The following is a 100,544-nucleotide window of genomic DNA, read 5'->3' as shown; positions in this document are numbered from 1 at the left end:
TATCACCGACCAAATTCGAAAAGCCTGCTCAACGAGCAGGCTTTTTTGCATCTGTGGCCAGGGAGGATGAGAACCTCCGGGGGCAGGAGGTTCGACTTGTGTTCCGTAGGCCCGCGCAAGCGCAGCGCCGCCGGGCATCATCAGCGCGCTACTGGCCAAAAACCCCATCAAAATCACAAAAAACGTCTTTATCCCCATTTCCAGCCAGCTGTTCGCTATTTTGTGACATCTTCCATTGCATTTTTTTATCGATGAACAGATCTTTTTTCGCGAAGCTTATGGCTAAATGCAGCATTTTCCGCTGTGCGTTTTAACGTTCACGCTATTAATCGCTCACATATTGGTCACATAGTAAGAAATTTTTCTCATTTGCTGGCATTGTTTCCCACTGGGTGTCGCACCTTAATAAGGTCTTTATTCTGCATATTCGCCTGTAGCATAAATTTCTCTGCTGAAAATAGCGTCTTGAAGTTTTTTTAATCTTTGCCTGCCGTTTCTCACGCTGGATGTAAAACCCGGCTGGCTGTATTGACGTTTCCCCATTCTGTTGACAGATTGTAGGGCATGAGGGGCATTTCATGGAGAATCCGTACTGCAACTCAGTCGTTTTTGCGAAAGGAATCCCCATCTCTCTCTACGCCTTCGGGCACCACCGACCGGACCGGGTATATTCTAAATAGTTCGCGCTGCGGGAAGGCGGCAAGTTTGCGAATCCCCAGGAACATAGATAACGATGTGACTGGGATAATCGAGCGCAGCCAACGCATCCGTGGTTCGAAATATGACGAATAAAAATAAATAAAGGTCTGGCGGATATATGCAAACAACATCACAGTTTTGGAGCAGAATAATGAGTATTTCCTTGAAGAAATCAGGGATGCTGAAGCTTGGTCTGAGCCTGGTCGCCATGACCGTCGCCGCCAGCGTGCAAGCGAAAACCCTGGTTTATTGTTCAGAAGGCTCGCCGGAAGGCTTTAACCCACAGCTCTTCACCTCTGGCACCACCTATGACGCCAGTTCCGTACCCATCTACAACCGCCTGGTCGAATTCAAAACCGGTACGACGGAAGTTATTCCGGGACTGGCTGAGAAATGGGAAGTTAGTGCGGACGGTAAAACCTATACTTTCCACCTGCGTCAGGGCGTGAAGTGGCAGGATAATAAAGACTTTAAGCCAACCCGTGACCTGAACGCCGATGACGTGGTGTTCTCCTTCGATCGTCAGAAGAATACCAATAACCCGTACCATAAAGTTTCTGGCGGCAGCTATGAATACTTTGAAGGGATGGGGTTACCAGACCTGATTAGCGAAGTGAAGAAAGTGGACGATAAAACCGTCCAGTTCGTCCTGACCCGCCCGGAAGCGCCGTTCCTCGCTGACCTGGCCATGGACTTCGCTTCCATTCTCTCTAAAGAGTATGCCGACAACATGCTGAAAGCCGGCACGCCGGAAAAAGTAGACCTCAATCCTATCGGTACCGGTCCATTCCAGCTGCTGCAGTACCAGAAAGATTCCCGCATTCTGTATAAAGCCTTCCCGGGCTACTGGGGCACCAAGCCGAAGATCGATCGTCTGGTCTTCTCCATCACCCCGGATGCCTCCGTGCGCTACGCCAAGCTGCAGAAAAATGAGTGCCAGGTGATGCCGTATCCTAACCCGGCGGACATCGCGCGCATGAAGGAAGATAAAAACATTACCCTGCTGGAACAGCCGGGTCTGAACGTCGGTTATCTCTCCTTCAACACCGAGAAGAAACCGCTGGACGATGTGAAAGTTCGTCAGGCGCTCACCTACGCGGTTAACAAAGAAGCGATCATCAAAGCGGTTTACCAGGGCGCAGGCCAGGCGGCGAAGAACCTGATCCCGCCGACCATGTGGGGCTATAACGACGACGTCAAAGACTACACCTACGATCCGGAGAAGGCGAAGCAGCTGCTGAAAGAAGCGGGCCTGGAAAAAGGCTTCACTATCGACCTGTGGGCGATGCCGGTACAGCGTCCGTATAACCCGAACGCCCGCCGTATGGCGGAGATGATCCAGGCCGACTGGGCCAAGATTGGCGTCCAGGCCAAGATCGTCACCTACGAGTGGGGCGAGTATCTGAAACGCGCGAAAGCGGGCGAGCACCAGACCGTCATGATGGGCTGGACCGGCGACAACGGGGATCCGGATAACTTCTTCGCGACCCTGTTCAGCTGCGCCGCGGCGAAAGACGGCTCCAACTACTCGCGCTGGTGCTATAAGCCGTTTGAAGATCTGATTCAGCCGGCTCGCGCCACCGACGACCACAACAAGCGTATTGAACTGTACAAACAGGCTCAGGTAGTGATGCATGACCAGGCTCCGGCGCTGATCATCGCTCACTCCACCGTTTACGAGCCAGTGCGTAAAGAAGTCAAAGGCTATGTGGTGGATCCGCTGGGTAAACACCACTTCGATAACGTCTCTGTCGAATAATAAGCACGATGCCTGACCCCCTCTCCCCGCGTGGGAGAGGTGGGGGGCGTATTCCCGCTATTCCGGGGAATGCTTTTGTGAGCAATACAGACGCCCTGTCGCCAGGCGGGGCGTCACTAGAGAGAATCCGGGTTATGTTGCAGTTTATTCTCCGACGTCTGGGACTTGTCATCCCGACATTTATCGGTATCACCCTTCTCACCTTTGCCTTCGTCCATATGATCCCCGGCGATCCGGTGATGATTATGGCGGGCGAACGTGGTATTTCCCCCGAACGTCACGCGCAGCTGCTGGCCGAAATGGGCCTTGATAAGCCGCTGTGGCAGCAATATGCCCACTATATCTGGGGCGTGCTGCACGGCGATTTAGGCATCTCGCTGAAAAGCCGCATTCCCGTGTGGCAGGAGTTTGTCCCGCGCTTTAAAGCCACCCTTGAGCTGGGCGTCTGCGCGATGATCTTCGCCGTCGCCGTCGGCATTCCGGTGGGCGTGCTGGCTGCGGTAAAACGCGGCTCCATCTTTGACCACACCGCGGTGGGCCTGGCGCTGACCGGCTACTCGATGCCTATCTTCTGGTGGGGCATGATGTTGATTATGCTGGTTTCGGTACAGCTGAACCTGACGCCGGTCTCCGGGCGCATCAGCGATACGGTGTTCCTTGACGATACCCTGCCGCTGACCGGCTTTATGCTGATCGACACCGCCATCTGGGGCGAGCAGGGCGACTTTATTGACGCCTTAATGCATATGATCCTGCCCGCCATCGTGCTGGGCACCATTCCGCTGGCGGTGATCGTGCGTATGACCCGGTCGTCGATGCTGGAAGTGCTCGGCGAAGACTACATCCGTACCGCGCGCGCCAAAGGCCTGACCCGGATGCGGGTGATTGTGATCCACGCGCTGCGTAACGCGATGCTGCCGGTGGTCACGGTGATTGGCCTGCAGGTGGGCACGCTGCTGGCGGGCGCCATCCTGACGGAAACCATTTTCTCATGGCCTGGTTTAGGCCGCTGGCTGATCGACGCGCTGCAGCGTCGCGATTATCCGGTGGTGCAGGGCGGGGTGCTGCTGGTGGCGACGATGATTATCCTCGTCAACCTGCTGGTCGACCTGCTGTACGGCGTGGTGAACCCGCGTATCCGGCATAAGAAGTAAGGGGCCATCATGTCACAAGTTACTGAAAATAAAGTTATCGCTGCGCCGGTGCCCATGACCCCGCTGCAGGAGTTCTGGCACTATTTCAAGCGCAATAAAGGGGCGGTGGTTGGTCTGGTGTACGTGGCGGTGATGATCATTATCGCCGTGTTCGCCAACTTCCTCGCCCCGTATAACCCGGCGGATCAGTTCCGTGATTCGCTGCTGGCGCCCCCGTTCTGGCAGGAGGGCGGCAGCCTGGCGCATCTGCTCGGCACTGACGACGTGGGCCGCGATATTCTGTCTCGCCTGATGTATGGCGCGCGCCTGTCGCTGCTGGTGGGCTGCCTGGTGGTGGTCCTGTCGCTGATCCTCGGCGTGGTGCTCGGCCTGGTGGCGGGCTATTTCGGCGGGGTGGTGGACTCGATCATCATGCGCGTCGTCGATATTATGCTGGCGCTGCCGAGTCTGCTGCTGGCGCTGGTGCTGGTGGCTATCTTCGGGCCCTCCATCGTCAACGCCTCGCTGGCGCTCACCTTCGTGGCGCTCCCGCACTATGTGCGTCTGACGCGCGCGGCGGTGCTGGTAGAGGTGAACCGCGATTACGTCACCGCCTCCCGCGTGGCGGGGGCCGGCGCGATGCGTCAGATGTTCATCAACATTCTTCCTAACTGCCTTGCGCCGCTGATTGTTCAGGCGTCTCTGGGCTTCTCTAACGCCATTCTCGATATGGCCGCTCTTGGCTTCCTTGGCATGGGTGCGCAGCCGCCGACACCGGAGTGGGGCACGATGCTCTCCGACGTATTGCAGTTCGCGCAGAGCGCCTGGTGGGTCGTCACCTTTCCCGGTGTCGCTATCCTGCTGACGGTGCTGGCATTTAACCTGATGGGTGACGGTCTGCGTGACGCGCTCGATCCCAAACTGAAGCAGTAAGAGGTTCGAGATGGCGTTATTGAATGTAGATAAATTATCGGTGCATTTCGGCGATGAAAACGCGCCGTTCCGCGCCGTGGACCGCATCAGCTATAGCGTGAAGCAGGGCGAAGTGGTCGGCATCGTCGGGGAGTCTGGATCCGGTAAATCCGTCAGCTCGCTGGCGATTATGGGCCTGATTGATTACCCCGGCCGGGTGATGGCGGACAAACTGGAGTTTAACGGCCGCGATCTGCAGCGCATCTCTGAAAAAGAGCGGCGCCAGCTGGTGGGGGCGGAGGTGGCGATGATCTTCCAGGATCCGATGACCAGCCTCAATCCGTGCTATACCGTCGGCTACCAGATTATGGAAGCGATTAAAGTCCATCAGGGCGGCAATAAGCAAACCCGCCGCCAGCGGGCCATCGACCTGCTGAACCTGGTGGGCATTCCCGATCCGGCGTCGCGGCTGGACGTCTATCCGCATCAGCTTTCCGGCGGGATGAGCCAGCGCGTGATGATCGCGATGGCCATCGCCTGTCGGCCAAAACTGCTGATTGCCGATGAACCGACCACCGCGCTGGACGTGACCATTCAGGCGCAGATCATCGAGCTGCTGCTGGATCTGCAGCAGCAGGAGAATATGGCGCTGGTGCTGATCACCCACGACCTGGCGCTGGTGGCCGAGGCCGCGCATAAAATTATCGTTATGTATGCCGGTCAGGTGGTGGAGACTGGCGATGCGAAGGATATTTTCCGCGCGCCGCGCCATCCATACACCCAGGCGCTGCTGCGCGCGCTGCCGGAGTTCGCCCAGGATAAAGCGCGTCTGGCGTCGCTGCCGGGCGTGGTGCCGGGGAAATATGACCGTCCCAACGGCTGCCTGCTGAACCCGCGCTGCCCCTATGCTACGGATAAATGTCGTAGTGAAGAGCCGGCGCTCGCGGATCTCACTGGCGGCCGCCAGTCTAAATGTCACTACCCACTCGATGATGCCGGGAGGCCTGGATTATGAGTACGCAAAAGGCCGCCACGCCACAACCGCTGTTGCAGGCCATTGATCTGAAAAAACACTACCCGGTGAAGAAGGGGTTATTCGCCCCGGAACGGCTGGTGAAGGCGCTGGACGGCGTCTCCTTTACCCTTGAGCGCGGTAAAACGCTGGCGGTGGTGGGGGAGTCGGGCTGCGGTAAATCGACCCTCGGTCGTCTGCTGACGATGATTGAAATTCCCACCGGCGGCGAGCTCTATTATCAGGGGCAGGATCTGCTTAAGCACGACCCGCAGGCGCAGAAGCTGCGGCGGCAAAAAATCCAGATTGTGTTCCAGAACCCCTACGGTTCTCTGAACCCGCGTAAAAAAGTGGGGCAGATTCTGGAAGAGCCGCTGCTGATTAACAGCAGCCTGAGCAAAGAGCAGCGCCGCGAAAAAGCGCTGGCGATGATGGCGAAAGTGGGCCTGAAAACAGAGCATTACGATCGCTATCCGCATATGTTCTCCGGCGGTCAGCGCCAGCGTATCGCCATTGCCCGCGGGCTGATGCTCGATCCGGACGTGGTGATTGCCGATGAGCCGGTCTCCGCGCTGGACGTTTCGGTACGCGCTCAGGTGCTGAACCTGATGATGGATCTGCAGCAGGATTTAGGACTGTCCTACGTGTTTATCTCCCACGACCTGTCGGTCGTCGAGCATATCGCTGATGAAGTGATGGTGATGTATCTCGGCCGCTGCGTGGAGAAGGGCACCAAGGAGCAGATCTTTAACAATCCGCGTCATCCATACACCCAGGCGCTGTTGTCGGCGACGCCGCGTCTGAACCCGGACGACCGTCGCGAGCGGATTAAGCTGACCGGCGAGCTGCCGAGCCCGCTGAATCCGCCGCCGGGCTGCGCCTTCAACGCGCGCTGCCGCCGGCGCTTCGGCCCTTGCACCCAGCTTCAGCCGCAGCTGAAGGATTACGGCGGCCAGCTGGTGGCCTGCTTTGCCGTCGACCAGGATGAGAATCCGCAAAAGCCCCACGCCTGATGGCACGCTCCCGGTCCGATGACCGGGAGCTTCTCTCCCGCCGGAGATGAAATCCGACGATATCGCCTTTTATCGCAGTGAATGCCACGCTCTCGGAGCATTCTTCGTCGATTATCCGAAAAAATAAGACTTTCAGTCCATTTTTATAGAATTAAAGAGAAATTAAAATGGTTCAGGTTTATTCTTTCGCTTATCTGACGCTATGATTCTATCATCGCGAAATACCTTTATATAAAAACGAATGGGAAGCGCGGTGGTTGCGGGGCTTGAGGATGTACGCATACCTAAAAAATGGGGCTATTCTTCTCAAAGGGAAATGTTAGTGTAGCGATACTTCTGCCGTGGAATCACACCGAAAATCAAAATCTAAACTATTATAACCCTGTCAATCGTGTGTATTGGTACGTCTCCACCGGCGCTTTTTCTGCCATACCAGAGACGTCACGATATTTTAAATATACCCAGAAAATAACAACAAACTTAATATGAAATTTTTAAAATCATGAGGTTATCAATGAACCATTATGATGATCTGCAGCGCTTTCAGGAAAAAACGCGGACGCAAAACCTCAAATTTCAGGATCTTTCATCGCAAGCCGCCACGCGGGAGCATGGAGACTGGGCGATCCTCAATCAGCTGAATCCCGGCGCAGAGAAACCCTCTTCCCTGGCGCTGGGAGGCTCGGTCTCCGCGCCGTTGCCGCAGTCGGTGCCTGCGGATCTGTTCCGCCAGGTAGAGGCGGCCGTCGCAGCGGCGCCAGCCTCTGATCCTGTTGCGTCTGCCGCGCCAGCGGCCCCGCAGCCGGTCGTGGAGACCGCCGCAGCCGCGCCGGAGCCGGTCAGGCAGGAGCCTGCGGTGGCCCCTGCGCCTCCCATCCCGGCGCCTGAACCGGCAATGGCTCCGCCGCCGAGAATGGCCCCCCGACCCGCGCCTGCCGCCGAAAACTATGCCCATCTGTTCGCGGCGAAAAGCGCAGAGCCGGTGACGAAAAATAAAGACCAGCCTTTGAAATCACTTCTGGAAAGGATCGCAACATGCCGTTGATTTGCGTCTGTTCACCGAAAGGTGGCGTAGGGAAAACGACCCTGGCGGCCAATTTAGCCTATGCGCTGGCGCGGACCGGCAGCAAAGTTCTGGCGCTGGATTTTGACGTCCAGAACGCCCTGCGTTTGCATTTTGGCGTGCCGCTGAACGATGAGCGCGGCTACGTGGCGAAGGCGCTGGAAATGCACGACTGGAGCCAGTGCGTGCTGAGCGCCGGCAGCAATATTTTCGTCCTGCCGTATGGCGAAGTGAGCGAAGCGCAGCGTCAGGCGTTTGATGAGCAACTGACTCACAACGACCATTTTCTCCAGCGCGGTCTCTCCGCGCTGCTGAATTATCCCGGGCTGATCACCATCGCCGATATGCCGCCAGGGCCTTCGCCGGCGCTAAAGGCGCTGACGGGTCTGGCGGACCTGCATCTGATCCCGCTGCTGGCGGATACCGCCTCGATGTCGACCCTGGCGCACGTGGAAAAACAGCGCCTGACCGGCGCGGCGCTGAATCACAAGCATGGGCACTATTTCGTTATTAACCAAAGCGATAGCCGTCGCCAGGTCAGCCGGGACGTCACCAGCCTGATGGAAGAAAAACTGGGCGAACGACTGCTTGGCATTGTCCATCGTGATGAAAGCGTGGTGGAGGCCAATGCGTCGCAGAAGTCGATTCTGGACTTTAACGCCTCCTCGGCAGCGGCCTTCGATATTGAAATTATTGCTAAAAAAATATCTTCGCTGTTGGGTATCCATATTGGCGATGGCACGGTGCACAGCCAGCCACGCATGTCAGGGCTTTAACTTATTGCAGGGCTGCTGAATGAAAAAATCTCTTTTTTGGTTGCTGGCGCTGGTGCTCTCTCCGGTCGCCGTGCTGGTAGTGATCACGCCGATGGACAGCCAGAAGCAGTACATCTTTGGTCTGCTGAGCATTGGTATTCTGTTTCTGATGGGTTTCAGCAAACGGCGCAGCATCTCGGTGATCATGGTCGTCACTTCGCTGCTGATGTCCACCCGTTACATGTATTTTCGCCTCACGCAGACCCTGCACTTCAACTCAGCCATTGAAACCATTCTCGGGATGGGGCTCTTTCTGGCGGAAGTCTATATCTGGGTGATGCTGCTGCTTAACTATCTGCAGACGGTCTGGCCGCTGAAGCGCGGCATTGTTCCGCTGCCGGATGATATGAGCAAGTGGCCGACGGTCGATATCTATATTCCGAGCTATAACGAACCGCTGGAGGTGGTGCGTGACACCGTCCTCGCGGCACAATGTATTGATTATCCAAAAGATAAAATGAAAATCTATCTTCTGGATGACGGTAAGCGCAGCGAGTTTGCCGTGTTCGCCGCCGACGTCGGAGTGGGCTATATTACCCGCAACGACAACAAGCACGCCAAAGCGGGGAACCTCAACCACGCGCTGACCCTGACCCAGGGAGAGCTTATCTGCGTCTTCGACTGCGACCACGTCGCCACGCGCGTGTTTCTGCAGGCCACCGTCGGCGGCTTTCTGAAAGATCCGATGCTGGCGCTGGTGCAGACGCCGCACTACTTCTATTCCCCGGATCCGTTCGAGCGCAACCTCTCCGTCGGGCGCAATATCCCGAACGAAGGGATGCTGTTCTATGGCCCGATTCAGCAGGGCAACGATAACTGGAACGCCACCTTTTTCTGCGGCTCCTGCGCGGTGATCCGCCGCGAGGCGCTGGCGCAGATCGGCGGTTTCGCCGTCGAAACGGTCACCGAGGACGCCCATACGGCGCTCAAGTTCCAGCGCCTTGGGTGGAAATCGGCCTTTCTCGATATTCCGCTGGCGGCTGGCCTCGCCACCGAGCGCCTGGTGGTGCACGTTATCCAGCGTACCCGCTGGGCGCGCGGGATGACGCAGATTTTTCGCGTTGATAACCCGCTGTTTGGCCGCGGGCTGACCTTCCAGCAGCGCTTGTGCTATCTCAGCGCCATGCTCTACTACCAGTTCGCGCTTCCGAGGGTGGTGTTTGTCACCGCCCCGCTGGCTTACCTGCTGTTTAACCTCAATATTATTTACTCATCAGCGAGCCTAATCGTCTCTTATGCGCTGCCGCACCTCTTTCTCGCCATCTACGTCGGTTCGCGAATGAACGGCCGCTATCGCTACAGCTTCTGGGGGGAAATCTACGACATTGTGCTGGCTTTCCACCTGGTGCTGCCGACCCTGGTGACGATGATTTTCCCCAAGCGCGGCAAATTCAACGTCACCGATAAGGGCGGCCTGCTGGACGTCGGCTACTTCGATTTCACCGTGGTGCGCCCGCATCTGGTGGTGGCCTGCCTGCTGGCGCTGGGGGTGATCGTCGGCATCGTCCGGGCGATTGGCCATGACTACTTTGGCTCGGACCCCAACGTTATCGCCCTCAACGTCGGATGGGGGATCTACAGTCTGATCTTCCTGCTGGCGGCGATTGCCGTAGCGCGCGAAACGCGGCAGGTGCGGAAAACCATTCGTATCGATGTCGATATTCCGGTGGTGATCCATTACGCCAGCGGCATCGTTTCCCGCAGCCATACCGAGGATCTGTCGATGGGCGGTTGCCGCGTGGTGGCGCCGGATACGCGCCATCTGGAGGATGATATCGAAGAGATTGAGCTGATCCTGCAGTCCGGGGCTATTTCGATCCCGGCGCAGCTGGTCACCTCTGACGAGCGCTTCCTGCGCCTCAAGTTTGATGAAGATATTCCGCTTTCGCGCCGCCGTGAACTGGTGCGCGTGGTGCTGGCCCGCGCGGATGCCTGGATTAATCCGCCGCGCCCGCAGGATAACCCGTTCCGCTCCTTCTTCACCATTTTACGCTGCGTGTTCGAACTGTTCTGGCTGACGTGGAAAACCCGTCGCAGCCAGCGCAATCGGGCAACAGTGGCGAAAACGGCGCAGGAGGATGGCACGTTATGAAGCGATTAACGACGCTGGCGCTGCTGGCAGGGATGCTCTCTGCGCCTGCGCTGCACAGTGAAGAACCGGGCGCCGCCGCCCCGCTGAGCTTCCCGCAGCTCAACGGCGCGGCGGACAGCGAGCCAGGCGACGAACCTCCGGCTGCCTCGCCGGAGGAGGGCGCCTCTCCGGCAGCCCCCGCCACCGACGGCGATGCGGCGGCGACGGCCCCTGCGCCGGAGATGCCGGACTTACCCCCGCCGGTGAGCGCTACGGCCGCGCCGGAGGTCATTCCTGTCGCCCCGGTCTGGGGAGGCGACCTGAATCTGGCGCAGATGGGGATGCCGGACGGCATTATCCTCAGCGGCGGTCAGCGGCAGGGGGGCGTCAGCTTTACCCTGCCTTCCGATCAGGTGGTGATCCATTCGCAGCTCAGCCTTGCCGTTCGCGTATCGCCGGAAATGGCGAGCCGCAACGCCACCCTGCAGCTGATGCTCAATGGTCAACCGCTCGGCACCCTGCCGCTGGGCGCCGATGGCGAGGATGTCTCCCATTATCAGCTGGATATCCCGCCCGCGCTGATGGTCTCCAGCAATAATCTGAGCGTGAAGATCAACGATGGCGATACCCTGCAGTGCCAGCGTGACATTCATGATTCGTCGCGGGTCACGGTGCTGCCCACGTCGCATTTCAGCTGGGAAAGCCAGCAATTGAACATCAGCGACGACCTGAGCCACTTCCCGCGTCCCTTCTTCGACAGCATGCAGATGACGCCGGCGGACATCGCCGTTTCCTATGGAGCGAAGCCGTCGGCCGACGTCTTCAGCGCCGCGGCGCTGGTCTCCTCCTGGCTGGGTATCCAGGCGGACTATCGCGGCATCGCCTTCAGCGCGCTGCGCGACCGCCTGCCGGAACGCCATGGCATCGTGATTGGCCATCCGGGCGAGCAGGTGGGCGGTATGACGCTGCCGGAAACCGATAAGCCGCTGCTGCGCATCATCGCCAATCCCGCCAATCCGGCCTATAAGCTGCTGTTGATCGTCGGCAAAAACGATACCGCGCTGCGCATGGCTGCCTGGCGGTTAACCCGCGGTAACTTTGCGCCGCAAACCGCGACGCTGGATGTCGAGCCGCAGACCATCCCGGTTGGCAAAGCGTATGATGCCCCGCGCTGGATCCCCACCGATCGTCCGGTCAGGCTCAGCGAACTGCTGCGTAAGGATCAAAGCCCGACCGTCAGCGGCGTCTGGCATGAACCTTTACGTATCGCCTTCCGCGCCGCCCCGGACCTCTATCTGTGGGATGGCGAGACGATCCCGCTGCAGGTTGGCTACCGCTTCCCGTCGGAAAACTGGATCAATGAGGATAAGTCCCTGCTGAGCGTCACGCTCAATGGCACCTTCCTCAACAACCTGCCGATGAACAAGCAGGGGCCGCTGGAGAAAGTCTGGCGCCACCTCGGCGGGGATGCGCGCCAGGAGCGCTTTACCATCCCGCTGGCCCCCTACCTGATCTACGGCGATAACCAGCTGTCGATGTACTTCAATGTGGTGCCGAAGGACGATGTTCCGTGCCAGGTGCTGCTGAATAACAATATCAAGAGCCGCATCACTGACGACTCCTGGATTGATTTGAGCAAGACGCGACACTTCTCGCTGCTGCCAAACCTCTCCTATTTCGTCGGCGCCTCGTTCCCCTTCTCGCGGCTGGCGGACTATTCGCAAACGACGCTCCTGCTGCCGGCGGAACCGTCTGAGACCCAGGTGGCGACCCTGCTGAATCTGGCCGCGCGCTCCGGGAACGCGACCGGCACCGCGCTGGCGAATAACCGCGTCGTTCTCGGGATGCCCACCGGCGGCGGGGATTTGCAGTCGCTGCGCGAACGTGACGTGCTGGCGGTCACCGCTCTCGATCAGCAGGCCTTCAACCAGAGCCTGCTGGCCGATTCACCCTACCGCCCGGTGGATAATGTGCTGAGCGTCCGCGAGCCCGATCTGTGGCAAAAAGCGCAGCGCCGGCTCACCGGCGACTGGACCTCCGCCAGCCTCGACGCCGATCGCTACTTCTCGTCCAGCAGCGCCTGGCGCGGGTTTATCAGCTATCGTTCGCCGTGGAACCCCGCCCGGCTGGTGGTGGTGGCGATGGCCAGCAATGATGATCAGCTGGCGCGACTGAAAAACGATCTGGACTCGCCGCGCATCAACGCCGGGATCCGTGGCGATACCGCGGTGATCACCAGCGATAACGGGGTGCGCAGTTTCCAGGTGAGTACGCCGTTCCCCAGCGGTCAGATGCCGTGGTACATGATGGCGGTCTGGTATGCCAGCCAGCACTCCGGTTTCCTCGCCCTGCTGGGGCTGATTGCCACCTCGATAATGGGACTGGCGCTGACCGCGATGTTTAAACGTCACGCCCGTAAGCGTCTGGGTTCGGGGGATAACCAATGAAAAGAAAGATAACGATAACGATGAAAAGCTCCCGGCGGCTCACCACATTCTGCCTCACCGGCGCCCTGGCTCTCGGCGCCTCTGGCGGCGCGCTGGCGGCGGGTAACGACGCGGCGCTGCAGGCGCTGTTCGCCCAGGCCAACTATTGGCATGAGAAATCCCACGACGAGCTGGCGATGGAGTCCCTGCAGAAGGTGCTCTCGGTGGATGCCAACAACACCCAGGCGCTGTATCTGATGGCGCTCTGGTCGCAGCAGGGCGGCGATATGCAGGCGGCGGCGCAGTGGCGCGCGCGGCTGGCGAAAGCGGCGCCGGATAGCCCGGGCCTGCAGGATCTGGACAACGCCAAAAAGATGTCGCAGGTGCCGCAGGGCCAGCTCAGCCTGGCCCGCCAGCAGGCGCGCGGCGGCAATATCCCCGGGGCGCTGGCGACCTGGCGCAGCATGTTCAATGGCAATACGCCGCCTGCCGGGCTGGCGGCGGAATATTACCTGACCATGGCCAGCGACAAATCGCTTTATCCGCAGGCCATCAGCGAACTGCGGCAGTACGTGGCGCAGCATCCGCAGGAGAACGCCCCGCGGGTGGCGCTGGGCAAAGCGTTAACCTGGCGGGAAGAGACCCGTCGGGAAGGGATCGCCCTGCTCGAGCCGATGGCCAGCGGCAATAAAGAGGCGGACAGCGGCTTGCGTCAGGCCTTGCTCTGGCTGGGCCCGCAGGCCGGGGATGAGCAGTATTACGATACCTGGATGCAGCGGCATCCGCAGGATAGCGAAGTTCAGAACTACTTTCGTGAACGGCGCAGCGGTCAGGCGCGCGGTCAGGGCTACGCCAATCTCAACAGCGGCAATACCGCTGCCGCGAAACAGCAGTTTGAAGAGGTATTGCAGACCAACCCGCAGGATGCCGATGCGCTGGCGGGCATGGGCTATATCGCCCAGCGCAGCGGCGACTACCAGGCCGCGTCACAATATCTGAGCCGGGCGGCCGATCTCGGCGGCGACGCCTCGGCGACCCGCCGTCAGCAGGCGGCCGATGCCCTGTTCTACGGCCAGCTGGCGCAGGCCCAGCAGGCCTATAAGCAGGGCAATATCAGCCAGGCGCTGGCGCTCTCCGCGCCGCTGGCGCAGCAGAGCGGGGCGCGGGGCGCCTCGGCGAAGCTGTTTCGCGCCGATGTGCTGCGGCATAACAAAGATTTACCCCAGGCCGAGCAAACGCTGCGCTCACTGTTAAACGACGATCCGCAGAATGCGGCGGCGCGGGAAAACCTCTACTACGTGCTGCGCGAGCAGAATAAATCCGCCGAGGCGCAGGCGATGCTGCAGACGCTGCCGCAGAGTCTGCAGCAAAAACTGCAGCCGCGAGTGGTGGCCGGCGTCCCGGGCGACGCCCTGCGCCGCCAGGCCCAGGCGCAGGTCAGCAGCGGTAACCCAGCCGGCGCCATTGCCACCCTGCGCCAGGGCGTCGCCCGCTATCCGGACGATCCCTGGCTGCGTCTCGATCTGGCCCGACTGCTGCAAAAATCGGGTAACGCCAGCGAGGCCTCTTCGCTGATGTCGGCGGCCTATCGCCCCGGCGCCAGCAACAGCGCGCTGTATGCCGCCGCGCTGTTCGCCAGCGAAAACGGCGCCTGGCAGCAGGCGCAGACGCTGCTGTCGCGCATTCCCGGCGGCAGCCAGACCAGCGACATGCGCGATTTACGTCAGCGGGTGAACTACAACCTGCAGCTGGTGACGGCCGAAAACTACCTGGCGCAGGGCAATACCATCGCCGCCAGCAATACCCTGCGGGCGATGGCCTCTACGCCGCCGAAAGCCCCGGCGGATGCCGGCAAGCTGGCGCGGCTGCTGGCCGAGAGCGGCGACCTGACCACCGCGGTATCGCTGGTGCGCAACAATATCAGCGGCGGGGTGTCCGGCAACGCCGGCGATTACGCCGATCAGATCGCCGTCCTGAACCAGGCCGGGCTGACCGGCGAGGCGCAGAACCTGATCAGCAATCCGCAGCTGCAGGCCAGCAGTACGCCGACGCAGCTGGCGAGTATTCGCAATGGCTATGTGATCAACGAGGCCGATCGCCTGCGCGAGCAGGGCAATTACGCCGCGGCGTATGACAAGCTGATCCGCGCCATGCAAAGCGATCCGCAAAACACCGATCTGATGTTCGCCATGGCGCGGCTGTACCAGAGCGGCAAAATGAACAAAGAGGCCGGGGTGGTCTATGACTACCTGATGACGCGCGATACGCCGAACCAGGATGCGCGCGCCGGGGCCATCGACGTGGCGCTGTCGGCGGGGAACAACGATCGCGCTGAACAGCTGGCCGGCGGCTTGCGTCAGGATAACTCCCCGGATCGCCTGCTGCTGCTGGCGAGAGTGGCGGAGGCCCAGGGTCATCATCAGCAGGCGATGACCTACCTGCGCAGCGCCCGCGGCAAACTGCTGGGCATGCAAAGCACCAACAGCAGCGAAACGCCGACCGTCGGCGGGGTGCTGGCGGCGGATAACCCCTTTATCGGCGTGTCGCAAACGTCGGCGCCGACGCGGACGGCCTCCGCCTACGGCCAGTATATGCCGTGGCAGGTAGCCCAGTCGGCTGCCGCACCCGGCTCCTCGCTGCCGGGGATCCAGCGCACCGACCTGCCGGTGGACACCGCCCAGACGCGGATGCTGCGTCAGGTGGACACCATGATGGAGTCGCTGCAGGAGAAAACCGGCAGCTGGCTGCAGGGGGGAATGGACGTGCGCGGACGCGACGGCGAATCGGGCACCAGCAAGCTGACGGAGCTCAGAACGCCGCTGACCTGGTCCTCCTCGCCGTTTGGCGACTCGCGCTTTGACTTTACCGTCACCCCGGTGTCGTTAAACGCCGGGACCGCCAGCGGCGACGCCTGGCGTCGCTACGGCGCCAACCCGCTGGCCAATGCGGTCTCCAATATGGTGAGTACCGCCACCAGCGAACAGGCGGCGATCGCCGCGATGACCGAGGCGGAGCGGACGGCCTATTTTGCCAGCAATCCGGGCGCGGAGGCGTTAAGCGGCCTCGGCACCCTGAACGCGGCGGATTTCAATCCGACCACCAGCAGCGGGATGGAAAACCTGGCCAAGCTCGGGAGCTATGATTCGGGGCAGGTGGCCAGCTATCTCTCCTCGTCCAGCCGCAAGCCGAACGTTGACCAGACCAGCGGCTCGACCGATTCGCAGAAGGCCAACGGCGTCGAACTGGCGCTGGCGTTAAGCGGCGACGATTACCGGGTCGATATCGGCAGCACGCCGCTGGGCCAGGATCTTAATACCGTTGTCGGCGGGGTGAAATGGTCGCCCAAGCTGACCAACTATCTGTCGCTGATCCTCACCGGCGAACGCCGCTCGCTGACCGACAGCCTGCTTTCTTATGTCGGTCTGAAGGATGCCTATTCCGGGAAAAACTGGGGGCAGGTGACGAAAAACGGCGGCACCCTGCAGCTGAGCTATGACGACGGCGATGCGGGCTTCTACGTTGGCGGCGGCGGATACAGCTATCTCGGACAGAACGTCGCCAGCAACACCAGCATCAATGCCAATGCCGGGGTCTATCTGCGGCCCTATCATGACGAATACCGCCAGCTGCAGGCCGGGTTGAGCATGAGCTATATGGATTACTCCAAAAACCTCAGCTACTTCACCTATGGCCAGGGGGGCTACTTTAGTCCGCAAAACTACGTCAGCGTGTCGCTACCGGTCAGTCTGACGGAGAAATATGATAACTGGACCATGAAGCTCGGCGGCTCGGTGGGCTACCAGTCTTACAGCCAGGATAAGAGCGCCTATTTCCCGACCAATTCGGAGTGGCAGCAAACCCTGGAGACGGCGGTAAGCAACGGGTTTGCCAAGGAAGCCTACTATTCCGCGACCTCGAAGAGCGGCATCGGCTATACCCTGCGCGCCGGGGCGGATTACAAGGTCAACAAACAGATGACGCTGGGGGGCCAGATTGGCTATGACACCTTCGGGGATTATAACGAAAGCACCGCCGGGCTCTATATTCGCTATATGTTAGGAGATCATTGATGATGACGGAGAACAATAACCCGGTGGTGATGACCTGGTTTCAGCAGCAGCAGACGCCTGCCGGATGGTTCGATCTGTTGATTATTATGGTCGAAGGTATGCTCAATAATGCCGGCGAGCTGGAGAGCCAGCCGTTCCTGCGTCAGATGGGCGCTTCGCTGGCGGAGACCCATCCGCTGCCGGCGTCGGAGACCGTGGGGGAGCTGGAGGCGAATATCAACCGGCTGCTGACCCATTTCCACTGGGGGGTGGTGACCATCGACGTCGGCGAGGACGGCCTGCGCCTGCGCCATCAGGCGTTGCCGGTCAGCCGCGACGACGCGGGGCGCGTGCGCTGGTGCAACGCGTTCTGTGCCATACTCGAGGGGTTATATTCTCGCTGGCTGCAGAGTCAGGGAGGCAGTGCTCACGTGATATTGCAGCGTGAGCGGGTGTTCTCCGTCTCTGACGTTCAGTTTCTTTACTACCATCCATAAAGAGTGAATTTATGCCCCTGCGTGCTTTAGTGGCGGTGATAGTGACAACGGCAGTGATGCTGGTGCCCCGGGCGTGGGCGGATACGGCATGGGAGCGCTATAAGGCCCGTTTTATGATGCCGGACGGTCGTATCATTGATACCGCCAATGGCAATGTGTCGCATACGGAAGGCCAGGGCTTCGCCATGCTCCTGGCGGTGGCGAATAACGATCGCCCGGCGTTCGACAAACTGTGGCAGTGGACGGACAGCACCCTGCGCGACAAGTCTAACGGGCTGTTTTACTGGCGCTATAACCCGGTGGCGCCGGACCCGATCGCCGATAAAAACAACGCCACCGATGGCGATACCCTGATCGCCTGGGCGCTGCTGCGCGCGCAAAAGCAGTGGCAGGACAAGCGCTACGCGACGGCCTCCGATGCCATCACCGCCTCCCTGCTGAAATATACGGTGGTGACTTTCGCCGGTCGCCAGGTGATGCTCCCGGGGGTGAAGGGGTTCAACCGCAACGACCACCTGAACCTTAACCCCTCCTATTTCATCTTCCCGGCCTGGCGCGCCTTTGCGGAGCGGACGCACCTGATCGCCTGGCGGACATTGCAGAGTGACGGGCAGGCGCTGCTGGGGCAGATGGGCTGGGGGAAATCGCACCTGCCCAGCGACTGGGTGGCGCTGCGGGCGGATGGCAAGATGCTGCCGGCCAAAGAGTGGCCGCCGCGGATGAGTTTCGATGCGATCCGTATCCCGCTGTATATCTCGTGGGTCGATCCGCATAGCGCCTTGCTCGCGCCGTGGAAAGCCTGGATGCAGAGTTACCCGCGTCTGCAAACCCCGGCGTGGATCAACGTTAGCACTAACGAGGTCGCCCCGTGGAATATGGCCGGCGGCCTGTTGGCGGTGCGTGATTTAACGCTTGGCGAACCGCAGGAAGCGCCGCAGATTGACGACAAGGATGATTATTACTCCGCCAGCCTCAAGCTGCTGGTCTGGCTGGCGAAACAGGATCAGCGCTAGCGTGGTGATGGCTTTGCAGGCCTCTCAGCCCGTATGCCTGCGGGCTGAGAGGGAAAAGAAGGAACGTCTCACGATGTCAGGCCGCCAGCATGGGCGGCCTTGTCGCTTATTGCGGATAAGGCACCCAGCTTCCGCCATTCAGCTGGACATACGGCTTGCCCTGATACTGGATAACGATGGCGTTGGCGTTTTCGGACACCGCCGCGCTCTGCGGCAGGTTGGCGACATACTGCTGCCAGTTGACGCTCTCTTCGCTGAACATTTTGCCGTCGAGGGCGCGCACCACCAGCTCTGACACCGCCAGGTAGCTGCTGGGCTGATCGATGATAATCGGCGCGCCTTCATGCGGCGCCTTCATGCCGAAGAATTTCACCGCCGTCGGGACGTTAGTGATCGACGGGCTCGGGATATCCCGCAGGCCAGACACCTGCATCTTATCGCCCTTCAGCGCGCCGCCGTGTTCCGGCACCACCACCACCATCACCTTCCGCCCCGATTTTTCCAGCTCGGTGAAGAAGTTATCCAGGTCGTCAAACAGCTTTTGCGCGCGCACTTTGTAGTCCGCGGTTTTGCTTTGTCCCGGGAAGTGGTTGCCGTCATGCAGCGGCAGGGTGTTATAGAAGGTGGCGCTCCGCGGATTGCTGCTGGCCTCTTCGGTCTTCAGCCAGCGGTTGAGGACCGCCAGATCCTCGTACACCGGCGAGCCGTCAAACGCCTGCAGGCTGACCGGCAGACCGCTCTGGTCCATCAGCGGGCTCTGCATGCCGCCCAGCGAACGCAGCTCTTTCAGGAAGTCGCCGAACAGGCCGTTGTGGCCGAGCATCAGCTGCTGGTTGAAGCCGAGTTTCGCCAGGTTTTCAAACAGGTAGCAATCGGCGCCGGACGGCTGATACAGGTTGGTATGCGACAGCTGGCCGCAGCTGGCGCGCAGCAGGCGCACCGCCGCCGGTCCGCTGTAGGAGGTTGCGGAGTTAAAGTTTTTGAAGACGATATCGAAATGCTTCCACAGCGGGTGGTCCATCAGCCCGGCGGCTTCAATATCCGACCAGGAGAGCGAGCAGATATTGATCACCAGCAGGTCAAACGGCTGCGCATCCGCCGGCAGCTGGTCCGGGAACGGCGTCTTGCGCTTCTGCTCGGCGGCATAGAAACCGTTCAGCCAGTTGGTGAGATTGGCCGAGGTCGGCGGCTCGGTCTGCGGCGGAATATCGCTGCTGGCCGGGCTGGCCGGGCTGGACGCGGCGCCAGCGGCGGCGTTGGTCCCGACGTTGGCCGGCGCGGTGGCGGCGGCGGTGGTGGGCTGACCGGCAGGCCAAATGGTAAAGGCCGGCAGCAACGGGCTGACCGCCTGCCAGACGACCATCGCGGAGACAAACACGGTAACGCGCAGCCACTGGCTGATAAACAGCCATAGCACCAGTAAAACAAAGAAGGCGCCGACCATGCTCCAGTTGATAAAGCGGACAATCAGATCCCAGATATAGCTGGCGCTGAAGCCGGCGATTTGCGAGCCCTGGCTAAGAAGCGTCTCCGGCCCGGGCAGCCAGGTATCATGCCAGAACAGCGCGAAGCCGAGCGGAATGGCGATCCAGTGGCGGATGCGGTGCAGCTTTTCACGCGGGATCGGCACCAGCAGAAAGGCGAGAAACACCAGGTTCAGCATCGGGTGGAAATTGAGATACCCGGCCCACAGCAGGGCAAACTTGACCAGAAAGTATAAGTTCCAGCCGCCAAGGCCGCGCCAGTACTGCCAGAGCGGAAGCGGTGCCGCGGTCGTTTTTTTATTTGTCATTTATTCGCTTTGCCTTGCTTAACCGTTGTTCCCCGGCGTAATACCCCTGCCGGTTTCACGTAACGGGGTTTAAAGAACATCAATCTTAACGTCGTGCGGATCCGGCGCTGATAGTGGCGCGTCAGGTAGCCCAGCGGAAAAAACAGCAGGGCGCAGAGCACCACCAGTTGCAGAATATCGGCGATAGACATCATCAGGCTTGCTCCTCACGGGTGGTTAACCGGTGTGGTTCGGGATAGCGTCGCCAGTGGCGTCCATCATGGGTGGCGTTGATGGTTTCGTTTTTACCGACCGAGAGGGGCAGCGGCGTGTTCCAGCGCGCCGGCTCGACGCCGCGCATGATCACGATTTCCGAGAGGATCTGTTTGTCTTCAAACCACACCATACGGTTAGAAAAAATATCGCCGGTCGGCAGCGGGAAAATATGATTTAGCGCGGTGTCGAGGTCATTGATTCGGCAAAATGACAAGAACAGCACCAGCCGGTTATTGCCGATGGTCATAATGTCGCCCATCCGGTTGGGTTTGCATAACGTCAGCGCCTGCTCGACGCGCAGCCCCGGCGCCGGGCGCAGGGCCACCATCACGCCTTTGCTGTCGGCCGGCAGCAGGGTATTGGTCATCACGTTGTGCACCGCTTCGCAAAAGGCGTCCCATTTCTGATAGCCCCGCAGCTTTAACGGCTGGCTCCAGGTGAGCAGGGTGGCAAAATCTTCCGGGATACGCCGGGAGAACTTTTGGTTCTGTACGCTTTCAATCAGCGTCAGGCAGCGGGAAAGCGACGCGCTGTTGGGGATCACCAGGCTGGCGCCGCTGCTGAGCAGCAGCCGCTCATCGGTCGCGCGCAGGCTGGGGGTTTGTTCGCGGACAATAATTTTCAGCGCGGTGCCGCGCTGACGACGCAGGGTATGAATATAGCGCCCCAGCTGTTCAATTTGCGTATTCTGGGTAATGGAGAAGAGGATCGTCGCCGCCTGCGCAGTGCGCCCGGCGTTGAAGACCTCGTCATTGGTATCGAACAGGGTCCAGTATTCCGAGAGCGGCGGGGCGCCTTCGAGGACGCGCACATGGCTGAGGATCGCTTTTTCGTCGCTACGCGGCTGCACGCTGGTTTCAGCATCCTGCGCTAATCGCCAGCCGGCGTCGTCGTGTTGCACCATCAGCTGCTGCTGGGCGCTGATGCCTTTATCGCTTCCCCACCAGGCAATATCAAAAAGATGGCGGTCGCCCTGGTAGCGAATACTTGCCAGACCGGAAAGGGATCGGTACGCGCGTAATAACGGGGTGAGCTGCCGATCGATATCCTGGGCGGGATTGATCGCTAAGAACGTGCAGCGATGATATTGCGCCCAGCGACTGGTTTTTTCCACCCAGGCGCATAACTTTTCATTATTTATATTTTGCCAGGCATTTTCAGCGCATAGCAGAATAAACAAATAATTGCCAGGCTCGAGGGAGCAGACTAAATCACGATGTATTTCTTCCAGCGCCTCCGGGCGATTCGGCAGGGTAAACAGCGCGATATTATTCGGGCCATGAATGCAATCTAATGAAATGATATCATCAGGTTTATCACCCATGACCAGCGCGGCAACTTTGCTGTTTTTCGCCTGCGCGGCCAGCGTCTGATTAACCAGACTGACGGCATCGGCATAACGGTCAACGTTGAGCCACCATACCCCGCCGACCGGCATATGGCACACTTCATCCCATAATGATGAAATACCCAAAGTAAATACACTATCCACGGCATCCCTCGTGCGCCCTGATTCACACTGGATAAGTTTACTAGCGAAACTGACAGAGTAAACCTAACATTGAAATTAAAGGTCATCAGTTTTAGCATGTACACCTGCTTTTTAAGGAAGCGCTGTATACGTCCTCTGGTTTAATAATAAATTTCGAACGGACAGAGATATGCCAGCAAAAGATCCTGTCGTACCCACGGACGCCACGCTGGGGTACACCTTTCAAAATGATTTTTTGGCGCTAAGCCGGGCATTTTCCCTGCCGGATATTGATTATCATGATATTTCGAGGCGTGAACAGCTGAACGCAGCGCTGAAGCGCTGGCCGCTGCTGGCAGAGTTTGCAGAGAAAAAATAAGGAAGCCGGAGATGGCTATTCTGGGATTACAGGGCGTGCGCGGGGGAACTGGCGTCACGTCCATTACGGCTGCACTCGCCTGGGCGCTGCAATTGCTCGGTGAAAGCGTGCTGGCGATCGACGCCAGCCCGGATAATATGCTGCGCTTTTTTTTCAACACCGATATCCATCATCAGGACGGCTGGGCCCGGTCGCTGCTTGACGGCCGTGACTGGCGCGATGCGGGTCTGCGCTATACGCAACATATCGATCTGCTGCCGTTTGGCCAGCTCAGCGCGGGCGAAAGAGAAAACGTCGACCAGCTGCTGCCCACCCTGGGCGCGATGACGGAGGCGGTACAGCAGCTGCAGGGCCAGTACCGCTGGCTGCTGCTGGATCTGCCGGCGGGCTATTCGCCGTTGACCCGCGAGCTGCTGACGCTCTGCGACCGCTCGCTGGTGGTGGTCCATCCCGACGCCAACAGCCATATCCGTTTGCACCAGCAGCCCTTTCCGGCCAACAGCGATATTCTGATTAACGATCTGCGGGTCGGCAGCCAGCTGCAGGAAGATCTCTACCAGCTGTGGCTCGAGAGCCAGCCGCGGATCCTGCCGGTGACCATTCACCGCGACGAGGCGATGGCCGAGTGCCTGGCGGCGAAACAGCCCCTTGGGGAGTATCGCCAGGACTCTCTGGCGGCGGAAGAGGTGCTGACCCTGGCGAACTGGTGCCTGATCCACTATGCCGGCGGGAGGCCGGTATGATCCGCCTCAGCACGCTGCTGTTGGCCCCGCCGGTGGGGGAACGGCTGCGCGCGCGCTATGACGACTACCGGCAGCATGGCGCCTCCTGGCTGTCGGCGTCGCTTGGCTGCCTGTGGGCATCGCTGGTCTGGGCGCTCATGCCGCTGGAGACGCCGCGCTGGCAGGCGATTCTGGCGCACCATGACACCTATTTCCCCCATATTAATCCGCACCGGCCACGGCTCCTGGATCCGCTGCGCTATCTGTTGCAATCCCTGTGGCTGCTGGCGACCCGCGTGCCGGAGCCGGAGAAAAAGGTCAACTGGCGTTCGCTGGCGGCGCTGGAAGGGGTGCACGGTCGCTACGCGCAATGGATGGAGAAACTGCCTGAGCAGGTTAACGCCCGCACCCGCCATCTGGATAAACAGAAAGAGCTGGCGCACCTCAATCCTAAACTGCGCCGGGCAATCCTCGGAGTGGTGACCTGCTGCTCGCTGGTGCTGGCGCTGATGTGTATTACGCAGCCCTTTAACCCGCTGTCGCAATTTATCTTCCTGATGCTGCTGTGGGGCGTGGCGCTGCTGGTGCGGCGCATCCCCGGCCGCTTCTCGGCGCTGATGCTGATCGTGCTGTCGCTGACGGTCTCGTGCCGCTATATCTGGTGGCGCTACACCTCGACGCTGAACTGGAACGACCCGGTAAGCCTGGTGTGCGGGATTATTTTGCTGTTCGCCGAAACCTACGCCTGGGTGGTGCTGGTGCTGGGCTACTTCCAGGTGGTCTGGCCGTTGAACCGCCAACCGGTGCCGCTGCCGGAGGACATGGATCTGTGGCCGACGGTGGATATCTTCGTCCCCACCTACAACGAAGATCTCAACGTGGTGAAAAACACCATCTATGCCTCGCAGGGCATCGACTGGCCGAAGGACAAGCTCAACATCTGGATCCTCGACGACGGCGGACGGGAAGCGTTTCGCCAGTTTGCCAAAGATGTCGGGGTGCACTACATCGCCCGTACCAGCCATGAGCACGCCAAGGCCGGTAACATCAACAATGCGCTGAAATACGCCAAAGGGGAATTTGTCTCGATCTTTGACTGCGACCACGTGCCGACGCGCTCGTTTCTGCAGATGACCATGGGCTGGTTCCTGAAAGAGAAAGAGCTGGCGATGATGCAGACCCCGCACCATTTCTTCTCGCCAGACCCCTTTGAGCGCAACCTTGGCCGTTTTCGCAAAACGCCGAACGAAGGCACCCTGTTCTACGGCCTGGTGCAGGACGGGAACGATATGTGGGACGCCACCTTCTTCTGCGGCTCCTGCGCCGTGATCCGCCGCGGCCCGCTGGACGAGATTGGCGGCATTGCCGTCGAAACGGTGACCGAAGATGCCCACACCTCGCTGCGCCTGCACCGACGCGGCTACACCTCCGCCTATATGCGTATTCCGCAGGCGGCGGGGCTGGCGACGGAGAGTTTGTCGGCGCACATTGGCCAGCGCATCCGCTGGGCGCGCGGCATGGTGCAGATTTTCCGTCTCGATAACCCGCTGTTTGGCAAGGGGCTGAAGCTGGCGCAGCGCGTCTGCTACGCCAACGCCATGCTCCACTTCCTCTCCGGTATTCCGCGCCTCATCTTCCTCACGGCGCCGCTGGCCTTTTTGCTGCTCCATGCCTATATCATTTATGCGCCGGCGCTGATGATCGCGCTGTTCGTGCTGCCGCATATGATCCACGCCAGCCTGACCAACTCGAAGATTCAGGGCAAATACCGCCATTCGTTCTGGAGTGAAATCTACGAGACGGTGCTCGCCTGGTATATCGCGCCGCCCACCTTTGTGGCGTTGATTAACCCGCATAAAGGCAAATTCAACGTCACCGCGAAGGGTGGGCTGGTGGAAGAGGAGTATGTCGACTGGGTGATCTCCCGGCCCTATATCTACCTCGTGCTGCTCAACCTGGTCGGCGTCGCGGTGGGGATCTGGCGCTTTATGTACGGCCCGGAAAACGAAATTCTCACCGTCTGGGTGAGTATTGTCTGGGTGTTCTACAACCTGATTATTCTTGGCGGCGCGGTGGCGGTCTCGGTCGAAAGCAAGCAGGTCCGCCGGTCGCATCGTGTCGAAATGAGCATGCCGGCGGCCATCGCCCGCGATGACGGCCATCTGTTCTCCTGCACCGTTCACGACTATTCCGACGGCGGGCTGGGGATCAAAATTCACAGCGACGCGCAGGTGCTGGAGGGGCAGAACGCCAGGCTGCTGCTCAAACGGGGACAGCAGGAGTATGTCTTCCCGGTGCGGGTCGCGCGGGTAAACGGCAACGAAGTGGGATTGCAGCTGCTGCCGTTGACCAACCAGCAGCATATCGATTTTGTGCAGTGTACGTTTGCCCGCGCCGATACGTGGGCGCTTTGGCAGGATAGCTTCCCGGAAGATAAGCCGATGGAAAGCCTGCTGGATATCCTCAAGCTGGGATTCCGTGGTTACCGTCACCTGGCGGAGTTTTCGCCGCCGTCGGTGAAGGTCATTTTCCGCGCGCTCACCTCGCTGGTGGCATGGATAGTGTCGTTTGTACCCCGACGCCCTGAACGCGCCGCGCCGACGCTCTCCGCAGACCCGGCAATGGCTCAACAATGATGATAATGCGATGAAAAGAAAACTTTCCTGGATGTGTGCAGTAGCGGTGGGCATGTGCAGCTGGTATCCGCTGGCCTCTTACGCGGCGCCGGCCGCCGTGGTGAACCCGGCTCCTGGCGTTCAGCCGCAGGCGGCCACCCCGCCCGCGCCGGTGACGATTGGCGAGCCGACGGCGACCCTCGCCGAACCGACCGCTCCGGCGGTGGTCGCCGAGAATATCCCGCAGCGGGAGGTGAAGCTGACCTTTGCCACCATCGCGCCGCCTCCGGGCAGCATTGTGCTGCGCGGCTCACGGCCTGACGCCTCGGTCGAATTCGGCATGCGCAGCGATGAGCTGGTCGCCAACGCGCTGCTCAATCTGGAATATACCCCGTCGCCCTCGCTGCTGCCCGTGCAGTCGCAGCTGAAAGTCTATCTCAACGATGAGCTGATGGGCGTTCTGCCCGTCACCAAAGAGCAGCTGGGGAAAAAGATCCGCGCGCAGCTGCCGATTGACCCGCTGTATATCACCGACTTCAACCGCATACGGCTGGAGTTTGTCGGCCACTATCGCGATGTCTGCGAAAACCCGGCCAGCAGCACGCTGTGGCTGGACGTCGGGCGCGAAAGCTATCTGGATCTCACCTACCAGTCGCTGAAGGTGCATAACGATCTGTCGCACTTCCCGGTGCCGTTCTACGATCCGCGCGACAACCGCCCGCTGACGCTGCCGATGATTTTCCCGGGTTCGCCGGCGGTGGCCCAGCAGCAGGCGGCGGCGATTATCGCCTCATGGTTCGGCAGCAAGGCCGGCTGGCGCGGCCAGCAGTTCCCGGTCTATTTCAACGAACTGCCGGATCGTAACGCCATTGTCTTCGCGACCAACGACAAGCGTCCGGATTTCCTGCGCGATCATCCGCCGGTCAACGCGCCGACCATCGAAATGATCGACAACCCGAACGATCCTTACGTCAAGCTGCTGGTGATTTTCGGCCGCGATGATAAAGACCTGCTGCTGGCGGCGAAGGGGATTGCCCAGGGCAATATTCTGTTCCGCGGCAGCAGCGTCACCGTGGACGGCATCAAAACCCTGCAGCCGCGGCAGCCATACGATGCGCCAAACTGGGTGCGCACCGACCGCTCGGTCACCTTTGCTGAGCTGAAAACCTATGAGCAACAGCTGCAATCCAGCGGGCTGGTGCCGGATGCCATCACCGTGGCGCTTAACCTGCCGCCGGATCTCTATCTGCTGCGGGCCAACGGCATCGATATGGATCTGAAATATCGCTACACCATGCCGCCGGTGAAGGACAGTTCGCGGATGGATATCAGCCTCAACGACCAGTTCCTGCAGTCGTTCAGCCTTAACAGCTCCCAGGACGTGAACAAACTGATCCTGCGCCTGCCGGTGCTGCAGGGGCTGCTGGACGGCAAATCGGAGGTCACCATCCCCGCGCTGCGTCTTGGGGCGGTGAACCAGCTGCGCTTTGACTTCCAGTACATGAACCCGATGCCCGGCGGCTCCATCGACAACTGTATTACCTTCCAGCCGGTGCAGAACCATGTGGTGATCGGCGACGATTCGACCATCGACTTCTCGAAGTATTATCACTTTATTGCGCTGCCGGACCTGCGCGTCTTCGCCAATGCGGGCTTCCCTTACAGCCGAATGGCTGACCTCGCCGACACCCTGGTGGTGGTGCCGAAGGCGCCGACCCAGGGCCAGGTGGAGACGCTGCTGCAGGCGCTGGGCGGCATCGGTTCGCAGACCGGCCTGGCAGCGATTAATCTGCAAATGACCGACGATGGCAACCAGATCAAGAATAAAGACGCGGATCTGCTGCTGATCGGCGCGATCCCCTCGTCTCTCAAGGACGATACCAAAATCAACCTGCTGGTCGAGGCGACCAAAAGCTGGGTGAAAATGCCGATGCGCCACTATGACCTGGCGAGCATTTATCCCGATGACGAGGCCCGCACGCCCAACACCCGCACCCACATCACCTCTTCCGGACCGATGGCGGCGGTGATTGGCTTCCAGTCGCCCTACAACGATCAGCGTAGCGTGGTGGCCCTGCTGGCCGACAGCCCGCGCGGTAATGAATTGCTGACCAACGCCCTCAACGACAGCGGTAAGCGGGCGGCGATGTTTGGCTCGGTGGCGGTGATCCGTGAATCCGGCGTCAACAGCCTGCGGGTGGGCGATGTTTACTATGTCGGCCATCTGCCCTGGTTCGAGCGCATCTGGTTCGCGCTCTCTAACCACCCGATACTGCTGGCGATCTTCGCCGCGGTCAGTATCGTGCTGCTGGCGTGGGTGCTGTGGCGCATGCTGCGCATTATCAGCCGCCGCCGCCTTAGCCTGGATGATGAATAAACGATGATGAAAGTACTTTGCGGCGCGGTGCTCTCCGCGCTGGTACTGGCGGCGGGCCAGGCGAGCGCCGCTTGCCAGTGGCCCGCCTGGGAGCAGTTTAAGAAAGCGTACGTCAGCCCCGAGGGGCGGGTGATCGACCCCAGCGATGCGCGCAAAATTTCCACTTCCGAAGGACAGAGCTATGGCCTGTTCTTTGCCCTGGCGGCCAACGATCGCGCGGGGTTCGACAAGCTGCTGACCTGGACGCAGAACAACCTGGCGGAGGGCGACCTGCGGCAGCATCTGCCGGGCTGGCTGTGGGGGAAAAAGGACGACGAACAGTGGACGCTGCTGGACAGCAATTCGGCATCCGACTCGGATCTGTGGATAGCCTGGGCGCTGCTGGAGGCGGGGCGCCTGTGGCAGCAGCCGCAGTACACCGAGACCGGGAAAGCGCTGCTGGCGCGGATTGTTGACGAAGAGACGGTGGCGGTGCCGGGCCTTGGCACGATGCTGCTGCCGGGAAAAGTCGGTTTTGCCGACGACAGCGGCTGGCGGTTTAACCCCAGCTATCTTCCGCCGCAGCTGGCCACCTATTTTGTGCGTTTTGGCGCGCCGTGGCCCACCCTGCGCGACACGAACCTGCGTCTGCTGCTGGAGACCGCGCCGAAAGGCTTTACCCCGGACTGGGTGCGCTATGAGAAAGGGAAAGGCTGGCAGCTGAAAACGGAGAAGCCGCTGATCGGCAGCTATGACGCGATTCGCGTCTACCTGTGGGTGGGCATGCTTCATGATGGCGATAAGCAAAAAGCGCGTCTGCTGGCCCGCTTTGCGCCGATGGCGGCGCAGACCACGGAGCAGGGGGTACCGCCGGAGAAAGTGAATATCGCCACCGGTAAAACCAGCGGCCAGGGGCCGGTGGGCTTCTCCGCGGTGATGCTGCCGTTTTTACAGAACGACGAGGCCCGGTCGGTGCAACGACAGCGCGTCGCCGATAACTATCCCGGCGCGGATGCCTACTACAGCGCGGTCCTGACGCTGTTCGGTCAGGGTTGGGATCAACACCGTTTTCGTTTCACTGCGGGTGGCGAATTACAACCTGACTGGAACCAGGAATGCGCAAGCTCTCACTAAGTTTACTCACGCTGTCCCTCGGCGTCGCGCTGCTGCCGTTAGCGCAGGCGGCGACGACGCCCGCCCAGGAACATCTGCTGGAGCAGGTGCGCCTCGGCGAGGCCAGCAATCGTGAAGACCTGGTGCGCCAGTCGCTATACCGTCTGGAGCTGATCGACCCCAACAACCCGGACCTGATTGCCGCGCGGATGCGCTATCTGCTACGCCAGGGGGATACCGCCGGGGCGCAAAAAGAGCTGGAGCGACTGACGAAGCTGGCGCCGGATTCCCCTGAGCTGAAGGCGTCGCGCAATGAGATGAAAAGCAACACCGGCGAGGGCCGTCAGGCGCTGCAGCAGGCGCGCCTGCTGGGCGTGGCCGGGAAGGTCGATGAAGCCATCGCCGCCTATGAAAAACTGTTCAGCGGCGTGCCGGATGATGTTGATGCCGCTATTGAATACTGGACGCTGGTGGCGCGCCTGCCGGCCCGTCATAGCGAAGGCGTCAGCCAGCTGAAAAAACTGAACGCCAGCGCGCCGGGCAACGTCAGCCTGCTGACGGCGCTGGCGAAGCAGATGTTTGCCGATAACAAACCGCAGGAAGGGTTCGCCTATCTGGCGGAAATGGCCCGCTCAGCCTCAGGACGCGGTATCGCCGCCGATATGTGGTTCAGCGAAGTGAAAAGCATGCCGGTGAGCAAGGCCAGCGTGCAGGCGTTGCAGCAATTCCTGCTGCAGTTTCCTACCGGCTCGGTGGCGGCGAACGCCCGCGTCCTGCTTGACCAGCAGCAGGCGCAGCTGCAGGATCCGACGTTCCGCGCCCGCTCGGAAGGGCTGGCGGCGGTCAAATCCGGAAATACCTCGCAGGCGGTGGCGGATCTGCAGAAAGCCGTTCAGGCCGACAGCCGCGACAGCGATGCGGTGGGCGCCCTCGGCCAGGCCTATTCCCAGCGCGGCGACCGCGCGCGCGCGGTGGCCCAGCTCAATAAAGCGATTGCCATGGATCCCGACAGCCCGAATCGCGGCAAATGGGACAGCCTGCTGCAAACCAACCGCTACTGGCTGCTGATCAAGCAGGGGGATAACGCCCTGAAGGCCGGTCAGCTTTCACAGGCGCAGAATTATTATGCCCAGGCGCAGCGGGTCGATCGGACCGACAGCTATGCCGTGCTGGGGCTGGGCGACGTCGCGGCGGCGCGCAAAGAGGCGGCGGCGGCGGAGCGCTATTACCAGCAGGCGTTGCGCCTGGATCGCGGGAATAATCTGGCGGTGCGCGGCCTGGCCAACCTCTATCGCGCCGAATCGCCGGAGAAAGCCAGCGCCTGGATCGCTGGTCTTCCTCCCGCTCAGCGGCGCAGCATCGATGATATTGAGCGCAGCCTGACCAACGACCGGCTGGAGAAACAAGCGCAGGCCCTGGAGAGCCAGGGCAACTGGGCGCAGGCGGCGGAAGTTCAGCGTCGGCGCCTGGCGCTCGAGCCGGACAGCGTGTGGATCACCTATCGTCTGGCGCGGGATCTGGTCAGCGCCGGCGAGCGCCAGGAAGCCGATGCGCTGATGCGGGCGATGGTCAACCGCCAGCCGCAGGATGCTGAACGGGTCTACGCCTCGGGGCTTTACCTGTCGGGGAACGACCAGGACGATCTGGCGCTGGCGCAAATCGCCGCCCTGCCGCGCAGCGCATGGACGGATAACATTCGTGAACTGGAGGCGCGTCTGCAAAGCGACCGGGTGCTGCGCCAGGCGAACCAGCTGCGCGACAGCGGCGAGGAAGCGCAGGCGATCGCCCTCATCAAACAGCAGCCGGCCTCGGTGCGCTATGACCTGACGCTGGCCGACTGGGCCCAGCAGCGCGGGGACAACCAGACGGCGATTGCCGACTATCAGCGGGTGCTGCGTCAGGAAGCCGACAACGGCGATGCGCGCCTCGGCCTTGCGGAAGTCTATCTGGCCGAGGGCGATAAACAGGCCGCTCGGGCGCAGGTCATGCAGCTGAAAGGCGCAGAGGCCGAATCCATGAATATGCAGCGGCGGGTCGCCCTGGCGCGAGCCGGCCTTGGCGATACCGCTGACGCCCAACAGATTTTTAACCAGATTGTGCCGCAGGCGAAGGCGCAGCCGCCCTCGATGGAGAGCGCGCTGGTGCTGCGCGATGCCGCGCGTTTTGCCACCCGGAACGGGGAGCCGCAGCAGGCGCTGACCCACTACCGGGAGGCGATGGTGGCCTCCGGCATCACCCCCGCGCAGCCGCAGGATAACGATACCTTTACCCGGCTGACGCGCAACGACAGCCGGGATGACTGGCTGAAGCGCGGGATCCGCAGCGATGCCGCCGACCTTTATCGCCAGCAGGATCTGAACGTCACCCTGGAACACGACTTTTGGGGATCCAGCGGCACCGGCGGCTATTCCGACCTCAAAGCGCATACCACCATGCTGCAGGTGGATGCCCCGCTGGCGGATGGCCGGATGTTCTTCCGCACCGACCTGGTCAATATGGATGCCGGCAGCTTTTCCACCCACAGCGACGGGAGCTACTCGCCCAGCTGGGGCACCTGCGGGGAGATCGCCTGTACCAGCGGCAGTAAAAATCAGACCGACAGCGGGGCCAGCGTAGCGGTCGGCTGGAAGAATGACACCTGGAGCGGCGATATCGGCACCACGCCGATGGGCTTCAATGTCGTCGATGTGGTCGGCGGCCTGAGCTACAGCAGCGACGTCGGGCCGGTGGGATACACGGTCAACGTGCACCGGCGTCCCATCTCCAGCTCGCTGCTCTCCTTTGGCGGGCAGAAAGACAGCAACAGCCATACCGGTACCACCTGGGGCGGCGTTCGCGCCGACGGCGGCGGTGTGAGCCTCAGCTATGACCGGGGCGAAGCGCACGGTATCTGGTCCTCGCTGGGGGCCGACTCGCTGACCGGTAAAAACGTGGCGGATAACTGGCGCGTGCGCTGGATGACCGGCTACTACTATAAGGTGATTAACGAGAATAATCGTCGCGTCACCGTCGGCCTCAACAATATGATCTGGCACTACGACAAAGATCTCAGCGGCTACACCCTCGGCCAGGGCGGCTATTACAGCCCGCAGGAGTATCTCTCGTTCGCTGTGCCGGTGACCTGGCGTCAGCGCACGGAGAACTGGTCCTGGGAACTCGGCGGATCGGTCTCATGGTCCCATTCGCGTACCCAGACGCAAGCCCGCTATCCGCTGCTGAACCTGATCCCGTCCGACTACCGGCAGCGCGCCAGCGAACTGACGGAGGAGGGCGGCAGCAGCCAGGGATTCGGTTACACCGCCAGAGCGCTGGTGGAGCGGCGGGTGACCAGCAACTGGTTCGTTGGCGCCGCGGTCGATATTCAGCAGGCGAAGGACTACACCCCGAGCCATGCGCTGCTTTACGTGCGTTATTCGGCGGCCGGCTGGCAGGGGGATCTGGATATGCCGCCCCAGCCGCTGGTGCCTTACGCCGACTGGTAGCAGAATAGGCTGAATTACGTCACAGAGCACCACTCCACGGCGCGCTTCGCGTATACTCGTGAGGCGTTGCCCACCGTCGGCCGCCGGGGAGGTCTCTCCGGCGTCTGCGCCACCGCGCGGAGCTATCCCGTCACTTCATCCCTCGCGGGCGTGGGCGAAGGATTTAAGTATATAATCAGCCTGAAACGACCGGGATTGAAGGATTAATGCCGGGTATGCATTCAGTATCAGTGGAGAACACCGTTGCGCGTCAGCCGTTCACTTACAATCAAACAGATGGCGATGGTCGCGAGCGTGTCCATGGCCTTTGTATTGGTTTTTTGCACTATTTTGCTGTTTCACTTTGTGCAACAGAGTCGCTTTACCACGGCCACGCAGTTAGAAAGTATCGCGCGATCCGTTCGCGAACCGCTGTCTGCGGCTATTCTGAAAGCCGATATTCCGGAAGCGGAAGCCATTTTAAGCCGTATCCAGCCTGCTGGCATCGTCAGCCGGGCGGATGTCGTCTTGCCCAACCAGTTCCAGGCGCTGCGGATGCGGTTTATCCCTGAGCGGTCGGTGCCGGTGACCATCACCCGGCTGTTTGAGCTGCCGGTGCAGATTTCGCTGCCCATTTATTCGCTGGAGCGGCCGGCCAACCCGCAGCCGCTGGCCTATCTGGTGCTGCAGGCCGACTCCTATCGCATGTATAAATTCGTCATGAGCGCCCTTGCTACGTTAGTGACTGCTTACTTACTTCTGGTGCTGATGCTAACGGTGGCGCTCACCTGGTGCATCAACCGGCTGATGGTTCGCCCCCTTCGGCGTATCGCCCGCGAGCTGAACGATCTCTCCCAGCAGGAGCGTCTTGGCCATCAGCTGACCCTCCCGCGCCTGCACCATGACGACGAGATCGGCATGCTGGTGCGCAGCTATAACCGCAACCAGCAGAGCCTGGTGCGCCAGCATGATGAGCTGTCCATCCAGTCGACCCGCTTCCCGGTCTCCGAGCTGCCGAATAAAGCCTTTTTGCTGGCGATGCTGGAGCAGACGGTGGCCCGCCCGCAGAGCGCCGCGCTGATCGTCGTCGCCTGTGAAACCCTGCAGGACGCCGCCGGCGTGCTCAAGGAGAGCCAGCGCGAAATGCTGCTCCTGACGCTGGTGGAGAAGCTGCGCGCCGCGATCCCGCCGCAGATGGTGCTGGCCCAGGTAAGCGGCTATGACTTCGCCATTCTCGCCGATGGCCTCGCCGAATCCTGGCAGGCGGTGACGATAAGTAAGCAAGTGCTCACTATTATTAATGAACGTTTACCGCTGCATGGTCTGCAGCTGCGGCCCTACGCCAGCGTTGGGATCGCCATGTTCCACCCCGGTCTCAGCGCCGAACAGTTTTACCGGCGCGCGGTCTCGGCCGCGGTCACCGCAAGACGCAAAGGTAAAAATCAGATTGAGTTCTTCGATCCCGAGCAGATGGAAAAGGCTCAGCGCCGCCTGATGGAAGAGCACGAAATTATGACCGCCCTCGACAACCAGCAGTTCGCGATCTGGCTGCAGCCGCAGGTGGCCTGCGCCAGCGGCGAGCTCTGCGGCGCCGAGGTGCTGCTGCGCCAGCGGCAGGCGGATGGCAGCTGGTCCCTACCGCCGGCGCTGATTGAGCGCATTGAGTCCTGCGGGCTGATTATCCCGGTCGGCTACTGGGTGATGGAAGAGGCCTGCCGCCAGCTGGCCGCCTGGCAAAGCCAGGGCATTATGCTGCCGCTGTCGGTCAATGTTTCCCTGCTCCAGCTGCTGGAGCACGACCGTGGCGAGGAGATGCTGAAGCTGATCGCCCGCTACCGCATTGCGCCGGGCACCCTCATCCTTGAGGTGACGGAGAGCTGCCGGATGGACGATCCGCAGGATGTGATGGCGCGGTTGCGGCCTCTGCGCGAGGCCGGCGTGCGGATTGCGCTGGATGATTTTGGCATGGGTTATGCCGGGTTGCACCAGCTGCAGCAGATGAAGGCTCTGCCGGTGGATATTCTGAAAATTGATAAGGTATTCATCGATATGCTGCCGGAGGATGTCAGCATGGTGCCGGCGATAATCCAGCTCGCGCGCGGCCTGTCGCTGCGCATTGTGGCGGAAGGGGTGGAAACGGAAGACCAGTCTCGCTGGTTGCAAGCCGCCGGCGTCGAGGTGCTCCAGGGCCACCTGTTCGGTTGCGCTTTACCGCAGGAGGCGTTCATCGCCCGCTATTTATCCCCGGTCCGCGAAGATGCAAATTTGTAAATGTTTTGTTGACTTGTGCGAGTCAGCTCAAAGATTTTAACAATCGCGTTGCACTTTCGACGTTAGTTATTTCTGAAATGTTTCCAGGGTGTTATTTTTAAGCCACAGACGCCAAATATCCCTTCTTGCTCTGTGGTTATTCCCAAAGGACACCCTATGAAAACCTCTATCTTTAAAAGCCTCTATGTCCAGGTTCTGACGGCCATAGCGATCGGTATTCTGCTGGGCCATTTTTACCCGGAACTGGGCGCGCAAATGAAACCCTTCGGCGACGCCTTCGTTAAGCTGATTAAAATGGTGATTGCTCCGGTTATCTTCTGTACCGTCGTGACGGGGATCGCCGGAATGGAGAGCATGAAAGCCGTTGGCCGTACCGGGGCGGTGGCGTTGCTCTATTTCGAAGTGGTCAGCACCATCGCGCTGATTATCGGTCTGGTTATTGTCAACGTGGTGCAGCCGGGGGCCGGGATGAACGTCGACCCGTCGACGCTCGATGCGAAAGCGGTGGCGGTGTACGCTGAGCAGGCGAAAGACCAGGGGGTGGTGGCCTTTTTACTGGATGTGATCCCGGGCAGCGTCATTGGCGCCTTCGCCAGCGGCAACATCCTTCAGGTTCTGCTGTTCGCCGTTCTGTTTGGCTTTGCCCTGCATCGTCTGGGCAGCAAGGGCCAGCTGATTTTCAACGTCATTGAAAGTTTCTCGCAGGTCATCTTTGGCATCATCAATATGATCATGCGCCTGGCGCCGATCGGCGCCTTCGGGGCCATGGCCTTCACCATCGGTAAATATGGCGTCGGCACCCTGGTGCAGCTGGGCCAGCTGATCATCTGCTTCTATATCACCTGTATCCTGTTCGTGGTGGTGGTGCTGGGGTCAATCGCCAAAGCCACCGGCTTCAGCATCTTTAAATTTATCCGCTATATCCGCGAAGAGCTGCTGATCGTGCTGGGGACATCTTCATCCGAATCGGCGCTGCCGCGCATGCTCGACAAGATGGAGAAGCTCGGCTGTCGTAAATCGGTGGTGGGCCTGGTGATCCCGACCGGCTATTCGTTCAACCTCGACGGCACCTCTATCTATCTGACGATGGCGGCGGTCTTTATCGCCCAGGCGACCAACAGCCATATGGATATTTTCCATCAAATCACCCTGCTGGTGGTGCTGCTGCTCTCCTCGAAAGGGGCGGCGGGAGTGACCGGCAGCGGCTTCATCGTGCTGGCGGCGACCATCTCGGCCGTCGGGCATTTGCCGGTGGCTGGCCTGGCGCTGATCCTCGGTATTGACCGCTTTATGTCCGAAGCCCGTGCGCTGACTAACCTGGTGGGTAACGGCGTCGCCACGGTGGTGGTCGCGAAATGGGTTAAAGAACTCGATGCCAAACAGATGGATGATGTGCTGAATAACCGTGTTCCCGCGAACAAAACGCACGAATTATCCTCTTAAATCCTCCTCTTAGGCCCGTACTCCCTTGCTGGAGTACGGGCTCCTGCGCATAATTAGAGGTCATTTCCGCCCGGCGGGAATGACACGAAATGATTATTTTACGTTGTCATGCGACATTTTCGTCTCCGTGTGGTCTAACCGACGTATTTCACTCTCACTTTTTTCGGCAGCCCGTCAGTGGGATGCTGTTGTAACCAGGAATGTTCATCAGGGGTTCACATGCAGGGCACAACAATTAAACTCTTAACGGGCGGTTTGCTGATGGTAGCGGCGGCCGGTTATGTGCAGGCAGAAGCGCTCCAGCCTGATCCGGCCTGGCAACAAGGGACCTTAGCGAATGGGTTGTCGTGGCAGGTGCTGGCCACGCCGCAGCGTCCCAGCGACCGTATCGAAGTCCGTCTGTCCGTGAATATTGGCTCGCTGAGCGAAAGCACTCAGCAGAGCGGTTTCAGCCGTTTTATTCCCCGTCTGGCGTTGACGCAAAGCGGCAGCCTGCCGACGATGCAGGCGCGCTCGCTGTGGCAGCAGAGTATTGACCCGAAGCGTCCTCTGCCGCCGGCCATCGTCTCCTACGATTACACGATGTTTAATCTCAGCCTGCCGAATAACCGCAACGATCTGCTGAAAGAGGCGCTGAGCTGGCTGGCGGACGCCAGCGGTAAACTGACCATTACGCCTGAATCGATCAATCACGCGCTGCAGGGCAACGACATGGTGGCGACCTGGCCGCTGGATACCAAAGAGGGCTGGTGGCGCTATCGCCTCAAGGGCTCCACCATGCTGGGCCACGATCCGGCCGCGCCGCTGAAGCAGCCGATCGACGTGGCGCATCTGAAAGACTTTTATCAAAAATGGTACACCCCCGACGCCATGACGCTGATCGTGGTGGGTAACGTCGACAGCCGCAGCGTCGCTGAGCAAATCAGCAAAACCTTTGGCGATCTGAAGGGCAAGCGGGAAACGCCCGCGGCGGTGCCGACCTTATCGCCGCTGCCCACCGTGCCGGTCAGCATCATGACCAGCGCCGTGCGCCAGGACAAACTGTCCATCATGTGGGACGCCCCCTGGCAGCCGATCCGCGACTCCGCGGCGCTGCAGCGCTACTGGCGCGACGACCTCGCCCGCGAAGCGCTGTTCTGGCACGTGCAGCAGAGCCTGAGCAAAAATAACGTCAAGGATATTGGTCTTGGTTTTGACTGCCGGGTGCTCTATCAGCGCGCGCAGTGTGCCATCAACATCGAATCGCCGGGCGAGCGCCTGAATAACAACCTGAGCGTGGTCTCGCGCGAGCTGGCGAAAGTGCGCGACAACGGCCTGCCGCAGGAGGAGTTTGATGCGCTTATTGCTCAGAAAAGCCTCGAGCTGCAGAAGCTGTTTGCCACCTATGCGCGCACCGATACCGACATTCTGATGAGCCAGCGCATGCGCTCCCTGCAAAATCAGGTGGTGGATATCGCGCCGGAGCAGTACCAGAAGCTGCGTCAGGAGTTCCTCAACTCCCTGACGGTGGACATGCTGAACCAGTACCTGCGTCAGCAACTGTCTCAGGATATGGCGCTGGTGTTGCAGCAGCCGAAAGGCGAACCGGAATACAACATGAAGGAGCTGCAGGCCACGTGGGAAAAACTGATGGCGCCGAGTCCGGCGACCGCAGCGACCAGCGGCAGCGCCGATACGGTTGACGCCCACAGCGAGGCCAGCGACATCCCGTCGGGGCAGTAACCTGACGCCTCTCCGGCGCGCCAGCGGCGGCCGGAGAGCGCTTACAGGTGAGGATTATTGCGGCATTGCTTCCCGGGGGATAATCGCCCCGCGATACTGGATCACCGTGCTGGCGGTCAGATGTCCGCGTCTGGCGGCGGATTCAGCATCGCCGCCGGTCAGGCGCACGGCCAGATAGCCGGCGCTGAAGGAGTCGCCGGCGGCGGTGGTATCCACCACTTTCTCTTTGGCCAGTTTGACGGCCGGCACTTCCCGCAGCGGTTGCCCGCTCACCGAGACCAGGCAGGCATCCGCTCCGCGCTTCACCACCACCTCTTCCACGCCGGCGGCGTGGGTGCGGGCGATCACCTCGGCGACCGGTTTTTCCCCCCACAGCGCGTCTTCATCATCGAGGGTCAGAAACGCGATATCGGTGCAGGCGAGCATCTCCTGATAGACCTGCTGCGTCTCCGCCTGGCTGGCCCACAGGCGCGGGCGATAGTTGTTGTCGAAGATCACCTTGCCGCCGTTGCCGCGGCACTCACGCAGCAGCGTGAACAGCCTGGCACGACTGGCCGGGCTGAGAATGGCGAGGCTGATGCCGCTCAGGTAGAGATAGTCGAACGTGGCCAGCTCTTCGCAAATCGCCGCCGCGCGATCGCTCTGCAGCCAGAATTTTGCCGCCGCCTCGTTGCGCCAGTAGTAGAAGGTGCGCTCGCCGGTGTCATCGGTTTCAATGTAATACAGCCCCGGCAGGCGGTCGGCCATCCGCTGGATCAGGCTGGTGTTGACGTTTTCCTGCTGCCAGCTGTCGAGCATCTGCTGGCTGAACCCATCGGTTCCCAGCGCGGTGACGTAGTGGACGCTCAGCGCGCTGGCATCCGTCTGCCGCGCGATATAGACCGAGGTGTTTAAGGTATCGCCGCCAAAGCCGCGGTTAACGGCCCCGTTCTTCTCTGACAGCTCAATCATGCATTCGCCAATGACGGCAATTTTTTTAGACATAGCCAGAACCTGCAATGGAATCGATATAAGCGCTAGTGTGCGCTGCGCTGTTTTGCTGGTCAATCATATTAAAACATCGTTCCATTATTTTTTTGACCTGACGCGCGTAATGTGACGAAAAGCGCATTTCCAGGAGAAACGCCGCTTTTTGACTATATTCAGGACTGACGTGATGCAAAAGGAGCGGAGTAGGGATGAGCAGAACCCGTAAAACGTTGGTTATCATCACAGGAACGATACTGTTGCTGATCGTTCTCTTCTTTATCGTGTTGGCCACCTTCGACTGGAACCGGCTGAAGCCGACGATTAATCAAAAAGTGTCTGCCGAGCTGAACCGCCCGTTCGCCATCCGCGGCGATCTCGGCGTGGTCTGGGAGCGGCAGCCGGAGGAGCGCGGCTGGCGCAGCTGGATCCCGTGGCCCCATGTGCACGCGGAAGATATCGTGCTGGGCAACCCGCCGGCCATTCCCCAGGTGACCATGATCCACCTGCCGCGGGTGGAGGCGACCCTCGCCCCGCTGGCGCTGCTGAGCAAAACGGTGTATCTGCCGTGGATCAAGCTGGAACAGCCCGACGTGCGGCTGATCCGCCTGGCGGAAGACAACAATAACTGGACCTTTCAGCTGGCTGGCGATCAGCGTGCCGCGGGGGACAGCGCCCCCTCCAGCTGGTCTTTCCGCCTCGATAACATTCTCTTCGATCGCGGGACTATCGCCATTGATGACAAGATCACCCGCAGCGATATCACCATCCTCGTCGATCCCCTCGGCAAACCGCTGCCGTTCAGCGAAGTCACTGGCACGAAGGATCGGCATAGCGCGGCGAAACCAGGCGACTACGTCTTTGGCCTGTCGCTGAAGGGCCGCTATAAGGACCAGCCGGTCACCGGCAACGGTAAAATCGGCGGCATGCTGGCTCTGCGCAGCGCAAGCACGCCTTTCCCGCTGCAGGGCGACTTCCGCTCCGGCAATACGCGGGTGGCGTTCAGCGGCACGGTCAGCGATCCGCTCAACGTCGGCGGCATTGACCTGCGGCTGAAATTCGCCGGCGATTCGCTGCGCGATCTCTACGACCTGACCGGCGTGCTGCTGCCGGAGACGCCGTCGTTCTCCACCGACGGCCGTCTGCGCGCCGACTTTAAGCAGAAAAACAGCATGCGCTTTGACTATCAGAATTTTAACGGCCGGATCGGCGATAGCGACATTCATGGCTCCCTGACCTATACCACTGGCAAACCGCGGCCGAAGCTCAGCGGCGACATGGAGTCGAAGCAGCTGCGGCTGGCGGATCTCGGGCCCTTAATCGGCGTCGACTCCGGCAAAGGGACGAAGAAAAGCGCAGTGCGCCAGGCAGGCGATCGGCCGCAGCCGGCGGGTAAAGTGCTGCCGGCGGACCGCTTTGAAACCGATAAATGGCAGGTGATGGATGCCGATGTGCGCTTTAAGGGCCGGAGAATTGAGCACGGCGGTACGCTGCCGATCAGCGATCTGGCGACCCACGTGATCCTGGAGGATGGCGACCTGCGCCTGCAGCCGGTGCGCTTTGGCCTGGCCAACGGGTCGATTGCCGGCAGCGTGCACCTGCAGGGCGATAAAAAGCCGCTGCAGGGTGAGGCCAATCTGCAGGCGCGGCGCCTGAAGCTGAAGGCGCTGATGCCGAACGTCGAGATGATGCAGAAAACCCTCGGCGAGATGAATGGCGACGTTCAGCTGCGCGGCAGCGGCAACTCGGTGGCGGCCCTGCTCGGCAACAGCAACGGCAACCTGAAGCTGCTGATGAATGACGGCCTGATCAGTCGCAACCTGATGGAAATTCTCGGCCTTAACGTCGGCAACTACCTGATCGGCCAGATTTTTGGCGATGAGGAGGTTCGGGTGAACTGCGCGGCGGCCAATATCGACGTGACCAACGGCGTCGCCCGGCCGCAGATTTTTGCCTTCGATACGGAAAACGCGCTGATCAATGTGACCGGGACCGCCAGCTTCGCCTCCGAGCAGCTGGACCTGACCATCGATCCGGAAAGCAAAGGCTTTCGGGTGATCACTCTGCGTTCCCCGCTGTATGTTCGCGGCACCTTTAAATCGCCGCAGGCGGGGGTGAAGGCCGGGCCGCTGATTGTCCGCGGCGCGGTAGCGGCGGCCCTGGCAACCCTGGTGACGCCGGCTGCCGCGCTGCTGGCGCTGATATCCCCGGCGGAGGGCGATAGCAACCAGTGCCGGACCATATTGTCGCAGATGAAAAAGTAGGGGAGAGCCCTGACGCCAGCGGCGTCAGGGCGAAGGATCACAACGACTGGTGGCGGGTCTCGTGGGTCAGCAGCAGGGCGATCAGCGTCAGCGCCGCCATCGCCGCCAGATAGGTGCCGACCGCCGCGAGGCCATAGTTGCCCTGCAGCCAGGCGGCAATGTACGGCGCGACCGAGGCGCCGAGGATCGACGACACGTTATAGGAGAACGACGCCCCGGTGTAGCGCACTTCCGTCGGGAACAGCTCCGGCAGCAGCGCGCCCATCGGGCCAAAGGTCAGTCCCATCAGGCTTAAGCCCAGCAGCAGGAAGGCAAAAACCAGCAGCGGGTTACCGGAACCCAGCAGCGGTTTAAAGGCGAACAGGGCGAACAAAATAATCATCGTGGTGATGATAATCATGCTCTTACGACGACCAAAGGCGTCCGCCAGCAGGCCGGCGATCGGCACCATCACGCCAAAGCCAATCACCGCCATCATCAGCATCCACAGCACTTCGTTACGCGGCAGGCCCAGGCCATTCGGCGCCGCGCCGGTGCTGAAGGTCATCGAGTAGACGGTCATGATGTAGAACAGGGTATAGGTTGCCAGCATGATGAAGGTGCCCAGCACCGTCACGCGGACGTGTTTGGTCAACAGGGTACCCAGCGGGATTTTGACCTGTTTTTTCGCCGCCGCCACTTTGGCGAAGACCGGGGTCTCATGCAGCGAAACGCGAACATACAGACCGATGATCACCAGCACCGCGGAGAAGATAAACGGCACGCGCCAGCCCCACTCCATAAACTGCTGATCGGTTAACAGCCAGGAGAGCAGCAGGAAGGTGCCGTTGGCGAAGAAGAAGCCGATCGGCGCGCCCAGCTGCGGGAAGGAGCCATACAGGGCGCGCTTGCGCGCCGGGGCGTTTTCCGTTGCCAGCAGCGCTGCGCCGCCCCACTCCCCTCCGAGGCCAAGTCCCTGACCGAAGCGCGCCAGCGCCAGCAGCATCGGCGCGACAATGCCAATGCTTTCATAGCCGGGCAGCAGGCCGATCACCACAGTGGAGATCCCCATGGTTAACAGCGAGGCCACCAGGGTGACCTTCCGGCCGACACGATCGCCGAAGTGGCCGAACAGCGCGGAGCCTATTGGCCGGGCGACGAAGGCGATGGCGAAGGTGGCCAGCGACTGCAGGGTGGCCGCGGCGGCATCGCCCTGCGGGAAGAAGATATGCGGGAAGACGATGACCGCGGCAGTGGCATAAATGTAGAAGTCGAAAAACTCAATGGCGGTGCCAATGAGCGAGGCGACAACGACTTTATTGCGTGAGTTGACCGGGGCGGTTTCCTGCGTGTTTTCGAGTGTGGTGGCTGTGGCTTGCATAGATCTTTCTTATTTTTGCGCGAACGAAAAGCCATATAGCCACAGCCATCGGGACATTTCAATCTGTAACAAACGCGGAAAATGAGCAAAAAAGAGGCAAAAAGCGGATAATTTTTACGCCAGAAAAAATAGTTCTATGAAATGCTTCACACAATTAAAAAGATAGAGAATAAAACCAGTTTTTCGTTAAATAAAAGTTACGTCCTGGATTTATCTGCTGAAATCAAGCGCGAGGATGAATTTTGCCTCTTTTATTCATCCTCGCAATACCTCAGCGGTGGGTTTTGCCCGGCATCCGCCGGTCGTCTTTATACTCCGCGGTGGCGATCCACGCGGCGCAGAACAGCGTCAGGCGGGCAAAGAAATAGAAAAAGGCCATCAGCCCCAGCACCGATCCGAACGCTGCCCCGGAAGGGGATTTCACCAGCGCCGGCAGCGTCCAGGTCATGACGATTTTGATGATTTCAAAGCCAATCGCCGCGATAAGCGTGCCGCGAAACAGGGCTTTGCGCCGCGGACGGTGGCGCGGCAGCCGCCAGAAGATCCAGAAAAAGAGCAGATAGTTGGCAAAAATCGAGATGGCGAGACCGATCAGCCGCCAGGCGGGTTTCAGCCATTCAATATTGTCCAGATACAGCGCGGAGATAATCAACTGCTGGGCGGAACCGGCGACAGAGGTGATCGACAGCGTAATAATCAGCGCCACCAGCAGACCGATCAGCGAGATAAGATCGCGGAAGTATTTTATCCAGATTTTCTCCTCGTCCTGCGGCCGGCGCTCCCAGACGTCGCGCGACTGAGCGCGGATCGCTTCGCGCAGGTTGCCCATCCAGTTAATACCGGAATAGAGCGCCACCAGCAGGCCGACGAGGCCGACGGCGGTGCGCTGCTGCACCGCGGTGTTGATGGTGTTTTTCAGCGTCGCCGCCAGCGTCGGGTCGCTGACGTTTTGCAGAATTTTGTCGAAAATGTCCTGCAGCAGGGTCGGATGCCAGGCCAGCACGAAGCCGGCGGCGGCAAACGAGACCATCAGGATCGGGATCATCGACAGGAACGAGAAGTAGGTGATGGCCGCGCCGAACTGATTGCCCAGCCGGTCGTTGAAGCGCTCTGCGGCGCGTATCAGGTGGGCGACTACCGGGTTGCGCTGCACTTTGGCCGCCGTTCCGGTGACGGTCTTCAGCGCCTGGCTGGCTTTTTGCCCGACGGCCGTGTCATTGAGCGCGTCGAGGGGGCTTTTGTTTTTCTCCGGCTGCGTGTCCGGTTCCTGTGGGGGGCGTCGATCGTCGTTTTCCGGCGTCATACGTGATTTCTTCCTTTTTTACCGCGAGATTCAGCAAAAAGTATACCTTAAATGCCGTATCCTGCAGGAACGCATCTGCCCGCCCCCCGTTCACCCTCCGCGCGGATCAATCGACGTAATCTTTCATCAGCCCGCCCAGCCACTCCATAAACAGATGCACGCGGCGGGAGAGATTGCGCCGGTGCGGGTAGATAAGCGAGACCGGCAGCGGCTCAGCGCGGTACTGGGGCAGGATCTCAATCAGTTCGCCGGCGCGTAACGCCTCGCGCACGCCGGTGCGTGGCACCTGAATAATTCCCAGCCCGGCGATACAGGCCGCCTGATAGGTTTCCGTGCTGTTGACCGTCAATATGCCGCCGCTTTTTACCCAGCGCACGGCGCCGTCGATCACCACCTCGAAGCCGGAAGGACGGACCCCGAGGGTGCTGGCGTAGTGGATCAGGGCATGATCCGCCAGATCCTCCAGGGATTGCGGGTAGCCAAAACGGGTCAGGTAGTCCGGGCTGGCGCAGTTAATTTGCGTCAGCTTGCCCAGCGGGCGGGCGATAAGCCCGGAGTCTTTGAGCGCGCCGACGCGCACCACGCAGTCAAACCCCTCGCGGATCACGTCCACCAGCCGGTCGCTGCTGCTCAGCTCCAGTTCGATGCCCGGATACTGCTGCAAAAAAGCCGGCAGGTGCGGGATCACCAGCTTTTTGGCAAAACCGACCGGCATATCCACCCGCAGCCGGCCGCTGATGCTCGCCGGATCGTGCTGGAACATACCGTCCAGTTCGTCGAGGTTGCTCAGCAGATCCTTCGCCCGCTCGTAGTAGACCATTCCATCCTGGGTGAGCTGAACCCGGCGGGTGGTGCGGTGCAGGAGCCGCACGCCAAGATGGCTTTCCAGAGCCTGAATCTGCCGCGAGACGCTGCCTTTCGGCAGCGCCAGGGTCTCGGCGGCGCGGGAGAAACTCTCCAGATCCGCTACGCGAATGAATAACTGCATTGCATGAATTTTATCCATGCCGATGGCCTATTGTTGTTGTGAATGAAACAGTAAAACGTAATGTAGCGTATTTATTGTTTCACTGGCAGTTAATAAGCTGGAACACAATCACAACGCAACCTGAAAGGGGTCTTCTCATGACACAACGTATCGCTTTAGTGACCGGCGGCAGCCGCGGTCTGGGTAAAAACGCCGCGTTGAAGCTGGCGGCGAAGGGAACCGACATTCTTCTGACCTATCACAGCAACCGCCAGGCGGCGCTCGAGGTGGTGGCGGAGATTGAGCAAAAAGGGGTGAAGGCGGCAGCATTGGCGCTGAACGTCGGCGATCCTTCAACATTCGACGACTTCGCCAGCGAGGTGGCGCAGGTGCTGGCGCAGAAGTGGGGACGCACCACCTTTGATTATTTACTGAACAACGCCGGGATCGGCCTCAACGTCCCCTTCGCCGAGACCAGCGAAGCGCAGTTTGACGAGCTGATGAACATTCAGTTCAAAGGCCCGTTTTTCCTGACCCAGCGGCTGCTGCCCCTCCTGCAGGACGGGGGGCGCATCCTCAACGTTTCCAGCGGCCTGGCGCGCTTTGCCCTGCCGGGCTATGCGGCCTACGCCGCGATGAAGGGGGCGATGGAGGTTCTGACCCGCTATCAGGCGAAAGAGCTGGGCGGACGGGGGATATCGGTGAACATCATCGCGCCGGGGGCCATTGAGACCGACTTTGGCGGCGGGGTGGTGCGCGATAACGCCGAGGTGAATCGGCATATCGCCGCCCAGACCGCGCTGGGGCGCGTCGGGCTGCCGGATGATATCGGCGACGCCATCGCCGCCCTGCTCAGCGATGAGCTGGCGTGGATGAACGCGCAGCGCGTGGAAGTCTCGGGAGGGATGTTCCTCTGAACCCCGCTGTCGTCAGACCGTGAGCGGCGGTGCGCTAGGGCGCATCGCCCTCCGCGCGCAGCCGACCGAACAGCCAGTCGTTGTGCCAGCGCCCGTTGAGCCAGTAGTTCTCCCGCAGCTCCCCCTCCAGTCGGAACCCGGCTTTGAGCAGTAACTGCTTGGACGCCTCGTTGCCGGCGGTGACGCTGGCGGTCAGGCGGCGGACGCCGCCGGTAGTGAAGGCGTAGTCGCACAGCGCGCGCAGCGATTCGTAGCCGTAGCCACGCCCCTGCGCCGCCGGAGCGAAGAGAAAGCCGACCTCGGCAATGTCGCGCTGATGATGTTGGTAACCGGTGAGGCCGAGCGGGGTATGGGTCAGCCTGTCGCGCACCACCAGGCACAGCCAGTGTTCATCCCCGGGCGTCCACGGCGGCAGCCGCGAATCGAACGCCTCGCGGATGGCCGCCTGCGGCCTGGGGTCGGCCACGTAAAGCATGACCTGCGGATCCTGCTGCAGGGAAAGAAAAAACGACCAGTCGTCCAGCTGCAGCGGTGAGCAGCGCAGGCGCGGCGTCAGAAGTTCAGGCATAAGCGTCATTCCGGGCAGGGCGAATCCTCTGAACATAGCAGGAGAAGGCCGCCGGGAACAGCCCGACTAGGTTGGCTCGCCGTAGAGGCCAATCAGCCGGCGCACGACGCCGTTGGTCCAGCCGAAGCCATCCTGCAGGGGATACTCCCCGCCGCCGCCCTCATGCGGAACGCCGGTGGCGATGTGGTATTTCTCAATCAGTTTGTGGTGCTGCTTGTAGAAGTGGTTGACCGTCTGCAGCCAGCTCCAGGCGATCTCATCGCCCAGCGGATCCTGGCCGTAGCGTTTAAATCCCTGCACCGCCATCCACTGCAGCGGCGCCCAGCCGTTGGGTTTATCCCACTGCTCGCCGCTCTCGTATTCGGTGGCCATGATCCCGCCGGGGGTGAGCAGGCGGGCCCGCACCGCATCGGCAAGGCGTTCCGCCTGTTCGTGGGTCGCCAGGCCGACGTAAAGGGTGACAATGCTGGCGGCGGAAAACAGCGCCAGCTGTTCGCGGCGCCAGTCATAATCGCGAAAACAGCCGTTCTCATCGTCCCACAGATAGCGGTTAACCGCCGCCCGCCGATCCTGAGCCTTCTGGCGGAAGGCCGCTTCCGTCTCGCGATCGCCCTTCAGGCCGGAGAGGTTGGCGATGGTCGTCTCCAGCTTGAACAGGAAGGCGTTCAGGTCGATGGGGATAAACTGCGTGGTGCGGATACTGGCCAGTCGCGTGATATCCCGCAGCCAGCGGCTGGAGTAGTCCCAGCCGGACGCGGCGCCCGCCCGCAGGTCGCGGTAGACTTCATTGGCCGGCCGTCCGGAGTGTCGGGCGGTCTCCACGTCCTCGCGCCACGATTCATCCCGCGGCGTGTCCCGGTCGTCCCAGTAGCGATTGAGCAGGGAGCCATCCGGCATGCGCACCACGTGCCGATACGCCTGATGCGGGATCAGCGACTCGGCGCCGTCCATCCAGAAGGCATGCTCCATCTTCAGATGATCCAGATAGCGCTTCGCGCCGCGCACGCCGTCCTCTTCAAAGAGTTCGACCATCAGGGCGAACACCGGGGGCTGCGAGCGGCTGAGGTAGTAGGTGCGGTTGCCGTTCGGAATGTGACCGTAGGTTTCAATCAGCCAGGCGAAGTTATCGGCCATGCATTTCAGCAGATCTTCCCGGCCGCTCTCCGCCAGCCCCAGCATGGTGAAATAAGAGTCCCAGTAATAGGTTTCGCTAAAGCGACCGCCGGGCACGATATAGGCCTGCGGCAGCGCCAGCAGCGATGACCAGGGGATATGATCCTGAGGCTCGCGGGTCAACACCGGCCATAGTTTATCGATATGCTCTTTCAGCGTCAGGCTGGGGTCGGAGGTGTAGACGTCGGTATGGCTCTCCGGCAGCCAGAAATTATCCTCAACGAACTGCCGCAGGTCGAAATCGGGCTGGCGTTTGACCTTCCGGTAGTTCCGCAGGATGTCCAGCGGGTCGTGTTTCGGCGCGCAGTCGGGAAAAGTTTTGCTGTCGGCAAAAATGCGTGATTTCTGCACGTTGGTAAACAGCTCAAGATAGCGATCCGCCGGGGTGAGGGCATCGGAGGCCGGAAGCCCCTCGATCACCTCAGGCTCCGGTTCAGCGTCAATCATCTCATCCAGCTTTAATTCGTACGGATCGGCTTCGTAGCAGGGATCGATGTCGATCCTTAACTCGTCGTCTTCAACGTGGCGTAATTTCTGGCTGAACATAGCGATACGGACCTCCGGATAGCGTGAGTTCGCGGCCGGGCGTACCCGGCCTTGTCTTTTAAGCGTAGACAGTCGCTTCGGTGAGTGTGAAGTAAACTGTGCGTTAGATCACGCTTTTCCGCCTGCAGGGGACGCGGTGATTTCTAATTAACACCTTGATAAATAATAAATAAGTTCGCGATTAGGTGAAGATAAAATTCGGAGCATTCATTATGCAACAAAATTTTATCCCGGCGCGCTCACTCCCACGCCGCCTCCAGCATCTCCAGCAGCTGTTCGCTGCTCAGGCTGACCGGATTGGCCTTCATCGACGAGGAGGTGCTGGCGGCCAGCGCCGCCGGCTCCAGGGCGTCGCGCGCCACGCCGAGGTCGCGCAGGGTGCCGAGACCGGCGCGATGGCTCCATTCCTGCAGACTGTCCCAGACCCGATCCGCCGGGACCTCCAGCCCGTCGGCCAGCCAGCGGCGAACGTCGTTGAAGCGCTGGCGCAGAGCGGGGTCGTTTATCTGCGACTCATTCAGCGCCAGCCCAAACGGCAGCAGGCTGCCGCATAAGGCGCCGTGCGAGGCGCGGCTCAGGCCGCCCAGCGGGCCGGCGAGGCCGTGGATCACCCCCAGCCCGGCGTTCGCCAGCGCCACTCCGCCGCACAGGCTGACCCAGGCCATCTCGTCGCGGCTGGCCGGGCACTCTTTTTCCATCAGAACCTTCAGCGCGCGGATGCCGCGCGGGATCGCCTGCTGACAGAGGGCGTCGGTGAAAGGGGTGGCCCGGCTGCAGAGCCAGGGCTCGATCACCTGGGTCAGGGCGTCGAGGCCGGAGCTCAGGGTGATACTGCGCGGCGCGTTGTCGGTTAGCGCCGGGTCGACAATGGCCAGGTCAGGCAGCATCCGGTCGTCGCGCAGGCTCACTTTCCGCTGCTGTTCCACGACGTTGATCACCGCGTTTTTAGTGACTTCCGCACCTGTGCCCGCGGTGGTGGGGATCGCCACGAACGGCAGCGGGCTGGCTTCCAGCTGACGGCCGGTTCCCACGACTTCCAGATAGTCGACCAGCGGGCCGGTGGCGGGCGCCAGCGCCGCAATCGCTTTACCGGCGTCAATCACCGCGCCGCCGCCGAGGCTGACCACCGCCCTGATCCCTTTCTCGCGCGCCAGCTGGACGCCCTGCTCAATATCGATAAGCCAGGGTTCGCGGCTTATCGCCAGCGTCGTGACCGCCAGCTGCAGCGCCTCCAGCTGATGGCGGAGAAACGCCGCCCGCTGCGGGCTGGCGCCATGCACCAGCAGAACAGGACCGCCCTGCTGCGCCAGCCAGGGGGCGGCGCTCTGGGCCTGACCGCGGCCAAAACGAATATTTGCAGGCATCAAAACGGTAAAAGGGGTCAACATGTCGGGTTCCTTTTCGGCAAACAGGCTGGAATCAACTATACACATTATCCAGCGCTCTGCCTTGTTGCTGGCTGGCAATAGAGTAGAGTGAATGAACTCTCTTTTATGGCTGAGGAATCGCTGACGATGCTAACAATTCTGGGCAAACGCTCTTCAATCAATGTACGGAAAGTGCTGTGGACCTGCGAGGAGATCGGGCTGGCGTACCAGCAGGAGGATTACGGCAGCGGGTTTAAGCCCCTGGACACCCCCGAATTTCAGCGCCTGAATCCTAACAGCCTGGTGCCGGTGCTGCTGGACGATGACTTTGTGCTCTGGGAGTCGAACAGTATCTGCCGCTATCTGGCGCGAAAAGCGGAGCGCTGGGATCTGCTGCCCGCCGGGCCGCAGCCCGCCGCCGAGGTGGAGCACTGGATGGACTGGCAGGCGACCGAGTTCAATAATGCCTGGCGCCATGCTTTTATGGGGCTGGTGCGTAAAGATCCCCGCTTTCAGGATCCGGCGGCGATTAAAGAGAGCATTGCCGCCTGGACCCACTGCGTGCGCATTGTCGAAGCGCAGCTGCAGCGGACCGGGGCGTGGGTCGCCGGCGAGCGCTTCACCCTGGCTGATATTGTGCTGGGCCTGTCGGTGCATCGCTGGAAGATGACGCCCTTTGCCCATCCGGAAATGCCGGCCGTGGAGCGCTGGTATATGGCGCTCAATCAGCGCCCGGCGTTTATGCGCTATGGAAATAACGGCGTGGCGTAGCGAACGGGCCAGGGCCTTATCGATTTTTCAGCGTATTCGCTTTGCACTGGCGGGGTAATGCCGCTACGATCCCGCGTCTATTTTTTATCCCATCCCAAATAACGTGTGGCAGGCAGGTGCAGTTTGAAAAAACGGTTAGGCCTTGTGCTACTGGCATTACTGTTGATTTCAGGCTGTTCCGGCACGCTGTCGCAAATGAGCCCGCCCAGCAATGAAACCAGTCTGACAGGGCGCAACGGTCAGCGGCTTTCCGTCGATGATTATGTCAGGCATTACATGCGCGAGAAGCAGGTCAGCGGCATGGTGGTGGCAATTATTCATCATAACGGCCCGGCGGAGTTTCACTGCTTCGGCGTGACCGATGACCAACATCGCTACCCGATAACCCCGCATACGCTGTTTGCCCTCGGCTCGCTGAGCAAAGGGGTTACCGCCGAAGTGGTCACGATGCTGGTGAACGAAGGCCGTTTCCACTGGCACGACACGCTGCAGACCCTGCTGCCGCCGGGTACCGCGCTGAGTGAGGATGCCCGTAAGATAACCTTGCTGCAGCTGGTGACGCATACCTCAGGGCTGCCGCGGCAACCGATGAATATGCTGTCGCTTGAGCACCTGCTGGCCTATCTCAACGATGGCGAGAACTTCTACCATGAGCTCGATGCCGATGGCGTACTGAGTTATCTGCAGAATTTCCAGGCCCCGGCGGAACCGGCGCCGAGTTACTCCAACCTCGGCTACGCGATCCTCGGCTATCTTCTCCAGTACCAGACTGGCGAATCGATTGAGACGCTGGCCTCGCGGATGATCTTCCGCCCGCTGGCGATGGGGAACACCAGCTTCCTGCCGCAAACGCTGCGTGATTATCCGTGGCGGGCGCTGGGCCATGCTGGCGATCAGCCGAAGTTTAAACCCCGCGGCGCGCTGACGCCGGACTGGCAGTTCCGTCATAACATGGTCGGCGCGGCGAGTTTGTACAGCGACGCCGGGGATCTGATTCACTATGCCCGCGCCCACTTCGCGCCCACCGGTCAGGCGGCGCTGGACCAGGCATTCCGCGACGTTAGCGTCGACTATTATCCGCGACGGATTGAAGCGGCGAATATCGCCTGGGTAACAGACACGTTCGGCGAGCAGCAATTAACCTATCAGGTGGGGTACATCGGCGGCTATTCGAGCTATATCGGTTTTGATAAAGCGAATCAGAATGCGGTGGTGGTGCTGCAAAACAGCTTTAACTGGAGCAACTATATCGGCCACCAGATCCTGCGTCACCTGGCGGCGCAATAAAAAAGCCCCGTCCGGAGACGGGGCTGCGCGCCTTAGCGCATGGTGACAAACTCTTCTGCCGCCGTTGGGTGAATGGCGACGGTGTTGTCGAAGTCTTTTTTGGTGGCGCCCATCTTCAACGCCACCGCAAAGCCCTGCAGCATCTCATCCATCCCGAAGCCGATGCCATGGATACCGACAATCTTCTCTTCCGGGCCGACGCACACCAGCTTCATGCGGCACGGCTGGCGGTGCGAGGTGACAGCGGTGTACATCGCGGTGAAGGAGGATTTGTAGACCTTCACGGCGTCGTCGCCATACTGCTCGCGCGCCTGCGGCTCGGTTAAGCCGACGGTGCCGATAGGCGGGTGGCTGAAGACCACGGTCGGAATGTTGTTGTAGTCCAGATGCTCTTCCGGTTTGTTGTTAAACAGGCGTTCGGAGAGACGACGGCCTGCGGCCACGGCCACCGGGGTCAGCTCAACGGCGCCGGTGTTATCGCCCACGGCGTAGATGCCCGGCACGCTGGTGTTCTGGAACTTATCGACGACGATGTAGCCTTTATCGTCAGTTTTCACGCCGGTAGCCGCCAGGTTAAAGTTATCGGTCGCCGGTTCGCGGCCAATCGCCCAGATCAGGCAGTCAACGGTCTGGCTGCGGCCATCTTCCAGCTCAAGGGTCAGGCTGCCGTCGGCATGCTTCACCACCGCTTTCGGGATGGCGTTGGTATGCAGCTGCGGGCCTTCGGCGTTCATCACTTCCACCAGCGTTTCGACGATCAGCGGATCGAAGTTGCGCAGCGGCGCGTGCTTGCGCACGAACAGGTGGGTTTCAGCGCCGAGGCCGTTAATCACCCCCGCCAGCTCAACGGCGATGTAGCCCGCGCCGACCACCGCCACGCGCTTCGGCAGCGCCGGCAGTTCGAAGAAACCGTCGGAATCAATACCGTATTCCACGCCCGGAATGTTCGGGTGGCTCGGACGGCCGCCGGTGGCGATCAGGATATGATCGGCCGTAATGGTCTCGCCGTTCACTTCCACTGTGTGGGCATCGACAAAGCGCGCAAAGCCTTTAATCACGTCGACGTTGTTCTTACCCAGCACGTTGTCGTAGGAGGTATGAATGCGATCGATATAGGCGCTGCGGCTGGCGACCAGCTTCTCCCAGTCGAAATGGTTGATGGTGGTATCGAAACCGTAGTCCGGGCCGTACAGATGAATCGCTTCGCGGATCTGCGCCGCATGCCACATCACTTTTTTCGGCACGCAGCCGACGTTGACGCAGGTGCCGCCCAGCGCTTTGGCTTCAATCAGCGCGCACTTCTGGCCGTACATGGCCGCACGGTTAATCGAGGCGATACCGCCGCTACCGCCGCCGATGGCGAGGTAATCATAATGTTTGCTCATGCCCATATGTCCTTAATCGTTGATTGCCGCGATTGTAACGCGAGGCGTAAAAGGTTCCACCGATGGTTGCGATTACTCCGGCACGATCCAGCTGACGGTCGTGTGACCGGTACCGGCCGGCACCAGCTTGCTGTGCAGCCACGGCAGCACATTGTTCATCTGCTGCTCCAGCTTCCACGGCGGGTTGATGACGATCATCCCGGAGGCGGTCATGCCGCGCTGGTCGCTGTCAGGACGTACCGCCAGCTCAATCTGCAGAATCTTGCGAATGCCAGTGGCTTCTAAGTCTTTGATCATGCGTTTGATCTGCGCGCGCAGCACCACCGGGTACCACAGCGCGTAGGTGCCGGTGGCGAAGCGTTTGTAGCCTTCGTTAATTCCGGTCACCACCGCCTGATAGTCGGTTTTAATTTCGTACGGCGGGTCGATCAGAATCAGACCGCGGCGCGAGACCGGCGGCAGTTTGGCTTTCAGCTGCTGGTAGCCATCGGCTTTATCGACGCGCGCGCGGCTGTCTTTCTGAAACTCGGCGCGCAGCAGCGGGAAGTCGCTCGGGTGCAGCTCGGTCATCTGCAGGCTGTCCTGCTCGCGCAGCAGCTGGCGGGCGATCAGCGGAGAACCCGGGTAGTAGCGCAGCTGGCCGTTACGGTTGAAGTGTTCGACCACCGAAATATAGGGCTCAAGCTCTGCCGGCAGGTCGTCCTGCTGCCAGATGCGGGCGATGCCTTCGAGATACTCGCCGGTACGCTCGGCGTGCTCGCCGCTCAGCTGATAGCGGCCCGCGCCGGCGTGGGTGTCCAGGTAGAGAAACGGTTTTTCTTTCTCTTTCAGCGCTTCAATGATCAGGCTCTGAACGGTGTGTTTGAGGACGTCGGCGTGGTTGCCTGCGTGAAAGCTGTGGCGATAACTGAGCATGGATGCAGAGATTCCGGGAAATAAACAAGTTAACCGATAGTTTACCGCAGATCGGCCGAGATTACCGCTGCGCCGCCGCGCTGTTTCATTTCTGCCAAAAGCGTTGCAAAACATAACGCTGTCATAAAAGCGTCAAACGGCCGCGCTAGCGTCGGAGACAAGCAAGGTAATTGTTTGAATAAAAGGAAAAATAATGAAAAAGCAACTCTCGCTGCTGGCCGTCGCGCTGCTGCTGGCGCAACCGGTTCTGGCTAAATACATCCCGCTGAACAAGGCGGCGGCCCTCGCCAATAGCGTGACGCCGGCTGCCTCCAGTCAGGCGTATGACGATCTTGAGCAACAGGCGCTGGCGCAGTTGCGCCACGCGCTGCAAGGGGATGCCGCGACGCTGACCCGCGATCGGTTGGCGCACACGAAACAAAACAAAACCCAGGCCGATACCGCCTGGCTGAAGGCCAGCGGCTACGACTTCCAGACCCGGGCAAACCAGCAGGCGGATATTGCGCTACTGTCGGCGTTCAGCCGTCTGCCGGAGACCGTCGTGAAGCAGAATCTGGCGACGGTGACCGCCATCAACCGCGACGCCGTGCAGACCACCCGCCGTCAGGCGCTGGCCGATGCGCAAGGGATTAGCTACCTCTATTTCCTCAGCGACGCGCTGGGGCCTCGTCTGGGCAACGCGTTTCTGACCGCCTATGACCAGGGCGCGCTGGGGAAAGCGGCGGCGCTGATCAAAGCCTCGGAAGTCAGCACCGGCGAGGCGAAAAAGCACTTCCACAATCCGCGGCCGTTCCTGGTCCAGGGCAACACCATTCACCTGGTGCCGGACGACGTGGTGGTGAAGGATAACCAGCCCTATACCGCCGACGGCGGCTCGTTCCCCAGCGGCCACACCAACACTGGCTATACCGATGCGCTGCTGCTGGCGGCGATGATCCCGGAGCGCTACGACGCGCTGGTGGCGCGCGGCGCCCGCTATGGCTACTCGCGCATTGTGCTGGGCGTCCACTATCCGCTGGACGTGATCGGCTCGCGGATGGTGGCCGAGCGCAACGTGGCCCATTATCTTAACGATCCGCGCTACCGGGTATTATTTAACGAAGCCCGCGATCAGCTGCGCGCCGCGCTGGCGAAAGCCTGCGGTACGTCGCTTGCCGAGTGCGCGAAGAGCAGCGTGAAAGACGATCCATGGCGCGATCCGGCGATGCATGATTTCACTCGTTTCGCCATGACCTACGACCTGCCGCGGCAGAAGGGTCCGCAGCCGCGCCTGCAGGCGCCGGAGGGGGCGGAAGTGCTGCTGGAGGCTGCCCTGCCGCAGCTGTCTGCGGCCCAGCGCCGGGCGCTGATGGTCAACACCGCGCTGCCGGCGGGCTACCCGCTGTCCGGCGCCACCCCCGAACAGCAGTTCTGGCAGCGGCTGAATCTGTCGGCGGCCTGGGAGATGGCGCAAAAAAGGCATTAATGCGGTTTCCGGCACGCTGCGCCGCGTGTCGCGCTTTTCCGGCAACGGGCGGACTTATCGCAGCAATACCCAGGCTGACGCACCGCCCGTCATTGAAATTCCCCCAACTATCCCCCATTCTAGATCTCATGCATAAGCGCCGGACGCGCGCTTCACTCACCCTTTTCAACAGGACAGCGCATATGACCAATCCATTACTGACGCCTTTTTCCCTGCCGCCTTTTTCTGCGATCAAACCAGAGCACGTGGTCCCTGCGGTCACCAAAGCGCTGGAGGATTGCCGGGCCGCGGTGGAAAGCGCGGTGGCGCACGGCGCGCCGTATAGCTGGGAAAATCTTTGCCAGCCGCTGGCGGAAGTGGACGATGTGCTGGGACGCATCTTCTCGCCTGTCAGCCATCTCAATTCGGTAAAAAACAGCCCGGAACTGCGTGAGGCCTACGAACAGACGCTGCCGCTGCTCTCCGAGTACAGCACCTGGGTCGGCCAGCATGAAGGCCTGTATAAAGCCTACCGCGATCTGCGCGATGGCGATAACTACGCCACGCTGAATACCGCGCAGAAAAAAGCGGTGGATAACGCGCTGCGCGATTTCGAATTATCCGGTATTGGCCTGCCGCCGGAGGCGCAGAAACGCTACGGTGAAATCGCCGCGCGCCTCTCTGAGCTGGGCAACCAGTACAGCAACAACGTCCTTGACGCCACCATGGGCTGGAACAAGCTGGTGACCGACGTCGCCGATCTGGCCGGTATGCCGGAAAGCGCGCTGGCCGCCGCTCAGGCGCAGGCCCAGGCCAAAGAGCAGGAAGGGTATCTGCTGACCCTGGATATCCCGAGCTACCTGCCGGTGATGACCTACTGCGACAATCAGGCGCTGCGCGAAGAGATGTACCGCGCCTACTCCACGCGCGCCTCCGACCAGGGGCCAAACGCCGGTAAATGGGATAACAGCCCGGTGATGGCGGAGATCCTCGCCCTGCGCCACGAGCTGGCGCAGCTGCTGGGCTTTGACAGCTACGCTTTTAAATCCCTCGCCACCAAAATGGCGGAGGATCCGCAGCAGGTGCTCGACTTCCTCACCGACCTGGCAAAACGCGCCCGTCCGCAGGGCGAAAAAGAGCTGGCCCAGCTGCGCGCTTTCGCTAAAGCCGAGTTCGGCGTCGAAGAGCTGCAGCCGTGGGACATCGCTTACTACAGCGAAAAACAGAAACAGCATCTCTACAGCATCAGCGATGAGCAGCTGCGCCCCTATTTCCCGGAAAACAAAGCCGTTAACGGTCTGTTCGAAGTGGTGAAGCGCATTTACGGCATTACCGCCAAAGAGCGTACCGATGTCGACGTGTGGCATCCGGAAGTGCGCTTCTTCGAGCTGTATGACGAACACAACGAGCTGCGCGGCAGCTTCTATCTCGACCTGTATGCCCGCGAGCACAAGCGCGGCGGGGCGTGGATGGACGACTGCGTCGGCCAGATGCGTAAGCTGGATGGTTCCCTGCAGAAGCCGGTCGCCTACCTGACCTGTAACTTCAACCGTCCGGTCAACGGCAAACCGGCGCTGTTCACCCACGACGAAGTGATCACTCTGTTCCACGAGTTCGGCCACGGTCTGCACCACATGCTGACCCGCATCGATACCGCCGGGGTTTCCGGCATCAGCGGAGTGCCGTGGGATGCGGTCGAGCTGCCGAGCCAGTTTATGGAAAACTGGTGCTGGGAGCCGGAAGCGCTGGCCTTTATCTCCGGTCATTATGAAACCGGTGAACCGCTGCCGCAGGCGCTGCTGGAGAAAATGCTGGCGGCGAAAAACTACCAGGCGGCGATGTTTATTCTGCGCCAGCTGGAGTTCGGCCTGTTCGATTTCCGCCTGCACGCGGAGTACAAGCCGGAGCAGGGGGCGAAAATCCTTGAGACCCTCGCGGAGATTAAAAAGCAGGTCGCCGTGGTGCCGGGCCCAACCTGGGGCCGCTTCCCGCACGCCTTCAGCCATATCTTCGCCGGCGGTTACGCGGCGGGTTACTACAGCTACCTGTGGGCTGACGTGCTGGCGGCAGACGCCTTCTCACGCTTCGAAGAAGAGGGGATCTTCAACCGTGAAACCGGTCAGTCGTTCCTCGATAACATCCTGAGCCGCGGCGGTTCTGAAGAGCCGATGGTGCTGTTCAAACGCTTCCGCGGGCGCGAGCCGCAGCTGGATGCGATGCTGGAGCATTACGGGATCAAGGGTTAAGTCTGCGGTGAAGATTTGCTTAATTGATGAAACGGGCGCCGGAGACGGCGCCTTATCTGTTTTAGCCGCCCGCTGGGGGCTGGAGCAGGATGACGATAACCTGATGGCGCTGGTGCTGACCGCTGAGCATCTGGAGCTGCGTAAGCGCGATGAGCCCAAACTCGGCGGTATCTTCGTCGATTTCGTCGGCGGGGCGATGGCCCACCGGCGCAAGTTTGGCGGCGGCCGCGGTGAAGCGGTGGCCAAAGCGGTCGGTATTAAAGGCGATTATCTGCCGGATGTCGTCGATGCCACCGCCGGATTGGGGCGTGACGCCTTTGTGCTGGCGTCGGTCGGCTGTCGCGTGCGGATGCTGGAGCGTAATCCGGTGGTCGCCGCGCTGCTCGACGATGGCCTGGCCCGCGGCTATGCCGATGCGGAAATCGGCGGCTGGCTGCAGGAGCGGCTGCAGCTGATCCACGCCTCCAGCCTGACGGCGCTGACCGATATTACCCCGCGTCCGCAGGTGGTCTACCTCGACCCGATGTTCCCGCATAAGCAGAAAAGCGCGCTGGTGAAGAAAGAGATGCGCGTCTTTCAGTCGCTGGTGGGGCCCGATTTAGACGCCGATGGCCTGCTGGCCCCGGCGCGCCAGCTGGCGACCAAACGGGTGGTGGTGAAGCGCCCGGATTACGCGCCGCCGCTGGCGGAAGTCGCCACGCCGAACGCGGTGGTGACCAAAGGGCATCGGTTTGATATTTACGCCGGCACGCCGGCGTAAATTTGCAATCTATCAGGTATCGTGCCGTCATGTTGCCGGGTGGCGGCTACGCCTTACCCGGCCTACATAATCATTTATATATCAGATGGATACCATTCCCCCAGGCCCGGCTGAGTAAGGCGCAAACCGACGATCATCTCTACCGCTCAGCTTCCCCCGGGGTATTAATCATCCGGTTCAGCCACGGCACCATCAGCGCCATCACCACCGTGACCCCCAGGGTCACCAGGCCAATTTTACTGAACACGCTGGTGTAAACGGGCAGCGTCTGCAGCGGGTCGGTGATATTTTCCGGCACCGCGGTGAAGGTCGCCACATAGCCGCCGAGCAGGAACGCGGCGGCCTGGGTCAGGAACCACATCCCCAGAATAAAGCCCATCAGATGCTGCGGCACCAGCGCGGCGACCATCGCCAGCCCCAGGGCGCTGATCAGCAACTCGCCCAGGCTCTGGAACAGATAAACCAGCACAATAAACCACGGCGAGGTTAATCCCTGGGCGTCGGCGAACCACATCCCGGCGGCCGCGGCGGTAAGGAAGCCCAGCGCGCAGAGGAACATCCCGAGGGTAAATTTCACCGGCATGGTCAGGTCTTTACCCTTGTGGCCGAGATGGGTGTAGATCGCCGCCAGCACCGGGCTGGCCACCACCACCCAGAAGGGGTTCAGGGCCTGGAAACTGACCGGGTTGATGGTAAAACCCAGGATCTGATGATGGACGTTATTGATGGCGAAGAAGTTCAGCGAGGTTGGCATCTGGGCGTAGAGAATGTAAAACAGCACCGCCTCGATCATCAGGATAAAGGCGACGAACATTTTGTTGCGCCCGGTTTTATCAAGGCGAAACGCCTCGCGGAAAAAGAACGCAATGACCACGACCGACAGGACAATCAGCACCAGGTTGGCGATCATCACGTTATGCATCAGCCAGGCGCAGAGAAAAATCATTACCACCGTACCGGCCAGCACCAGCGCCAGATTGCGCAGGCTGAGGGGGCGATGATCGGGCTCGGAACCAATCTCTTTCACCATCCCACGGCAGGCGAGGTAGACCAGCAGCGCGATAATCAGCCCCGCGCCGCACAGGTTATAGGTCACCGCGTAGCCAAACTTTTCCGCGATCACCGGCGCCAGCGACAGCGACAGCAGCGAACCGATGTTTATCGACATATAAAACAGGGTAAACGCCCCGTCGAGACGGGCATCCTTCGGCGGATAGCATTTTGACAGCAGGCTCGCCGGGTTGGCTTTAAACAAACCGTTGCCGACGGCGATGGTGCCGAGGGCGATAAAGATCAGCTGCGGTTTCAGCAGCGACATCCCGGTCATAAAGTAGCCGATGGCCAGCACAATCGCGCCGAGCACCAGCGTGCGTTTGGTCCCCAGCAGATGGTCGCCCACGTAGCCGCCGATGGAGATCAGCCCGTAAACCAGCGCCGCGAAGGCGCCGAAGGTGATAAAGGCCTGTTCCTGAGAGAAGCCCAACTGTTTCACAAAGAAGACCGCCAGGATCCCCTGAACGCCGTAATAGCCAAAACGTTCCCAGAGCTCCACAAAGAAGATCATAAAGAACGGACGAGGTTGCTGCAGCAAGCCCGTAGGTGCAGTTGTATTCATATTCCTTCGCCTTGTATTACTTTCCCAAAAAGTATGAACGCGTATGCCAGAACGCGCCGAAAATGTCTGATAACTCGCCATGCTGCGGTTATTGGCTTATTGGATAGATTATTATATAGATGTTTTAGTGAATAACTGGTTGATCACACTAATTGAATGGCTTTTTTATGGAGTTAAGCTCTATTGTCTGGCGAGGCGGAAGCGAAAATAAAAACGCCCGCAGCGGCGGGCGTCTGGCATGACACAACGGGACGGTTATTCGTCTTCTTCGTCGCGTAGCGGGACAATCAGCATGTCGACATGGACGGTGTTGATCAGCTGACGGGCAGAGGACATCAGCTTGCTCCAGAAGTCCTGATGGTGGCCGCAGACCACCAGGTCCATATCATATTTTTTAATCGCATCGACCAGCACCTGGCCCAGGTCGCCGCTGCCGCTCAGGGTCTCGGTGATCGGGTAGCCGGCGTTGGTCGAGAGCTCGGTCAGCGCGTGATGGGTCTCTTCGGAGATGCGTTTTTGCATGTCGCCGAGGTTCACGTCAATCAGCCCGGTGTAGAGGTCGGAGTAATTCACATCCACGTGGATCAGGGAGACTTTCGCGTTATACGGGCGGGCCATAGAAACGGCTTTTTCAACCAGTACTTTACTCTCCGGGGACAGGTCTACTGCAATCAGAATATGTTTGTAAGCCATAGTGTTACTCCTTCCATAAGTTTGTCGATGACCATTGGACCTGACAGCTGGCGCTGCCGTTTCGCCCGCGTCCTGCGTGCTACATTCGCGGGAGGGTAGCCTTTAAGGACTTCATTGTAGAAGATATTTCTTACCTTATAGCGCCCCCCGCACTCCGTCAATGCACTGGGTTCACCTAAAAGTTAAACAAATTTATCCGTCTTACGTATTGATAACGAATAACCTTGTGGTAAAAAAATTAATGGATCTCCTACACTATTTAATGAGCCGGTCGGAAAAATAAATGTGATCGGAATCGCACTCTTTACGGTATTGTCGTCGGTTATTTGGGGAGCGGTAGCCGCGGAGGGTTTCTCCGTGGGCGGGTCGCCGGGGAGGAGGTATGATCAGCACTATTGCGCTGTTTTGGGCCCTGTGTGTCGTTTGTGTGGTGAATATGGCACGCTACTTCTCATCGTTGCGTGCATTATTGGTTGTGCTACGTGGTTGCGATCCCTTGCTCTATCAGTACGTCGATGGCGGCGGCTTTTTTACCTCGCACGGGCAGCCCAGCAAACAGATGCGCCTGGTGTGGTATATCTATGCCCAGCGCTACCGTGACCATCATGACGATGAATTTATTCGTCGCTGCGAACGTGTTCGTCGCCAGTTTATTCTGACCAGCGCCCTGTGCGGCCTGGTGGTGGTGAGCCTGATTGCGTTGATGATCTGGCACTGACGGCATCTTCGGGATAAAAAAACGGGCCAGCAAGCTGGCCCGTTTTGAACGAATAACGCTTAAATCAGCTTCAGGGAGAGCCAGTAAAGGACGCCTGAAAGGATAATCGCTGCCGGCAGGGTCAGCACCCAGGCCATCAGAATGCTCGTCACCGTCTTTTTCTGCAGACCACCGCCATCCACCAGCATCGTCCCCGCTACCGAGGAGGAGAGTACGTGGGTGGTGGAGACCGGCATCCCGGTGTAGCTCGCCAGACCGATAGACACCGCCGCGGTCATCTGCGCCGACATCCCCTGGGCGTAGGTCATGCCCTTCTTACCAATCTTCTCACCGATAGTGGTCGCCACGCGGCGCCAGCCGATCATGGTGCCAATACCCAGCGCCAGCGCGACCGCCATGATAATCCAGATTGGCGCGTACTCGATGGTGCTCAGCATATCGGTTTTCAGTTTCTTCAGCAGACGCTGGTCGTCAGCGCTCACGTCCGGCAGTTTCGCCACTTTGTCGGTGGTGTCGGAGATGCAGAGCATGATGCGACGCAGCTGGCCGCGCTGTTCCGGTTTTAGCGACTCGTAGTTCTCAACGCCGGTCAGCATGGTCTTCACGCGGTCAAGGGCGTTGATGGTGTTCGCCGGATGACAATGAAACTCGCCGTTGGCCGCGGTATTGGTGTCCGGAGAGGGAACCAGCTGGTCAACGCCGGTGGCTTTCTTCAGCAGGTCAGGGCGCTGCTGGAAGAAGGTTTCCACGTTGTTGACCGCATCGCGGGTACGGGTGATTTCGTAACCGGAGGCGTTCATATTCACCACGAAGCCCGCCGGGGCGACGCCGATCAGGACCAGCATCACCAGACCAATACCTTTTTGTCCATCGTTAGCGCCGTGAGAGAACGACACGCCGATAGCGGACAGGATCAGGGCGATACGGGTCCAGAACGGCGGCTTTTTCTTGCCGTCTTTCTTTTCACGCTCCGCTGGGGTCAGGTGGATACGCGCCCGTTTCTTGGTGCCGCTCCAGTAGCGACGCAGCAGGAAAATCAGGCCGCCCGCGATCACCAGGCCGACGATAGGCGAGATAATCAGCGATCCAAAAATGCCGATGACTTTCGGGATATTCAGCGCGTCAACGACCGACGTACCGGTCATTAAGGCATTGGTGAGACCGATCCCGATGATAGCGCCGATCAGCGTATGGGAACTGGATGCCGGCAGGCCGAAGTACCAGGTGCCGAGGTTCCAGATGATCGCCGCCAGCAGCATAGAGAACACCATGGCGAGGCCATGTGCGGAACCCATGTTAAGCAGCAGATCGGTCGGCAGCATATGCACGATGGCATAGGCTACGCTGAGACCCCCCAGCAGAACGCCGAAGAAGTTGAAGAGCGCCGCCATCGCCACAGCGAGCTGTGAGCGCATAGCGCGAGTGTAGATAACCGTAGCCACCGCGTTTGCGGTATCATGGAAACCGTTAATCGCTTCGTAAAACAGTACAAAAGCTAAAGCAAGCAATAATAATAGTCCGGTATGTAAATCCAGACCGGCAAATAAATGTAGCATAGGACGTTACGCCATTTTGAGGACATGAACGCGGCGCATTATCAGTGACTTTAGCGGCGCGGGCAAAGTGAAATATAGACTTTTTTTGATTTTCTTCCTGTTTAGGTTTTACCCTGTTGGGAGTAATCCTATATCTTTCAATGATGTATCTAATGCGGGATTTTTCCCGCTGGTGTGACCAGAGTGAAATATTTACAAAACCCGACAATTGGGGAACGAGGAATGCGCTGTGGAAAGGTTTGATGCCATTGTCGTTGGCGCCGGAGCGGCGGGAATGTTTTGCGCAGCGCAGGCGGGGCAGCTCGGCTGTCGCGTTCTGCTGCTCGACAACGGCAAAAAGCCGGGGCGAAAAATTCTGATGTCCGGCGGCGGTCGCTGCAACTTTACTAATATGTATGTTGAGCCGGCGGCCTATTTGAGCCAAAACCCGCATTTTTGCAAATCTGCCCTGGCGCGCTACACCCAGTGGGACTTTATCGAGCTGGTCGGCAAATATGGCATCGCCTGGCATGAGAAAACCCTCGGTCAGCTGTTTTGCGATGATTCGGCGGAACAGATCGTCAATTTGTTGCTGGCGGAATGCGAAAAGGGCGGCGTGCAGATCCGCCTGCGCAGCGAAATCCTCAGCGTCGAGCGCGACGAGCAAGGTTACCGGCTCCAGGTGAACGGCGAAACGCTGGCGACCAAAAAGCTGGTAATCGCCTCCGGCGGCTTGTCGATGCCGGGCCTTGGCGCCTCGCCGTTCGGCTATAAAATCGCCGAACAGTTCGGCCTGAAGGTGCTGCCGACCCGTGCGGGTCTGGTGCCGTTTACCCTGCACAAGCCGCTGCTTGAGCAGCTGCAGGTTCTCTCCGGCGTCTCGGTGCCGTCGACCATCACCGCCGAGAACGGCACCCTGTTCCGCGAAAATCTGTTGTTCACCCATCGCGGCCTTTCCGGACCGGCGGTGCTGCAAATTTCCAGCTACTGGCAGCCCGGCGAGTTCGTCACCGTGAATCTGCTGCCGGACTGCAATCTTGAAGACTTCCTTAACGAGCAGCGCGGCGCGCATCCCAACCAGAGCCTGAAAAACACCCTCGCGATGCAGTTGCCGAAGCGGCTGGTGGAGTGCCTGCAGCAGCTGGGGCAAATTCCTGATGTCACGCTGAAGCAGCTGAACGTTCGCGACCAGCAGGCGCTGGTGGAGACGCTGACCGCCTGGCGCGTGCAGCCGAACGGCACCGAAGGCTACCGGACGGCGGAGGTGACCCTCGGCGGCGTGGACACCAATGAGCTCTCGTCGCGTACTATGGAGGCGCGCAAGGCGCCGGGCCTCTACTTTATCGGCGAAGTGATGGACGTCACCGGCTGGCTCGGCGGGTATAACTTCCAGTGGGCGTGGTCAAGCGCCTGGGCCTGCGCGCAGGCGCTGGTGGACGCTTAAACTAAGGGCCCGGGCATTCGGCGCCCGGGCGTGCAGGTTAGTTCAACCCAAGAAAATACTGGGCGATTTTGAAATAGATGATCAGTCCGGTGCCATCGATCAGCGTGGCGATAAACGGCGCGGAAACCACCGCCGGATCGATGCCGATCCGTTTAAGCACCATCGGGATGACCGACGAGACAATCGCGCTCCACAGGGTAATGCATACCAGCGTCAGGCTGACGATCAGCGTGATTTCCATGCCGATGCCCATCATCCAGGCGCGCAGGCAGCCCGCCAGCCCCAGCGTTAAGGCAATCAGAAATGAGGTCGATACCTCTTTGCGGATCACCCGCCCCATATCGCGCAGCCGTACTTCTCCCAGCGCCATCGAGCGCACCAGCGTCGAGGTGATCTGCGTTCCGCTGTTGCCGCCGGTACCGATGAGCAGCGGAATAAAGAAGGCCAGCGCGATGGCCGATTCCAGCGCCTCTTCAAAATGCTGCAGCACGCTGCTGGTGTAGGCTTCGGCCACGAACAGCAGCAGCAGCCACACCGAGCGTTTCTTCCACAGCGTCCAGGGGCTGATGTCCAGATACGGTTTTTCCAGCGGCAGCGTCGCCCCCTGCAGCTGGGCGTCCTCGGTGACGTCATCCTCCAGCAGATGGGCGATCTCCTTTTCCATCAGGCAGCCGACCAGCTCGCCTTTATCGACGACGGGAACCAGGTCGAGGCCGCGCTCGTTGAGCTCGGCTATCACCTGCGGGCGTTCATCGTCAGGTTTGACGCGGAACAGGCAGCTGTCCATCAGGTAGCGGATAGACTGCCCGACATCCCCTTCCTGCAGTAGCTTTTTGACCGACAGGCTGCCGCGCAGCTTCTTGCCGGCGACCACAAACACCTGGCCGGGAATATCATCGCTGGTGAGCTGTGAGATAAAGTGCTCCCGCGCTTCATGGACGCTGAGATGTTCCTGCAGCGTAATAAAGTCGGTACGCATGTACTGGGCGATGGCATCGCCGTCGAAGCCAGAGGTCGCCTGATGGGCGGCGCAGAGTTGAATGGAAGACATGATTAAAATCCCTATAAAAAATCACTCATAGGGGCGAACAAGACAGGGTTAGCGCAGGCAGATCCCTACGTCCTGGTTTTAGCACTGCATAACGTATCTGAACGGTCATGACCGCCAGAAGTTACCTTGGCAACACCTTGATTCGATGGAAGCCTGTATTTCCCTGAGTGGTCTCTCTCGATACCAACAGGGCGGTAACTTGTATTTATGCAGGAGCCTCGCCATAACGAGATCGTTAAATGAGGCGCCATTATTGGCGAAGAGGGATAATTCACAAAGCGTATAGTTTAGGTGGTTTATCAACTGTTGATAAACCACCCACTCATTTTCAAATAGTTAATCATCCGCTAAACACTGCAAATGCCCATGGCGCACACCGCGCTGGGCAATCACGTCGTCGGCAAAATGCTGCACCTCGGCCATGTCTCCCTTCAGCACCGCAATCTCCAGGCAGTCGTCATGGCTGATATGCACATGCAGCGTGGCGACGGAGAGATCGTGATGATGATGCTGGGTGGCCACCAGCCGGCTCGCCAGTTCGCGTTTTTCATGCTCGTAGACATATGACAGCACGGCATAACCGCGCCGCGGCTCCGACGGCGCGGGATCCTGGTTGAGGGCGTCGCGCAGAATATCGCGTACCGCCTCCGAACGGTTGTGGTAGCCGCGGCGGGCGCTGAGCGCATCGAGAGCCGCCAGCAGGTCATCATCAAGGGTCAGGGTTACGCGCTGCATGGCATGGCCTCGTTGAGCAGAGTGGCAGGAAAAGGTGGCAGCACCGCCTGCTGGAGCGCCTGTCCGGCAGGGGAGCGCAGGCGCAGCGGTAGACTGACCGTTGCGGTTTCGACGATGCGTCCGTGCTCCATCACCAGCACCCGCTGGCAAAAGCGCTCCACCAGCCGCAGGTCGTGGGTAATGAACAGGCAGGCGGTGCCAAACCGGGCCTGCAGGCGCTTCAGCAGGGCGATAATCTCCGCCTGCAGCAGCAGATCGAGATTCGAGACCGCTTCATCCAGGATCAACAGCTGCGGCCGCACCGCCAGGGCGCGAGCCAGGCAGACGCGCTGCAGCTGTCCGCCGCTGAGCTGTGCCGGGCGTTTATCGAGCAGCGTCGTGGAAAGGTCGACCGCGTGCAGCATCTCTTCTACCCGCCGTGCGCGCTCCTCGCGCGGCAAGCGGAACAGATGGCGCAGCGGCTCGCTGACGATCTCGCGCACCGTTTTGCGCGGATTCACCGCGCTGAAGGCGTCCTGAAACACCAGCTGAATATCACGGCGGAAGGCGCCGACGGCCTCGCCCTTCAGGGCGGTCAGCGGTGTGCCGCGCCAGACAATATCGCCGCGCTGCGGCGTTTCCAGGCCCACCAGCATCCGCGCCAGGGTGCTCTTGCCGCAGCCGCTGCGCCCGAGCAGGGCCACCGTTTCGCCGGGGGCGATGGCGACTTGGATCTCGTGCAGGACCCTGCCGTGGTGGGGGTAATCGTGGCTCACCCCGTTGACGCTGAGTAAATTCATGCTGTTTTCTCCAGTCCGTACAGCGCCAGATGCGCCGCCAGCAGGCGCTGGCTCAGCGGGTGCTGTGGGGCGCTGAATAGCGTGTTTACATCGCACTGTTCAACGAGGCGACCGTTCTCCATGACCGTCACGTCATCCGCCAGCCGCGCCACAACGCCCATGTCATGCGTCACCAGCAGCAGCCCCAGACCGCGGCTGGCGACGATATCCGCCAGCAGATCGAGGATCCGCGCCTGGGCGATGGCATCGAGGTCGGTGGTCGGCTCGTCGGCGATGATAAAGGGCGCGCGGCTGAGCAGGGCGAGGGCGATCATCATCCGCTGCAGCATGCCGCCGCTCATCTCGAAGGGATAGCGGCTGAGCAGCGAGCGCGGATTATCCAGACCCACCTCTTCCATCACCGCCAGCAGGGCGGCGTCATTCGCTTCGCGTCCCGCCGCCCGGCAAGTTTCCCGGGCGTGGGCGGCCATGGTATGCAGCGGATTAAAGGCGCTGCGTGGGTTCTGCATGATGGTGGCGATAGTCGCGCCGCGCAGCTGTTCGCCGTGCACCGGCATGCCGTCAAGCAACACCCGGCCGGCGGTCTGGCTGACGCCGGGCGGCAGCAGGCCCAGCGCGGCGGCGCAGGTAAGCGATTTCCCGCTGCCGCTGCTGCCGAGCAGCGCCAGCACCTTGCCGCGGCGCAGGGTAAGAGAGACGTCGCTGACCAGCGGGCGGTCGGCGGCAAGGGCGATCTGTTGCAGTTGGATCTTTTGCGGCATCAGTGGCTATGCTCCGCGATCAGGTGAGGATCGAGGCGATCGCGCAGCGCGTCGCCCAGCAGGTTAAAGGCCATCACGCTGATGAACAGCGCCAGCCCCGGCCAGACCATCTGCAGCGGCTGGGTCCAGATATACTGCCGGGCGTCGTTGATCATCACCCCCCATTCCGCCGTCGGCGCGCTGACGCCGAGGCCAAGGAACGACATGCCGGCCACGTGAAGCATCATATGGCCGATATCCAGTGAGGCGAGCACCAGCAGCGAGGGGATCACCGCCCCTGCCAGATGGTCGCTGAACAGCCGCCACTGGCTGGCGCCGCTCAGGCGGGCGGCGAGGATAAATTCGCGCTGGCGCAGGGAGACCACCAGATTACGCACCATTCTGGCGTACCAGGCCCAGTGCGATAGCGCAATGGCGAGGATCACGTTGGTCAGCCCGGTGCCGAGCACCCCCACCATAAAGAACGACAGGATCGAGGTTGGAAAGGTCATAAACAGTTCGGCGAGGCGCATCAGGCCGCGGTCGGCGCGGCCGCCCAGCAGCCCAGCGCTGCCGCCAACCGCCAGACCGATCAGCAGCACCAGCAGCAGGCAGGCCATTACCGCCCCCAGCGAGACGCGGGTGGCGGCCAGCAGGCGCGAGAAAATATCCCGTCCTAGATGATCGGTCCCCAGCCAGTGCGCTGCCCCTGGCGGCAGCAGCCGCTGCTGCAGGTTAATCGCCGCCGGATCCGAGGGGAGCCACCAGCCGCTGCCGATGGCGATGACCGCCAGCAGCGCAATAACCAGCAGGGCCAGTTTCACCGGCCAGCGGAAGTTTTGCAGCCATCTCATACGCTTACCTCCTCATGGCGGCGCAGGCGCGGGTCGAGCGCCGCGTTGAGCACATCCACCGCCAGGTTAGCCAGCACGAACACCGTGACCATCATCAGCGTAAAGCACTGAATCACCGGGTAATCGCGATTGAAGATCGCGGAAACCGCGTAGCGGCCGACCCCCGGCCAGGCAAAGATATTTTCAATAATCATGGTGCCGCCGATCAACTCGCCAATGTGCATGCCCATGGCGGTCACCACCGGCAGGGTGGCGTTGCGCAGGATATGCCGCCGCTCCACCTGGCGCGCGCTCAAGCCGCGCAGCCGCGCCCACACCACGTGACGCTGGCTGGAGACCTCCAGCATGCTGGCGCGCAGCAGGCGGGCGTTGATCGCCAGCGACATAAAGGCGATGGAGACGGCGGGCAATATCAGGTGCTGCCAGTCGCCGTACCCCATCGCCGGAAGCCACTGCAGATGCACGGAAAAAAGCATCACCAGCAGAAAGGCCAGCCAGAAGTTCGGCATCGACACGCCGAGGAAGGCAATCAGCCGCACAGCAAAGTCCGGCAGGCGATCGCGATGGCGCGCCGCCCAGATCCCCAGCGGCAGCGAGGTGACGAGGATCAGCGCCAGCGCCGCGCCGGTGAGCAGCAGGGTGGCCGGCAGGAAGTGCAGCAGGTCATCCAGCACCGGGCGCCGGGTGGCATAGGAGAGACCAAAGTCCAGGTGCAGCGCCCGCCACAGCCAGTGCAGATACTGCATCGCCAGCGGCTGGTTGAGCCCCAGCAGTTCGCGGGTCGAAGCGACCATCTCTTCAGTGGGCGGCAGGTTCGACAGGCGTAAATAATCCAGCGCCGGGTCGCCGGTGCCGAGCCGCAGCAGCAGAAAGATGATGGCGGAGGCGGCGAGCAGCAGCGGGATCAGCAGCAGCAGGCGGCGTAAAATATAGCGTAGCATTATGGCGTTACCGGTTTAATCTGGTCGAAAGGGATCTCGGTGCTCACCGGCGCGAACGGGATCTCCCCGACCTCCTGGCGCGCAACCGACATCAGCGAGACATAGCTGATGGGCAGGTATACCGCGTCCTGATGCAGGCGGCTCAGCACATCGTGGTACAGCCGTTTCCGCTGCGCCTTGTCGCTGGTGGTCAGCACCTCGCTAATCTCTTTATCAATCAGCCCTTTGTCGGGCAGGCCGCGCTGGGCCTGATAATCGGCATGGGAGGGCACGCGCATCGAGCTTAAAAAGGCATGCGGATCGTAGGGGGCGCCCCAGGTGCGATTGAAGATCATGCCGAACCGCCCTTCGCGCTGGCGCGCATAGATGCTGCTCTCCTCCTCGCCGACCAGGGTGACGCGGACGCCGACCTCCCGCAGATTGGCCTGAATAATTTCGGCCATCGATTTAGCCAGCGCGTCGGTGCCGATAAACGCCAGCTCAATCGCCAGCGGTTGCCCGGCCTTTTGTCGCCAGGGCTGGCCTTCCGGTTGCTGCCAGCCGGCCTGCGCCAGCAGGGCGCGGGCTTTTGCCGGGTCGTAACGGCGCGGCGTCAGATCCTGCGGGGCGTAGGGGACCGAGGGCGCAAACAGGGTGTCGGCAACCTGCTGGGTGCCGTAGAGCACGCTATCGACGAGGGTCTGCTTGTCGACGGCGTAGTTGAGCGCCTCGCGCACCGCCTGCTCGCGGGTCGGGCCCTGGCTGGCGTTCAGCGCCAGCATCACCGTCTCCGCCGGGGCGGAGAGACGAGCCGCGTAGCCGGGGTGATGACGAAAGCGTTCGAAGGTATCCAGCGGCAGCAGCCCCTCGTCGCCGTAGAGCATGTCGATTTCCCCGGTTTCGAACGCCACCGCGCGGCTGGTGGCGTCGGGGATCACTTTGATGGTGATTTGCTGTAGCGCGGGTTTATTACCCCAGTAGCGTTCGTTGCGTACCAGCACGTCGCGCTGATTGAGCTGCGAACTCGCCAGTCGCCACGGCCCGGTGCCGATCGGGGCTTTGATGCCGTTGGCGGTGCCGCCATCGATAAACTGCGAGGGGGCGATAAAGCGGAACGGGCGCGGCAGGGCCAGCTCTTGGAGTAAGGGGGCGTAGGCGCTTTTCAGGGTGAGCTGCAGCTCGCTGGCGCTGAGCGCCCGCACGTCGGTTATCTGATTGGCGAGCTCAAGCCAGGCGTGGCGTTGGCGGTTGGCGAGCACCGCCTGGAAATTAGCCGCCGCGGCCTGGGCGTTAAAGGGTTCGCCGTTGGAGAAGGTCACATCCTCGCGCAGGGTAAACCACCAGGTTTTACCATCGGCGGAGTGGCGCCAGCGGGTCGCCAGCCAGGGCTGCACGCTGCCGTCAGCCTGATACTTCACCAGCGGTTCATAGACCATGCTTTGGGCAAACATCTGGTTGGGCGTATAGAGATGCGGATTCAGCGGGCCGACGTTCACCGGCCAGGCGGTAGTAAGCGAGTGCTGCGCGGCCTGAGCCAGCAGAGGGGCGCAGGCGACCAGCGCCAGCAGAGTGAGGCGGAAAATAGACAAGACGGCGTTCTCAGCGACAGGAAAGTATGACGATTTTAGTGATTCATCATACTTTCGGAGTAACCTGGATCAATATTGCGCCGGAAAGTATAAGTAATCCGTATGATTATGCGCAGGGGCAGGCGCCGCCTTACCCCTCAGGGCGTCCGGAACAACCCCAGCAGCGTGGCCACCTGTTCGTCGATCGGCGCCAGATCCCGCTTGACGATCAGATGCAGCGGCGTCGCGCGGCGCGCGCCGTGGCTGAGGGGCAGCCGCTTCAGCACGCCCTGATCGAGATGGGAACGAATGCGCTCTTCCGGCAGCCAGCCGAAGCCGACCTGATACATCACCGCATCAATGGCCGCGTCAATGGTGGAGAAGGTCCAGGCGTCACGCGTCGCCTGGCCATCGCCGGTCTGGTCGGCAATGCGCACCAGCGGCCATGGCGCCAGCGCGCTATCCTCCAGCGGACCGTCGAGGGCGGCGAGAGGATGGTCGCGGTGGGCGACGGCGATAAAATCAATATTCATCAGCCACTCTCCGCGGCCGGTAATATCCTGGCGGCGGGTCAGAACCATGACATCGGCTTCCGTTCGCGCCGCGCCCTCGTCATCAATATTTTCCAGCACTTCGGTGAGTCTGACCTGAGTCTGCGGATAACGCTGCTGAAACTGGCGCAAAATGGCGAACAGCCGCTGGCGCGGGAAAATGCTGTCGACCACCAGGTCCAGACGGGTGCGCGCCCCGTTGCGCAGAGTGACAGCATGCGTCTCAACGTAGGCGAAGGCCTGCAGCAACGGTTTGACCTGATTCAGCAGCAGTTCGCCGGCCGGGGTCAGCACCGCCCGCCGACCGGACGGCGCCAGCAGCGCCACCCCTAAGCGCTCCTGCAGCAGCGCGAGGTTATAGCTCACCGAAGACTGACTGCGGTTGGTCTCCTCCGCCGCTCTGGCAAAGCTCCCGAATTCCACTACCTTTTCCAGTAATGCCCACTGCTCCAGGGTTGTCTTGTGCATAATCAATCTAAAATTTGGATGTATTTAATCCAAACATAGCGTTATTCATTCAATTTTTAAAGACGTATGCTGTCCTCAACAACACAGAGGAGAATAAATGATGAGCACTTTCGACAAACATGACCTCAGCGGCTTTATCGGTAAACATCTGGTCTACACCTACGACAACGGCTGGAACTACGAAATTTACGTCAAAAACGGCCACACCCTCGACTACCGTATTCACAGCGGCATCGTCGGCAATCGCTGGGTGAAAGATCAGGAAGCGTACATCGTGCGGGTGGGGGAAAGTATCTACAAAATCTCCTGGACCGAACCGACCGGTACCGACGTGAGCCTGATCGTCAACCTGGGCGATAAACTGTTCCACGGCACCATCTTCTTCCCGCGCTGGATCATGAATAACCCGGAAAAAACCGTCTGCTTCCAGAACGATCACATTCCGCTGATGAATTCTTACCGCGATGCCGGCCCGGCCTACCCGACAGAAGTGATTGACGAGTTCGCCACCATCACCTTCATTCGCGACTGTGGCGCAGATAATGATGAGGTAATTAATTGCCCGGCGAGTGAATTGCCTGCGGATTTTCCTGCAAATTTGTAATTAAGCAGAAATAACTTTGTGATCTGCGCTAACTTTTTGTCATCAAGCGTGACAAAGACAGCGTCATTAATTGTTATCTGGTTTAACCCCCGTTTACTTTCCGCGATAGCGTTCCTGTTTGCTTTTCCAGACAGGAACGTTTTTTTGTCAAAATTCTGCCATAAATAAAACCTATCATTCTGTTTATTAATGATTTATTTGGCTGTGCTGAGAAAAGATTAATTTCTTAATATTATCCTAAGCAAGGTCAACTACATTAATAGTGGTCGAAATACCCTGAAATGGAATGCCGCGCTGAACTCACTTCATTTTAATTTCGTTTAAGTCCACAGGCGCAGGATATTTTATTCTAACGACCCTGATTTGTGCGTGGGTCATCTACAGAACAGGATGATGATGAGCGATTTTTTGCCTTTTTCGCGCCCGTCGATGGGCGACGCAGAGCTGGCAGCGCTGCGTGAAGTTTTAGCGTCGGGCTGGATCACCACCGGGCCGAAGAATCAGGCACTTGAAGCGGCATTCTGCCAGTTGACCGGCAACCGCCACGCGATTGCCGTCAGTTCAGCGACCGGCGGGATGCACGTGACCCTGATGGCGCTGGGTATTGGCCCCGGCGATGAAGTCATTACGCCGTCCCAGACCTGGGTCTCCACCCTCAATATGATCTGCCTGCTGGGCGCCACGCCGGTGATGATCGATGTCGATAACGACAATCTGATGATCACCCCTGAGGCGGTGGCAGCGGCGATCACCTCGCGGACCAAAGCGATTATTCCTGTGCACTACGCGGGGGCGCCAGCCGATATCGACGCGATTCGCGCGGTGGGCGAGCGCCATGGCATCCCGGTGATCGAAGACGCCGCCCATGCGGCGGGGACCCACTATAAAGGCCGCCACGTAGGCTGGCAGGGGACCGCGATTTTCTCGTTCCACGCGATCAAAAATATGACCTGCGCTGAAGGCGGGCTGGTTGTCACCGACGACGACGAGCTGGCCTCCCGCATCCGTAGCCTGAAATTCCATGGCCTCGGCGTGGACGCCTATGACCGCCAGACCCACGGCCGCGCGCCGCAGGCGGAGGTGATCGCTCCGGGCTTTAAATACAACCTTGCTGACATCAACGCCGCGCTGGCGCTGGTCCAGCTGGAAAAACTGCCTCACGCCAACCAGCGGCGGACGGAAATTGCCCAGCGCTATCTGCGCGAGCTGGCGGACACGCCGTTTACGCCCCTGACCGTCCCGGCCTGGGATCACCAGCACGCCTGGCATCTGTTTATCATCCGCGTCGATGAGGCTGCATGCGGCATCAGCCGCGACGCGTTGATGGAAAAGCTGAAGGCGATGGGTATCGGCACCGGTCTGCACTTCCGTGCGGCCCATACGCAAAAATATTACCGCGAGCGCTTCCCTGAGGTTTCCCTGCCGAATACCGAATGGAACAGCGCCCGCATCTGTTCTCTCCCGTTGTTCCCGGACATGACCGATGACGATGTCACTCGCGTCATTTCCGCACTGCGCCAGCTGTCAGGACGTTGATATGCTTACTTACCCTCCCGTGAAGAAGGTCTCGGTGGTTATCCCGGTTTATAACGAACAGGATAGCCTGCCGGAGCTGCTTCGTCGTACGGAAACCGCCTGCGCCACGCTGGGGCGGCAATATGAAATTCTGCTGATCGACGATGGCAGCAGCGATGACTCGGCGCGCATGCTCACCGAAGCCGCCGAGGCGGAAGGCAGTCACGTCGTCGCCGTGTTGTTAAACCGTAACTACGGCCAGCACTCGGCGATCATGGCCGGCTTCAGCCATGTGACGGGCGATCTGATTATTACCCTTGATGCCGACCTGCAAAACCCGCCGGAAGAGATCCCGCGGCTGGTGGCGAAGGCGGATGAAGGTTACGACGTGGTGGGCACCGTCCGTCAGAACCGTCAGGACAGCATCTTCCGCAAAACCGCCTCGAAGATGATCAACCGCCTGATCCAGCGCACCACCGGCAAAGCGATGGGCGACTACGGCTGCATGCTGCGCGCCTACCGTCGCCACATTATCGACGCGATGCTCAACTGCCACGAGCGCAGCACCTTTATCCCGATTCTGGCGAATACCTTCGCCCGTCGCGCGGTGGAGATCCCGGTGATGCACGCCGAGCGTGAATTCGGCGACTCCAAATACAGCTTTATGCGCCTGATCAACCTGATGTACGACCTGGTGACCTGTCTGACCACCACGCCGCTGCGTCTGCTCAGCATTTTCGGCAGCGTGATAGCCCTGCTGGGCTTCGCCTTCGGCCTGCTGCTGGTGGTGCTGCGTCTGGCCTTCGGCCCGCAGTGGGCGGCGGAAGGGGTGTTTATGCTCTTCGCCGTGCTGTTTATGTTCATCGGCGCCCAGTTTATCGGTATGGGCCTGCTCGGGGAGTATATCGGACGCATCTATAACGACGTGCGCGCGCGTCCCCGCTACTTTATTCAACGTGTTGTTCGCCAGCCGGAAACGGCATCTAAAGAGGAAGATCGTTCATGAAAGCCGTAGTCTTCGCTTATCACGATATGGGCTGCACCGGTATCCAGGCTCTGCTGGACGCCGGGTATGATATCGCTGCTATTTTCACCCACCCGGATAACCCTGGCGAAAACCATTTCTTTGGCTCCGTGGCGCGCCTTGCTGCCGAGCAGGGCATTCCGGTGTGGGCGCCGGAAGACGTGAACCATCCGCTGTGGATTGAGCGTATCCGCGAGATGAAGCCGGACGTGCTGTTCTCCTTCTACTACCGCAATCTGCTAGGCGATGAGATCCTCCGTCTCGCGCCGAAAGGGGCGTTTAACCTGCACGGTTCGCTGCTGCCGAAATATCGCGGCCGCGCGCCGCTGAACTGGGTGCTGGTCAATGGCGAAAGCGAAACCGGCGTCACCCTGCACCGGATGGTGAACCGCGCCGACGCGGGGGATATCGTCGCCCAGCAGGCCGTGGCGATTGGCCCGGATGACGCCGCCCTGACGCTGCACCGCAAGCTGTGCGCCGCCGCCACCGGGCTGCTGGGCCAGGCGCTGCCGGCGATCCTCGCCGGAACCACCGATGAACGTCCGCAGGATCACAGCCAGGCGACCTATGTGGGGCGTCGTACCCCGGAAGATGGCCGCCTCGACTGGGAGCAGCCGGCGCAGACCCTGCACAATCTGGTGCGCGCGGTCTCCGATCCGTGGCCGGGCGCCTTCGGCTACGCCGGCGCGAACAAGTTTATCGTCTGGAAATCCCGCGTCCGTCATGATCTGCCGGCAGCCAAACCGGGTACCGTTATCTCCGTTGCGCCGCTGATCGTGGCGTGCCAGGAGGGGGCGCTGGAGATTGTCACCGGCCAGACCGAACGCGGGGTGTACATGCAGGGCGCCCAGCTGGCGCAGGGGCTGGGCCTGGTGTCCGGGGCGGTGATCAGCAGCAAACCGGTGGTGGCGGTTAAGCGTCGCACCCGGGTGCTGATCCTCGGCGTCAATGGCTTTATCGGTAACCATCTGACCGAACGCCTGCTGCAGGACGACAACTATGAGATTTACGGCCTGGATATCGGCTCCGACGCCATCAGCCGTTTCCTCGACTGCCCGCGTTTCCACTTTGTGGAAGGCGATATCAGCATTCACTCCGAGTGGATCGAATATCACATTAAGAAATGCGACGTGGTGCTGCCGCTGGTGGCCATCGCCACCCCTATCGAGTACACCCGCAACCCGCTGCGCGTCTTCGAGCTGGATTTCGAAGAGAACCTGAAGATCATCCGCGACTGCGTGAAATATAATAAGCGCATCATCTTCCCGTCGACCTCGGAAGTGTACGGCATGTGCACTGATAAAAACTTCGACGAAGACACTTCCAATCTGGTGGTCGGGCCGATCAACAAACAGCGCTGGATCTACTCGGTCTCCAAGCAGCTGCTGGACCGCGTGATCTGGGCCTACGGCGATAAGAATGGCCTGAAGTTCACCCTGTTCCGTCCGTTCAACTGGATGGGGCCGCGTCTGGATAACCTCAACGCCGCGCGTATCGGCAGCTCCCGCGCCATCACCCAGCTGATCCTCAACCTGGTGGAAGGCTCGCCGATCAAGCTCATCGAAGGCGGTAAGCAGAAGCGCTGCTTCACCGACATCAGCGATGGTATCGAAGCGCTGTTCCGCATCATCGAGAACAAAGACGGCCGCTGCGACGGGCAGATCATCAACATCGGTAACCCGGATAACGAAGCAAGCATCAAAGAGCTGGCGGAGATGCTGCTGGCCTGCTTCGAACGCCATCCGCTGCGCGATCGCTTCCCGCCGTTTGCCGGCTTCCGCGAAGTGGAAAGCAGCGACTACTACGGCAAGGGCTATCAGGACGTTGAGCATCGCAAACCGAGCATCCGCAACGCCAAACGCTGCCTGAACTGGGAGCCGAAGGTGGAGATGGAAGAGACCGTTGAGCATACGCTGGACTTCTTCCTGCGCACGGTTGAACTGGTGGACGCTAAACATCCATGAAACAGGTCGGCTTACGCATAGATGTCGATACCTTTCGCGGCACGCGGGACGGCGTTCCGCGGCTGCTGGACCTGCTGGGTCAGCACGGGATCCAGGCAAGCTTCTTCTTCAGCGTCGGGCCGGACAATATGGGGCGCCACCTGTGGCGCCTGGTAAAACCGAAGTTTCTGTGGAAGATGCTGCGCTCCAGAGCGGCCTCGCTGTACGGCTGGGATATTCTGCTGGCCGGCACCGCGTGGCCGGGACGCCGCATCGGCGCGGGGAACGAAGCGGTGATCCGCGCCGCCGCCGAGTCTCATGAAGTGGGCCTGCACGCCTGGGACCACTACAGCTGGCAGGCGTGGAGCGGCGTCTGGCCGCAGGAACGGCTGACGCTGGAGGTTGAGCGCGGCCTGCTGGAGCTCGAACGCATCATCGGCCGGCCGGTCACCTGCTCGGCTGTCGCCGGCTGGCGCGCCGATCAGCGAGTGGTGAAAGCCAAAGAATCCTTCGATTTCCTCTACAACAGCGACTGTCGCGGCACGCGGCCGTTTCTGCCCCAGCTCGGCAGCGGCGTCTCCGGTACGGTGCAGATCCCGGTCACGCTGCCGACCTGGGACGAGGCGGTGGGCACGGCGGTGGAAATCGCCGGCTTTAACCGCTACCTGCTGGACTGCATCCATCGCGACCCGGGCGTGCCGGTCTATACCATTCACGCCGAAGTGGAAGGCATTGCCTACGCGGATCAGTTCAATGAACTGCTGACCATGGCGGCGGAAGAAGAAATTCAGTTTTGCCCACTGAGCCAGCTGTTGCCCGCTGACTTTAGCGAGCTGCCGTCTGGCAAAGTGGTTCGGGGTGAACTGGCTGGCCGGGAAGGCTGGCTCGGACGTGAACAATTACTGACTTCGGGTGTTTGATGAAAAGCATTCGCTATGGCGTCTCTCTGATTGCGCTGTTTGCGCTGTATTACCTGCTGCCGCTTAATTTCCGTTTGCTCTGGCAACCCGATGAAACCCGCTACGCGGAGATCAGCCGTGAAATGCTGGCCACCGGCGACTGGGTGGTGCCGCATTTTCTCGGATTGCGCTATTTCGAAAAGCCGATTGCCGGTTACTGGATCAACAGTATCGGTCAATGGCTGTTTGGCCATAATAACTTCGGCGTACGCTTTGGGTCGGTCTTCGCCATCACCATGACCGCCGTGCTGGTGGCCTGGCTGGCGTGGCGCGTCTTTCGCGACAAAAAGGTAGCTGTCCTGTCGCCGGTGATTTTTCTCACCGCGATGCTGGTGTATGCGATTGGCACCTATGCGGTGCTGGACCCGATGATCACCCTGTGGCTGGCGCTGGCGATGTGCAGTTTCTGGGGCGCGACGCAGGCGCAGAGCCGCAGCGGCAAAATACTGGGTTACGCGCTGCTGGGCGTCGCCTGCGGTATGGGGGTGATGACCAAAGGCTTCCTTGCGCTGGCGGTGCCGGTAGTGGGCGTTCTGCCGTGGGTGATAGCCCGTCGACGCTGGCGTGAAGTGCTGACCTACGGTTGGCTGGCGGTGGTCGTCTGTACGCTGGTGGTGCTGCCCTGGGGGCTGGCTATTGCCCAGCGCGAGCCGGACTTCTGGCGCTACTTCTTCTGGGTCGAGCATATTCAGCGTTTCGCCGAAAAAGACGCCCAGCACAAAGCGCCGTTCTGGTACTACATCCCGTTCCTGATCGCCGGCAGCCTGCCGTGGCTGGCCCTGCTGCCGGGGGCGCTGAAGCGCGGTTGGCTTGAGCGCGATGAGGCCCGCGGCGCGCTGTATCTGTTAGGCTGGGTGGCGATGCCGCTCCTGTTCTTTAGTATCGCCAAAGGCAAACTGCCGACCTATATCCTGCCGTGCTTTGCGCCGCTGTCGATCCTGATGGCGCGCTACGCGCTGGAGGCGGCGAATACCGGCGCGAAAGCGTTACGGGTCAACGGGATGATCAACCTGGGCGTCGGCCTGCTGGGGCTGATCGCCGTGCTGGTGGTCTCGCCCTGGGGCGTGATGCATAAGCCGGTGTGGACCAAGATTGAGCTGTATAAATGTCTGCTGGCGGCGATCGCCTTCGCCGTCTGGGCGCTGATGGGCTGGCTGGCGATGAAAGACGCTGGCCGCCGCTGGAGCCTGGCGGCGCTTTGCCCGCTCGGCCTGGCGCTGCTGGTGGGCTTCGCCATCCCGGACCGGGTTATCGACAGCAAACAGCCGCAGTTCCTCGTGGATATCGTCAGCGAATCCCTGCAGCCCAGCCGCTACGTCCTGACCAACAACGTCGGGATCGCCGGCGGCCTGGCCTGGGAGCTGAAGCGAAGCGATATTATTATGTTCGACAAACAGGGTGAGCTGAAGTACGGTCTCGACTGGCCGGACGCTCAGGGAAGCTTTGTCAGCCAGGCCGGGTTTGCCGACTGGCTGGCCGCGCATCGTCAGCAGGGGCCGGTCTCGCTGGTGCTGTTGATGGATAAAGGAGAGAGTATGCTCGACTTACCGTTACCGAAACCCGATAACGCTTACGAGCTGGGGCGGGTCGTTTTCCTTCAGTATCTGCCGCAATGAGCGTCTGGATCTGTCTGGTGTTCGCCAGCCTGCTGAGCTGCGCCGGACAGCTGTGCCAGAAACAGGCGACCCGCCCGTCCCGTCGCGGACGGCGAAGTCGTCATATACTCTTCTGGCTGGGGATGGCGCTGTTATGCCTCGGCTGCGGCATGCTGCTGTGGCTGAGCGTCCTGCAGTCAATTCCGGTGAGCATCGCCTATCCGATGCTGAGTCTGAACTTCGTCTGGGTCACCCTCGCGGGCTGGGGCATCTGGCATGAGCCGGTCGCTCCCCGCCACTGGTTTGGCGTCGGGTTGATCGTCGTGGGCATTGTCATTCTGGGGACCAGCGTCTGATGGGCTTTCTCTGGGCATTATTCAGCGTCGGCCTCGTCAGCGGCGCGCAGCTGCTGCTGCGCAGCGCCATGGTGGTGTTGCCGCCGCTGACCGATATTCTGGCGTTTCTCCAGCATCTGTTGCATCTCCAGCCCGGCACCTTCGGCCTGTTTTTCGGCCTGCTGGGCTACCTGCTGTCGATGGTCTGCTGGTACTTTGCCCTCCACCGTCTGCCGCTGTCGAAAGCGTATGCGCTGCTGAGCCTGAGCTATATCCTCGTTTGGGCCGCCGCCATCTGGCTGCCCGGCTGGCATGAGCCGTTCCACTGGCAATCGCTGCTGGGCGTGGCGATTATCGTCGCCGGCGTATTGACCATCTTCTGGCCGGTGAAACGCCGCTAGCCGGGGAGCCGGCTTTTGGGGCGCCCCGGGCCGAGCAGGATCGCCAGCTTGCTGCCCCCGACGGTGGTCTCCATCCAGATTTTACAGACGCTGGTTAACGGCACCGAGAGCAGCATTCCCACCGGCCCCAGCAGCCAGCCCCAGACCAGCAGCGACAGGAACACCACCAGGGTCGACATCCCCAGCCGGTGGCCCATCATGCGCGGCTCCACCATGTTGCCCAACACCATATGCACCACCAGAAACAGCGCCCCGACCAGCAGGCACTCATAGATGCCGCTGAACAGCAGCGCCTGCAGCATGGGCGGGATGGCGGAGATGGCGGATCCGATATTCGGCACATAGTTCAACAGGAACGCCAGCACCCCCCACATCAGCGCGAACTGCACCCCCATCGCCAGCAGCCCCAGCCAGACAATCAGGCCGGTCCACAGGCTGATCAGCGTTTTCAGCGCCAGATAGTGGGTGACGCCTTTCAGCGCCCGGTGCAGCCCGGCGATATGCAGGCGAGGGTTATTGAGGGCAAAACGCAGTTTGTAGGGCAGGTGGCGAACCTCAAACAGCATAAAGATCACCGTCATCACCAGCAGCACAATGCTGGCCATCGCCCCGGAAAGCTGGGTCATCAGCGTCGTGGCCCAGGTCATCAGCCGTTCTGAATCCATACGTCGCAGCATGCGCTCCGGATTGATATGCAGGTTGAGAAAGGGGAGATACTCCTGGAGCTGGACGATCTTACGCGTCAGGGCGCGGTTGAAATCGGGCAGCATGGCGACAAAGTCATTGAGCGACGCCGCCAGCACGCCAAGCAGCGCGGTCAGCATGACCAGCATTGCCGTCACCACCAGCGTAATGGCGAACGGGCGCCGCACCCCGCGACGAATGAACCAGGTGACCAGCGGGTTGAGGACGATAGCGAAAAACAGCGCCAGCAGGAGCTGCACCAGAATATCGGCGGCGGCGTGGATCCCGGCGAGGATAATCACCAGCGCCGCCAGCTTAAGTAAAATATGGAGCCCGGCTTTATCAGCCTGCGGAGGGGACATAGGTATTCCTTTTGTGAGTCGCGCCTGATAAGTGTAGCGGTTCGCTGGCTGCCAATATTCCGAAAGGCGAGCGGCTTTTCCGCCATCATCTTTTGATCGCTTAAACCGCGCCGCTGAAATGTTGAATGCGCGCGTCCGTCAGCGTGAACGGCGTCGGCGTACAGACCGCAATACTTAACCCATCGTGCAGAATCTGGCTGAGCGACAGCGGGCCGTGACAGGCGCTGTCAACGGAGGCCATCTGCCAGGCGCTGCCGCCGCGCTGTTTCACCAGCGCCTCTTTGCGCGTCCAGATACGCCAGAAGACCGTGAGCTGCTGCGCTGGCGAAGCCTGCGCCAGTTCCTGGTGCTCGCTTTCGCTGAACAGCGCGTTAGCCAGGCGGCGCCAGCCTTCGCGCGGGCGAATCACTTCGATGTCGCAACCCACCTCGCCTTTATCGCTGAGCAGCAGGGCAATATCGTCGCCGCTGTGGCTAAGGTTAAACCACAGCCCGCGCGCGACGGGGAAGGCAGGCTTGCCCTGTTCGCCAAGCTGAATATCCGTCAGCGGGGTAGCCGCCTGCGCCAGCAGCGCGCGGCCGGCAAGCCAGCTGGCTCGTCGCGGTCCGTCCGGCGCCTGCGCCATCAACGCAGGCGGTAACGGCAGGGCGCTAAGGGCGGAGATCTTACCCAGAAAAAGCTGATACATTTCAAGGCCAGCGTCGAATAATGATTGAGGTGTTAATGCCGCCGAAGGCGAAGTTGTTGCTCTGCAGGAATTCACACTCCAGTTTGCGCTTTTCCCCCATGATGTAATCCAGTTCGCCACAGTTGGCGTCCGGTTTATGGAGATTCAGCGTTGGCGCAAACCAGCCTTCGCGCATCATCTGCAGGCTCATCCACGCTTCTAACGCCCCGCAAGCGCCAAGCGTATGGCCGAAATAGCTTTTCAGCGAAGAGATCGGCACGCTGTCGCCGTAAACGGCCGCCGTTGCCTGGCTTTCCGCGATATCGCCGCGATCGGTGGCGGTGCCGTGGGCCGAAATATAGCCGATGTCACGGGGGCTTAAGCCCGCCATGTTTAGCGATTGTTCCATGCAGATCTGCATGGTTTCGCGCTGCGGCTGGGTAATATGGGCCGCATCGCAGTTAGTGGCGAACCCGACGATTTCACCGTAGATGGTTGCGCCGCGCGCTTTGGCATGCTCGAGATCTTCAAGGATCAGCGTGCCGGCGCCTTCGCCAATCACCAGACCATCTCGCTGTTCATCGAACGGAGAGGGGGTGAGGGCCGGTTCGTCATTGCGTTGGCTGGTGGCGAAGAGGGTATCGAATACCGCGGCTTCCGAAGGGCAGAGCTCCTCGGCCCCGCCGGCCACCATCACCGTTTGGTAACCATGGCGAATGGCTTCCCAGGCGTAGCCAATCGCCTGGCTGCCGGAGGTGCAGGCGCTGGAGGTGGGGATCACGCGCCCCCGCAGACCGAAGAATAATCCGGTATTCACCGCGGTAGTATGCGGCATCATCTGCACATAGGTAGTGCCGGTGATATTGTTGGTATGTTTCTCCGTCAACATGGTGGCGAACTCGCTCACCGGACCGGTACTACCGGTTGACGAGCCGTAAGCGATGCCGGTTTGGCCGTTGGTCAGCACGGTGTCGCCGATAAGCCCGGCCTGCTCCAGCGCGAGCTCAGTGGCGCGGGTGGAGAGTCGCGATACCCGCCCCATCGCGCGGATACGCTTGCGGGTATAATGCTCCGGCAGGGTGAAATCGTCGATTGGCGCCCCCAGCAGCGTATGCAGTCCGTCATACGCCAGCCATTCCGGCATCTTACGCACCGCATTTTTATATTCCCGCAGCCTGGTGGCGACATCCTGCCAGTTTTCGCCAAACGCGGTCACCCCGCCCATCCCTGTAATGACCACCCGGCGTATCATAGCATCCCCCCGTTGATGGAAATGACCTGGCGGGTGACGTAGCCCGCGATATCCGACATTAAATAGCTGGCAAGCCCGGCCACCTCGTCGGCCTGACCCATGCGTTTCATCGGGATCATGGTCATCGCCTCTTTCAGCGCGTGCTCTTCCATGTCAATCATCCCGGTGTCGATAAGACCCGGCGCAATACAGTTAACGGTGATTTTGCGTTTTGCCAGTTCTATCGCCAGCGCTTTGGTGGCGCCGATGATGCCCGCCTTGGCGGCGCTGTAGTTGACCTGGCCGCGGTTGCCCATGACGCCGGAAACCGAGGAGAGGGTGATGATACGTCCGCCCTGGCGCGCGCTAATCATCGGCATGATGCAGGGATGAATGACGTTATAAAAACTGTCGAGGTTGGTGTGGATCACGGCGTCCCAGTCGTCATTGCCAAGCGCCGGGAAGGCGCCGTCGCGGGCGATGCCAGCGTTGCTGACAATGCCATACCATGCGCCATGGTCGGCCATATCCTGCTCCAGTACCTCGCGGCATTGCTGACGATCGGCGACGTCAAAACTCAGCAGCCGGCCGTCGCCGCCGGCGGCGGTTATCGCCTCCAGCGTCTGTTGCGCCCCCGCGCGGTCGCGATGAAAGTGGACGCCCACCACAAAACCGTCCGCTGCCAGCTGGCAGGCGATAGCGCGACCGATGCCTTTGCTGGCGCCGGTAACCAAAACTGAACGACTCATTCTGACGCTCCTTGTTGAAATAAAGTGCTAAGTTCTTCTGTTGTGGGCTGGAAGGTGTTGACCCGCCCGCTGGCCAGAACGTCATCGTCCACCATAATGGTGCCTTCGAAGCTGCCGAAACGTTCATCCTGCATCAAGAGCTTCACGCTGATGGACAGCGTCTTTCCGCCCGGCAGGCTCCCGGCCGCGCAAACCAGTTCGCGCGCGCCCAGCACCATGCCTAAAGCGAGCGATGTTTGTCCTTGCTGCTGGCGGTGCCAGCCGGACCAGACGCCGACGGTCTGCGCCATTAATTCAAGGGCGAACCAGCCGGGAAGATCGCCGTTGGTATCGAGAAATGGCGCCAGAACGCTGCCGGGTGAGATCGCGACGCGGCAGGTGGCGGTGTCGGCGGTCACCGCCTCGACCTCTTCCAGCAGCAGCATCGGCGCGTCGTGCGGCAGGTAACTGCCGGGTGATAAAAAGTGGCTCATGACATTCTCCCGAGCAGGATGCTGGTGTTATTGCCGCCAAAGGCAAAAGAGTTCGACAGGATAACTGGCCGCGACAGCGGCTGCGGATGTTCAATGAGCCCGCACGGCGGTAGCGTGTCATCCTGCGGAGACTGACTGAAATCCTGTGCCGGTAACAACAGATTGCGCTGCAGGATCAGCATGCCGATGGCGGCCTCGGTGATCCCCGCCGCACCCAGCGTATGTCCGGTCAGATGTTTGGTGGAACTACAGGGCACCCTTTCGCCAAACAGCGCGTTGATCACCCGGGCTTCTATCTGGTCGTTAAGCCGCGTAGCGGTGCCGTGCAGGTTAATGTAACCCACCTGCTCCGGCATGATGCCCGCGTCGTCCAGCGCCTGCTGAATGGCGCGCATCGCCCCTTCTCCTTGGGGGTGCGGGGCGGAAATATGCCAGGCGTCGCTGGATTCGCCGATACCCAGCAGCGCGATGGGCTGCGGCTCGCGGGTCAGCAGCATCAGCGCCGCCCCTTCGCCGATGGTGATCCCGCTGCGGTCGCGGCTAAACGGCTGGCACTGCGTCGTGGAGAGCGACTCCAGGCTGTGAAAGCCGTTGATGGGCATCCGGCTAAGGGTATCCGCGCCGCCGACGATCGCCACATCCGCCAGCCCCGCCTCAATGAGCCGCCGTCCGCTGATTATCGCCCGCGCGCTGGAGGAGCAGGCGGTTGACAGGGTATATGCCGGACCATCCAGCGCCAGCCAGCGGCTGAGAAAACGCGACGGGTCGCCCAGCTCCTGCTGTGGATAGCGCCAGGCCTCGCTCGCCTTGCCGTTAAGCGTCAAATTAACGTGTACGTCGCCTTCATCCAGCCCTGACGTACTGGTGCCCAACACCACGGCGACCCGAGCCCGGCCATAGCGGGCGATGGCGCGATCCACCTGCGGCTGGATCTGCGCCAGCGCCGCCAGCAGCAGCTGATTATTGCGCGAACGATGGTCGCGAAAGGTATCGGGAATGGCGGGTAGTTCGCCGTCCACCCCCGCGAAAATCGCCTGCGGATGCCCCTGTAACCACCCTTCACGCGGGCGCATGCCAGGCGCTATACCGCGGGCCAGATTGGCGGCGATTTCATCATTATCGCGTCCCAGGGCGTTAATCATGCCGACAGCAGAAATGAAGATCATCTCAGTCACCCAGGTATTGAATGGTGATGTGGTATTTAAAGACGTGCTGCTCGATGCTAATCGGCACGCGCTTGCCTTTGCGGTTGATATAGGTGATGTCGGTGACCAGTTTTCCGCGCGCGTTACGCAGTTCGCGTTTGTCGCCGCGGTCGGTTAGCGTCCAGCCTTTCGGCAGCTGCGGCAGCCATGCGCTAAGCGGCCAGTGGCTGAGCATCACATCGGCCAGCACCTGGCTGGCGGGCGGCAGTTGCGGGATCACCATCGACTGTTCCGCGCGCAGCCCTTGTTGATCATAGGTCACCAGGAACAGGCGGATACCGACGGACGACAGGCCCGCCAGCGTGAGCTTTTTATCATCGGCATTGAGCAGCACCAGCAGCGACTGGGTTTGGCCGTTGAAGCGGCCGGTCAATAACTGCTGGGAACTGATGGCCGGCGAGATGCCCGGCGGCGGCAACGTGACGCGCGTACCCGGCTCCAGCCACGCCTGCGGACGGCCTTGCGGCTCCGGCGGCGAATGACTGCAGCCGGCCAGCAATAAGGCGGTGAAGAGCGCGAAGGCGCGCCAGAATGATGGTCTTCTCATCGTCTTTTTTTCTCTTTTTTGCTCGGCATCGCCAGCGGCGACAGCAGGAAAGCGGTGAAAATACCGCTGACCAGGACAGTGCCAAAGCTGCTGATGGCCTGGGTGGCGCTAAACACCAGCATGCCAAGCGTTAATAAGGTGGTCATCATCGCCAAGGTAACCGCCAGCAGCGATGTCAGCGGCGTGCCGCGCGGGTTGCTGAAAAACAGGGTGTAGTTGATGCCAATCCCAAGTACCAGCACCAGCGCCAGTAAGGAGAACAGGTTAACGGCGTGGCCGGTGAGCGCCAACGCCCCCAGGCCGCATCCCAGCGACAATACCGACGGCACCAGGCTTATTAAGCCCTTGCGCCAGCCAAGGCGGATAGCGGCACCGCAGGCAATCACCGCCAGCGCAACGCCGAGCAGCCCGGTTAAAATATGACGGTAGAGCGCGAAAAGCTGGTCGAAATCGCTTTTACGATCGACCCACGCCACGCCAGTCTGGGTTGTGCTGAGCGCCTTCAGCGCCGGGCTATCTTTCACCCCGCTCACTGGCACCAGTACGCCGCTTTCGCCATCCGGCAGCGTCAGCCATAGCAGCCGCCAGCCTTCGCTGGCCGGACTGGCAAGCCAGTCGCCGACTGTCACCGGCATCGGCCGCAGGTCGGGGTGAACAGCGGTGAGTCCGGCGTTATTCAGCGCCTGGCCGATGGCCGGCGCCGCCTGCTTCAGCAGGGCCAGATCCTGCTGCTGGCGGGCCAGTGAATTGAGCGGAATGGCGCGATACCCGCCAAGCATTCCGTCGGTTTGCGCTTTAGCCAGTGCGGGCATAAAGGCTTCCAGCCGCTGCAGCGTTTGTTGCGCCGTGTCGCCGTAAACCACGAACCACTTTTGATCGACGCTTTGGCCAGTGAGCGCGGTGATGGCATGCTCCTGGGAGAGGATATTCTGCGGCAGCGCCTGCAGCTGTGAGATATCGTCATCCACCCGCAGGAGAGCGAGCCCCGTCAGGGAGAAAATGGCCAGAACCACCGGCAGACCGATGGCGAGTTTTTTGTTACGCCGCCATGCCGCGAGCCAGCGCGACATCAGCACCATCGCTGGGACGGGACGCACCGGGAGGCCATGGCACAGCCATGGCTGCCAGAAAATCACCGTCAGGCATGAGGCGCTTAGCCCCACGGCCGCAAATAGCGCCATCTGGCGAATGGCCGGGAAGGGGGCCAGCATCATGATTAAATAAGCCGCCACGGTGGTAAGCAGCGCCAGCAGCAGCGCTTTCCGTACTTTAACAAGGCTTTGCCACGGTGAAGCCGCTGCGCCATGGACCATCCGTTCGGTCAGGTAATAGAGCGTGTAATCTGCGGAAATGCCAATAATGCTCATGCTCATCACCAGGGTCATCAGATGCAGCTCGCCAAACAGCAGCAGCGTGGCAACGGTGCCGGCCAGTGCGCCGATAGCGATAGAGATCGCGCATAACAGCAGCGGACGCAGCGAGCGGAACACGGCCACGATCAACAGGATGACGCCGAACAGGGTGGCCGCGCCGAGAGTGGAGATATCGCGCTTCGCCTGCTGGCTGGCGTAATCACTGTAAAATACGGTGCCGCGCGACAGCAGCTGCGCCTGCGGGTGGCGCGCTTTTAATTCCTTTTCAAGCTGCGCGAGGGTGGTCACCAGGCGGTGCGTCTGTCGCATATCGAACGACGAACCCGCCAGCTCGCCGTGCAGCAGATACCAGACGTTACCTTGCGCGTCTTTGCTGGTCAGCCACCCGTCCTGCAGCTGCATCCGCTGGCCGCTATTCGCCATCGCCAGCTGTGAGCCGCGCATCAGCATCAGCGGGTCGTTTTGTAACTCTTTACCGCTGACCCCGGAAAACGCCGAATAGAGCTGCGAAAGGATCCACTGGGCCTGCGCTTCGCCGCCCTCCTGCAGACGCGCGCGGGTGGCGGGGTCGATTAACGCATTGCGATGTTGCCAGAAAAACGTTCCCCAGGCCTGCTGACTGGCGGCATCCATTGGGCCTTTGACCTCGGCCAGCGCGTCTGAGGTTTGCAGCAACCGCAGCCAGTCGCGAGCCACCTGTGGGTCGGCCTGTTTACCGGGGCTGACCAGCCAGACCAGCTGGCGATCCAGACGCTGCATAAAGCCGTCGTTCAGCGCCGGGGGGATCGCGCCGAGCGTCTGTTTTGGCAGCATCGCCAGCACGCTGCTGTTGAGCCGGGCCTGCGGCAACAGCGCCAGCAGCGCGCCCGCCAGTATCAGGCAGACGACGCCCCAGATCAGCGCAGGACGTTTACTGGGCGGCAAAGCGTTGGCGTTCGTCATCGGTCAGTTGCGCTGGCGTCAGTTGATGTTGGGAAAGGGCGATATCGGTGCGATCGCCTTGTTTATCGTTGAGTTGAATATGCTCCAGGTAGGTTTTTCCGGCGAGATCGATGCTGGCGAAAATCTTATCCAGCGGCGTGGTGACAGGCGTCAGGCGCAGCGTCCATCGCCCGTCGCCTTTATCGGCGAATTCCACGCGGAAGTTCTCCTCCAGCACGTTACGATCGGCCTGGAACAGCGCGCGCAGCAGATGGTTGAACTGGAACATCTGCGGGTTGTTTTCGGCGGTGACGGTCTGCGGCGGCTGGCCGTTAATCGCCTGCACCATCCGTTTATCATCCAGCAGCAGTTGCATCGGGAACGGTGAGGTTTGATCCCACAGCAAGCCCTGGTCGCGGGCGATCAACATCCGCCCCTGGGATCGCAGCGGCTGCGGAAGATCCTTTATGGTGCGGGTTTGATCGAAGTGGGCGCGCACCACCGGCTGTTCGCTAAATTGTTTTTGCAGGTCATTGAGCGTCAGGGCGCTAACCAACGGACTGATGAACAGTCCCACCAACAGCAGCAATCTCATGGCGTGACCCCCATGCGTTCAAACAGAACTTGCGGGCTGACAAAACACATCTCGCCGCTTTTTTCGTCCACCGCGACCTGGATGGTGTAGCCGGTGGTGGTGCGTTTGCCGCTCTCGGCGGCAAAAATTTCATAGCCAATGCGCAGGCGGTTTTCGAACTCTTCCAGACGCGCGCGGACGCGAATACGCTGCTCGAAGGTGATAACGTCCCGGTACTTCACGCGGGTATCCACCACCGGCCACAGATAGCCGGAGGCTTTCATCTGCCGGTAGCCGTAGTTGAACTGGTTAAGCAGCGCCTCGCGGGCAATTTCGAAGTAGCGGAAATAGTTGCCATGCCAGACGACGCCCATCATATCGACGTCGTGAAAGGGAATGGTTAGCTCTACTTCAGCAGTAAAACGGGGATCGTTAAGCACCCTTTACTCCTTATCTTTGGGCTCCGGCAAACGCCAGAAATCGAAAAAGTTAAACCAGTCGAGCGGCGACTGCAGCGCGTAATATTCCAGCCGTTCGGCGTAGCGATCGATGATATGTTGCAGTGCCTGCTGGCGATTGGCGCGCGGTAGCGGCAGCGGGTCAGCGAACGGCTCACAGTAAATGCGCAGCTTGCCCTGCTGACGCAGAGCGAACATCAAATTGACCGGGCAGCGCAAAATAGCCGCGAGGATAAAGGGCCCCTGCGGGAAGGGGGCCGGTTGCCCCATAAAACGGCTCCAGCAGACGCGCCACTCGCCGCCGCGCTGCGGATTGACCGCAATACGATCGCCGACAATAGCGATCCATTCTCCGCGATCCAGTTTTTCCTGCAGCAGCATGGCGGTCTCCGGGCCGATATCGGTGACCGGCAGCAGGTTGAGCCCCGCCTGCGGGGCCATCTCCGCCATAATCTGCTTAAAGCGTTGGGCATTGTCGCTGAACACCAGCGCGTTGATGGTCTTGCTGCCCTGCAGCTGCGCCAGCGCACGGCAGGCTTCAACATCGCCGAGATGTGAGGCCAGCAGTAGTTTGCCGCGCGGATCGTCGATATTGAGCGTCTCTTCGGCACCTGCGGCAAACACCACATCGCGACCAAACTGCAGTTCGCCGCGCCAGCTGGCGATTTTATCCAGCATCGCGTTGCCAAAGCGCAGGAAGTGACGATAGCTACTGAGTTCGCCCGGCTCCGGCAGCTGACGAGCGGCTAACTGGTCGCGCACGCGGGTAAGCCAGTTTTGTGAAGCGCGGCGCGCGGTGCTGGCCGTTAGCCAGTAGACGCCGACCACCGGGTAGAGCAGCAGCGAAAACGCGTGTCGTCCCAACAGCCGCCACACCAACAGCATCAGGCGCATGCCCCATAAGCCTTTGACCTCCTTCTGACGCGCCCAGTGCGGCGAAGCGCGGCGAAACAGCAGCGAGGGGATCCGCGGCAACATGCCGAGGAACAGTCGGGTATGCATCAGCGAGATGCGGCAGTTATCTCTGAGGGCATCGAAATGCGATAAACCGTCCGGCGGATAGGTCACGCGGGTCGGGACAAAGTAGCTGGTGTTACCCTGCCAGTAGAGGCGCACCATCACTTCGGTATCAAAATCCATTCGCTTGCCGAGGGGCACGCGCTTAGCCAGCTGCAGCGTCGGCGCCAGCGGATAGACGCGAAAGCCGCACATGCTGTCTTTTAGCTGCAGCGATAGCGTTTCAATCCATACCCAGACGTGGGTGATCCAGCGTCCGTACAGGCGCGAGCGCGGGATTGAGTCGTCGTAAACCGGCTGGCCGGAGATCAGCGCCTCGGGATGCTTCTGCGCCAGCGCCAGCAGCTGCGGAATATCTTCGATGGCGTGCTGTCCATCGGCATCGACCTGCACCGCGTGGCTGAACCCGGCTTGCGCTGCGGCCTGTAATCCGCAGATGACCGCGGCGCCTTTTCCGGCGTTCTGCGGTAAGCGGATCAACGTCAGATCCGGGTTTTCCAGCGCCAGTCGCGCCAGCTCCAGCTGTGTGCGACTGTCGCTGCCGTCGTCCACCACGATACAGGGAAGATCAAACGGCTGCAGGCGCGCCAGCACCCGCGACATCATCGCGCCGTGGTTATAGCACGGGATCACCACGCAGGGGGAGAAGGTTAGCGACATAAGCGAATCTTCCCGCTGCTGGCGGTATGTCGTGTTTCGCCATCGTGGCGCTGATAGCTGAAGGTGATGAGCTGACGCGCCTCCTGCCAGCTAAGAGTGAGCGTCACGATCGCCCCCGGCAGGAGTGGCGACTGGAATTTCACATTGTGAATATCGTGAAAGCGCCAGCCGGGCGCCAGCAGGGTGGTGGCGTAATGCATCGCCCAGTCAATCTGCGCGACGCCTGGCAACAAGGGCTGAACGGCAAAGTGGCCGCGAAACCAGAATAACGCCGGATCCACCGATAAAATGATTTCAACCCGATCGGCTTGTGGCTGACGGCGCTCAATTTCATGGGGCTGCATGAAATAACTCCTGTAACTGCGCGTAGACACGCTTGTTCATACTATTGACGGGGATCTCGTCGATAACCCGCCAGTAGCGGGGAATGGCGACCGGTTCCAGCAGAGGGCGCAGTGCTTTTCGCCAATGAGTCTCCTGGCTTTTTCCCCAGCGCTGGCGGGCATGGTTATCCAGCACCAGCAATACGCCAATACTCTGACGGCTGCCGCGGGTGATGGGTAACACGGCGGCATCAATGATGCCTTCAAGTTCCAGCAGGCGCTGCTCCACTTCGCTCAGCGATATGCGCTTCTCTTCAATTTTGACCACGCGATCCCGACGGCCTGCCAAATGGAAGTGGCCACTCTCGCGAAAATGCAAAATATCCTCGAGCAGCTGGCCGCGATTATCGGTAATAAGCGGAGAAAAGAGGCGGAACGCATCGCCTTCTGGCTGAAAGCGGATGCCGGGAAACGGTTGCCATGGCGCCTCATCCTGCACGCGCTGGCGGCAGGCGATGACGCCGCTTTCCGTACTGCCGTAAATTTCATCCGGCCAGGTATTGCACCAGCGGGCGGTTTGCACGGCATCCTGCCAAAGCAGCTTGCCGCCTGCGGACACGATCATTTCGATCGGCGGAGGGGTAAGCCGGTGGTCGAGACGTTTGAGGAAGGCCGGACTACTAATAAACAGATAGCGATGCTTCCGGCTTAACGCCGTTAACTGCTCGGTGTACTCCAGCATGTCCGCGTGAAGCGGTAAACCCAACGCCATTGGCAAGAACAGTCGAAACGTCAGGCCATACAGATGCTGCGGCGCTACGGATGCCACCACCCGACAGCCTGCCAGACGCCCGGCATAGCAGGCGGATAACAGCGCCGCCTCGCGGTCGAGCGATCCGATCGGTTTGCAAATTCGCTTCGGTTGACCGGTGGAACCGGAGGTGAATAACTCAATGCAAGCCTCTTTGCCTGGCGCGGGAAAATGCATCTGGCCGCTCGTTACCGCCATCGTGGACTCGACAATCACCAGCGCGCCATCCCATGCCAGCGCTTTATCGCTGAGAATGCCGTCAAACAGCGCCTTCTGCTCATTTAACAGCGAAATACGGCCGTGGCCGGGAAGGACCGGCGTTTTGCCGGCATGCAGGGTTGCCAGCAGAGCGACGATAAACAAGTAGCTATTTTCAATGCACAACGCCCAGCGCATGGCTGGCTGCTGACGCAAGTGCGTGAGCAGGTGGGCGACATCATGGCGCAGATGTGCAAGCGTCCAGAGGTGCGTGTCATGCCAGGCGATCGGCGTTTCCGGCGAACGCGCGGCGCTGAGCCACTGGTCCAACGGGAGAGGCTGCTTCATGGTTTATCTCGTTTTATCACCCGCTGGCGCACCAGCCACTCGCCGGCCATGAGCGTGCCCATCAGCAGATAGGAAATCATGCCGTTCCACGCCGTCCACAGGGACAGATCGCCATACAGCGCGGTAAAAAGCGCAATGCCACCGTTAATGATGAAAAAGGCGCACCAGATTTGGGTGACGCGCCGGGTATAGCGTACAGCCCGCTCCGGAAGATCCGGTTCACGCAGTCGCGCCAGACGCTCGATTATCGGCATCCTGGACCATAGCGAACCGCCAAACACCGCCAGCATCACGCTGTTCACCACCACCGGGTAAAATAGCAGTAACTGATGGGTTTTCAGCAGGTAGCTGGCAATACACAGCGTCATGCCGGCCACCGCCACAATCTGAGTGACCACGCTCAGCGCTCCCGCCCGTCGCCGGGTCTGACGAAAGCGTAAAAACAACATCAGCGCCATGAGCGGTAACAACCCTTGCAGGCTGTTATGCGCGAGGCCGAACCAGATTATAAACGGCCAGGCCAGCAGCAATATGCCCGTCAGCAATGGCACAACTGGCAGTGAGCGAATGCCCGACACGGTGAATTATTCTTCTTTGAACAGGCGTTCTACCGCATCGACCACATCCTGCACGGTGCGGACAGTTTTGAACTCTTCTGGCTTGATTTTCTTACCAATTTTCTTTTGCAGATGGACGATCATGTCGATGGCGTCAATACTGTCCAGTTCGAGATCTTCGTACAGACGGGCCTCAGGCGTAATATCCTGCGGATCGATTTCAAACACGTTCACCAGCAGCGCGGAGATTTCTTCGTAAATGGCTTGTTGTTCATTCATAACCACTCTCCTCAGGCGCGCTGTGCTTGAATAAATGCCGCCAGCGTGGCGACAGAGTAGAAATGCTGACGCATCTCTTCACTTTCAGCCGACAGCACCACGCCGTACTGATTTTTCACCGCCAGACCCAGCTCCAGCGCATCAATTGAGTCCAGGCCCAGACCATCGCCAAAAAGCGCGGCGTCGGTGTCGATATCATCAGCGGACAGCTCGTTCAGGTTCAATGTACTGATGATCAGATTTTTAATTTCAAGATAGAGCGCTTGCATCATTCATTCCTGTTTCAGGGAGAGTGCCTGTTTCTAATTTAAGCAAAATATGACGGTTCAACTGTCTTGCGGCCAGCGCCGGTTCTTGTTTATTGGCATCATAAAACTGATGTATTGGCAGCCGCTCTCCAACCTCGACGGTAAACCGCGGCTTAGTTGGCGGCGCGTCGTACCATTTGCTTTGTTTACCCAGCATATGCTCGGTACAGCGGATGACGACAATGCGTAAATCGCTGCCGCAGCGTACCGCGATATTAGCCGCCCCCCGCTGTAGCTGCATTTTTTTCCCCGGCACGGTGCGCGTGCCTTCAGGGAAAATCAAAATCGTATCGCCTTGCTGTAAACGCTGCCGGCTTGCCGGCAGCAGGGCATCGGCCTGATCGTTAATCAGATAATCGGCGGCGCGGATCACGCCGCTGACGAATGGATTTTTCAGCAGCGCGCTTTTTACCATGCAGTCGGTCTCCGGCATCACCGAGGCCAGCATCACATAGTCAATAAGGCTGGGGTGATTGGCGACCACCAGGCAACCGCGCTCCGCGCGCAAAATATCGCGGCCATCGATACGGTAATCGAGAACGCCGACGCTTTTCACCACGCTGAGGAATACGCGAAAGCTAACGGAAATGCTGCGCCGCGCGATACGGCGTCGGCGGGTTTTATTACGTACCAAAACCAGCAGCAGATTAAACCAGATGAGCGAGAGCAGCAGGCCGCCAATGCCAAACAGTGCGAAGCAGAAACCGGTCATCGCTGCGCGCCAGAGCCGATTAAGCCGGTGGAAAAACGGCTTCATGCGCGGCTCCATTGCCATTGCACGCGATCGCCGGGAAGCGTGAACGTGCGGGCATTCTGCAAATAGTACTGCAAGAACAGTAAACTTTGCGGTAATGGACTTTCAGCAACGGCTGCATGAGGCTGGGCGTGGCATTGCCACTGGCGACCGGGCTCAATCACCCAGGCTGCCGCATAGGGCCAGGTGGTGATACCTGGCGGCAACTGAGCGTGGTAAAACTCAGGGAGAAAACCGTCGAAATCAACCATCAACACGCGCTGATAACCCGCCTGTAGCAGGCCCATCACTTCGTATAATCCCTGCTGAAACGTATCGCGTCCGGCAGAAAGGGATGACGACATAATCGCTTTTTTTGCAGCAATCGTCAGATTACCCACGGCGGAATTATGCACCGATAAGGCGAAATCGGTCGGCGAGATCGCTTGCTCCATAGCCAGCGCATGGAGGATCCGATAGTTGCGCTCCAGTTCGCCGTGACGGCTGGTGTAAAGAACGGCATCGATTTCATGGCGACGGAGCATAGCCAGACCGCATTCCACAGCCAGCTTACTTCCCGAGCTGAGTCGGCGTGCGGTCATCATCGGCAATTCGCTGAGTTTGGGTGGCGCCGCGGCGGGATCGATGGCGTGCAAATGCTGTGACCACCGTTGCCATTGCTCGGGGCCACTGACGCCAGGCGCGAAGGCCTGCCAATCAACAATGTTAAATGAAAATGTCATCCACTCGCATCCGCGATCAATCAATTATTCTTGTGGCATATCAACAAGGTATGCCCAACGCCTAAATTATCGTGACGCTGTTCTACTTCGAACCCCGCCATTTCAAGATAGCGGTAAAACTTCTCTACGCTGTAGAAACGGCTGTTGCCGTTGGCCATACAGGTAAAATAGAGTGAAGACGCATTCAGACTAAATGATGCTGCTTCAAATTTCTGCGCATCCCAGAACAATTCCAGAATGTACAGGCGGGCGCCAGGTTTCATGACCTGTGCCACGTTACTGAGTATGGTGATGATTTGTTCTGGCGAGAAACAGTCCAGGAACTGACTCATCCACCAGATATCCGCTTCTCCGGGTAGGGGGGCGTCACTCAGCATATCCACAGCATGAAAATCGATGCGATGGGCAAGGCCAGCATTTTCTATATTTTCCCGTGCCAGTGCAATTTGTTGCGGTAAATCTAATAACGTGACCGCGATATTTTCATCGTACTGGCAACAGCGTAGCGCCCATTTCCCGGTATTACCGCCTACATCGTACAGCCTTGCGGGCTGGCTGGCGAATACATAGGGCAGCGCTGCAGTGAAGGCGCCATCGGAATAGTAATGGTCGAAGGCAAACCAGCTTTTGCGCGCCGCGGGTGGTAGCTGTGACAAGGCAGGGTAAATCGTTGGCCACTCACCAAAAACTTTTAATCCTGACGGCTTTCCCTCCTGGAGCGCATTTTCCAGAAAGAATAATCCTTGATAACAAACGTCTTGAGTAAAATCCATATTTACTCGCGTCATCGGATCATGAAGTAAGAAATGTCCTATTTTAGAGAGGTGGTAGCGTTCCTCTTTATAGGTCAGGATACGACCGCTTAATCCCATATCGAGCAAAACGCTAACGGCATATTCTTTTCCGTCGAAAATTTCACTGATGGCTGCAAACGTTGCACCGCGTTTACCTTGTTGGTCCAGATAACCCAGAATACCTGAGTTGCGTAGACATAATGCGGTTTGAAAGAGCATGGGGGCAAAAGCAATACGCTGCGCTTCAGTAATGGCATCAAGTGCGCTGAGAGAATCCTTTTGGTACACGTTCGGTACAACCTTATTACAAATAATCGGCGAAACGGGTCAGTAGTGACCCGTATGTATATTTATTGTTGCAGAGCGGTGTTTGCTGCCAGCGTAACCTGAATATCTTTATCGAGGTTGTGTACCCAGCGGTTATAGTTTCTATGAATTTTTCCGTTGGCGGCCATGAGATTAATGCTACTCACATAGACAATAGAATAACTTGTTGCGGAGTAGTTAATTTTAATATCCGCGACATGGTCGCGATTTTGCAATTTACCTTTTATGACGCCAGGGCCCGCGTCAGACATAATCCATTGGCGCTGAGCACCTGCTTTGATAATGGCATCCTTGACCTGCGCTTCCGTATGGCCGGCGCTCACTATCGCATTGACCTGTTCAATAGGGGCTGTCCGTGCGCAACCGGCGAGCGCACCGACAACCGTAGCGGCAATCATCCAGTGAATAATTTTTTTCATGAATACTCCATGTCAATATATTGGCTACTGGCATTAACTTATGCCATGTAAAAAACTTTTATATAGGCTGATATGCTGTGGTTGTTCTGTCAGGCAATATGTTCATCTGTATTAAAACAGGCCGGAGAGGGAAATATGATGTTATTGAAATATTAACATCATGATAAACAATGAGGCGCTATCAGAGCCGTGAGGAAGTATAAGTAATTTAACCCTGCTCAGGCAATAGCGATAATTATTAATATGTATTTATCCTTCCATTAAGGAAAGTCGAATAATCGTCGCGGCAATTTATGCTGATGAGCGCGGCGATGGCGCCGCTGAGGTTATTGCCATCGGAAGGCTGCTTTTCAACAGAAGTCGTGGTAATAGTGGCTCTGTATAGTACAAATCTGGTGGAACCTGATGCCCGAACCCGTCGCCGAACCGGCGCTCAATGGACTGCGCCTCAATCTGCGGATTGTCTCCGTGGTTATTTTTAACTTTGCCAGCTACCTCACCATCGGCTTGCCGCTGGCGGTACTTCCTGGCTATGTGCATGATGTAATGGGCTTTAGCGCTTTCTGGGCTGGCCTGGTGATTAGTCTGCAATATTTCGCCACGCTGCTCAGCCGCCCGCACGCCGGGCGCTACGCTGACCTGCTGGGGCCCAAAAAGATTGTCGTCTTCGGCCTCTGCGGCTGCTTTTTAAGCGGTCTGAGCTATCTGCTGGCCGCCTGGAGCAGCGGCTGGCCGCTGGTTAGCCTGCTGCTGCTATGCCTCGGGCGGGTCATTCTCGGCATCGGCCAGAGCTTTGCCGGCACCGGCTCGACGCTGTGGGGCGTCGGCGTTGTTGGGTCGCTGCATATCGGGCGGGTGATCTCATGGAACGGCATTGTGACCTACGGGGCGATGGCGATGGGCGCCCCGCTCGGCGTGCTGTGCTATTCGCAAATTGGCCTCAGCGGCCTGGCCGGGGTCATTATGGCGGTTGCGCTGGTGGCTATCCTCTGCGCGCTGCCCCGCGCAGCGGTGAAGGCGGCGAAAGGCAAAGCAATGTCGTTTCGCGCGGTGCTCGGGCGGGTGTGGCCCTACGGCATGGCGCTGGCCCTGGCCTCCGCCGGTTTCGGGGTTATCGCCACCTTTATCACGCTGTTTTATGACGCCAAAGGCTGGGACGGGGCGGCCTTCGCCCTGACGCTGTTCAGCTGCGCGTTCGTTGGCGCGCGGCTGCTGTTTCCCAACGCCATTAACCGCCTCGGCGGGCTGAACGTGGCGATGCTCTGCTTTAGCGTGGAGATCATCGGCCTGCTGCTGGTCGGCTTTGCCGATACGCCGCTGCTGGCGAAAATCGGCACCTTTCTTACCGGGGCCGGGTTCTCACTGGTCTTTCCGGCGCTGGGCGTGGTGGCGGTGAAAGCGGTGCCGCAGCATAACCAGGGGTCGGCGCTGGCCACCTATACCGTGTTTATGGATTTGTCGTTAGGCGTCACCGGGCCGCTGGCCGGCTTGCTGATGGCGTGGACCGGGATCCCGGTGATATATCTGGCGGCGGCAGGTCTGGTGATGGCGGCGCTGCTGCTGGGCTGGCGGTTAAAAAAACGGCCCCCGGTCAGCGAACCGGAGGCCGTCGCACCAGGCCAGTAATTACTGGATGGTGAGGGTGCTGATGATGCTTTCCGCTTCGGTCTGCGCCTGCTGCTGGTTGTCCGCCGGCAGGGTGACCTGCAGGGTCAGCAGTTTGTCATCCACTTTGCCGAGGAGCACGGAAGACCAGGCGGTCTGCCCCTTGGCGGAGATGATGCTGTCCAGCTGCTGCAGGGTGTGACCTTTGATCTCCAGCGATTTATTGCTCACCACCTGCAGCTGCGGGTCGCGGCTACGCTGCTGATCTTCCAGGCGTTTCGCCAGCACCGCCAGGTCTTCATTAGTGCTGTCGCCGACGATGACGATGACTGCTTTCTGGCCGGTGGCGTCAGAATAGACGTGCATGTTGTTCGCCTGAGTACCCAGTTTGCCGCTCTGGTCGGCCATGCCCGCAGGCAGGGTGAAGCTCAGTTTGCCATCCAGCAGGCTGATCGCCTGGCCGCTGGTGTTGCTCTCCGCTGCTGCCCCAACGGTTGGCGCTTTTGAATCGCTGTTATCGCAGGCGGCAAGCCCCATCACCAGCAGGCCAATACCGACATATTTAACCAAATTGCGCATTGACATCTTCCTTTCGATAAACGGCCACTAATGGCTCATCCGGCTATCTTAACACATCAGCCCGCGAGTACCTTTAACTCGGCTGCAATGCCGACAAATCAGATTTATCCGCCAGCCTTTTCAACAGCATATTTAACAGTACGCCGTACATCGGCAGGAAGAAAATGATGCTGATAAGCACTTTAAAGCTGTAGTCGACGAGGGCGATTTCCCCCCAGTGGGCGGCCATAAATGGATCCGGGCTGCGCCAGAAGGCGATGAAGAAGAACGCCACGGTATCGCTGATGTTGCCGAACAGCGTCGAGGCGGTGGGGGCCAGCCACCAGCGGCGGCTCTGCCGCAGGCGGTTGAAGACGTGGACGTCGAGGATCTGCCCCAGCGCATAGGCCATAAAGCTGGCGATGGCGATACGCGCGACGAAGAGATTAAAGGTGCCCAGCGCCGCGAAACCCTGCCACTCGCCCATGTAAAACAGGGCGGAGATGGCGTAGGAGATGACCAGCGCCGGGACCATCACCGCAAAAATAATGCGTCGCGCCAGCGGCGCGCCAAAAATTCGCACCGTCAGATCGGTGGCGAGGAAGATAAACGGAAAACTGAACGCCCCCCAGGTGGTATGGAAACCAAAGATGGAGATCGGTAGCTGAACCAGATAGTTGCTGGAGGTGATCACCAGCAGATGAAATAGCGAAAGCCAGACGAGCGCTTTTTTGCGCTGTACGGTAGTAAACGGATTCATATTGTGACCTTTTTATGCCCGTCATGCTTCAGGTAAATGAGCAATCGGCAGCGGAACGTTGGGGTGAGGGAACCCAATGAAAAACGGCTGCATGATACTGCGTTGCCGGCGTAATGCAATGGTTGTTTTTCGCGCAAACGTTAACCTGGCTTGCGTACTGGCGAACTGGGGGTAAACTAGGGCCGTTTTGTTGATGTGAGACTAAAATGAGCGAACTTTTCTCCACTCCAGACCACACTCTGGATGCCCTGGGACTCCGCTGCCCGGAGCCGGTCATGATGGTGCGTAAAACCGTGCGGACGATGCCGGTGGGCGAGACGCTGCTGATTATTGCTGACGATCCGGCCACCACCCGCGATATCCCAGGATTCTGCCGCTTTATGGAGCATGAGCTGGTGGCCCAGCAAACCGAAGCCCTGCCGTACCGCTACCTGATCCGCAAAAGCCACTGAGCCTCTCCCGGATGGCGGCGCGTAGCGCCTTATCCGGGCTACCCGACGGTCCGGAACCGT

General features: G+C 60.1%; 85 protein-coding genes, 2 pseudogenes and 1 riboswitch. Of the genes and pseudogenes, 41 read left to right on the top strand and 46 right to left on the bottom strand.

Going from position 1 to position 100,544, the window contains the following annotated elements:
* A partial coding sequence (locus ABLV04_RS14560) for a hypothetical protein (protein ID WP_348815828.1) occupies positions 1 to 198 on the bottom strand: 198 nt, incomplete at its 3' end.
* Between the two features lie 652 nt (positions 199 to 850).
* Here ABLV04_RS14560 and dppA point away from each other — a divergent pair.
* The 13 genes and pseudogenes from dppA to ABLV04_RS14495 all read left to right on the top strand — a co-directional run bounded on the left by dppA (position 851) and on the right by ABLV04_RS14495 (position 18,462).
* Positions 851 to 2,458 carry a dipeptide ABC transporter periplasmic-binding protein DppA gene (gene dppA, locus ABLV04_RS14555; protein ID WP_032454329.1) on the top strand — a complete coding sequence of 536 codons (1,608 nt, stop codon included), beginning with the start codon at positions 851 to 853 and terminating at the stop codon, positions 2,456 to 2,458.
* 134 nt (positions 2,459 to 2,592) lie between these two features.
* A complete protein-coding gene (gene dppB, locus ABLV04_RS14550) occupies positions 2,593 to 3,612 on the top strand; it encodes a dipeptide ABC transporter permease DppB (protein WP_002921786.1) in 1,020 nt (339 codons plus the stop codon).
* A 9-nt stretch (positions 3,613 to 3,621) separates the two neighbouring features.
* A complete protein-coding gene (dppC, locus tag ABLV04_RS14545) occupies positions 3,622 to 4,524 on the top strand; it encodes a dipeptide ABC transporter permease DppC (protein ID WP_180266418.1) in 903 nt (300 codons plus the stop codon).
* A 10-nt stretch (positions 4,525 to 4,534) separates the two neighbouring features.
* The gene (gene dppD, locus ABLV04_RS14540; protein WP_023291308.1) at positions 4,535 to 5,518 is read left to right on the top strand and encodes a dipeptide ABC transporter ATP-binding protein; all 984 of its coding nucleotides are present in this window, start codon (positions 4,535 to 4,537) and stop codon (positions 5,516 to 5,518) included.
* Positions 5,515 to 6,528 carry a dipeptide ABC transporter ATP-binding subunit DppF gene (gene dppF / locus ABLV04_RS14535; RefSeq protein ID WP_023291307.1) on the top strand — a complete coding sequence of 338 codons (1,014 nt, stop codon included), beginning with the start codon at positions 5,515 to 5,517 and terminating at the stop codon, positions 6,526 to 6,528. The genes dppD and dppF overlap by 4 nt, the downstream gene beginning before the upstream one ends.
* An 18-nt stretch (positions 6,529 to 6,546) precedes the next feature.
* Positions 6,547 to 6,726: pseudogene (locus ABLV04_RS14530) on the top strand (hypothetical protein).
* A gap of 316 nt (positions 6,727 to 7,042) precedes the next feature.
* Entirely contained in the window at positions 7,043 to 7,573 is a 531-nt protein-coding gene (locus ABLV04_RS14525) for a cellulose biosynthesis protein BcsO (protein WP_048298551.1), read from the top strand.
* Between the two features lies 1 nt (position 7,574).
* Positions 7,575 to 8,367 (top strand): annotated as a pseudogene (locus ABLV04_RS14520) (cellulose synthase operon protein YhjQ/BcsQ).
* A gap of 19 nt (positions 8,368 to 8,386) precedes the next feature.
* The gene (gene bcsA / locus ABLV04_RS14515; RefSeq protein WP_023291304.1) at positions 8,387 to 10,498 is read left to right on the top strand and encodes a UDP-forming cellulose synthase catalytic subunit; all 2,112 of its coding nucleotides are present in this window, start codon (positions 8,387 to 8,389) and stop codon (positions 10,496 to 10,498) included.
* Entirely contained in the window at positions 10,495 to 12,924 is a 2,430-nt protein-coding gene (gene bcsB, locus ABLV04_RS14510; protein ID WP_180266417.1) for a cellulose biosynthesis cyclic di-GMP-binding regulatory protein BcsB, read from the top strand. Before bcsA (ABLV04_RS14515) ends, bcsB (ABLV04_RS14510) begins: the two co-directional genes overlap by 4 nt.
* Positions 12,921 to 16,973: a cellulose biosynthesis protein BcsC gene (locus ABLV04_RS14505; protein WP_072422194.1), complete on the top strand. Its 4,053-nt coding sequence runs from the start codon at positions 12,921 to 12,923 to the stop codon at positions 16,971 to 16,973. The genes bcsB (ABLV04_RS14510) and ABLV04_RS14505 overlap by 4 nt, the downstream gene beginning before the upstream one ends.
* Positions 16,973 to 17,449, top strand: coding sequence for a cellulose biosynthesis protein BcsD (gene bcsD, locus ABLV04_RS14500; protein WP_004204979.1), 477 nt, complete (start codon positions 16,973 to 16,975; stop codon positions 17,447 to 17,449). The genes ABLV04_RS14505 and bcsD overlap by 1 nt, the downstream gene beginning before the upstream one ends.
* Before the next feature lie 11 nt (positions 17,450 to 17,460).
* On the top strand, positions 17,461 to 18,462 hold the full coding sequence (locus tag ABLV04_RS14495) for a glycosyl hydrolase family 8 (RefSeq protein WP_180266416.1): 1,002 nt from the start codon (positions 17,461 to 17,463) through the stop codon (positions 18,460 to 18,462).
* Positions 18,463 to 18,568: 106 nt separating this feature from the next.
* On the opposite strand, the gene bcsG is transcribed toward ABLV04_RS14495, so the two are convergent.
* Genes bcsG through bcsE form a run of 3 tightly spaced genes read right to left on the bottom strand, consistent with a single transcriptional unit; the run spans position 18,569 to position 22,001 of the window.
* The gene (gene bcsG / locus ABLV04_RS14490; protein ID WP_048298548.1) at positions 18,569 to 20,254 is read right to left on the bottom strand and encodes a cellulose biosynthesis protein BcsG; all 1,686 of its coding nucleotides are present in this window, start codon (positions 20,252 to 20,254) and stop codon (positions 18,569 to 18,571) included.
* Positions 20,251 to 20,448: a cellulose biosynthesis protein BcsF gene (gene bcsF, locus ABLV04_RS14485; RefSeq protein ID WP_004204976.1), complete on the bottom strand. Its 198-nt coding sequence runs from the start codon at positions 20,446 to 20,448 to the stop codon at positions 20,251 to 20,253. Before bcsF ends, bcsG begins: the two co-directional genes overlap by 4 nt.
* A complete protein-coding gene (gene bcsE, locus ABLV04_RS14480) occupies positions 20,448 to 22,001 on the bottom strand; it encodes a cellulose biosynthesis protein BcsE (protein WP_072413831.1) in 1,554 nt (517 codons plus the stop codon). The genes bcsF and bcsE overlap by 1 nt, the downstream gene beginning before the upstream one ends.
* A 169-nt stretch (positions 22,002 to 22,170) precedes the next feature.
* Between bcsE and bcsR the strand changes: the two genes are divergently transcribed.
* The 9 genes from bcsR (at position 22,171) to ABLV04_RS14435 (ending at position 38,062) form a co-directional block, all read left to right on the top strand.
* Positions 22,171 to 22,359: a cellulose biosynthesis protein BcsR gene (gene bcsR / locus ABLV04_RS14475; RefSeq protein ID WP_023291297.1), complete on the top strand. Its 189-nt coding sequence runs from the start codon at positions 22,171 to 22,173 to the stop codon at positions 22,357 to 22,359.
* 11 nt (positions 22,360 to 22,370) lie between these two features.
* On the top strand, positions 22,371 to 23,102 hold the full coding sequence (bcsQ, locus tag ABLV04_RS14470; RefSeq protein ID WP_023291296.1) for a cellulose biosynthesis protein BcsQ: 732 nt from the start codon (positions 22,371 to 22,373) through the stop codon (positions 23,100 to 23,102).
* Entirely contained in the window at positions 23,099 to 25,717 is a 2,619-nt protein-coding gene (gene bcsA, locus ABLV04_RS14465) for a UDP-forming cellulose synthase catalytic subunit (protein ID WP_023291295.1), read from the top strand. Before bcsQ ends, bcsA (ABLV04_RS14465) begins: the two co-directional genes overlap by 4 nt.
* Before the next feature lie 10 nt (positions 25,718 to 25,727).
* On the top strand, positions 25,728 to 28,073 hold the full coding sequence (bcsB, locus tag ABLV04_RS14460) for a cellulose biosynthesis cyclic di-GMP-binding regulatory protein BcsB (RefSeq protein ID WP_348815824.1): 2,346 nt from the start codon (positions 25,728 to 25,730) through the stop codon (positions 28,071 to 28,073).
* A 3-nt stretch (positions 28,074 to 28,076) separates the two neighbouring features.
* Positions 28,077 to 29,186 carry a cellulose synthase complex periplasmic endoglucanase BcsZ gene (bcsZ, locus tag ABLV04_RS14455; RefSeq protein WP_023291293.1) on the top strand — a complete coding sequence of 370 codons (1,110 nt, stop codon included), beginning with the start codon at positions 28,077 to 28,079 and terminating at the stop codon, positions 29,184 to 29,186.
* Positions 29,168 to 32,647 (top strand): cellulose synthase complex outer membrane protein BcsC, encoded by a 3,480-nt coding sequence (gene bcsC, locus ABLV04_RS14450; RefSeq protein ID WP_180266414.1) that lies wholly within the window; start codon positions 29,168 to 29,170, stop codon positions 32,645 to 32,647. The genes bcsZ and bcsC overlap by 19 nt, the downstream gene beginning before the upstream one ends.
* A 243-nt stretch (positions 32,648 to 32,890) precedes the next feature.
* Positions 32,891 to 34,897 (top strand): biofilm formation regulator HmsP, encoded by a 2,007-nt coding sequence (gene hmsP, locus ABLV04_RS14445; RefSeq protein WP_218969109.1) that lies wholly within the window; start codon positions 32,891 to 32,893, stop codon positions 34,895 to 34,897.
* Between the two features lie 156 nt (positions 34,898 to 35,053).
* Complete coding sequence (locus ABLV04_RS14440) at positions 35,054 to 36,340, top strand: dicarboxylate/amino acid:cation symporter (protein WP_023291290.1); 1,287 nt, start codon at positions 35,054 to 35,056, stop codon at positions 36,338 to 36,340.
* A 219-nt stretch (positions 36,341 to 36,559) separates the two neighbouring features.
* Positions 36,560 to 38,062 (top strand): pitrilysin family protein, encoded by a 1,503-nt coding sequence (locus ABLV04_RS14435; protein ID WP_023291289.1) that lies wholly within the window; start codon positions 36,560 to 36,562, stop codon positions 38,060 to 38,062.
* A 54-nt stretch (positions 38,063 to 38,116) separates the two neighbouring features.
* Here the strand turns inward: ABLV04_RS14435 and ABLV04_RS14430 are convergent, their stop codons facing one another.
* Entirely contained in the window at positions 38,117 to 39,046 is a 930-nt protein-coding gene (locus ABLV04_RS14430) for a sugar kinase (protein WP_348815823.1), read from the bottom strand.
* A gap of 194 nt (positions 39,047 to 39,240) precedes the next feature.
* Here ABLV04_RS14430 and ABLV04_RS14425 point away from each other — a divergent pair, with 194 nt between their 5' ends.
* On the top strand, positions 39,241 to 41,292 hold the full coding sequence (locus ABLV04_RS14425; RefSeq protein WP_044525006.1) for an AsmA family protein: 2,052 nt from the start codon (positions 39,241 to 39,243) through the stop codon (positions 41,290 to 41,292).
* Positions 41,293 to 41,329: 37 nt separating this feature from the next.
* On the opposite strand, the gene ABLV04_RS14420 is transcribed toward ABLV04_RS14425, so the two are convergent.
* From ABLV04_RS14420 to ABLV04_RS14410, 3 genes are all read right to left on the bottom strand, one after another.
* A complete protein-coding gene (locus tag ABLV04_RS14420) occupies positions 41,330 to 42,652 on the bottom strand; it encodes an MFS transporter (protein WP_017900001.1) in 1,323 nt (440 codons plus the stop codon).
* 271 nt (positions 42,653 to 42,923) lie between these two features.
* On the bottom strand, positions 42,924 to 43,955 hold the full coding sequence (gene yhjD, locus ABLV04_RS14415) for an inner membrane protein YhjD (protein ID WP_023291286.1): 1,032 nt from the start codon (positions 43,953 to 43,955) through the stop codon (positions 42,924 to 42,926).
* Between the two features lie 106 nt (positions 43,956 to 44,061).
* Complete coding sequence (locus ABLV04_RS14410) at positions 44,062 to 44,961, bottom strand: LysR family transcriptional regulator (RefSeq protein WP_023291285.1); 900 nt, start codon at positions 44,959 to 44,961, stop codon at positions 44,062 to 44,064.
* A gap of 119 nt (positions 44,962 to 45,080) precedes the next feature.
* On the opposite strand from ABLV04_RS14410, the gene ABLV04_RS14405 reads away from it, so the two are divergent.
* Positions 45,081 to 45,839: an SDR family oxidoreductase gene (locus tag ABLV04_RS14405; RefSeq protein ID WP_080820589.1), complete on the top strand. Its 759-nt coding sequence runs from the start codon at positions 45,081 to 45,083 to the stop codon at positions 45,837 to 45,839.
* Positions 45,840 to 45,873: 34 nt separating this feature from the next.
* Here ABLV04_RS14405 and ABLV04_RS14400 read toward each other — a convergent pair whose 3' ends face one another.
* The 3 genes from ABLV04_RS14400 to ABLV04_RS14390 all read right to left on the bottom strand — a co-directional run bounded on the left by ABLV04_RS14400 (position 45,874) and on the right by ABLV04_RS14390 (position 49,514).
* Entirely contained in the window at positions 45,874 to 46,407 is a 534-nt protein-coding gene (locus ABLV04_RS14400) for a GNAT family protein (RefSeq protein WP_023291283.1), read from the bottom strand.
* Between the two features lie 66 nt (positions 46,408 to 46,473).
* The gene (locus tag ABLV04_RS14395) at positions 46,474 to 48,126 is read right to left on the bottom strand and encodes an alpha,alpha-trehalase (protein WP_023291282.1); all 1,653 of its coding nucleotides are present in this window, start codon (positions 48,124 to 48,126) and stop codon (positions 46,474 to 46,476) included.
* Between the two features lie 239 nt (positions 48,127 to 48,365).
* Positions 48,366 to 49,514, bottom strand: a complete 1,149-nt coding sequence (locus ABLV04_RS14390; RefSeq protein WP_110238012.1) for an iron-containing alcohol dehydrogenase — start codon at positions 49,512 to 49,514, stop codon at positions 48,366 to 48,368.
* A 126-nt stretch (positions 49,515 to 49,640) separates the two neighbouring features.
* On the opposite strand from ABLV04_RS14390, the gene ABLV04_RS14385 reads away from it, so the two are divergent.
* Positions 49,641 to 50,264, top strand: coding sequence for a glutathione S-transferase (locus tag ABLV04_RS14385; protein WP_218969107.1), 624 nt, complete (start codon positions 49,641 to 49,643; stop codon positions 50,262 to 50,264).
* Between the two features lie 195 nt (positions 50,265 to 50,459).
* A complete protein-coding gene (locus ABLV04_RS14380) occupies positions 50,460 to 51,551 on the top strand; it encodes a serine hydrolase domain-containing protein (protein WP_064158034.1) in 1,092 nt (363 codons plus the stop codon).
* Between the two features lie 32 nt (positions 51,552 to 51,583).
* Here ABLV04_RS14380 and gorA read toward each other — a convergent pair whose 3' ends face one another.
* Together gorA and ABLV04_RS14370 are read right to left on the bottom strand one after the other, a co-directional pair.
* Positions 51,584 to 52,936: a glutathione-disulfide reductase gene (gene gorA, locus ABLV04_RS14375; RefSeq protein ID WP_180266411.1), complete on the bottom strand. Its 1,353-nt coding sequence runs from the start codon at positions 52,934 to 52,936 to the stop codon at positions 51,584 to 51,586.
* 72 nt (positions 52,937 to 53,008) lie between these two features.
* The gene (locus tag ABLV04_RS14370) at positions 53,009 to 53,851 is read right to left on the bottom strand and encodes a 23S rRNA (adenine(2030)-N(6))-methyltransferase RlmJ (RefSeq protein WP_004204945.1); all 843 of its coding nucleotides are present in this window, start codon (positions 53,849 to 53,851) and stop codon (positions 53,009 to 53,011) included.
* Positions 53,852 to 54,044: 193 nt separating this feature from the next.
* On the opposite strand from ABLV04_RS14370, the gene ABLV04_RS14365 reads away from it, so the two are divergent.
* The 3 genes from ABLV04_RS14365 to rsmJ all read left to right on the top strand — a co-directional run bounded on the left by ABLV04_RS14365 (position 54,045) and on the right by rsmJ (position 58,301).
* Positions 54,045 to 55,316 (top strand): phosphatase PAP2 family protein, encoded by a 1,272-nt coding sequence (locus ABLV04_RS14365; RefSeq protein WP_180266410.1) that lies wholly within the window; start codon positions 54,045 to 54,047, stop codon positions 55,314 to 55,316.
* 182 nt (positions 55,317 to 55,498) lie between these two features.
* Positions 55,499 to 57,541 carry an oligopeptidase A gene (gene prlC / locus ABLV04_RS14360; protein ID WP_023291276.1) on the top strand — a complete coding sequence of 681 codons (2,043 nt, stop codon included), beginning with the start codon at positions 55,499 to 55,501 and terminating at the stop codon, positions 57,539 to 57,541.
* Positions 57,542 to 57,548: 7 nt separating this feature from the next.
* Complete coding sequence (rsmJ, locus tag ABLV04_RS14355; RefSeq protein WP_032429010.1) at positions 57,549 to 58,301, top strand: 16S rRNA (guanine(1516)-N(2))-methyltransferase RsmJ; 753 nt, start codon at positions 57,549 to 57,551, stop codon at positions 58,299 to 58,301.
* Positions 58,302 to 58,440: 139 nt separating this feature from the next.
* Here rsmJ and dtpB read toward each other — a convergent pair whose 3' ends face one another.
* Positions 58,441 to 59,916: a dipeptide/tripeptide permease DtpB gene (dtpB, locus tag ABLV04_RS14350; protein ID WP_032454295.1), complete on the bottom strand. Its 1,476-nt coding sequence runs from the start codon at positions 59,914 to 59,916 to the stop codon at positions 58,441 to 58,443.
* A 255-nt stretch (positions 59,917 to 60,171) separates the two neighbouring features.
* Positions 60,172 to 60,609, bottom strand: a complete 438-nt coding sequence (uspA, locus tag ABLV04_RS14345) for a universal stress protein UspA (protein WP_004145166.1) — start codon at positions 60,607 to 60,609, stop codon at positions 60,172 to 60,174.
* Positions 60,610 to 60,991: 382 nt separating this feature from the next.
* On the opposite strand from uspA, the gene uspB reads away from it, so the two are divergent.
* Positions 60,992 to 61,327: a universal stress protein UspB gene (gene uspB, locus ABLV04_RS14340; RefSeq protein ID WP_002921203.1), complete on the top strand. Its 336-nt coding sequence runs from the start codon at positions 60,992 to 60,994 to the stop codon at positions 61,325 to 61,327.
* A 59-nt stretch (positions 61,328 to 61,386) separates the two neighbouring features.
* Here uspB and pitA read toward each other — a convergent pair whose 3' ends face one another.
* Complete coding sequence (gene pitA, locus ABLV04_RS14335) at positions 61,387 to 62,883, bottom strand: inorganic phosphate transporter PitA (RefSeq protein WP_004204940.1); 1,497 nt, start codon at positions 62,881 to 62,883, stop codon at positions 61,387 to 61,389.
* 229 nt (positions 62,884 to 63,112) lie between these two features.
* On the opposite strand from pitA, the gene ABLV04_RS14330 reads away from it, so the two are divergent.
* The gene (locus ABLV04_RS14330; RefSeq protein ID WP_032454294.1) at positions 63,113 to 64,306 is read left to right on the top strand and encodes an NAD(P)/FAD-dependent oxidoreductase; all 1,194 of its coding nucleotides are present in this window, start codon (positions 63,113 to 63,115) and stop codon (positions 64,304 to 64,306) included.
* Between the two features lie 37 nt (positions 64,307 to 64,343).
* Here ABLV04_RS14330 and ABLV04_RS14325 read toward each other — a convergent pair whose 3' ends face one another.
* From ABLV04_RS14325 to ABLV04_RS14290, 8 genes are all read right to left on the bottom strand, one after another.
* Positions 64,344 to 65,357, bottom strand: a complete 1,014-nt coding sequence (locus ABLV04_RS14325; protein WP_023291272.1) for a magnesium transporter — start codon at positions 65,355 to 65,357, stop codon at positions 64,344 to 64,346.
* A 56-nt stretch (positions 65,358 to 65,413) separates the two neighbouring features.
* A riboswitch (M-box (ykoK) riboswitch) is annotated at positions 65,414 to 65,595 on the bottom strand.
* A gap of 98 nt (positions 65,596 to 65,693) precedes the next feature.
* Positions 65,694 to 66,092, bottom strand: coding sequence for a nickel-responsive transcriptional regulator NikR (nikR, locus tag ABLV04_RS14320; protein ID WP_023291271.1), 399 nt, complete (start codon positions 66,090 to 66,092; stop codon positions 65,694 to 65,696).
* Positions 66,080 to 66,871: a nickel import ATP-binding protein NikE gene (nikE, locus tag ABLV04_RS14315; protein ID WP_348815821.1), complete on the bottom strand. Its 792-nt coding sequence runs from the start codon at positions 66,869 to 66,871 to the stop codon at positions 66,080 to 66,082. The genes nikR and nikE overlap by 13 nt, the downstream gene beginning before the upstream one ends.
* Positions 66,868 to 67,632, bottom strand: coding sequence for a nickel import ATP-binding protein NikD (nikD, locus tag ABLV04_RS14310; protein ID WP_023291269.1), 765 nt, complete (start codon positions 67,630 to 67,632; stop codon positions 66,868 to 66,870). Before nikD ends, nikE begins: the two co-directional genes overlap by 4 nt.
* Positions 67,632 to 68,465 (bottom strand): nickel ABC transporter permease subunit NikC, encoded by an 834-nt coding sequence (gene nikC / locus ABLV04_RS14305; protein ID WP_135719407.1) that lies wholly within the window; start codon positions 68,463 to 68,465, stop codon positions 67,632 to 67,634. The genes nikD and nikC overlap by 1 nt, the downstream gene beginning before the upstream one ends.
* Positions 68,462 to 69,406: a nickel ABC transporter permease subunit NikB gene (nikB, locus tag ABLV04_RS14300; RefSeq protein WP_023291267.1), complete on the bottom strand. Its 945-nt coding sequence runs from the start codon at positions 69,404 to 69,406 to the stop codon at positions 68,462 to 68,464. The genes nikC and nikB overlap by 4 nt, the downstream gene beginning before the upstream one ends.
* Positions 69,406 to 70,974 carry a nickel ABC transporter substrate-binding protein gene (gene nikA, locus ABLV04_RS14295; protein ID WP_348815819.1) on the bottom strand — a complete coding sequence of 523 codons (1,569 nt, stop codon included), beginning with the start codon at positions 70,972 to 70,974 and terminating at the stop codon, positions 69,406 to 69,408. Before nikA ends, nikB begins: the two co-directional genes overlap by 1 nt.
* Positions 70,975 to 71,111: 137 nt before the next feature.
* Positions 71,112 to 71,972 carry a LysR family transcriptional regulator gene (locus ABLV04_RS14290; protein ID WP_348815818.1) on the bottom strand — a complete coding sequence of 287 codons (861 nt, stop codon included), beginning with the start codon at positions 71,970 to 71,972 and terminating at the stop codon, positions 71,112 to 71,114.
* 97 nt (positions 71,973 to 72,069) lie between these two features.
* On the opposite strand from ABLV04_RS14290, the gene ABLV04_RS14285 reads away from it, so the two are divergent.
* The 8 genes from ABLV04_RS14285 to arnF all read left to right on the top strand — a co-directional run bounded on the left by ABLV04_RS14285 (position 72,070) and on the right by arnF (position 80,348).
* Complete coding sequence (locus tag ABLV04_RS14285; protein WP_012540376.1) at positions 72,070 to 72,576, top strand: phenolic acid decarboxylase; 507 nt, start codon at positions 72,070 to 72,072, stop codon at positions 72,574 to 72,576.
* A 396-nt stretch (positions 72,577 to 72,972) separates the two neighbouring features.
* A complete protein-coding gene (gene arnB / locus ABLV04_RS14280; protein ID WP_065812651.1) occupies positions 72,973 to 74,112 on the top strand; it encodes a UDP-4-amino-4-deoxy-L-arabinose aminotransferase in 1,140 nt (379 codons plus the stop codon).
* A 1-nt stretch (position 74,113) separates the two neighbouring features.
* Positions 74,114 to 75,097, top strand: a complete 984-nt coding sequence (gene arnC, locus ABLV04_RS14275; protein WP_023291263.1) for an undecaprenyl-phosphate 4-deoxy-4-formamido-L-arabinose transferase — start codon at positions 74,114 to 74,116, stop codon at positions 75,095 to 75,097.
* The gene (gene arnA, locus ABLV04_RS14270; RefSeq protein WP_065812650.1) at positions 75,094 to 77,079 is read left to right on the top strand and encodes a bifunctional UDP-4-amino-4-deoxy-L-arabinose formyltransferase/UDP-glucuronic acid oxidase ArnA; all 1,986 of its coding nucleotides are present in this window, start codon (positions 75,094 to 75,096) and stop codon (positions 77,077 to 77,079) included. Before arnC ends, arnA begins: the two co-directional genes overlap by 4 nt.
* Entirely contained in the window at positions 77,076 to 77,978 is a 903-nt protein-coding gene (arnD, locus tag ABLV04_RS14265; protein WP_032454286.1) for a 4-deoxy-4-formamido-L-arabinose-phosphoundecaprenol deformylase, read from the top strand. The genes arnA and arnD overlap by 4 nt, the downstream gene beginning before the upstream one ends.
* Entirely contained in the window at positions 77,978 to 79,633 is a 1,656-nt protein-coding gene (gene arnT / locus ABLV04_RS14260) for a lipid IV(A) 4-amino-4-deoxy-L-arabinosyltransferase (protein ID WP_110238015.1), read from the top strand. The genes arnD and arnT overlap by 1 nt, the downstream gene beginning before the upstream one ends.
* Complete coding sequence (gene arnE, locus ABLV04_RS14255) at positions 79,630 to 79,968, top strand: 4-amino-4-deoxy-L-arabinose-phosphoundecaprenol flippase subunit ArnE (RefSeq protein ID WP_023291259.1); 339 nt, start codon at positions 79,630 to 79,632, stop codon at positions 79,966 to 79,968. Before arnT ends, arnE begins: the two co-directional genes overlap by 4 nt.
* Positions 79,968 to 80,348 carry a 4-amino-4-deoxy-L-arabinose-phosphoundecaprenol flippase subunit ArnF gene (gene arnF, locus ABLV04_RS14250; RefSeq protein ID WP_032454284.1) on the top strand — a complete coding sequence of 127 codons (381 nt, stop codon included), beginning with the start codon at positions 79,968 to 79,970 and terminating at the stop codon, positions 80,346 to 80,348. The genes arnE and arnF overlap by 1 nt, the downstream gene beginning before the upstream one ends.
* Here arnF and ABLV04_RS14245 read toward each other — a convergent pair.
* The 20 genes from ABLV04_RS14245 to ABLV04_RS14150 form a co-directional block, all read right to left on the bottom strand.
* Positions 80,345 to 81,394, bottom strand: coding sequence for an AI-2E family transporter (locus tag ABLV04_RS14245; RefSeq protein WP_004202085.1), 1,050 nt, complete (start codon positions 81,392 to 81,394; stop codon positions 80,345 to 80,347). The two genes, arnF and ABLV04_RS14245, sit on opposite strands and share 4 nt — an antisense overlap.
* 100 nt (positions 81,395 to 81,494) lie before the next feature.
* Complete coding sequence (gene acpT / locus ABLV04_RS14240; RefSeq protein WP_101976636.1) at positions 81,495 to 82,082, bottom strand: 4'-phosphopantetheinyl transferase AcpT; 588 nt, start codon at positions 82,080 to 82,082, stop codon at positions 81,495 to 81,497.
* 1 nt (position 82,083) lies between these two features.
* The gene (locus ABLV04_RS14235) at positions 82,084 to 83,313 is read right to left on the bottom strand and encodes a beta-ketoacyl-ACP synthase (RefSeq protein WP_023291256.1); all 1,230 of its coding nucleotides are present in this window, start codon (positions 83,311 to 83,313) and stop codon (positions 82,084 to 82,086) included.
* Positions 83,310 to 84,041: a 3-ketoacyl-ACP reductase FabG2 gene (locus tag ABLV04_RS14230; protein ID WP_110238017.1), complete on the bottom strand. Its 732-nt coding sequence runs from the start codon at positions 84,039 to 84,041 to the stop codon at positions 83,310 to 83,312. The genes ABLV04_RS14235 and ABLV04_RS14230 overlap by 4 nt, the downstream gene beginning before the upstream one ends.
* Positions 84,038 to 84,514, bottom strand: coding sequence for a 3-hydroxy-fatty acyl-ACP dehydratase (locus ABLV04_RS14225; RefSeq protein ID WP_348815817.1), 477 nt, complete (start codon positions 84,512 to 84,514; stop codon positions 84,038 to 84,040). The genes ABLV04_RS14230 and ABLV04_RS14225 overlap by 4 nt, the downstream gene beginning before the upstream one ends.
* Positions 84,511 to 85,680 carry a beta-ketoacyl-[acyl-carrier-protein] synthase family protein gene (locus tag ABLV04_RS14220; RefSeq protein WP_087827781.1) on the bottom strand — a complete coding sequence of 390 codons (1,170 nt, stop codon included), beginning with the start codon at positions 85,678 to 85,680 and terminating at the stop codon, positions 84,511 to 84,513. Before ABLV04_RS14220 ends, ABLV04_RS14225 begins: the two co-directional genes overlap by 4 nt.
* A 1-nt stretch (position 85,681) precedes the next feature.
* Positions 85,682 to 86,266 carry a DUF3261 domain-containing protein gene (locus ABLV04_RS14215; protein ID WP_049014523.1) on the bottom strand — a complete coding sequence of 195 codons (585 nt, stop codon included), beginning with the start codon at positions 86,264 to 86,266 and terminating at the stop codon, positions 85,682 to 85,684.
* Positions 86,263 to 88,581 (bottom strand): MMPL family transporter, encoded by a 2,319-nt coding sequence (locus tag ABLV04_RS14210; protein WP_072421028.1) that lies wholly within the window; start codon positions 88,579 to 88,581, stop codon positions 86,263 to 86,265. The genes ABLV04_RS14215 and ABLV04_RS14210 overlap by 4 nt, the downstream gene beginning before the upstream one ends.
* Positions 88,550 to 89,155: an outer membrane lipoprotein carrier protein LolA gene (locus ABLV04_RS14205; RefSeq protein WP_233672807.1), complete on the bottom strand. Its 606-nt coding sequence runs from the start codon at positions 89,153 to 89,155 to the stop codon at positions 88,550 to 88,552. The genes ABLV04_RS14210 and ABLV04_RS14205 overlap by 32 nt, the downstream gene beginning before the upstream one ends.
* Positions 89,152 to 89,574, bottom strand: coding sequence for a thioesterase family protein (locus tag ABLV04_RS14200; protein WP_032454265.1), 423 nt, complete (start codon positions 89,572 to 89,574; stop codon positions 89,152 to 89,154). The genes ABLV04_RS14205 and ABLV04_RS14200 overlap by 4 nt, the downstream gene beginning before the upstream one ends.
* 3 nt (positions 89,575 to 89,577) lie before the next feature.
* The gene (locus tag ABLV04_RS14195; RefSeq protein ID WP_180264012.1) at positions 89,578 to 91,269 is read right to left on the bottom strand and encodes a glycosyltransferase; all 1,692 of its coding nucleotides are present in this window, start codon (positions 91,267 to 91,269) and stop codon (positions 89,578 to 89,580) included.
* A complete protein-coding gene (locus tag ABLV04_RS14190; RefSeq protein WP_023291247.1) occupies positions 91,260 to 91,613 on the bottom strand; it encodes a beta-hydroxyacyl-ACP dehydratase in 354 nt (117 codons plus the stop codon). The genes ABLV04_RS14195 and ABLV04_RS14190 overlap by 10 nt, the downstream gene beginning before the upstream one ends.
* The gene (locus ABLV04_RS14185) at positions 91,600 to 92,949 is read right to left on the bottom strand and encodes an AMP-binding protein (protein ID WP_085551458.1); all 1,350 of its coding nucleotides are present in this window, start codon (positions 92,947 to 92,949) and stop codon (positions 91,600 to 91,602) included. Before ABLV04_RS14185 ends, ABLV04_RS14190 begins: the two co-directional genes overlap by 14 nt.
* On the bottom strand, positions 92,946 to 93,527 hold the full coding sequence (locus tag ABLV04_RS14180; RefSeq protein WP_032454262.1) for a hypothetical protein: 582 nt from the start codon (positions 93,525 to 93,527) through the stop codon (positions 92,946 to 92,948). Before ABLV04_RS14180 ends, ABLV04_RS14185 begins: the two co-directional genes overlap by 4 nt.
* A gap of 6 nt (positions 93,528 to 93,533) precedes the next feature.
* Entirely contained in the window at positions 93,534 to 93,785 is a 252-nt protein-coding gene (locus tag ABLV04_RS14175) for an acyl carrier protein (protein WP_023291244.1), read from the bottom strand.
* A gap of 11 nt (positions 93,786 to 93,796) precedes the next feature.
* Positions 93,797 to 94,054, bottom strand: coding sequence for a phosphopantetheine-binding protein (locus ABLV04_RS14170; RefSeq protein WP_348815829.1), 258 nt, complete (start codon positions 94,052 to 94,054; stop codon positions 93,797 to 93,799).
* Positions 94,035 to 94,868, bottom strand: a complete 834-nt coding sequence (locus tag ABLV04_RS14165; protein WP_171879206.1) for a lysophospholipid acyltransferase family protein — start codon at positions 94,866 to 94,868, stop codon at positions 94,035 to 94,037. Before ABLV04_RS14165 ends, ABLV04_RS14170 begins: the two co-directional genes overlap by 20 nt.
* Positions 94,847 to 95,569 carry a beta-ketoacyl synthase chain length factor gene (locus ABLV04_RS14160; RefSeq protein ID WP_023291241.1) on the bottom strand — a complete coding sequence of 241 codons (723 nt, stop codon included), beginning with the start codon at positions 95,567 to 95,569 and terminating at the stop codon, positions 94,847 to 94,849. Before ABLV04_RS14160 ends, ABLV04_RS14165 begins: the two co-directional genes overlap by 22 nt.
* Before the next feature lie 20 nt (positions 95,570 to 95,589).
* The gene (locus tag ABLV04_RS14155; RefSeq protein ID WP_032454260.1) at positions 95,590 to 96,651 is read right to left on the bottom strand and encodes a class I SAM-dependent methyltransferase; all 1,062 of its coding nucleotides are present in this window, start codon (positions 96,649 to 96,651) and stop codon (positions 95,590 to 95,592) included.
* Positions 96,652 to 96,713: 62 nt separating this feature from the next.
* A complete protein-coding gene (locus ABLV04_RS14150; RefSeq protein WP_023291239.1) occupies positions 96,714 to 97,109 on the bottom strand; it encodes a hypothetical protein in 396 nt (131 codons plus the stop codon).
* Positions 97,110 to 97,514: 405 nt separating this feature from the next.
* Here ABLV04_RS14150 and ABLV04_RS14145 point away from each other — a divergent pair, with 405 nt between their 5' ends.
* Complete coding sequence (locus ABLV04_RS14145) at positions 97,515 to 98,735, top strand: MFS transporter (protein WP_023291238.1); 1,221 nt, start codon at positions 97,515 to 97,517, stop codon at positions 98,733 to 98,735.
* Here ABLV04_RS14145 and ABLV04_RS14140 read toward each other — a convergent pair whose 3' ends face one another.
* Both ABLV04_RS14140 and ABLV04_RS14135 read right to left on the bottom strand, forming a co-directional pair.
* Positions 98,736 to 99,293: a DcrB family lipoprotein gene (locus ABLV04_RS14140; RefSeq protein WP_023291237.1), complete on the bottom strand. Its 558-nt coding sequence runs from the start codon at positions 99,291 to 99,293 to the stop codon at positions 98,736 to 98,738.
* Positions 99,294 to 99,366: 73 nt separating this feature from the next.
* Positions 99,367 to 100,032, bottom strand: coding sequence for a 7-cyano-7-deazaguanine/7-aminomethyl-7-deazaguanine transporter (locus ABLV04_RS14135; RefSeq protein WP_023291236.1), 666 nt, complete (start codon positions 100,030 to 100,032; stop codon positions 99,367 to 99,369).
* A 206-nt stretch (positions 100,033 to 100,238) separates the two neighbouring features.
* Between ABLV04_RS14135 and tusA the strand changes: the two genes are divergently transcribed.
* Entirely contained in the window at positions 100,239 to 100,484 is a 246-nt protein-coding gene (gene tusA, locus ABLV04_RS14130; protein WP_044524980.1) for a sulfurtransferase TusA, read from the top strand.
* Positions 100,485 to 100,544 lie beyond the last annotated feature (60 nt).

It is taken from the genome of Klebsiella sp. JN_Kp127 (genome assembly GCF_040062505.1).
GTDB classification, from domain to species: domain Bacteria; phylum Pseudomonadota; class Gammaproteobacteria; order Enterobacterales; family Enterobacteriaceae; genus Klebsiella; species Klebsiella quasipneumoniae.
Note: the sequence above shows the minus strand (reverse complement) of the source record. Positions and strands in the feature narration are given on the sequence as shown.

Coding starts and splice junctions, on each gene's coding strand:
- dppA (WP_032454329.1), top strand. CDS start 851: ATGAGTATTTCCTTGAAGAAATCAGGGATGCTGAAGCTTGGTCTGAGC.
- dppB (WP_002921786.1), top strand. CDS start 2,593: ATGTTGCAGTTTATTCTCCGACGTCTGGGACTTGTCATCCCGACATTT.
- dppC (WP_180266418.1), top strand. CDS start 3,622: ATGTCACAAGTTACTGAAAATAAAGTTATCGCTGCGCCGGTGCCCATG.
- dppD (WP_023291308.1), top strand. CDS start 4,535: ATGGCGTTATTGAATGTAGATAAATTATCGGTGCATTTCGGCGATGAA.
- dppF (WP_023291307.1), top strand. CDS start 5,515: ATGAGTACGCAAAAGGCCGCCACGCCACAACCGCTGTTGCAGGCCATT.
- ABLV04_RS14525 (WP_048298551.1), top strand. CDS start 7,043: ATGAACCATTATGATGATCTGCAGCGCTTTCAGGAAAAAACGCGGACG.
- bcsA (WP_023291304.1), top strand. CDS start 8,387: ATGAAAAAATCTCTTTTTTGGTTGCTGGCGCTGGTGCTCTCTCCGGTC.
- bcsB (WP_180266417.1), top strand. CDS start 10,495: ATGAAGCGATTAACGACGCTGGCGCTGCTGGCAGGGATGCTCTCTGCG.
- ABLV04_RS14505 (WP_072422194.1), top strand. CDS start 12,921: ATGAAAAGAAAGATAACGATAACGATGAAAAGCTCCCGGCGGCTCACC.
- bcsD (WP_004204979.1), top strand. CDS start 16,973: ATGATGACGGAGAACAATAACCCGGTGGTGATGACCTGGTTTCAGCAG.
- ABLV04_RS14495 (WP_180266416.1), top strand. CDS start 17,461: ATGCCCCTGCGTGCTTTAGTGGCGGTGATAGTGACAACGGCAGTGATG.
- bcsG (WP_048298548.1), bottom strand. CDS start 20,254: ATGACAAATAAAAAAACGACCGCGGCACCGCTTCCGCTCTGGCAGTAC.
- bcsF (WP_004204976.1), bottom strand. CDS start 20,448: ATGATGTCTATCGCCGATATTCTGCAACTGGTGGTGCTCTGCGCCCTG.
- bcsR (WP_023291297.1), top strand. CDS start 22,171: ATGCCAGCAAAAGATCCTGTCGTACCCACGGACGCCACGCTGGGGTAC.
- bcsQ (WP_023291296.1), top strand. CDS start 22,371: ATGGCTATTCTGGGATTACAGGGCGTGCGCGGGGGAACTGGCGTCACG.
- bcsA (WP_023291295.1), top strand. CDS start 23,099: ATGATCCGCCTCAGCACGCTGCTGTTGGCCCCGCCGGTGGGGGAACGG.
- bcsB (WP_348815824.1), top strand. CDS start 25,728: ATGAAAAGAAAACTTTCCTGGATGTGTGCAGTAGCGGTGGGCATGTGC.
- bcsZ (WP_023291293.1), top strand. CDS start 28,077: ATGATGAAAGTACTTTGCGGCGCGGTGCTCTCCGCGCTGGTACTGGCG.
- bcsC (WP_180266414.1), top strand. CDS start 29,168: ATGCGCAAGCTCTCACTAAGTTTACTCACGCTGTCCCTCGGCGTCGCG.
- ABLV04_RS14440 (WP_023291290.1), top strand. CDS start 35,054: ATGAAAACCTCTATCTTTAAAAGCCTCTATGTCCAGGTTCTGACGGCC.
- ABLV04_RS14435 (WP_023291289.1), top strand. CDS start 36,560: ATGCAGGGCACAACAATTAAACTCTTAACGGGCGGTTTGCTGATGGTA.
- ABLV04_RS14430 (WP_348815823.1), bottom strand. CDS start 39,046: ATGTCTAAAAAAATTGCCGTCATTGGCGAATGCATGATTGAGCTGTCA.
- ABLV04_RS14425 (WP_044525006.1), top strand. CDS start 39,241: ATGAGCAGAACCCGTAAAACGTTGGTTATCATCACAGGAACGATACTG.
- ABLV04_RS14420 (WP_017900001.1), bottom strand. CDS start 42,652: ATGCAAGCCACAGCCACCACACTCGAAAACACGCAGGAAACCGCCCCG.
- yhjD (WP_023291286.1), bottom strand. CDS start 43,955: ATGACGCCGGAAAACGACGATCGACGCCCCCCACAGGAACCGGACACG.
- ABLV04_RS14410 (WP_023291285.1), bottom strand. CDS start 44,961: ATGGATAAAATTCATGCAATGCAGTTATTCATTCGCGTAGCGGATCTG.
- ABLV04_RS14405 (WP_080820589.1), top strand. CDS start 45,081: ATGACACAACGTATCGCTTTAGTGACCGGCGGCAGCCGCGGTCTGGGT.
- ABLV04_RS14400 (WP_023291283.1), bottom strand. CDS start 46,407: ATGCCTGAACTTCTGACGCCGCGCCTGCGCTGCTCACCGCTGCAGCTG.
- ABLV04_RS14395 (WP_023291282.1), bottom strand. CDS start 48,126: ATGTTCAGCCAGAAATTACGCCACGTTGAAGACGACGAGTTAAGGATC.
- ABLV04_RS14390 (WP_110238012.1), bottom strand. CDS start 49,514: ATGTTGACCCCTTTTACCGTTTTGATGCCTGCAAATATTCGTTTTGGC.
- ABLV04_RS14385 (WP_218969107.1), top strand. CDS start 49,641: ATGCTAACAATTCTGGGCAAACGCTCTTCAATCAATGTACGGAAAGTG.
- ABLV04_RS14380 (WP_064158034.1), top strand. CDS start 50,460: ATGAGCCCGCCCAGCAATGAAACCAGTCTGACAGGGCGCAACGGTCAG.
- gorA (WP_180266411.1), bottom strand. CDS start 52,936: ATGAGCAAACATTATGATTACCTCGCCATCGGCGGCGGTAGCGGCGGT.
- ABLV04_RS14370 (WP_004204945.1), bottom strand. CDS start 53,851: ATGCTCAGTTATCGCCACAGCTTTCACGCAGGCAACCACGCCGACGTC.
- ABLV04_RS14365 (WP_180266410.1), top strand. CDS start 54,045: ATGAAAAAGCAACTCTCGCTGCTGGCCGTCGCGCTGCTGCTGGCGCAA.
- prlC (WP_023291276.1), top strand. CDS start 55,499: ATGACCAATCCATTACTGACGCCTTTTTCCCTGCCGCCTTTTTCTGCG.
- dtpB (WP_032454295.1), bottom strand. CDS start 59,916: ATGAATACAACTGCACCTACGGGCTTGCTGCAGCAACCTCGTCCGTTC.
- uspA (WP_004145166.1), bottom strand. CDS start 60,609: ATGGCTTACAAACATATTCTGATTGCAGTAGACCTGTCCCCGGAGAGT.
- uspB (WP_002921203.1), top strand. CDS start 60,992: ATGATCAGCACTATTGCGCTGTTTTGGGCCCTGTGTGTCGTTTGTGTG.
- pitA (WP_004204940.1), bottom strand. CDS start 62,883: ATGCTACATTTATTTGCCGGTCTGGATTTACATACCGGACTATTATTA.
- ABLV04_RS14325 (WP_023291272.1), bottom strand. CDS start 65,357: ATGTCTTCCATTCAACTCTGCGCCGCCCATCAGGCGACCTCTGGCTTC.
- nikR (WP_023291271.1), bottom strand. CDS start 66,092: ATGCAGCGCGTAACCCTGACCCTTGATGATGACCTGCTGGCGGCTCTC.
- nikE (WP_348815821.1), bottom strand. CDS start 66,871: ATGAATTTACTCAGCGTCAACGGGGTGAGCCACGATTACCCCCACCAC.
- nikD (WP_023291269.1), bottom strand. CDS start 67,632: ATGCCGCAAAAGATCCAACTGCAACAGATCGCCCTTGCCGCCGACCGC.
- nikC (WP_135719407.1), bottom strand. CDS start 68,465: ATGAGATGGCTGCAAAACTTCCGCTGGCCGGTGAAACTGGCCCTGCTG.
- nikB (WP_023291267.1), bottom strand. CDS start 69,406: ATGCTACGCTATATTTTACGCCGCCTGCTGCTGCTGATCCCGCTGCTG.
- ABLV04_RS14290 (WP_348815818.1), bottom strand. CDS start 71,972: ATGCACAAGACAACCCTGGAGCAGTGGGCATTACTGGAAAAGGTAGTG.
- ABLV04_RS14285 (WP_012540376.1), top strand. CDS start 72,070: ATGATGAGCACTTTCGACAAACATGACCTCAGCGGCTTTATCGGTAAA.
- arnB (WP_065812651.1), top strand. CDS start 72,973: ATGAGCGATTTTTTGCCTTTTTCGCGCCCGTCGATGGGCGACGCAGAG.
- arnC (WP_023291263.1), top strand. CDS start 74,114: ATGCTTACTTACCCTCCCGTGAAGAAGGTCTCGGTGGTTATCCCGGTT.
- arnA (WP_065812650.1), top strand. CDS start 75,094: ATGAAAGCCGTAGTCTTCGCTTATCACGATATGGGCTGCACCGGTATC.
- arnD (WP_032454286.1), top strand. CDS start 77,076: ATGAAACAGGTCGGCTTACGCATAGATGTCGATACCTTTCGCGGCACG.
- arnT (WP_110238015.1), top strand. CDS start 77,978: ATGAAAAGCATTCGCTATGGCGTCTCTCTGATTGCGCTGTTTGCGCTG.
- arnE (WP_023291259.1), top strand. CDS start 79,630: ATGAGCGTCTGGATCTGTCTGGTGTTCGCCAGCCTGCTGAGCTGCGCC.
- arnF (WP_032454284.1), top strand. CDS start 79,968: ATGGGCTTTCTCTGGGCATTATTCAGCGTCGGCCTCGTCAGCGGCGCG.
- ABLV04_RS14245 (WP_004202085.1), bottom strand. CDS start 81,394: ATGTCCCCTCCGCAGGCTGATAAAGCCGGGCTCCATATTTTACTTAAG.
- acpT (WP_101976636.1), bottom strand. CDS start 82,082: ATGTATCAGCTTTTTCTGGGTAAGATCTCCGCCCTTAGCGCCCTGCCG.
- ABLV04_RS14235 (WP_023291256.1), bottom strand. CDS start 83,313: ATGATACGCCGGGTGGTCATTACAGGGATGGGCGGGGTGACCGCGTTT.
- ABLV04_RS14230 (WP_110238017.1), bottom strand. CDS start 84,041: ATGAGTCGTTCAGTTTTGGTTACCGGCGCCAGCAAAGGCATCGGTCGC.
- ABLV04_RS14225 (WP_348815817.1), bottom strand. CDS start 84,514: ATGAGCCACTTTTTATCACCCGGCAGTTACCTGCCGCACGACGCGCCG.
- ABLV04_RS14220 (WP_087827781.1), bottom strand. CDS start 85,680: ATGATCTTCATTTCTGCTGTCGGCATGATTAACGCCCTGGGACGCGAT.
- ABLV04_RS14215 (WP_049014523.1), bottom strand. CDS start 86,266: ATGAGAAGACCATCATTCTGGCGCGCCTTCGCGCTCTTCACCGCCTTA.
- ABLV04_RS14210 (WP_072421028.1), bottom strand. CDS start 88,581: ATGACGAACGCCAACGCTTTGCCGCCCAGTAAACGTCCTGCGCTGATC.
- ABLV04_RS14205 (WP_233672807.1), bottom strand. CDS start 89,155: ATGAGATTGCTGCTGTTGGTGGGACTGTTCATCAGTCCGTTGGTTAGC.
- ABLV04_RS14195 (WP_180264012.1), bottom strand. CDS start 91,269: ATGTCGCTAACCTTCTCCCCCTGCGTGGTGATCCCGTGCTATAACCAC.
- ABLV04_RS14190 (WP_023291247.1), bottom strand. CDS start 91,613: ATGCAGCCCCATGAAATTGAGCGCCGTCAGCCACAAGCCGATCGGGTT.
- ABLV04_RS14185 (WP_085551458.1), bottom strand. CDS start 92,949: ATGAAGCAGCCTCTCCCGTTGGACCAGTGGCTCAGCGCCGCGCGTTCG.
- ABLV04_RS14175 (WP_023291244.1), bottom strand. CDS start 93,785: ATGAATGAACAACAAGCCATTTACGAAGAAATCTCCGCGCTGCTGGTG.
- ABLV04_RS14170 (WP_348815829.1), bottom strand. CDS start 94,054: ATGCAAGCGCTCTATCTTGAAATTAAAAATCTGATCATCAGTACATTG.
- ABLV04_RS14165 (WP_171879206.1), bottom strand. CDS start 94,868: ATGGCAATGGAGCCGCGCATGAAGCCGTTTTTCCACCGGCTTAATCGG.
- ABLV04_RS14160 (WP_023291241.1), bottom strand. CDS start 95,569: ATGACATTTTCATTTAACATTGTTGATTGGCAGGCCTTCGCGCCTGGC.
- ABLV04_RS14150 (WP_023291239.1), bottom strand. CDS start 97,109: ATGAAAAAAATTATTCACTGGATGATTGCCGCTACGGTTGTCGGTGCG.
- ABLV04_RS14145 (WP_023291238.1), top strand. CDS start 97,515: ATGCCCGAACCCGTCGCCGAACCGGCGCTCAATGGACTGCGCCTCAAT.
- ABLV04_RS14140 (WP_023291237.1), bottom strand. CDS start 99,293: ATGCGCAATTTGGTTAAATATGTCGGTATTGGCCTGCTGGTGATGGGG.
- ABLV04_RS14135 (WP_023291236.1), bottom strand. CDS start 100,032: ATGAATCCGTTTACTACCGTACAGCGCAAAAAAGCGCTCGTCTGGCTT.
- tusA (WP_044524980.1), top strand. CDS start 100,239: ATGAGCGAACTTTTCTCCACTCCAGACCACACTCTGGATGCCCTGGGA.